Below are 85,280 nucleotides of genomic sequence, written 5' to 3' on the forward strand. Positions count from 1 at the left end.
CAGTTCGGCGACCACCACGAAGTTCCACGCGGCCGCGGCGTTGACGCGGGTCGCGTCGATCATGCCGGGCAGCGCGTGCGGGACGATCACCTTGCGCAGGACCTCGCCGCGCCGCGCGCCGAGCGTGTAGGACACGTCGATCAGCGAACGCGGCACCCCGCGGACGGCGTCGGCCGTCATCAGCGTGTTGAAGAAGACCGTGCCGAGGAACAGGACCGCGACCTTCGACGGCTCGCCGAGGCCGAGCCAGATCATCAGCAGCGGGATGAACGCGCTCGCCGGCAGGTAGCGCAGCATCGCGATGACCGGCTCGAACAGCGCCAGTCCCGCGTTGAACGTCCCCATCACGATGCCGAGCGGGATCGAGACGAGCACCGCGAGCCCGAAGCCGAGCAGGACCCGCTGGGTGGTGGCCCAGAGGTCGCTGAACAGTTCGCCGGACTCGATCATCTTGAGCAGCGCGTCGAACACCGCGACCGGGGTCGGCAGGAACGTGGGCTTGATGGTGCCCAGCGCGTTCAGCGTCACCCAGATCAGCAGCGGGATCGCGAACGAGGCCACCGCCAGCGTCCACCGCCAGCGCGCGGGGATCGGTGTCCGGAGCGAGAACAGCGGGGAGGCGTTCGGCTTGAGGCCCGCCCGGCGCGGCAGCGGCGACCAGTCCGGTCGCTTGCCATCCCGGAGACGGCCTTCCTGCGCTTCGGCGAGCCGCTGCTCGTCGTCGAGTCGGCGCGCCTCGGCCTCGTCAGCGGCGTCCGTCCGCTGAGTGGCCCGGCGGGCCGAATCCGTGGTGCTCACTTCACCGCCTTGACGTACTGGTCGTCGAACAGCCCGTCGAAGTTGGGCCGGTTCTGCGCGAGCCCGTTGGAGATGATGAAGTCGGCGATCTTGCCGGCCTGGAAATTCAGGTGGGCGGGAGTGACGCCCGGGGTGAACGCGTCGAGGTTCTGCTGCTTGGTGAAGATCGTGGTGCCCGCGTCGTAGCTCTTGTACTCGTCGATCGACACCGCGCCGCGTTTGGCCATGATCTGCACGGCCTCGTCCCGGTTCTGCTTGATCCAGTCGATCGTCTGGAACCAGGTGGTCACCAGCGCCTGGACCTCCTTCTTGCGCTCCTTGGACATCTGCTCGGAGACGACGAGGTGGTCAGGGATGGCACCGGGGAATTCGGCGGACGTCGCGATCGCGCGGCTGCCGGGGCGCTCGAGCGCCTTCGAGGTGAAGGGGGCGAAGGCGGCGACCGCGTCGACCTGCTCGCCGACGAACGCGGCCGCGGCGGCGTCGGTCAGCAGCGGGACCAGCTGGACGTCCTTTTCGGTCAGTTTCGCCTCCTGCAGCGCGAGCAGCAGGAGGTAGTGGTCGACGGTGCCCTGCTCGACGGCGATCTTCTTGCCCTTGAGGTCGGCGACGCCGGTGATCCCCTGGCGGGCGATGATCTTGTCGTTACCTGTCGAGTTGTCGTTGACCAGGACCACCGACAGCTTCGCGCCACCACTGACGGAGGCGAGGGTGTCGTTCAGGGTCTGGCTGTTCGCGTCGATCGCGCCCGAGGAGAGTGCGTTGATGCTCTCGGTGTAGCTGTCGAACCACTTCAGGTCGACGCTCACGCCGTTCTTCTCGAAGAGGCCCTTCTCCTGGGCGACGGCCCACGGGAACCAGCCCGGCCAAGCGCTGTAGCCGATGGTGACCTTGGTGCCGGAAGCGGCCGTGCTGTCGGAACAGGCCGAAAGGGCCGTCACGCCAGCCAGCGAAAGGGCACACAACAACGCCGTCATGACACGGCGGGAACGGGAAATCACAACGCACTCCTGGGGAAGGGGAGTAACAAGGTCGTAGAAAGTTCCGGCGGCTCGAGCGCAGGAGTGATCGACCGACGTCGAACTCCCTCGCGGAAGCCCGGCCGGCAATAGCGGACGGAGCGGCCGCACACCCGGCCGTCCCATCCAAACCTCTGAACACACTGGATAGAGGTGATCACCCCGTTGCTCTCGGCGGCGATCCTATCGAGTGGCGCAAGGTCTACCTAGTGTGATCATCAGCTCTTGCACGATTTGCTGTCACATTCTGCTAAATCAGGAGCGTTCGCCCCAACGGGCGGCGTCCCGGCCGGTGGGCAACCCGGTGCCGCCGGAGGCGCGTCCATCGGGTGACGGGTGAAATCTTCGCCCGCCTCCTGGAGGGAGCAGAAGATGAAATTTCGTTCGGCCGCGTTGTGCGTCGCGGGGGCGGCGATCGTGTCCACGATGGTCGGAGCGGGACAGGCGAACGCGACCAGACCGTCCAGTCTCGTCTTGAGTCCCAACGCCATCGTCGCAGGTGAGACGGTGATAGCGGACATCTATTGCCTGCGCCCGTCCGGTGCCGGCGAGCTTGCGAAGACCCTCGTCGCGGACGGTCTCGCCACGCCGATTCCCTTGCGGGTGGTGGGGGACGGCGGCACCGGCGGCATCGGTGTCGCGTTGCGGGGCGACGGTCCGGTGGGGACGGTGCCGGGCCGGTACACGGCGTCGTACGACTGTTGGGGATGGATTGTTCGCGCGGAGTTCACTGTCACGAACTGACAGGGCGGGACAGAAGAAGCGAAGGCCGGTTTCGGGATTTCGACCCTCCCGAGGGCGGCCTTCGCCGCGTCTCGCGATCGAGAGGCTTGGCACAACTCGCGAGTATGTGTCGCGAGGGTAATTTCTATCGTTTGACAGAATTAGACGCGCCATCGGGGTGGTGAGACGGACGATGGGCCGAATGTCGTAATCAATTGTTCGAAATCAGGAAAAAGGGCGACGCGGGAATTGTCGAAGGGTCGCCGATTTTCGAATAATAAGTTTTCGTGAATTCAAGGGCTCGTGAGTGGCAAGGACGGTTCTAACCGTCCTTGCCACTCACGAGCCCTTGATCGATCAGGGACCGGCAGGTAACCGGGAGGTAACGGCTTGCGGTCCGGCGGTTACGCACAGATGATCAACCGGGGGTGGCGGGTGTCACCGTTCAGTGGGTTTCGCCGCCGCCTTCTAGGCAATACCGTCGGCGGCAAAGCCGAAGTCACAGATGCCCTGACCGGGTGCGGAGGTTTGGCGGATGATGCCGGAGATCAAGGATGGCGTGGACGGTGACGCCGTTGTGCGCCTGCCCGGAATGCGCGTGGCCTACGAAGGGGCCGCGTTCGACGAGTCCGCGCTGGCGGAGACCTGGACGGCTCAGCTGCAGGACTGGCTGAACCAGGCCGTCTCCGCCGGGGTCGCCGAACCGAACGCGATGGTGCTCGCCACGGCCGACCCGGAGGGCAGGCCGTCCTCCCGGACCGTCCTGTGCAAGGGCCTCGACGAACGCGGCGTCGTGTTCTACACGAACTACACGTCGACGAAGAGCCACGACCTCACCGCGACGCGCTACGCGTCGATCACCTTCCCGTGGTACGCCCTGCAGCGTCAGGTCCACGTGCGCGGCGAGGTCGAGAAGGTCAACGTCGCCGAGACCGCCGAGTACTGGGCTTCCCGCCCGCGAGGCTCGCAGCTCGGCGCCTGGGCTTCGCCGCAGTCCCGCGTCGTCGACGGCCGTCGCGCCCTCGAGACCGCGCTTCACGGCATCGAGCGCCGCTTCGCCGACGTCGAGAAGATCCCGTTCCCGCCGCACTGGGGAGGCTGGCGCATCCGGCCCGACGTCGTCGAGTTCTGGCAGGGCCGCGAGGACCGCATGCACGACCGGCTCCGCTACGTCCGCACCGACGACGGCTGGCAGATCGAGCGCGTCGCGCCGTGATTTTGGCCAGCGCGCTGACGAAAAGCGCGCCGAAGGGGCGCCGAGCCGCTTGCAACTCGCGTTGAGAGCGGAGGGCGCCTCTTCATCGCGTTTTCGTGGGCCTGCGGCCCGAAAGAGGGCGCGCGGCGGTGAAGTCTCCCCGTCGCGCTGGCGCGCTCCCGGGAGACGCGTGGGGTCACCGGGCCTCGGTCGCCTGAGCCTGGGGCTGAAGGGGACTTTCCCCGCGTGAGGTGGGGCGAAGGGGCCCTTCGCCGCGTCTGACGTGGTGAAGGGGGCCTTCGGGCGCGGGTGACGTAAATCGCGCGCATTTGGTTAGTTAGCGCGGCTAAGCTGTCGGGTTGTGAGTAACGACGTGGGGGCTGAGCAGCGTAAAGGTGTCCGCAAGCTGTTCGGCTCGATCGTCGTGGACACCCGGCCGCTCAAGATCCCCGCGTTCCGCCGCCTCTGGCTGTCCACCGCGGTCACGGCCGTCGGCAGCCAGCTCACCGCCGTCGCGGTCCCCAAGCAGGTCTTCGACCTCACCGGATCTTCGGCCTACGTCGGCCTGACCGGCCTGGTCGCCCTGGTCCCGCTGCTCGTCTTCGGTCTCTGGGGCGGCGCCATCGCGGACGCCGTCGACCGCCGCAAACTCCTGCTCGTCACCAACGTCGGGGTCACCGTCACTTCGGCGGTCCTGTGGCTCCAGGCGTTCCTGAACCTCGGCTCCGTCTGGCTCGTGCTCGCGCTGCTTGCGGTCAACCAGGCGTTCTTCGCGATCAACATGCCGACCCGCGGCGCCGTCGTCGCCCGGCTGGTGCCGGACAACCTGATCGCGCCCGCGACCGCGCTGAGCAGCACGATGGCCACCTTCGGCGCGGTCTTCGGACCGCTGCTCGCCGGATCGCTGATCCCGATCCTCGGTCTCTCGACGCTCTACCTGATCGACGTCGTCGCGCTGACCCTGACCCTCATCGCGGTCTGGAAACTGCCCCCGATCCCGCCGCTCGGCGAGGTCGCGCGCCGCGCCGGGATCCGCGACATCATCGACGGCTTCAAGTACCTGGCGACACAGAAGATCCTGCTGGCCTCCTTCCTCGTCGACATCATCGCGATGGTGGCCGGCATGCCACGCGCACTGATCCCGGAGATGGCCGAGCGCACCTTCGGCGACCCGCCCGGCGGCGGCCCGGCACTGGGCTGGCTCTACGCCGCGCTCCCGGCGGGCGCGATGCTGATCGGTCTCTTCTCCGGCTGGCTGACGAGGATCCAGAAGCAGGGTGTCGGCGTGATCGTCTCGGTCTGCGTCTGGGGCGGCGCGATCGTCGGCTTCGGTCTCGCGAATTCGCTGTGGCTCGCGGTCTTCTTCATGGCGCTCGCCGGGGCCGCCGACATGGTCAGCGCGATCTACCGGATGTCGATCCTCCAGGTCGCCACCACCGACGAGATGCGCGGACGGCTGCAGGGCGTGTTCACCGTCGTCGTCGCGGGCGGCCCGCGCATCGCCGACCTCACCCACGGCTGGGCCGCCGCCGGTGTCGGCACCGCGGCCGCGGCCTCCGGCGGCGGGGTGCTGGTCATCGTGCTGGTCATCGCCGCGGCGCTGCTGATCCCGTCCTTCTGGCGGTACCGGGCCCCGGTGGACTGATTCGCCGGGGCTATCGTCGGATCCATGCGTATTTCACGGGCGATCATCCTGTTCGCCGCTGTCATCGCGACCCTTTCCGCCTGTTCTTCCGGGGACGGGAAGTCGGACAACGCGGCCAAGTCGTCGAGCCAGGCTCCCGCTCCGTCCACCGCCCCGAGTTCCTCGGCCGCTCCCACCGGTGGCGCCGGCGCGAAGGAACCGTGTGCGCTGCTGCCCGCCGAAGCCGTCGGGAAGGCGATCTCCGTCCAGGGCGTGACATCGGCGCCGGGCCCGGTGCAGGACCACGCCGCCAACGGCGGCAAGGCCAAGAGCTGTGTCTACTCCGCGGGCGGCAAGGAGCTCGGCGCGCTCGCCGTGACCCGCTTCGAGGGCAACAAGATCAAACCCGCCGAGATGATCGCCGCGCTGAAGAAGGCGAAGGCGGGTGCGAAGGACGTCGCAGGTGTCGGCGAAGGCGCCGTCTACTACGCCACCGGCGAGAACAAGACCGCGACCCTGGCCGCCGCCGAGCTCGTCGACACCGTGCCGGTGCTGGTCAACTACACCGGATCTGCCGCGATGACGCAGGAAATGATGACCCCGCTGGTGAAGACCGCGGTCGACGCCAACTGACCGAAATACCCAGAACCGCCCTTCGTCAACCCGTGACGAAGAACTGACCAAACCGGACTGTCGGCCACAGACGTGATACGGCACACTCTTGCCGCATGGCGGACACGACGACAACAGAACAGACCGGGCCGACCGGTCAGCCGAGCCTCAAACGGGTCATGGGTTCCAAGCTCCTGCTGTTCTTCGTGGTGGGGGACATCATCGGGACGGGCGTCTACGCGCTCACCGGACAGGTCGCGGGCCGGGTCGGCGGCGCGCTGTGGCTGCCGTTCCTGATCGCGTTCGTGGTCGCGATCATGACCGCGTTCAGCTACCTGGAACTGGTCGGCAAGTACCCGCAGGCGGCGGGTGCGGCGCTCTACACGCACAAGGCGTTCAAGATCCGCTTCCTCACCTTCATGGTGGCGTTCGCGGTGATGTGCTCGGGGATCACGTCGGCTTCGTCCGCGGCGAAGGCCTTCGGTGACACCTATCTCGCCGAGTTCATCACCGCGCCGATGCCGCTGGTGGCGATCCTGTTCGTGATCGGGCTCGCGCTGATCAACTTCCGCGGGGTCTCCGAATCGGTGAAGACCAACGTGGTGCTGACCTGCATCGAGATCGGCGGTCTGCTGATCATCATCGGCGTCGGCGTGTGGGCGGTGCTGAACGGCAACGGGGACGCCTCACGGCTGGTCGAGTTCGACACCGAGAACCAGACGATGCTGGTGGCGATCACCTCGGCGACGTCGCTGGCGTTCTTCGCGATGGTCGGCTTCGAGGACTCGGTGAACATGGCCGAGGAGTGCAAGGACCCGATCCGGATCTTCCCGAAGGCGATGCTGTGGGGCATGGTCATCGCCGCGACCATCTACATCCTGGTCTCCGTGACCTCTTCGCTGCTGGTGCCCGCCGACGAGCTGGAGGCCGCCAAGAGCAGCGCGCTGTTGAAGGTGCTCGACGTCGGTGCGCCGGGATTCCCGCGCGAGGTCTTCTCCGCGATCGGTCTCTTCGCGGTCATCAACTCGGCGCTGATCAACATGCTGATGGCCAGCCGCCTGCTCTACGGCATGGCGAACCAGCGGATCATCCCGAAGCAGCTGGGCACGGTGCACCCGTTCCGCCGCAGCCCGTGGGTGGCGATCGTGTTCACCAGCGTCATCGCCATCGGCCTGGTGTCCTTCGTGGACATCAGCGTGCTCGGCGGAACGACGGCGTTGCTGCTGCTGGCGGTGTTCGCCATCGTCAACGTCGCGGTCCTGGTGCTGCGCAAGGAGAAGTCGGCGCACAAGCATTTCCGCGCGCCGACCGTCATCCCGGTGCTGGCCGCGATCTTCTGTCTCTACCTGGTGACCCCGTTGTCCGGGCGGCCCGCCCGTGACTACAAGGTCGCCGCGATCCTGCTCGGCGTCGGCATCGTGCTGTGGGGGATCAACTGGCTGGTCATGCGGGCGACGCACAGCGAGGAGGACCGGCAGCCCATCGAGCCGCCGGTCGGCTGACCTCGTCAACCGCGGCTGAGCGACTGGTATTCGACCGGGCTGTGGGCCGAGAACACGGTGATCTCGTCGGCGTGTTCTCGGCTCAGCTCGCGCAGCCGCTCGACGTTCTCCAACCGCGGCTTGCGCAGGGTCTGCACCATGTTCTGGAAGACGGTCATCCCCGGCGTGCAGTGCGGCTTCACCGGATCCATCTGACCGTGGAAGAAGTACGCGTCGCCCGCGTGCAGCAGCCAGCCGTCGCCGGTGTCGACCGCCACCCCGGTGTGACCCTTGGTGTGCCCCGCGAGCGGTACCAGCAGGATCTCCGGCGGCAGGCCCTTGAGTTCGCGGACGGCCTGGAAACCGAACCATTCGTCCCCGGCCTCGTCGTACTTGCTCCACAGTGGACGGTGGGCGAACTGGTTGGCGCGGAACCGGAGCTTCTCGCTCTGGCTGGACGGTGACGTCGCCGCGTCGTGCTCCGCGGTGCGGACGTGCACGACCGCGTTCGGGAAGTCCGCGAGCCCGCCCGCGTGGTCGACGTCGAGATGCGTGCAGACGATGTGCCGCACGTCCTCCAGCTTGTGACCGAGCGCTTCGACGTGATGGGCCGCCGTCTCCGTCTCGACCGGCTTCGCGCCGACCATCACCGTGAACGGCGTGCCGAGCCAGGCACCCGGCCGGGCCACCCCCTGACGGCCGAAGCCCGTGTCCACCAGCACGAGCCCGTCGCCGGTCTCGATGAGCAGGCAGTGCGCCACCAGTTCGGCGCGGCGCAGCAGGCCGGGCTGGCCATCGAGGAACTTGCCTCCCGCCGGGCGCATCGTGCCGCAGTTCAGGTGGTGGACCTTCATAGCCTGCTCCTCTGGCTGAGCCGTGCGAATGCGGTGGCGTCGTGCGCGGCGAAGACCGTCACCTCGTCACCGTTGTTACTGACAAGTTCGCGCAGCCGGCGCTGGTTGTCCAGTCGTGCCGTTTTCTCCGTCTGCATGTACGACTCGAAGAAGCCCAGCGCGAAGGGGATGTGAGGCTTTCGCTCCAGCTCGCCGCCGTGGAAGACGGCGTCGCCCGCGTTGAGGAGCCAGCCGTCCCCGATGTCGATCGCGATCCCGGCGTGCCCGCGGGTGTGCCCGGCGAGAGGGATGATCAGGACGTCCGGGACCCCTTCGAGCTCGCGGACGGCGTCGAAACCGAACCACGGCTCGCCGTCGGCGCGGTACGACCGCCAGATCGGGCCGTGGTCGAACTGGACCTTCCGGTAGCGGCTCGCCTCCTTGCGGTCGACCGGCTTCTCCAGCGCCTGGAGCTCCCGGGCATGGACGTGGACCCGCGCCCGCGGGAAGTCGACGAGCCCGCCCGCGTGATCGAGGTCGAGGTGGGTCAGCACGATGTCGCGCACGTCGGCGGGGTCGAAGCCGAGCTTTCGGATCTGCGTGGTGGCGCTGAGGTCGTCGTCGCTGTCGGGGTGGACCAGCCGGACGAACCCGGCGCCGAGCCATTCGACGGGCCGGGTGACGGTCGGAGTGCCGACGCCGGTCTCGATGAGCACGAGGCCGGTTTCGGTCTCGAGCAGAAGGCAATGGCAGATCAGTTCCGCGCGGCGGAACAGCCCCGGCTTGCCGTCGACGAGTTTGCCGCCGACCGGCCGCATGGTCCCGCAGTTGAGGTGGTGGACGCGCATCAGGACAGCTCCCGTTCGAGTGTGGTGCGGAGGTGAGGGGCGATCGCGCGCAGCGGCGCGGTGTCGTGCAACGTCTTGGCCAGCAGCAACCCGCCCTCGACGGCGGCGAGGACGACTGTCGCCAGGTGGTCCGCCTTGTCGGCGTCAAGCGTGTTCAGCGCTTCGGAGATGAGGGTGTGCCAGGAGGTGTAGCCGTCGGCGCAGGCCTGGCGGATCGCCTCGCTGTCGCCCGACGCGTCGAGCGCGACCGTCGCGAGTGGACACCCGCGCTGGAAGTCGGACTCCTCCAACGAGGTCGCCAGCGCCTCGACGACGTTCTCGACGCCGGTGATGACGTCGGGTGAGTTCGCGACGATCGCGCGCAACATGTCGCAGAGGCGCTCGGCGGACTGGCGGATGGCCTCGGCGGCCAGCTGCTCCTTGCCGCCGGGGAAGTGGAAGTAGAGCGACCCCTTGGGCGCGCCGACGGCGGCGACGAGCTGGTTGAGGCCGGTGGCGTGGTAACCCTGCTGGTGGAAGAGCTCGGCGGCGGAATCGAGCATGCGCTGCCGGGTGTCGGTGCGGCGGACCATGCGGCCGACTGTAGCCAAAGTATGACGACCGGTCTAGTAAGTGGATTTACGCAAATACCCCTGAACAAGGGAGGTTTGTGTAAACTGAGTGGTGACCCGATCGACGGGCGAAGGGAGTGGACATGGTCGACTCGGCCGATCTGCTCCCGGTCGCACGGGCTGCGCAGGTTCTGGACATTTCGCGAGAGCGCGTCCGTGAACTCGTGCACGGCGGCAAGCTGGACGCGATCCGGATCGGTCGCGAACTGCTGGTCGACGCGCGGTCGGTCGAGCATCGGAAGAGCGTGGTGAAACCCGTGGCCGGCAGGCCGCTTTCCGGGCGGATGGCCTGGGGATTCCTGTGGTCGCTGAGTGGCCATCGGCCGCAGTGGATATCGCCGTCGGAACGGGTCCGGCTCAAGCGCTACGCACGGGAACGCGAGCTCGCTCACTGGCCGCGCTCGCTCTCCGGCCGCGCGCGCGTGCACCGCGTACGGATGCTGCCCGGGCCGCTGGCGCGACTACGGGAAGACCCTCATGCCGTCGTCAGTGGTCCTGTCGCGGCCGGGCACTACGGTGCCGACCTGATGGCGGGCGGTGCGGACGAGGAGTTCTATGTCGACGCCGCCCGGTTCGACGAGCTCGCGCGGTCACGGCGCCTTCGGCTGGACAGCGCGGCGCCCAACGTGGTGATCCGGATTCCGGCTTTGCACGGTGTGCTGCGTCCGCCGGGATCGGACGGCCATGCGGTTGCAGCGGCTGTCGCGGCGGATCTTCTCGATGCCGGGGATGAGCGATCTGTCCTTGCGGCGCAACAACTTCTCACTCGTTTGGGCGAGGTGCGCTCGGGAGCGGCAAAGGTAGGGGGTGTGTGGAAATAGGGACGTTGAGTGTCCCTATTTCCACACACCCCGTCACGATCGGACCGGTCACGCGGGACTGTGTGGAATTTGGTCATCCAGCGCACTAAAATCCACACAGTCGACTTCCCGGATGCCGTCAACCTGCTCTCAAGAAAGCCATCGTGTACACGCCTTACGTGGAACTCGACGAAGTCCTCACCGGCCTCGTCGCCTCAGCCCGCGAGATCCTCGGCGACACCTACGTCGGCGCGTACGTTCAGGGCTCCTTCGCCCTCGGCGCCGGCGACCTCCACAGCGATTGCGACTTCGTCATCGCGACCACCGAGCCGCCGAGCGGCAAGGCCGAAGCCGAACTCCGCGTGCTCCACGGCGAACTTCCCACGCGCGAAGGTTTCTGGTGCAAGGAAATCGAGGGCTCGTACGCGGACGTGGGGTCCTTGAAAAGCGGCCAAGGGCTCGGCACACCGTGGCTGTACTGCGATCACGGCCATCGCGTCCTGATCTGGGACACCCACTGCAACAGCCTCCACACCCGCTGGATCCTGCGCCATCGCGGCATCGTGCTCGACGGCCCGCCGATCGCGAGCCTGGTCGACGACCCGGCACCGGAGGCGCTGCGCGCGGCGATGCGTGAGGAGTTGCACGGGCTCATCGACGGCGTCCGGACGTGGGCGCCCTTCGAGCTCGCCTGGACCCAGCGCTACATCGTGTCGACTTATTGCCGCGTGCTCTACACCCTGCGCACGGCCGAGGTCGAGTCGAAGCGCGGCGCGCTCGAATGGGCTCGCGAAAACCTCGACCCGCGGTGGCGGCAGCTGCTCACGCAGGTGTTGCGAGACCGCGAACTCGGCTGGGATCCGGAGGATCCGCCGCGTCCGGGCAGTCTCGAAGCGGCTCGTGAGTTCGCCGCGTACGCCGAGTCGCTAGACGCCGATCGCGGACGCTGACCCGCCGAACCGCTGCCGCAACTCGCGTTTCAGCAGTTTCCCGGACGCGTTCTTCGGCAACTCGTCGACGAAATGCACCGACTTCGGCACCTTGTGCGCCGCCAGCGACTTCTTGGCGAACTCGATCAGTTCCGCTTCGCCGACGGATTCCTTCACCACGACCACCGCGGCGATCGCCTCGATCCAGCGTTCGTGCGGCAGGCCGACGACAGCGGCCTCGGCGACGGCGGGATGCGCGTACAGCGCGTCCTCCACCTCGCGCGACGCGACGAGCACGCCGCCGGTGTTGACGACGTCCTTGATCCTGTCGACGACGAACAGGTAGCCCTCTTCGTCCTGGCGCACCAGATCGCCGGAATGGAACCAGCCGCCCGCGAACGCTTCCACGGATTCTTCGGGCTTGCCCCAGTAGCCGGTGCACAGCTGCGGAGAGCGGTACACGACCTCGCCGAGTTCGCCCGGCGGGAGGTCGTTCATCTCCGCGTCCACCACGCGCGTCTCGACGAACAGGATCGGGCGGCCGACGGAATCCGGCCGCTCGTCGTGCTCTTCGGGACGCAGCACCGTCGCGAGTGGACCGATCTCCGACTGGCCGAAGCAGTTGTAGAACCCGACTCCCGGCAGTCGCGCCCGCAACTTTTCCAGCACCGGGACGGGCATGATCGACGCGCCGTAGTAAGCCTTGGTGAGGCCGCTCAGATCCGCGTCGCCGAGGTCGGGATGGTTCGCGAGTCCCACCCAGACGGTCGGCGGGAAGAACAGGGAAGTGACGCCCTGACGCGGGATCCGCGCGAGGACGTCGCCGAGATCGGGTGCCTCGACGAGGTGGTTCGTCGCGCCGACGGCGAGGCCGGGCATGAGGAACACGTGCATCTGCGCCGAGTGGTACAGCGGCAGCGCGTGCAGCGGCACGTCGCGGTCGCTCAGGTCGAGCGCAGCGATGCAGGACGAGTACTCGTGCACCAGCGCGCGGTGGGTGAGCATCGCGCCCTTCGGCCGGGAGGTCGTCCCGGACGTGTAGAGCAGCTGGACGAGGTCATCGTCCGCGACACCGGATTCCTCGTGCGGGGCGACGGTTTCGTCCAGTGCCCAGTCGAGAATGTCCGAAGTGGACGCATGAGCGGACGTCACGTGCCCGGCCAGCGCGGGATCGACGAACGCGACAGCGGGTTCGGACTGCGTGAGCAGGTACTCGAGTTCTTCGCCGCGCGCGTTGAAGTTCACCGGTACGTGCACCAGCCCGGCCCGCGCGCAACCGAGGTACAGCAACAGGTACGCGTCGGAGTTCTTGCCGAAGGCCGCGACGCGGTCACCGTGGACGAGACCGCGGTCGAGCAGTTTCGCCGCGACCCGGCCCGCCGCGCGGTCGAGTTCCGCGTAGGTCCACACGCGATCGGCGAACGTGAGCGCGACCCGGGCCGGGACGCGCCGCGCGCTCCGCTCCAGGACACGGCCGACGGTGCTGGGGTAGCCGGGAACGGTCATCGCGGCGGTCTCCTTCGTCCGGGCGTGGCATTCCCACAGTACTTTCCCGGCTGTGCTTCCCCGCACTTTTCCCGGTGACGCGTCCCCCTCGGCCGCCGGTAACCTCGTCAGCATGGCCAATCCCACCGGAGAGCAGTTCGAGATCACCCGCGGCAACGCGCGCGCCGTCATCACCGAGATCGGCGCCGGGTTGCGCGCGTTCGAGGTCGGCGGGGTGCCGTACGTCGAGGCTTTCGCCGAGGACGAGAAGCCGCCGAAGGGTGCCGGGCAGGTCCTGTTGCCCTGGCCGAACCGCACCAAGGGCGGCCAGTGGGTCCACCAGGGTGAAAAGCAGCAGCTCCCGATCACCGAGGAGGCTCGCGGCAACGCGATCCACGGCCTGACCCGGCACGAGGAGTGGGAACTGCTCGAACACGCGGAGTCGTCGATCACCCTGGCCGTCGACGTCCCGGCGCAGGAGGGCTGGCCGGTACCGCTGCGCGCGACGATCACCTACGAGATCTCACCGCGCGAGCTGGTCGTGACGCACGAGATCCGCAACGAGGGCGAGAGCCCCATCGGCGTCGGGCTCGGCACTCACCCCTACTTCCGCATCGGTGACGTGCCCACCGACGAGCTGACCCTGACGCTGCCCGCGAGCCGCGTCCGGCCGTACCTGGGCGACGAGCAGATGCCGTACGCCGACGAGCAGGACGTCGAGGGGACCGAGTACGACTTCCGGCACGGCAAGGTGCTCGAAGGCGTCGACCTGGACACGGCGTTCGGCGGCCTGAGCGTCGCCGAGGACGGCAACCACCACCACGTCCTCTCGCACGGCGAGCAGGAGCTGGTGGTCTGGGCGGGGCCGGACTTCCACTGGGCGCAGGTGTTCACGCCGGACGACCTGGTCGGCCGCGGCCGGGCGGTGGCGATCGAGCCGATGACCTGCCCCGCCGACGCGCTCAACACCGGTACCGACCTGATCGACCTGGAGCCCGCCTCCTCGTGGACCGGGAGCTGGGGAATCCGGGTCCGCTGATGACGTCGCCGCTCCGGCTGGGCCCCGTGGACGCGGGCGAAACGCTCACACTGCAGCGCGCGGCCTACGTGCCGGAGGCGAGGACGCACCGGAACCTGGACCTCCCGCCGCTGCTGGAGACCTTCGAACAAGCCGAGAAGGCCCTGGGCGATCCCGCGTGTTTCGCCTGGGGCACCAGGGAATCCGGACGGCTGGTGGCGAGCGTCCGGATCGTCGTGGACGGCGAGGCCGGTCTCGTCGGCAGGCTCATCGTGGCCCCGGACAGGCAGGGCCACGGGCTCGGCAGCTCGTTGTTGCTCGCCGCCGAAGCGGCCATGCCGGAGTCGGTGACCGTGTTCCGCCTGTTCACGGGAGAGCGGAGCATCGGTCCGCTGCGGATGTACTCGAAGCTCGGCTACGTCGAAACGCACCGGACGCCCGAGGCGGACTACGAGCTGGTCCACTTTGAAAAGCCCCGTGTGGTTCCCGGCGGCCCAGTTCGTTAGCGTGTCAAAGTATGTCGAACAAAGCACTGGTCAAGGCCATCGTCGGTGGTTACGTCGTCCCGGTCGACGGTGATCCCATCGACGGCGGCACGGTCCTCATCGAGAACGGGAAGATCGCCGCTGTCGGCACCGCCGCCGACGTCGAGGTCCCCGAAGACGCCGAACTGATCGACGCCGCGGGCACCTGGGTGCTGCCCGGGTTCATCGACGCGCACGCCCACCTCGGCGTCCACGAGGACGGCGAAGGCTGGTCGGGCAACGACACCAACGAGATGACCGACCCCAACGGCGCGCGGTTCCGGGCGATCGACGGGATCGACCCGTACGAGCCCGGTTTCGACGACGCGCTGGCAGGCGGCGTCACCAGCGTCGTGATCAAGCCCGGCTCCGGGAACCCCATCGGCGGGCAGACGATCGGCGTCAAGACCTGGGGCCGGACCGTGCTCGACATGATCTTCGCCGAGAGCGTCAGCGTGAAGAGCGCGCTCGGCGAGAACCCGAAGCGGGTCTACGGCGAGAAGAAGCAGACGCCGTCGACCAGGCTCGGCGTCGCGTCGACCATCCGCGACGCGTTCACCGCCGCGCGCAACTACGCCGCCAAGCGCGACCACGCCGCCGGTGAGGGCAAGCCGTTCGACGTCGACCTGACCAAGGAGACCCTGGCCAGGGTCCTGGACGGCGAGCTGTACTGGGACCAGCACGTCCACCGCGCCGACGACATGGTCACCGCGATCCGGCTGGCGGACGAGTTCGGCTACAAACTGGTGATCAACCACGGCACCGAAGGGCATCTGATCGCGGACCTGCTCGCCGAGCGCGACGTGCCGGTGATCCTCGGCCCGCTGTTCACCACCAAGTCCAAAGTGGAGCTGCGCAACCGCACCCTGCGCGCGCCCGGCATCCTCGCCAGGGCGGGCGTGCGGATCGCGATCACCACGGACCACCCGGTCGTGCCGATCAACTTCCTGGTGTACCAGGCGGCGCTGTCGGTCAAGGACGGCCTCGACCCGGAGACCGCGCTGAAGGCGCTGACCGTCAACCCGGCCGCGATGCTGGACCTCGACGACCAGGTCGGCTCGCTGAAGCCGGGTCTCGACGCCGACGTGGTCCTCTGGTCGGGTGATCCGCTGGACGTGATGAACCGCGCCATGCGGGTGTTCGTGCGCGGACGCGAGGTCTACCACTTCGACGAGGAGGCCGGGGTCGGCGTCACCGAGGAGCGCCGGTACCGCGAAAGCTGACTTCGCCCTTGTCAGAGGTGAGTGACCTGTGCTCTCATGTGTTACATATGGGGAGGGCTTGTAACACATGAAGCGCTGGGTTTTCGTCCTGATCGTCGGTATCGGGTTCTTGGTCGTCACCTTGCTGTTCTCGCGCGAGAACCCGGATCTCATCAAATGCGGCGGCAAGATCATGTCGCCCGGTGACGTCTGCGAGACCACGAAGAACGGCCGCAGCACCGGCGAGGACACCTACGCCGAGATGAAGGCCGCGGCCGAATCCCGTGCGGAGACGTTCCGGAACCACGGGGTCTGGATGGCCGGGGTCGGGGTCGCGCTGACCGGCTTGGGCGCGACGATGGTCATCCGCGGGAAGCGGCGCAAGGCGCGTGACCTCGTCGCCGTCGCGGCTCAGCAGGGATTCCCGCAGCAGCAGGCATTCCAGCAGCCGCACGGCGCTCAGGCTGCCCCGGGATACCCGCCGGGGCAGCCCGGGCCTCAGTGGCAGCCCGTGCCGGGTCAGCAGCCTTATCCGCCGCAGGCGGGGTGGCCGCAGCAACAGCACCAGCAACAGCAACAGCACCAGCAGCAACCAGGCGGCCCGCCGCCGCAGTTCGGCCCACCGTCGCAGCAGTTCGGTCCGCGAGGGTACTGACGAGGCGCTCCCATACGGTCCTGGCGCGCGTTGTCTCGCGGACTTGCGGCAGTCAGGAAAGCAGCCGGTCGAGGTCCAGTTTGACAGGGAACGGCTCGCCGGCCTGGAAGACGCCCGTCGCGGCGGGCGCGTCCTGATACCCCAGTTCGCCCGCCTGGTGACAGGCGACGAGCGAGATGGGCTCGCTGAGATCGACGATCCAGTAATGCGGAATCCCCGCGTCGGCGTACTCGCCGTGCTTGGTCACGTAGTCGGTGCGCTTCGAGCCCGGCGACACGATCTCGACCACTACGACGACGTCGTCCGAGTGGTACATCGTGTCTTCCGCGTCGATCCGCTCTCCCGCTTCGCGCAGGGCGATGATCAGATCCGGGCGCCGGGCGAAACCTGGCTCGCCAGGGGAAACCAGTCCCAGGTCGACGTCGATGTCCTGGATGAATTCGAGGTGTTCGGGCAGCTGTGCTTCCAGTTGCCTCGCCAAGGCGTACAACGCCTTGTTGTGTCTCCTCTTGGGGCTCGGCGACATGACGAGGCGGCCTTCCACGAGCTCGGTGAATCCCGAATCGGGCTCACCGAGCGCCGCGTACTCCGCGACGGACAGCAGGTGCTCCGGGATGGCCCACCCTGCTTCACCATGCGACCCGGTCGTGGAATGGGGAAGGGCTGTCACAGCGTCTCCTCACGTCATCCACAGTGTCTCACGGCCAGATGGTGACCACTGGTGATCATAGCACCACGAAGGGTCAGGATTTCCGCAGTTCCCGCGCGATCACCATGCGCTGGATCTGGTTGGTGCCCTCGAAGATCTGCGGCACCTTCGCCTCCCGCATGTACCGCTCCACCGGGAAGTCCTTCGTGTAGCCGGCGCCGCCGAGGACCTGCACCGCGTCGGTGGTCACCTTCATCGCGCCGTCGGTCGCGACGAGTTTCGCGATCGACGCCTGCCGCTGGAACGGCAGCCCGCGGTCGCGGCGGCGGGCCGCGTCGAGGTACATCGCGCGTGACGTCTCGACGGTCGCGGCCATGTCGGCCAGCAGGAACTCCAGGCCCTGGAACTCGATGATCGGCCGCCCGAACTGCGTGCGGCCCTTCGCGTACTCGAGGGCCTCGTCCAGCGCGGCCTGCGCGAGCCCGACGGCGCACGCGGCGATGCCCAGCCGTCCGGAGCTGAGCGACGACAGCGCGATCTTCAGCCCTTGGCCCTCTTCGCCGATCCGCCGCTCGGAGTCGACGATGGCGTCCTCGAACATCAGCTGCGCGGTGGTCGACCCGGTGAGGCCCATCTTCCGCTCGGGCGGCGCGGCCGAGAGACCCGGAGTCGACGCGTCGACGAGCAGGCAGGTGATGCCCTGTCCGCCGTCGTCGCTCGTGCGCACCATGGTCGTGTAGAAGTCGGCCTCGCCCGCATGGGTGATCCACGCCTTCGTGCCGTTCACGACGTACTGGTCGCCTTCGAGCCGCGCGCGGGTCGAAAGGGCTGCGGCGTCGGAGCCGGCGTGGGTCTCCGAAAGGGCGTACGCGCCGAGCAGATCACCCTCCAGCATGTCGGGCAGCCAGCGATCGCGCTGCGCGTCGGTGCCTTCGTGCGCCAGCGCGAAGCAGGACATCGTGTGCACGGAGAGCCCGACGCCGACGGACATCCACGCGGCCGCGATCTCCTCGAGAACCTGCAGGTAGACCTCGTACGGCAGGTCGCCGCCGCCCCAGCGTTCCGCGTAGGGGAGGCCGAGCAGGCCCGCCTGCCCGAGCAGCCGGAACTGTTCACGCGGGAAGTGCGCGGTCTCTTCGTACTTGCTCGCGATCGGAGCGAGTTCCTCGCGTGCGATCTCCTTGGCCAGGTCGATCAGATCCTGGGCCTCGGTGCTGGGCAGAAGACGGTCCGCCGGCATGGCTCCTCCGAGCTGAGCTGTACTAAAAACAGTACTGTGGGCTGATTCAGCGTACAGTAGAAGGCGCTGAGGGGATACCGTCCGCGTAAGGGATAGTGATCCGATGACCGAGAGCAAGACCCGGCGCCGCCAGCCCACCGCGCGTCAGCGAGCGTTGCTTTCGGAGCTCGAAGCCCTCTTCCTCGCCGAGGGGTTCTCCCAGTTCACGCTGGACGACCTCGCCGCCAGGCTCCACTGCTCGAAGTCGACCCTCTACGCGCTCGCCCCCAGCAAGGAGCAGCTCGCGGTCAAGGTCGTCGCCCACTTCTTCAAGGGGGCCGCCGAGCTGCTGGAGGAGCGGATCGCCGGGATCGACGACGCCCGCAAGATCCTCGGGGAGTACCTCGCCGGGATCTCCGAATACCTGAATCGCGCCTCGGCCGCTTTCATGACCGACATCGCCGAATTCGCCCCGGCGCGGGACGCGTATCAGCTCAACAGCCGCGCCGCGGCCCAGCGGATCCGGTCGTTCATCGATCGCGGCGTCACCGATGGTGTTTTCCGCGAGGTGCACGCGCGGCTGATCGCGGAAATGGCGGGGTTGATCATCGAGGGAATCCAGACCGGCGTGGTCGGCCAGCGCGCCGGGGTGACCGACGCCGAGGCGTTCACCGCGCTGTCGGAACTCCTACTCGGAGGCCTCGCCCCGAAAATGTCTTGAAATGACAATTCTGGTGGGATTACCACCGTCTCGGCTAGCATCGCGCCCGTGATCGTCGTGGGTGGAGAGGCGCTGGTCGACCTCGTTCCTGGTGAACCGTTGGATTCCACTGTGGACGGTGGGCTGCGCGCCCTGCTGCCCCGGATGGGTGGTGGTCCGTACAACGTCGCGCTCGCCGCCGGGCGCCTCGGTGTCCCGACGGGCTTCTTCTCGCGTGTCTCCAATGACCGTTTCGGTGCCGCGCTGGTGGACCGGCTGCACGCCTCCGGGGTCGACACCGCCTTGCTGCAGCGGGGAAACGAGCCGACGACGCTCGCCGTCGTCGCGCTCGACGAGAAGGGCTCCGCGCAATACACCTTCTACACCGAGGGCACCGCGGACAGGCTGGTCGGCGATCCCGGCGCGCTGCCGGAAAATGTGACGGCGCTCTCGCTCGGCACGCTCGGCATGGTCCTGGAACCGGGTGCGAGCACGTACGAAACCATGTTGCGCCGCGAAGCCGCCCGGGGTGTCCTGACCGTCCTCGACCCGAACATCCGGGCGGCGCTGATCACCGATCCGGCGGCGTACCGGGCGAGGTTCGAGTCCTGGCTGCCGCATGTCCGGCTGCTCAAGATCTCCGACGACGACACGGAATGGCTCGCCGAAGGCGCCGATCCGGTCGACGCCGCAAAGGTCTGGACCTCTGCCGGGGTCGACGCCGTGGTGCTCACCCGCGGCGCGCAAGGGTTGTCCGTCATCACACGGGCGGGCGAAATCGCTCAGGTCCCGTCACGCCGTGTCGCCGTTGTCGACACGATCGGCGCCGGTGACACCGTGCAAGGCGCGCTGCTGGCATGGCTGTACTCGAACGGGGTGCGCGACGTGTCCACTCTCGACGCCGATGGCTGGCGTTCGGCGCTCGAATTCGCGGCGAAAGCGGCGTCGATCACCGTCTCGCGGAGTGGGGCGGAACCGCCGACGGCCGAAGATATGGCATCCGCCGTGTGAACCTGGTCCCAAAGGGGCTGTTGTGAGCAACTCACCCGCTGCGCGTTGACCCCATTCTCGACTAGCGTGGTGGGGAATTCATACCCCAGCGGGGCGGTGTGCAGCGAGGCCATGGGTCACGCGCGTGAAAGAGGGCGTACCTGTGGAACCTACAGGCGCCGCCGGCCCGTGCTGAACGTGAGAGGGACTTACATGTCCGACGCGACGACGGCTGCGGGGCAGTCCGGCGAGACCGCGACGCTGCGCCTGCCCAATGGCGAGCACGAGTTCAAGGTGATCCACCCGGTCGAGGGTGCGCCTGGGATCGAGCTGGGGAAGCTGCTGGCGACGACCGGGTACATCACCCACGACCCGGGGTTCGTGAACACCGGTGCCGCGTCTTCGGCCATCACCTACATCGACGGTGACGCCGGCATCCTGCGCTACCGCGGCTACCCGATCGAGCAGCTGGCCGGGAAGTCGACCTTCATCGAGGTCTCTTACCTGCTCATCTACGGCGAGCTGCCGACCCAGACGCAGCTGGCGGAGTTCACCGAGAAGATCCAGCGCCACACCCTGCTGCACGAAGACCTCAAGGCCTTCTTCAGCGGCTTCCCGCGCGACGCGCACCCGATGCCGGTGCTCTCCAGCGCGGTATCGGCGCTGTCGACCTTCTACCAGGACTCGCTCAACCCGTTCGACGAACCGAACGTGGAGCTGTCCACCATCCGCCTGCTGGCCAAGGTCCCGACCCTGGCCGCGTACGCGTACAAGAAGTCCGTCGGGCAGCCGCTGCTGTACCCGGACAACTCGCTCGGCCTGGTCGAGAACTTCCTGCGGATGACCTTCGGCTTCCCGGCCGAACCCTACGAGGTCGACCCGGACGTCGCCAAGGCGCTCGACCTGCTGTTCATCCTGCACGCCGACCACGAGCAGAACTGCTCCACCTCGACCGTGCGCCTCGTCGGCTCCTCCGAGGCGAACCTGTTCGCCTCGATCTCGGCGGGCATCAACGCGCTCTTCGGCCCGCTGCACGGTGGCGCCAACAGCGCGGTGCTGGACATGCTCGAGGGCATCCAGGCCGAGGGCGGCGACGTCGCGAACTTCGTCACCCGCGTGAAGAACAAGGAAAAGGGTGTCCGCCTGATGGGCTTCGGGCACCGGGTCTACAAGAACTACGACCCGCGCGCGAAGATCATCAAGAACACCGCGGACGAGATCCTCTCCAAGCTCAAGGGCGGCGACGAGCTGCTCGACATCGCGAAGAAGCTGGAAGAGACCGCGCTCTCGGACGACTACTTCATCGAGCGGAAGCTGTACCCGAACGTCGACTTCTACACCGGCCTGATCTACCGGGCGCTCGGCTTCCCGACTAAGTACTTCACCGTGCTGTTCGCGCTCGGCCGCCTGCCGGGCTGGATCGCGCACTGGCGCGAGATGATCCAGGACCCGGCCACCAAGATCGGCCGCCCGCGGCAGATCTACACCGGCTCCGCGGAGCGTGACTATACGCCGATCTCGGAGCGCTGATCCCGGCTCCGTCAAGCGCTATGAAAGGCCCGTTACTTGCAAATTTTGCAAGTAACGGGCCTTTCATAGCATCCGGGACTGCACACCCCGGCGGCACCGCTTAGGGTTTCCCGGGTGACCAGAGAAGCCCCCGTAGTGCTGTGGTTCCGCCGCGACCTCCGCCTAGGCGACCACGCCGCCCTGCTGGAAGCCTCGAAGCACAGCAAGCACGTTCTCGCGCTGTACGTCCTCGACGACGCGCTCCTCAAACCTTCCGGCGCCCCGCGCGTCGCGTTCCTGCACGGCTGTCTCGAGGCGCTGGACGACCAGCTCGGCGGGCGGCTCATGCTCGTCAAGGGCGACCCGGTCAAGGAGGTCGTCAAGGCGGCCCGCGAGATCGGTGCCTCGGCCGTGCACGTCAGCGCGGACACCGGGCCGTACGGCCGCCGCCGCGACGACGAGGTCAAGAAAGCCTTGGCGGAGCACGACATCGCGTGGACCGAGACGGGATCCTCGTACGCGATCACGCCCGGCCGGGTCACCAAGCCGGACGGCGACCCCTATCGCGTGTTCACCCCATTCTACCGCGCGTGGGTGCGCCACGGCTGGCCGCGCCCCGCGGACACCGGGAAGGACATGGTGGACTGGGTGGAGCCGCCGCGTTCGGTCAAGCTCCCGAAATCCCCTTCGCTCAAGGGAATGGAGCTGCCGGAGCCCGGCGAGAAGGCGGCGCTGGAGCGCTGGCACGAGTTCCTGGACGACGGCCTCGAGACCTACGACGAAGACCGCGACCGTCCGGATCGCCCCGGGACGACCAAAATTTCGCCGTATCTGCGGTGGGGTTGTGTTCACCCTCGTACCTTGCTGGCGGACCTCGCCGGGAACGAGGGGTCCGGCGCGCAGTCGTTGCGCGGCGAGTTCGCGTGGCGCGAGTTCCACGCCGACGTCCTGTTCCATCGCCCCGAAACGGCGCGGAAGAATTACGATTCCCGCTTCGACGCCATGGAACACGAGAGCGACGACGAGGCTTTCAAACGGTGGTGTGAAGGACGCACCGGATTCCCGGTCGTCGACGCCGGGATGCGGCAGCTGCTCGCCGAGGGCTGGATGCACAACCGCGTCCGGATGATCGTGGCGAGTTTCCTGGTCAAGGACCTGCATCTGCCGTGGTGGCTCGGCGCGCGGTACTTCATGCGGCACCTGGTCGACGGCGATCTCGCGTCGAACCAGCTGAACTGGCAGTGGGTCGCGGGCAGCGGCACCGACGCCGCGCCGTACTTCCGGATCTTCAACCCGACCACGCAGGGCGAGAAGTTCGACCCGTCCGGCGAGTACGTCCGCCGCTACGTCCCTGAACTCCGCTCCGTGCAAGGGAAAGCCGTGCACAAACCGAAGGACGTCAAGGGCTACCCCGCGCCCATGGTCGACCACGCCCACGAACGCCAAGTCGCCCTGGAGCGCTACGGCGCCATCAAAGGCACCTGAACGCAGTGAAGGCCCCCTTCCCTCGGTCAGCCGAGGGAAGGGGGCCTTCACGCGCGAAGCGGTTCAGCCCTTCAGGGCGTCGGTCAGCTTGATCCGGCTGCCGACCCGCAGGACGCTGTTCTGGTAGATCCGCGCGCCCAGCCAGGTGAACAGGGCGATGGCGCCCACGGTCAACCCGAGCGACAGCGCGATCTCCCACACCTCGACGGTCCCGGCCGCGATCCGGGCGGGCATCAGCACCGGCGACAGTAGCGGCACCAGGGAAAGGATCTTCGTGCCCGTGCCTTCCGGCGACTGTGCCAGCAGGTTGAACCCGACGACGAAACCCAGGATCAGCACGATGTTGACCGGGCCGATCACCGACTGGGTGTCCTCCTGTCGGGAGACCAGCGAACCCATCGCGCCGTAAAGGATGGCGTACAACAGGAACCCGAGCAGGTACCACACCACGCCCCACAGCAGCGCGCTCGTCGCGACCCCGGACAGCGTCAGCACGTTGGTCGCCGACGCGACTATCAACCCGGCGCCGCCGATGATCACCAGCTGCGTCAGGCCGACCAGGCCGAGCCCGATCACCTTGCCCAGCAACAGATGCCATGGCCGGACGGTGGACAGCAGGATCTCCACGACCCGGCTGGACTTCTCTTCGACCACGCCCTGGGCGACCAGCGTCCCGTAGGTCACGATGCTCATGTACAGCAACACCGCCACAATCAGCCCGATCACCATCCGCTGGGCCTTCTCCGGATCCGGCGGCTTGATCGAGTCGACCTCGACCTGGGTGTCGGTGACCGTGCGCATCACCTGCTCCGGGTTCTCCACGGCTTCGGAAAGCTTGCCGTTGAGCACTTCCTGCTGTGAGACGCCGGTCAGCAGGGCACGCAGCTTGTTGTCCAATTCGGACTTGACGAGCACCTTCAGCTCGGTGGCGTTGCCGGACAGCAGCGCGTCGAGATCGCCGTTCTCGACCTGCGACCGGCCCTCCGCCGGATCGGCGACGGTGACGGTCTCGATCTTCTCGCCGACCGCCGCGCCCGCGGTCTGGAGCTGCTGCGCGATCCCGGCGGTCTGGCCGGTGAGCCCGATCTTGCTCTTGTCCTCGTTGCTGATCAGTGTGGACTGCAGCAGGACATAGCCCATCAGCATGACCAGCAGCACGGCGGTGCCGATCACGAAGGACCGGGTGCGCAGCCGCGTGTTCAGCTCACGTTTGGCGATGAGCCAGACAGCGCGCCAGGGTGAGACGGTGTTCATGCGGAAACTCCTTGTGCGGCCGGCTTCTCGGCGACGGCGTCGCGGAACAGCTCGGTCAGCGAACGCCTGCGTTTGCTGAATTCGGTGACCGGACCGGTGGCCAGTGCTGCGGCGAGCACGGCCTGATCGTCGGCGTGGGCTTCGAGTTCGAGGATCGTCGTCGGGCCGTTCTGCTCGGCCGACCGGACACCGGGAACGGCCGAAGCCCAGCCGGGCGAGGAGTGGGGCGCGGTGACGACGAGGCCGTTGCCCGCGTCCGCGGTCAGTTCTGCGACGGTGCCGGAGGCGACCATCCGTCCACTTCGGATGATGCCGACCCGGTCGCAGAGCCGTTCGACCAGATCGAGCTGGTGGCTGGAGAACACCACCGGCACCCCGGTCGCGGCCTTCTCGCGCAGCACCCCGCTCATCACGTCCACGGCCAGCGGGTCGAGGCCGGAGAACGGCTCGTCCAGCACCAGCACCGTCGGATCGTGCACCAGCGCGGCCGCGAGCTGCACCCGCTGCTGGTTGCCGAGGCTCAGTTTCTGGACCTCGTCCTTGCGGCGTTCGGTCAGCCCCAGCCGGGAGATCCAGTTCTCGGCGCTGCGGTGGGCGTCGTTGGCCGACATCCCGTGCAGTTCCGCGAGGTAGACCAGCTGCTCCAGCACCTTCATCTTCGGGTACAGCCCGCGTTCCTCCGGCATGTACCCGATATGCGTGCGGGTCTCGTGCGTGATCGGCGCGCCGCCGAGCCGCACCTCGCCGCCGTCGGCCGCCAGCACGCCGAGGACGATCCGCATCGTGGTGGTCTTGCCCGCCCCGTTGCTGCCGACGAACCCGAACAGCTCACCGGGCTGGACCTCGAAGCTCACCTCGTCCAGCGCGACCTTCGTGCCGTAACTCTTGGAGATCCGGTCGATCTCCAGCTTCCCCTCGCTCATTTCCACTTCCCCTCCTCGAAATACCGCACCAGCGCCGTGAAACCCCGGTGGACGCCGGAGACCGTGCGGTTTCGCTGGATCAGTCCGTCCAGCTTGACGTTGCTCACCACCGAAGTGGCCCGGTACACCAGGATCGCCCGCCCCGCCCCGGCGAGGACCCCACCGGCCACCAGCACGACGGCGACCATCCCGATGGACACCTTGTAGCGCTTCTTGTCCCCGGTCACGCCGGAGTCACCCCCTCGAAGTCGGTGTAGTCTTCGGGATCGTCGTCCGGCAGTTTCCACGCGAGCCAAAGTGCCGGCAGCGACGTCCCGAAGACGAGTAACGCCGCTGTCATCGCGGCCAGCAGGGAACCGGAATCCGGTCCGCCGGCCGCGTAAAGCCCATATCCGAGATCCACCACCATCAGCAGGCAGATCCCCTGGAAGGCGCTGTAGTGCGCCCTTCCGCGCAAGTGCAGTTCACGTTCGTCGAGATCGCTCGCCGCGGACCCGGGTCTGCCGACGGCCTTGCGCAGCACCGCCGCGGTGCCGACGCAGAGACACAGTCCGGGCCCCATCAGGCCGACAGCGAACCACAGCGTCGGCTCGCGGAGCAGGGCCGCCCCGACGATCACGACGAGATGGCCGATCACGGCCGCGACGGCGAGGCGACGGCGGTCCGACCTGGTCCGGGTCACGGTCACCGGGGGCTCACCTCTTCGAAGTCCTGGAAATCCTCGGGATCGTCGTCCGGCAGCGACCAGCCGAGGATGACGGCGGCCAGCGTGGTGCCGGTGACCAGCAGTGCGGCACCCATCATCGCGCCGCGTCCGCCGCCGTCTTCGGTGCCGGAGACGATCAGGGCGTAGAACACGGCGACGACCATGAGCGCGACCAGCACCTGATAGCTGACGAAGGTGGCGCGATGGCGCCATTCCCGCTCACGCTCGTCGAGCCGGGTCGAGAACCCGCCGCTCATCTTGCCGGTGAGGATCCGCAGCAGGTAGTGGGCACCGCCGGCGAGTAAGGAACCGCCGAACCAGCCCACGAGGAAGACCAGGTCGGGCGCTGTCTTGAAGAAGACGGCGCCGGAGATCAGGAGCAGGTCACCCGCCACCACGAGCACGCTCAACGTCCTCCGCCGCTTCCGCGTGCGCCAGCCCGGCAGCCGCAGTGCCCGCTTGCGCTCCACTTCCTCCAGCCGTTCGAGCTGGCGTTCCCAGTACGCCGCCAGGCGTCCCCGCTTCTCGCTCATGTTCCCCCCTCCCGGTAGACCTGAGTGGACAGTGGCGTGAACGGTTCGCGGCTGAACACGGCCTCGACCGGGAGGTCGAACACCGCGCAGATGCGAAACGCCAGGTCCAGGCTCGGGTAGTGGTCCCCCCGTTCGAGCGCGCCGATGGTCTGCGGATTGACCTCGACCGCCGTCGCGAGGGCGGCCCTGCTCAGTCCGCGCTCCGCCCGGAGCACCGGAAGCCGGTTGTAGATCGGCAGCTCTTTGCCGCGTCTGACCGGGCTCATGGAACATACTGTTGCAAAAACCCAACGACTCGTCAAGTTTGGGGAGCTTCTCGCCGCATTTAGCGGACTAAATGCGCTGTCGGGCAGCGACGCACACCGGTGCGCCAAGCGTCGGACAGGTAGAGAAGGTCCCCTTCGTTACCTTCAGGGTAGGCAAGGAGGCCTTCACGGACCTTGGGAGATGCCGAGAGCCGAGCGTGTCGCGAAAGCCACTTTCGCGACGTCTGGTGTCCCGAAAGTGGCTTTCGCGACATCCGGGGACGGGTTCCGGCGGGCGCTTCTCACCGCATTTAGCGGACTAAACGCGGTGTCAGACGAGTCCGGCGAGCGACTTGTCGACAAGCTCCTGGACGCGGGGACGGGCCGCTTCGGCCTCCGAAGCGACCAGGCCGAGCCGCGTGCGGCGCTCCAGGACGTCCTCGACGTCGAGCGCGCCTTCGTGCCGCACAGCCCACACGACCTCGGCCGCGCTGATCTCGGTGCCCGCGAACAGGGGAAGGCCCAGTTCCGGATCGACCTCGCCGAGCGCCGCGATCCGGGGCGCCTCGGTGCCGTACTTCGCGACCAGCCGGGCGGGTGCGTCCACAGTGGACAGCCGATGCCGCGGGGTCGCGCCGAGCAGGGGAAGCCGGGACGTGGTCGACGGCCCGGCGCGGAGCCCGGACCGCTTCAAGGCGGCGTCGACGGCGTCCTCGGCCATCTTCCGGTACGTCGTCAGCTTGCCGCCGACGACGGTGAGCACGCCGTCGGCGCCGGTCACCACCGCGTGCTTGCGCGAGAGATCCGCGCTGCGCCCGCCGCCGCCTTCGACCAGGGGCCGCAGCCCGGCGAACGAGCCGTCGACGTCGGCGCGGGTCAGCGGCCGGGTGAACGCCGTCGACGCCACCTCCAACAGGAAGTCCACATCGGACTCCGGCACGGACGGCACGCGCGGGACCGGGCCGTCGGTCGGCTCGTCGGTGACCCCGACGAACACGCGGCCGTCGGGTTGCGGCAGCAGGAAGACGAACCGGTTGTTCTCGCCGGGGACGGGCACGTTGACCGACGTCGCGCCGATCGGCGCCGACCCCGGAGCCAGGATCAGGTGCGAGCCGCGGGACGGCCGCAGCCGCACCGACTCCGCCAGTTCGCCCGCCCAGACGCCCGTCGCGTTGATCACCTGACCGGCGCGGATCTCCACTTCCTGTCCGGTGAGCCGGTCCCTGGCCAGTACCGAATCCGCGGCGAGCCGGAGCGCCTCGACCCTCGTCAGGATCTTCGCGCCGCGTGACGCCGCCGTCCGCGCGAGGTTCACCACGAGCCGGGCGTCGTCGGTCAGCGCGCCGTCGTAGGCCAGCAGCGCGCCGCGCAGGCCTTGGGGAGACAGGCCGGGGGCGAGCGCGAGCGCCTCCGCGGCCGGGATCGACCTCGGCCGCGGCAGTACCGACGCCGGGGTGCCCGCCGCGCGGCGGAGGCCGTCACCGGCGACGAGGCCGGTCATGATGAACGCCTGCTGGCCGCGGGAGGTCTTGCGGTACATGGGGAACAGCTGCGGGATCGCCCTGGTGAGATGCGGCGCGGTGCGCGTCATGAGGATCCCGCGTTCGACGGCGCTCTCGTGCGCCAGCGCCAGGTCGCCCTTGGCGAGGTAGCGGAGCCCGCCGTGGACCAGCTTGCTGGACCAGCGCGAAGTCCCGTACGCCAGGTCGTACGCCTCGATCAGGGCCACCGAGAGTCCGCGCGCGGCCGCGTCCAGCGCGATCCCGGCGCCGGTGACCCCGCCGCCGACGACCGCCAGATCGACCCGCTCACCGCCGTCGAGCGCCGCGAGTTCCCGCTCGCGTCGCAAAGCGTTGAGCGAGCCCGGCGTCATGGCCGCAGCGCCGCGTCGAGCACCTGGGCGAACTCCGCCATCAGGTCGTCTTCGTTCACATCCGCCGTCGCGGGACGGAAGGAGAACGCGAAGGACTGGATGAGCATCAACAGGGTGCGCGCCTGCGAAGGCAGGTCGCCCTTGCGGATCGAGCCGTCCTCCTGGCCCGACCGCAGCAGGTGCAGGATCACGCCTTCGGCGAACCGCTGGGTCTTCCCGAGCCGCTCGACGATGTAGGGCAGGACGAGTTCGGGGTCGAGGTCCAGCAGGGTGCGGAAAAGCGGGTCACCCGACAGCGCGGTGACGGCGGTGGTCGAGCTCCGCACGAGCCGCTCGCGGAAGTGGGCCGGTTCGTTCTCCGGTTCCGCGGCGCCTTGCAGCAGGCCGCCGAACTCGCGGGTCATGAGGGTGGCGAGCACGCTGCGCACGTCCGGGAAGCGGCGGTAGACGGTCATCCGGCTGACCTTCGCGGTGCGCGCGATCTCCGCGAGCGTGGTCCGCCTCACGCCGACGGCGAGCACGCACTTCTTCGCCGCGTCGAGCAGAACGTCGTCGGACACGCGTGTCGAGGCCTGGCGGGATCGGGTGTCCGCCAGCGCCGAGACGCCTGTTTCCGCAGGTGAGTGACGTTGTACGTCCATATGTAACACTGTAGTCGTGACGGAGCTTATTGACCACCGGTTAAGACGGTCCTGGACACCGGAATCCGGTGACGCGGCCCACCTTCCGGCGAAGGCGTTGCGGTGGCTCGTCCAGCGTATCGGTCCGCTGGGTTCGGCGGCGCCTTTCGCGCCCGATTCGGCGCTTCCCGTTCCCGATTCGGCGCTCGGCGAACAGCCGAAACGTGACCTCGAGGAACTCGTCGGCGCGGAGAACGTCCTGGTGGCACCGGGGGAGCGGCTCGCGCGGGCGAGCGGTTTGTCCTATCTGGACCTGCTGCGGCGCCGGGGGTTCGGTGATTTTCCGGTGCCGGACGCCGTCGTCCTGCCGGAGAATCCCGGCGAAGTCCAGGCGGTACTGGAAATCTGCGCACGGCACGACGTCGGCGTCGTCCCGTTCGGCGGCGGGACGTCCGTGGTCGGCGGGGTTTCGGCGCTGCGCGGGGACAAGAGCGCGGTGATCGCGCTCGATCTCACCAGGCTCGGCGAGCTGGTCTCCGTCGACCCGGTGTCCCGGATCGCGGTCCTGCAGGCCGGGGTCACCGGGCCGGAGGCCGATCGGCTGCTCGCCGCGCACGGCTTCACTCTCGGGCACGTGCCCCAGTCCTACGAGCGCGCCACCATCGGCGGATACGCCGCGACCCGGTCCGCCGGGCAGGCCTCGTCGGGTTACGGCCGGTTCGAGGACATGGTTTCGGGTGTCCGGCTCGCGACCCCGCGTGGCGAATGGAAGCTCGGCGTCGCGCCGGCGTCGGCGGCCGGACCCGACCTGCGGCACCTCGCCATCGGCAGCGAAGGCGCGCTCGGCGTGATCACCGAGGTCGCCCTCCGCGTCCGTCCCGTGCCGGAGGTGCGCCGTTACGAGGGTTACGTCCTCGACGGCTGGGAGAACGGCACCGCGGCGGTCCGCGAACTCGCCCAGCGGCACGTGCTCGCGGACGTCACCCGACTGTCCGATGTGGACGAAAGCGAAGTTTCGCTGGCACTCAACGACAGCTGGAAGACCAAGGCGCTGCGCCGGTATCTCAAGGCGCGGGGGATCGCTCATCCCTGCCTGCTGATCGTCGGCTGGGAAGGCGCGTCGAAACGCGAGGTGGCCCGGCGCCGTCAGGACACCACCCGGGTGCTGGAGCCGTTCGGCGCCGTCCGCATCGGCACGGCCCTCGGCGAATCCTGGCGCCGCGGCCGCTTTTCCGGGCCCCGGCAGCGTGACGCCCTGATGGACAAGGGTGTCTGCGTCGAAACCCTGGAGACGGCCGCGTACTGGGCGGAACTGAGCGACCTGCGCGACGCCGTCCGTGCCGCGCTCACCGCCACGCTCGGCCGGGCGATCATCATGTGCCACGTCTCGCACGCCTACGAAACGGGCGCGTCGCTGTACTTCACCGTGCTCACCGCCCGCGACGAGGCCGATCCGATCGGCCAGTGGCAGCGGGCGAAGGCCGCGGCTTCGGAGGCGATCACCGGGATCGGCACCATCTCGCACCACCACGCCGTCGGCGTCGACCACGCGCGCTATCTGGCGCCGGAAATCGGTGACATCGGCGTCGAGGTGCTGCGGGCGGCGAAGAAGGCCGTCGACCCGGCGGGGATCCTCAATCCCGGGAAGCTTCTTTGACCAGCGCCCCGGTGTCGATCAGCGTGCAGTCCAGGCCGTGCGTCTCGGCGGGGATCCCTTCCAGCGCCGCGGCCCGGCGCTGTTCGAGGTCGGCGACGCGGATGTGCCTGCCGTCCACCAGGATCGGCAGGCGGATGTCGGCGGCGCCGACATAGGCGACCACGTCGTCGAGCACGGTGCCGTCGTCGAGGGTGATGGCCGGGGCGGTCAGCCGCACCAGCCGGTAGCGCTGGCCGTTGCCCTCGCAGCGGTCGAGCACGGCGAGCTGATCGGGGGAAGCGAACCAGACTGAGTGCTCCTCGACGACGCCCGGGGCGGCGGCGAGCGTGGCCGGCCGCTGCCCGTCCCGGAACCGCAGGCCGGACGCCCACACCGCGGCGAGGTCGGTGCAGCGCGCGTGGCAGACGACGACGGGGCCCTCCAGGCCCATGTTCTTCCGCAGCCAGGTGATCTTGGACGGGCACGCGTTCGACCCGTAGGCGAGGACGGCCTGGCGTTCGCGCCAGCCCTCCGGCGCGGTGTCGAGGCTGTGCCCGGCGCCGTCGAAGTGGACGAACGAGTGACCCGGCCGCGCCCCCGGATACGGGTCGGCGGGGAAATCGGCGTCGGCGAAGAGTTTCACCACGTCACCACACTACGGAGGACGTCCCCGTGGTGCATGCGCTCGAAGGCCTGCTCGACGCCGTCCAGGGCGATCCGCTCGGTGACGAACTTGTCGAGCGGGAGCCTGCCCTGCAGATAGAGGTCGATCAGCATCGGGAAATCGCGTGAGGGCAGGCAATCGCCGTACCACGACGACTTGAGCGAGCCACCGCGCGAGAAGAAGTCGATCAGCGGCAGGTCCAGCCGCATGTCCGGGGTCGGAACGCCGACGAGCACGACCGTGCCCGCCAGATCGCGGCCGTAGAAAGCCTGACGCCACGTTTCCGGCCTGCCGACCGCGTCGATCACGACGTCCGCGCCGAACGAATCGGTGAACTCCTGGATGGCTTCGACGACCTGGTCTTCGCTCAGTCCCTTGCTGTTCAGTGTGTGCGTCGCGCCGAAGCCCTTGGCCCAGTCCAGTTTCCGGTCGTCGGTGTCGACGGCGATGATGGTCTTCGCGCCGGCCAGGTTCGCCCCGGCGATCGCCGCGTCGCCGACCCCTCCGCAGCCGATGACCGCGACGGAATCGCCGCGGGCCACCGCCCCGGTGTTCAGCGCCGCGCCGAGACCGGCCATCACCCCGCAGCCGAGGAGCCCGGCGACCGCGGGTTCGGCGGCGGGGTCGACCTTCGTGCATTGTCCACTGTGGACGAGTGTCTTCTCGAGGAACGCCCCGACGCCGAGTGCGGGCGACAGGGCGGTGCCGTCGGCCAGTGTCATCGGTCGAGCGGCGTTGAACGTGGAGAAGCAGTACCAGGGCTTGCCCCGGCGGCAGGCGCGGCAGGTGCCGCAGACCGCGCGCCAGTTCAGGATCACGTAGTCACCCGGTTCGAGATCCGTGACGCCGTCACCGACGGCCTCCACGAATCCCGCGGCCTCGTGGCCGAGCAGGAACGGGAACTCGTCGTTGATCCCGCCCTCGCGGTAGTGCAGGTCGGTGTGGCAGACGCCGCACGCCTTGACCGCGACGACGGCCTCACCGGGCCCGGGATCGGGCACCGTCACGGACTCCAGTGAGACCGGTTCACCTTTGGCTCGGGAAACGACGCCCTGGACCTCGTACGGCATGCTTACCTCCGAGTGAGTTCTCTAGGCAGCTTGCCACGGAACCAACTCGGATCGCGACATCCGCACGGGTGCGGTGTCGTCCATCCATGCCCCCGCCGCCACCCTCAAGGGATGCGCTGCGCGCGCGGAATCGTTTCAGTGCGCGCTAGCGCGGCGTGATGATGTAGGCGACGCCTCCCGGAGCGCCCGAGACCCCGCCCGTGGTGTTGTACCGCTTGGTGCGCTGCCAGATCGTCTCGAATTGGTGTCGCTTGTAGACATTTCGGACCCGGTCGTTGCTGTTGGCGGCCGGATCGTTCGCGATCACGTCGCCGTCCTTCGTGAAACCGACGACGACCATGATGTGCCCGGCGGTGCCGTAGCCCGCGCCGTCGAGTTCCTCGGCCTTGAACGATTGTGAAGTGATCACCGGAATGCCGCGCGCGATGTAGCTTTCGAGTTCGTTCAAGGAGTGCAAACGGGTGATGTGCCCACGCAGTCCGAGTGAAGCGGCGTACGCGGTGTTGAACGGCCAGTTGCCGGTTCCGTCGTAAGCGTGATCGAAGGTGTAGCGGGCGGCGTACGCGACGGTCGGATCCACGTAACCCCTCGGGATCCACGTCATGTCCTCGCGCTTGGGCCGTTTGCCCCAGTACTCGGCGACCATTTCGGTGGACGTCGGGCTGCACCAGCTCTCGCCGCCACCGCCGTACTCGGGAAACTGTCCTTTGTGGAGATTCTGGGCGTAGGCGGGCACCTTGAGCTCGATGCCGGTGGCGCGGCCCGGTTTCGTCGCCCGGACCTCGAACCGGTCCGGGACCAGCGACGTCATCGCGCCGAGCGAGGTCACCGACGGCGTGGCGCGGGAACCGGCCTCGCGGTAGAGGCTGATCCGCAGTTGATACGACCGGAGCGCGACGCCCGCCTTCATGACCAGCGTGTCGACGTCGACAGCGGCGTTGGCGTCGCTCTGGCCGTCGACGCTGGTGCGCTTGATGTCGGCGTCCCCGCTGGCCCACCGGCCCATGACGTACCAGGCCGTCTCGGTGCCCGACGAGGTGCGGCCCTTCGCCTCGATCTTGATCCAGGTCTTGGCCGGTGTCTTCGCGTTCCACGAGGCGACCAGCTGGGAGGCGTCGAAGCCGTGCTTGTGGCTCTTCGACGTCCACTGGCCGTATTCGTAGGTCTTCGTGGTGCCGAGCGCGGGTTCGGTGTGCTCGATGGTGCCGATCGGGCGATCGATGCGCAGTTCGCCGTGGTGGAGGTCGAGCCCCTCCAGCCTGCCGTCACGGAAACCGCGCTGACCGGACCATTCGTGATAGTCGATCGACTCGTCGTCCGGCTTGGCCGGGCTCGCCTCCACCGTCTGTGCCGTCACCGCGGACATTGTCGCGATCGTCAGCAGCGTGACCAGCCCTCGTATCCGCATCGCGGCTCCATCCCTCGGGTCCACCCAGTAGGGAAGGGATTTTCGCCGGTCGCGCGAGGTATGTAAACAGTTGTCTGCAAGACGGCCCGAGTCTGTGTCACTTTCGCGACCGGCCCCGCGTGTCAGGCGAGGGGGTTCGGCAGCAGGAGTTCGGTGTTCTGGTCCTGAGCCGTCCCGACGGCGCCCAGCGAAGCGTGGATGTCGTTGTACGAGAACTCTCGGTACAGCGACGCAAGCGCTTGCGTCGAGGTGTCCGAGTAGTCCGCCTCATACGGCGCTTCGGCTTCGATCAGTGTCGTGAACAGCGACAGCGTGCCGTCGGCGTTGTCGGCGACCTCGATGATCCGCGCGTGCTGCGGGAAGTCGATGTGCGAAGCGGTGTTGATCTCCCAGAAGCCCTGCTTCGCCGTTTTGCCGGGGTGCGGGGTGATCTTGTTGTGGTGCGTGTGGCCGTTGACCCACGCCAGCACGTTCGGGAACCGGTTCAGCAGCGAGACGAACGTGTCGCCGTTGAGCCGCAGCTCCAGCGGATGCCGCGCGTCCGGGAGCACGTTGCCCATCGTGTCGCTGGTGTGGTGGCTGAACAGGATGAACAGCTCGTCCGTCACGTTCTGCGTGACCTTGCGGCCGAAGAAGTCGTGGTACACCGAGCTGTTGCGCTTGAGCGTGTTCTCCACCCAGGTGAACTGTCCGAGCCCGATCGACCCGTCCGCGAGCCCGGCCATCGTCGTGGTGTCGAGGCTGATGCCGACGACGCCCGGCGCGATGCGGAAGGTGTAGTACACGTTGCGCCCGTCGGCGTTGTTGCCGCTGAACCCGTGGCCGACCGGGCCGGGGCCGGTGTTGGCGGTGTCGAGGTGGTGCCGCACGAACTCCGCGGTGCTGAACGGCCGCCGCCGCGCGTCCGGGGTGATCTCGCGGATCGTGCCCGAGCCGCCGAACAGCTCCGTGATCGGGACGCCCGAGCCGGAGCCGATCGCCTTGGCGAGTTTCCGCGACGTCGTCTCGTCCTTGCCGATCACCTTGAAGCGGCCGGTGTACCAGGCGTCCATCCCCGGCAGATCCGGCAGCGTGCCGACGATGCTGTCGTCGTGGTTGCCGAAGGTGCAGAACCACGGGATGTCGAGACCGGGTGAGGTGAAGGTGTTCGAAGCCGCGCCGAGCAGGCCGGGCAGCTGCGGGAAGCCCTTCTTCGTGTAGGCGTCGTCCAGCGTCTTGCCGGGGTTCCAGTAGTGCGAGGACCCGGACGTCTGGACGCCTTCGTGCGCGTTCGGGTCGCCGGACGTCGGGTTCACCGTCCCGCCGTTGAGCACCTTGAGGAACCACTCGAGCTCGATCAGCTCGTGGTTGTCGGTGTTGTCGCCGGTGGTGACCATGAAATCGATCGCCCGCCCGGTGAACGGGCCCGTCTTCAGGCTGTTCACCCGCTCCACCAGCGCCGTCGTCGCGACCGGGCCGAGCGTCTCCTGCGGCCGGTGCGCCGAGCCGATGAACGGGTGCAGGTATTCGAACCGCGCCGGGCTCTCGGCGTCGGTGAAGTGCAGATCGGTGAACTGCGCGAACGACGCCATCGCGCGGCGCCGGTCGTCGCGGCCGGACTTCGGCGCGGCGAGGTCGCCCCGGACGACGAGCGGCCAGCCGGGACCCGCCGTCAGCCGCGTGTAGCCCGGACCGCTCTTCAGCGGAGCCGCGGCGGATTCCAGCGTGGTGCCCGCGGTGCGCGTCGCGCGAGTCGTCGTGCGCGCCAGCGCCCGGTCGAGCGCGTTGGCGGTCGGGGTGCACAGCAGCAGGCCGACGCCGGCGGCGCCCGCCGCGGTGAAGGTTCGCCTGGAGATGTCGGACATGGCGGTGCCCCTACTCGTCGCGGGTGGGTGTCGCGGAAGGACGATGCCGGACGACGTTAGCCGTGGGGTGAACGCCAGAAAAGGGTAATGCGAAGATTTGTCACGTTCGGCCGAATGCTTTCGTCGCCATGGTGGTTAAGCTGGTCGCTCGGCTGGTGAGGAGGTGGCCCCGGTGGGTGCTTCGGCATGGTCTGTCCGCGGCCGGTTCGAGGGAGATCCGGAAGCGGCGCTGGACGCGATGAAGGCGCGCGTCTTCGCGGAGGGCGACTATCTCTGGGAAGAGGACGAACTCGGCCGCCCGGATTCGGTCGAGGAGCTGTACGAAATCGAGAGCGTCCAGGAGTCCGGGACCCATTCGGTGCTCGACGTGCACGAGTTCATCAGCGCCACCGGCGAGGACGACTTCGGCACGATCCGGCCCTTGACCGACGCCGAACTCCTCACCGCCTTCGGGACCGAGGAGCCGTCGGTCGCCGGCTTCGACGAACTCGACAAGGCGGGGCAGCTGCCGTACGAACGCCGCCCGCGCTGGAGCGCGAACTGCGCGCTGCTCTACGAAGACGACGTCGCCGTCGAGCTGGCGATCTGGGGCGTCTCCGGCGACTAGCGCCGGGCTTCGAGTCCGGCACCGACACCCGGGATGGCGATCAGGGTGCCGGTGCCGAGTGGGTCGGGGTGGTCGTGAGTGGCGATTCGGGTTAGAACACGAATCGCCACTCACGACCACCTGTACCGCCCCCGGCCCTCACCCCTTACCTCGGCCCCTCACGCCTTGAACCTCCGGCGACTAGAGCCGGGCTTCGAGCCCGTCGAGAATGACCTCGACACCCAAGTCGAAGACGTCCTCCCCGCTTTGGCGGGCGAAAGCCGGGCCGAGCCTGCTCACGTGGGGATAAGCCGCGAGTCGTTCGAGGAACCCTTCGTCCGGCTTCCGCGCGGGGAGGGTTTCCACCGAGGCGAGCACGTGTGCCGTGAGCAGCCGCGAAATCCCCGCCGTGTCCTCCTCGGAGAAGCCCGCCTCCAACAGGATCCGCGCGGTCGTCTCGATATGGCCCAGCCGATGCGGCCCGGTCGGCGGCCGTTCCCGCAGCAGCGCGGCCGCGTCCCGGTGGCGCAGCAGCAAAGCCCTGAACTGGCGGAGTCCGCTCGCGAGCTGTTCGTGCCACGGCAGGTCCTGGTCGATCTCGAAGGCGTCGGCGCAGATCGCTTCGGCGACCAGGTCCAGCAGTTCGGCCTTGTCCTTCACGTGCCAGTAGAGCGTCGGCGAGCTGACGCCGAGCTTCGCCGCAAGGCGCCGGGTGCTCAGCTCCGCGAGACCCGTTTCGTCGAGCAGGTCGACGGCCGCGTCGGTGATCTTGGCGAGGTCCAGCGAGCCTTTGCGTGCCACCCGCGGACTCTATCAGTGATAGATTTGTCTCTATCGCTGATAGAGAAGGGGGGAAGTGATGCTCTGGACACCGAAGATCCGCCTGGTCACGGTGCTGTGCTCGATCGTTTTCGTGGCCGGGACGGCGCTGCAGAACTACGTCGTCATCGATCTGGACCTGATCGAGGCGAGCATGCGGCTCAAAGGGGTGGAGACCGGCGACGCGCCCGCCTACCTCGGCGCGTTGCGGCTGGTGGGGAACATCTTCATCGTGGGCAACCTGCTCGGCCTGCTCGTCTGGTTCCGGTGGCGTTGGCTGTTCTGGCCGGTGCTCGCGGTCAACGTCGGCCAGGCGCTCGGTGTGTACGTCGTGCCGTTCGAGGTGCACCGGGCCGCGATCGACGAACACGGCTGGCCGGGCGTGCTGCCGTCCCTGGTCACCGACGGCGGCGCGGTGATCCTGTCGATCCTGCTGATAGTCGCTTATGTCCGTTCGCGCCGCCTCACGCGGACAGGCGACCCAGTTCGGCTTTGACCGCTTCGACCGCGGCCTTCGTCTCGGCGACCGGATCGGCGCCGTCGCGGGCGATCTTGCCCAGCGCGTCGACGAGCGCGGTGTTCGCCGTCGGTGTCCACAGTGGACCGGCGGCGCGGCCGTTCTCCCGGATCAGCTTCGCGGCGTCGGTCCCCGGGGTGGCCTTGTCGAGCACACTCAGCCGCGCGGGCAGGTGGAAGCCGAACCTGGTGGCGAACTCCTGTTGGAAGTCGGTGCGCTCCAGCCACAGCCATTTGACGAAGTCCTTGGCGGCGTTGGGATTCAGGCTCTTGGAATGCACCATCGCGCTCAACCCGCTGACCGGGACGGACGCCGCGCCCGCCGCGTCGAGCCGGGGGAAGGCCAGGACACCGAAGTCGTCCTTCATGGTGTCCTGGATCTTCGGCAGGTTCCACAGCCAGGTCCACTGCATGGCGGCGAGCCCGTCGATGAACGGGATCGGATCGGCCCAGTCCGTCGAAGCGCCCAGCAGCAGCGAACCGTTGAGGTCATGGAGTTTCGCGAACGCTGTCGCGGCACGGGGATCGTCGAAGCCGACGGCCTTGCCGTCCTTGAGGTAGTCGAGTCCGGCGGCCCACAGCAGGGGCCCGGCGAGTGCCGCGGCGCCCGCGTCGTTGCCGGCGAACAGCCCTTTGACGCCGTCCTTGGAGAGTTTCCTCGCCGCGTCGACGAGCTCGTCGAGCGTCTGCGGCGGCTGAACCCCGGCCTCCTGCAGGAAACTCTTGCGGTAGAAGAGAACCTGGGTGTCGAGTGACTGCGGGATGCCGTAGAGCTTGCCGTCGACGGTCTGCGCCGCGAGCACGGACTGGTTGAAGTCGTTGCGCACGGGCCCGATGACGTCGTCGAGCGGGACGAGGAGGTTCTGCCGGACCCGGTCGACGGTGACGTGGCCTTCGAAGACGTCCGGAACCGGCCCGGCCTGCAGCGCGGCGTTCAGTTTCGTTTCGTAGTCGTCGGGATTCCATTGCACCGCGACCTTGGACTTCTGGTACGCGGCCGCGTAGCGCGTGACGGCTTCCTGGACACCGGCTTCGGGATACGGGTGGTACCACTGCGCGAGGTCCACCGGCTTCGGTTTCGGCCGGGTCACCCCGGCGGAGTAGGCCGTCGAGGGAGGCGGGCTTCCTGATTGGACGGTGTTCGACCCGCAGGCGGACAGCACGGTCGTCCCCGCCAGTGCCAGGAACGCGCGCCTGCTTGTCTTACGCACCAACAGAACCCTTCGTCGAACGCCGTGAAGGCCATCTTGTGGGAACTAGCGTCCCTCAAGATGGCCTTCACGGAAGGGCAGGCGCGCGGGAGATTAACCCGTTAGAGCTGACTGATGTCGAGCTTTCCCTCGGAGTGGAACGCCCGCAGCCGCTTCTTGTCGAACTTGCCGACACTCGTCTTGGGGACTTCGTCCACAAAGGTCCAATTCTCCGGAAGCTGCCACTTCGCGACCTTGTCGGACAGGAACTCGCGCAGTTCCTCGGCCGTCACGGTCTGGCCCTCCTTGACCACGACGGCGACCAGCGGGCGCTCGTCCCACTTCTCGTCGGGGATGCCGACCACGGCCGCCTCGGCCACCGCGGGGTGGGCCATCACCTGGTTTTCCAGGTCCACCGAGGAGATCCACTCGCCGCCGGACTTGATGACGTCCTTCGCGCGGTCGGTGAGCGTGAGATAGCCGTCCGGGCTGATCTTGCCGACGTCGCCGGTGCGCAGCCAGCCGTCGTGGAACTTCTCCGGGTCGGGCTCGTCACCGGTCGTGCTGCTGTAGTACGACGCCGCGATCCACGGGCCCTGCACCTCGAGCTCGCCGACACTTTCGTTGTCCCACGGCAGTTCCTCGCCGTTGTCGCCGATCAGCCGGGCGCTGACGGAGGCGGGGAACCGGCCCTGCGTGTAGCGGTACTCCCACGCCTTCTCGCCGGCCGCGGCGGCGGGCGGACGCGCGACGCTGCCCAGCGGCGACGTCTCGGTCATGCCCCAGGCGTGCAGGATCGGCACGTTGTAGCGGTCTTCGAACGCGTGCATCAGCGACGGCGGCGCGGCCGAGCCGCCGACGACGACCTCGCGCAGATGCGAGATGTCCTGCGGGTTCGCGTCGAGGTGCGAGAGCAGGCCCTGCCAGATCGTCGGGACGGCGCCGGCGAAGGTCGGCTTCTCGGCGTCGAGCATCTGGGCGATGGGCGCGGGCTGGAGGAAGCGGTCCGGCATCAGCAGCGAGGCGCCGACCATCAGCGCGGCGTACGGCATGCCCCAGGCCATCGCGTGGAACATCGGGACGATCGCCAGGGCCTTGTCGTGCTGGGCCAGCCGCATGCTGTCGGTCATGGTGACCTGCATCGAGTGCAGCCAGATCGACCGGTGGGAGTACGCGACGCCCTTGGGGTCACCCGTGGTGCCCGAGGTGTAACACATCGCGGCGGCCGAGCGCTCGTCCACGTCGGGCCAGTCGAAGGTGTCCGGCTGGCCCGCCAGCAGTTCGCTGTACGAGTGGACCTGGACGCCGTCGGGCGCCGGGAGGGTGGAGGCGTCGCCGTTGGCCACGATGACGTGACGCACGGTCTTCAGCTCGGGCAGCTGCTTGGCCAGCAGCGGGACCAGCGTGCCGTCGACGATGACGACCTGGTCCTCGGCGTGGTTGGCGACGAAGACCAGCTGCTCGGGGAAGAGCCGGATGTTCAGCGTGTGCAGCACCGCGCCCATGGCGGGAATCGCCAGGTAAGCGGCCATGTGCTCGGCGTTGTTCCACATGAAGGTGCCGACGCGCTGGTCGCCGGTGATGCCCAGGCTCCGGAGGGCGTTCGCCAGGCGGGCAGCGTGTTTGCCGAGCTCACCGTAGGTCTCACGACGGGCTTCTGAACCGGTCCAGGTGATGACTTCGCTCTCGGAGTGCACCGTGGTGCCGTGGCGGAGCAGCCTGCCCAGTGACAGCTGTCCGTCCTGCATCGTGCTCAACATCGTGTACTCCCGTGGTGCTCGTTCTCCGGTGAACTGGGGTTGGGCCGACTCTAATCCGGGTCGGGTGAACTGGTCAGTAACCTCGCAGGCAACCGTTCGGTCACAGTGTCGCGCTAACGGGTGTTCGCCGGTTCGGGTCAAGATCATCAATAATTCGTATTTTTCCTGCCATGAAACGAAAAATGGCTAACAGTGCGAAGTGGCGGCATCGCTCATAAGGGTGATGAACGCCATCGAATCGCCGCCCGAATGGCGTGTTTCCGCAGGCTGGGGCGGGTTGCCCAGGTCGTGGTCGAGGGGTAATAAGTGCGTGTCGGTTTCACGGCCGAGGAACGGGTGGCGTTTACTGGAGCCGTGGTACAGAGACGGCTGGCCAGCGCTTGCTCTCGCAAGCATGGTTAAAGGCCGTCGGCCGCGAAAGCGGAGACCTGAGATGAAAGGACTACTACGTTGGCTCTGCCCACGTTGACTCCGGAGCAGCGCGCCGATGCCCTCGCCAAGGCGGCTGAGGCTCGCAAGGCGCGCTCCGAGCTGCTTGCGTCGATCAAGTCCGGCAAGGAGAGCATCGACAAGGTGCTCAAGCAGGCCAAGGAGAACAAGACCATCGGCAAGACGAAGGTCACGCAGCTGCTGAAGGCCGTGCCCGGCCTGGGCGCGGTCAAGGTCGCCGCCCTGCTGGAGCAGGCCGGGATCGACCCTGACCGGCGTGCAGCCGGTCTGGGTGAGCGGCAGCGCGAGGCCCTCCTCGAGGCGCTGAAGTAACGCTTCCGCCCAGGTCACGGGCTGTCCAGGGGAAGGTGCTGCCCGAGAGGCTGTTGCCCGGGCAACACTTTCCCCTGGTCTCAGCCGGAGCCTGGGACGCTGGTGGGGTGACGACCAGTACCGCACCGGCGACCCCGGCAGACCTGGCCGCCCGCTACGAGTGGGGCGACTTTCTCCTGGCCACGGCCCGGCACGCGCTCCTCGCGAGCGGGGCCGCGGCCACCGCGACCGACACCGATCCGGTGCGGCTGTCCCGGGCACTCCCGGGGCTGTTCGCCGGCACCGGCGCTCCGATCGCGGTCGGCGTGCTGCCCTTCGACACCAGCGAGGGCACGTCGACGCCTGGTCACCTGGTCTTGCCCCGCGCCGTGCACCGCGCGTCGTCCGATCGCGGGGCCGTACCGCCGCGCACCGCGCTCCCGCAGCCGGTCAAGGTCACTTCCGTGCCCGAACCGGAGGCGCATCTGGCCGCCGTCCGCGCGGCCGTCTCGGCGCTGAGCGACCGGGACCTGCGCAAGGTCGTCCTGGCCCGCGCGCTCGATCTCGACTTCTCCGAAGCCGTCCCGGTCGCCGACGTCGTCCGGAACCTGGCGAACGGCAACCCCCGGCACACCACCTACGCCGCGCAGCTGCCCGGCGGGCAGACGCTCGTCGGCGCCACCCCCGAACTCCTGTTGTCCCGAACCGGCGGCGCCGTGCTTTCCCGGCCGCATGCCGGGTCGATGCCCCGGTCAGCGGACCCGGCGATCGACAAGGCCCATGGTGAGGCGCTCCTGGCGTCCGAAAAGGACCACCTCGAACACGCCGTGGTGGTGGAGTCCGTCGTCGAGATCCTGCGGCCCTTCTGCCGGACCCTCGACGTCCGCGGCCCCGAGCTGGTCTCGACGCCGGCGATCTGGCACCTCTCGACGACCGTCACCGGCGAGCTGGTCGACCAGGACGTCACCGCGCTGGACCTCGCCGCCGCGCTGCATCCGACACCCGCGGTCTGCGGCACGCCGACCGGCGCCGCGCGCTCGCTGGTCGGGGAACTCGAGCCGTTCGACCGCGCGTACTACGCGGGCGCCGTCGGCTGGGTCGACGCGGCCGGGGACGGCGAGTGGGCCGTCGGGATCCGGTGCGCGGAGATCGCCGACACCTCCATGCGGCTGTACGCCGGTGGCGGCATCGTCCCCGCTTCCGACCCGCGGACCGAACTCGACGAGACCTCGGCGAAGTTCCGCACCCTGCTGGCCGCCATGGGCCTGGAGATCTAGAGCGTCACGCGTTTCGTCCTCTAGTTGCGATCCTTGCGCGTGCGACTCGGCCAAGTCTCGTGAGTGGTAAGTGACGGGGTGAAGGCCCCTTTCCCCTCGTCAGACGCCGCGAAGGGCCCCATCGCCGCGTCGCATGCGGCGAAGGTCCCCTTCAGCCCTCGGGGTCAGAGGGTCACGAAGTCTTCGGTCACCGAGATCTCGTCGGACGTCAGCAGCGCGACGGCGGCCCGGTAGCCCTCGGCCGCCTTCAGGTCCGCGAGCCGCGTCCGTTCCGGGTCGAGGGCCGGGTGGCTCGAGCGGGTCAGCCGCGCCTGCTCGTCGTACCCGGAGAACGTGATGCTCTGCAGCGGGATCTTGAGGCCCTTCCCGGTGGCCTTCATGACGGCTTCCTTGCGCGTCCAGTACGTGAAGAACGCCGTCGCGCGCTGCTCGTCGGGCAGACCGGAGATCGCGGCCTGCTCGGTCGGGGTCAGCGCGTACTCCATGAGCGAGTCTTCGGCCCGCCTGGTGGCCGTCTCGACGTCGAGGCCGACCGGCGTCCCCTCGGTGGCCGCGACGCCGATGAGGTCGCCGGAATGCGAGATCGACAGCATCAGCGGCGCCCCGGGCACCCGGGGGCGGCCGTGCGGTTTGCCGCAGTCTTCGCAGGTCGCGTCGAACTTCACGTCCTCGACGGCGAGGCCGAGGCGTTCGGCCGTGACGGTTTTCGCCAGCACTCGGCCGGTCAGGAACCGGCGTTTGTCGATGTCCTGACGGTAGCTGTCGTACCGGCCTTGCTCGAGTTCGTCGAGCAGGGCCAGGAACCGGGGTTCAGTGGGCAGGGGCGGGGACCAGCGGACCGCACATTCGATCACGTCTCCCTTTTTACCCGATCCGCACTGGTATCACTCGAATGTTCGTCGAGCAGCGTCGCTTCGTCGAACGGTGACCGGCCGTCCAGGGTCCGGTCCAGCTGCTCGCGGTCGATCTCCTTGGTCCAGGTGCCGATCAGCACGGTCGCGACGGCGTTGCCCGCGAAGTTCGTCAGCGCGCGGGCCTCGGACATGAACCGGTCGATGCCGACGATGAACCCGACGCCGTCCACCAGCTCCGGACGGTGCGACGACAGCCCGCCCGCCAGTGTCGCGAGCCCCGCGCCGGTGACCCCGGCGGCGCCCTTCGACGCGATGATCATGAACACCAGCAACGAGACCTGCTCGCCGATGGTCAGCGGTTTGTCGAGCGCGTCCGCGATGAAGATGGACGCCATCGTCAGGTAGATCGCGGTGCCGTCGAGGTTGAACGAGTACCCGGTCGGCACGGTGATGCCGACCACGGATTTGGAGACCCCCGCGTGCTCCATCTTCGCGATCAGCCGCGGCAGCGCCGATTCGGACGACGAAGTCGACAGGATCAGCAGGAACTCGCGGCCGAGGTACTTCAGCAGCTTGAAGATGTTGACCTTGGCCAGCAGGCCGATGATCAGCCCGAGCACCACGAACACGAACAGCGCGCAGGTGATGTAGAAGCCGAGCATGATCACCGCGAGGCTCTGCAGCGCCTTCCAGCCGGTCTCGCCGACGACGGCGGCGATCGCGCCGAACGCGCCGACCGGGGCCGCCCACATGATCATCGCGAGGATCCGGAACACGAGCCGCTGGATGTGCTCGATGCCGCGGCGGATCGGCTCGCCCTTCGTGCCGAGCTTCTGCAGCGCGAATCCGGCGAGCAGCGCGACCAGCAGCGTCTGCAGCACCTCGCCCTCGGTGAACGCCGAGACCAGCGTCTTCGGGATGATCCCGAGCAGGAACTCGACGGTGCCCTCGCTCTTGGCGATCTGGTCCTGGCCCTTTTCGGCGATCTCGGGGGTCAGGTGCAGGCCGGTGCCCGGCTGGAGGATGTTGCCCACGACCAGGCCGATGACCAGCGCGACCGTCGACATCACGAGGAAGTAGCCGATCGCGAGCCCGCCGACGCGGCCGACCTTCGCCGCCTTCGCCACGGAGCCGACGCCGAGCACGATCGTGCAGAAGATGATCGGCGAGATCATCATCTTGATCAGGTTCACGAACCCGGTCCCGAGCGGCTTCAGTTCCTTGCCCAGCGCGGGGAAGAGGATGCCGACCGCGATGCCGAGGACCACCGCGGCGATCACCGCCAGATAGAGGTAGTGGGTCCGGTCGCGCTTCGCCGCGGGTGCTTCCGTGCTCATGGGTGCCCTTCGACGAGACGAGAACAGGTTGCGAAAACTTATGACAACTTCTCGGCGAACGACAACCGAAGCGGTACGCTGAGCTAAGCGAGCGCTTAGTCAATGCCGAACAGGAGCGGGCTGACCATGGATTTCTCTCTGAGCGTCGAGGAACGCGAGGTGCGCGACTGGGTCCGCACGTTCGTCCAGCGCGACCTGATGCCGCGTGAGCAGGAGGTGCTGCGCCGCGAACGCGCCGGTCAGCCCGGCCTGACCTCCGATGAGCTGCGCGAACTGCAGCTGAAGGCCAAGGAGTCCGGCTTCTGGGGTGTGCAGACGCCCGAGGAGTACGGCGGCATGGGCCTGTCCGCGGTGATGACCGCGTTGCTGGAGGCCGAGCTCGGCCGCACGTTCGTGCCGTTCCGCTTCGGCGGCGCCGCGGACAACATCCTGTACTACGCCAACGACGAGCAGAAGGAGCGCTACCTGCTCCCGACGATCTCGGGCGAACGCAAGTCGTGCTTCGCGATCACCGAACCCGGCGCGGGCTCGGACGCCAAGGCCATCCGGACGACCGCCCGCAAGGACGGCACCGACTGGGTCATCAACGGCGAGAAGACCTTCATCACCGGCGGTAACGAGGCCGACTTCGTGATGGTGTTCGCGATCACCGACCCCGAGAAGGGCGCGAACGGCGGCGTCACCTGCTTCCTCGTCGACCGCGACGCGGGCTGGAAGTCCGAATACATCGACACCATGGGCGAATGGGGCCCGGCGGCGCTCGTCTTCGAGGACGTCCGCGTGCCGGAGACCCAGATCCTCGGCGAACTCGGCCACGGCTTCGACCTGGCCATGCAGTGGATCGGCGCCGGCCGCTACCTGCTGCCCGCCCGCGCGATCGGCTCCTGCGAACGGCTGATCTCGATGGCCATCGAGCACGCCAACACCCGGGAGACGTTCGGGCAGAAGATCGCCGAGCGCCAGGCCATCCAGTGGATGATCGCGGACTCCGGCACCGAGCTGGAGGCGTTGCGCTGGCTGGTGCTGCACGCCGCCTGGCAGGTCGACCAGAAGCTGGACTCGCGGCACGCGCAGTCGATGGCGAAGCTGTACGGCGGGGTGAAGGCGAACGAGATCGTCGACCGCGTCCTGCAGATCCACGGCGGAATGGGCTACACGCGGGAACTGCCGGTCGAGCGGTGGTACCGCGAACTGCGGCTGCTGCGGATCTACGAGGGCACCGACGAGATCCAGCGCCGGACCATCGCGCGGAACCTGCTGAAGGGGCACGTCAAGGTCGGGGGCACCCTCGGCTGAGGCGTGCGGCACATGCAATGAAGGGGACTTTCATGGCAAATTTCGCCAGGAAAGTCCCCTTCATTGCGTCGGTCCTAGTCGTCGTCCTTCTTGCCCCGCATCGCGATCGGGACCCCGGCCAGGTCCTCCTCGTTGCAGAGAAGCTTCACGTCGTAATACGGCGAACCCTGGCGGTCGTCATAGTCGAGATGGACGGCCAGCACATCGACCGGTTCCCCGAGCCACTCCTGAGCCTGGCGTAGCCATGTCGCGCACCGTTCGAGGGCCGTGGGCAGGTCGTCGTCGCGGAATCCCACCGGGCGGTAGGGGACGTCCTGCACCTGATCACGGGGGTTCGAAGGCACCGGCAACGCCGGCGAGAGACCCGAGTCGTCCAGTTCGAGTTGGATCGTTTGCTCAGTCACCCTTCGAGCGTCCCCCAGAGAAGCCGTCTGAGCAAGGCGTACCGTCCTAAAGTCGCCGCTAAACGGGCACTCGCCACACTCCCGAGACCACTTCACGGCAGTTTTGCAGTGCCGTGACATCCAGATGACGTTCACAGGCGAGCGCCCGCAGGGCCAGTTCCGCGTAATGCGAGGCCAGCTGGTCCAGGGTGAGCGGCCCGCGCGGCGAATACCAGCGAGCGACCCCGCTGCACATCTCCACCAGTGCGAGCCGGGTGACCGAAGGCTGGTCGGTGTGGAAGACACCCGCCGCGACACCGTCTTCGATGGCGTCCGCCCACAGCCTTTCGTAGGCATCGCGCAGCTCCACCACTTCGGCCCTGGCGCCGGGGGTGAGCGCGTGCACCTCGTTGTCCACCACGCGGGTGTCGTCCGGCTGGATGGCGTGCGCGAGGACGTGCAGCGCCACCAGGGATCCGAGCCGCGACACGGGATCGGCCAGCCCGGCGGTCGCCTGCTCGGCCGCGTCGAGCAGCCGCCGCAGCGACTCGTTCATGATGGCCACCAGCAGGTCTTCCTTGGTGCCCATGTAGTGGTACAGGCTGGCCGAGGACAGCTCCGCCTCCTGGGCGAGGTCCCGGATGCCGGTGCCGTGGAAACCCTTGGTGGCGAACAGTTTCACCGCGGCCTGACGGACCCTTTCGCGGGTGTTCACGACCCGAGGTTCTTTTTCCCGCCGAGGGTCCATGTTCACAGCCATTTTTCAGTGACCCTGTCCCACGAACCGGCGCGGAGGTCTTCCGCCTTCTTCAGCTCGCCCTTGGCGACCCGCTCCGACGGCGTCATCGGCAGTTCCTCCGCGAAGGCCCAGAACCGGGGAACCTTGAAGTAGGCCAGTTTCGCCGAGCAGAACTCCGCCAGTTCGGCCGGTTCGCACTGGTGGCCCTCGTTTTCGTCGAGGACGAGGTACGCCTTGACCTCCTCGCCGCGGAGCTCGTCCGGCACCGCGACGACGGCGGCGAGCTTGACCGCCGGATGCAGCTGCAGTGCCCGTTCGACCTCGTCGGCGGAGATGTTCTCGCCGCTGCGGCGGATCATGTCCTTGGTACGGCCCACGTAGTACACGCGGCCTTCTTCGTCCATTGTGGCCAGATCGCCGGTGTGGAACCAGCCGCCGTCGAACGCGCGCCTGGTCGCTTCGAGGTCGTCGTGGTAGCCGTGCATCAGCCCGACCCCGCGGATCAGCAGCTCCCCGGTTTCCCCGCGCGGCAGGGGTTTGCCGTCGGCGTCCGCGATCATCACCTCGCGCGTCGGTGCGGGCCTGCCGAGGCAGCCGGTGCCGATCGTCTCTTCGTGATCCGCCGGGTACATCCGGATGTCGCCGCCGGTTTCGGTCATGCCGAAGGCCTCGTACCAAGGCGTGTCCCAGCGCGCTTCGAGCGCGGCGTGCAGGTCTCGCGGGATGGCCGACGCGCAGATCGCGCGGACCTGGTGTGCCTTGTCCAGCTCGCTTTCCGGCTGGCGCAGCAGCAGCGTGGGCATCAGGCCGAGGCAATAGAACCAGGTGACGCCGTGTTCGCGGACCTTCTCCCAGAACGTGGAGGGATGGAACCTGTCGAGCACCACCAAGGTCGCGCCGCCCGCGAGCCCCAGTGCGACGTTCCACTGTGGATCGATGTAGTGGAACGGCTGCGCGGTCAGGATGACGTCTTCCGCGCCGACCATGGGGAACTCCGTGGCCAGGCTGATCGCCAGTGTCGTCCAGTACCGGTTCGGCAGGACGCAGCCCTTGGGGGCGCCCGTGGTGCCGGAGGTGTACTGGAGGTTGACCGGGCGTTCGCCTTCGCTGGTGAAGGCCGGGCCGCCGCCGGAACCGGTGAGTTCTCCGGGTGTCAGCACTCGCTTCAGCGAGGTCTCCGGCGCGATCTTGTGCAGCAATTCCAGGAATTCTTCGGCCGCGACGGCGAATTTCGCGCCGGAATGCCGGAGCACGTGGGCGCCGTCGAATTCGCGATAGCCGGTGTTGACCGGCACGAGCACGCCGCCGATCTTGGCCAAGGCCAGCCACAACAACGGGAACTCGGGCTGGTTCCGCAGCATCACCGCGACCCTGTCGCCCGGCTCCACGCCGAGGTCCAGCAGCGCGTTGGCGAACTCCGTGCTGCGCGCGTCGACGTCGGCGAAGGTGAAGCGCTCACCGGTGGAGTCGAAGATCCACGCCGTTTTGCCCGGCCAGAGCGCGGCGGCCCGGCTGGTCAGCCCGAGGAGGGTGTCGATCCCGGCGAGCGAGGTCATGTCCGGCTCCGGAACGCTTCGGCCGACGCGAGGACGGCGGCGGAGTGCTCGGTGATCAGCGCGTGGCTGACTTCGAGTTCGAGCGCGGCGTCGAGCGAGCTGTCGATGCCGGAATCGAGGGCGCGTTTGGCCATCGTGGCCGCGGCGGCCGGATGGGCGGCGATCCGGGCCGCCCAGTCGAGCGCGGTGTCCATCAGGTCGTCGGCGGGCAGGACGGCGTTGACCAGGCCGAGTTCGTGCGCCTTGGCGCCGCTCACACGTTCGCCCAGCAGCAGGAGTTCCTTGGCCTTGAGCGGGCCGACCAGCAGCGGCAGCAGCCGCGACGCCGCGCCCGTGACGCTCAGGCCGAGCGAGACCTCGGGGAAGGCGAACACCGCGTCTTCGGCGGCGAGGATCAGGTCGCAGCCCATCGCGAACTCGGCCCCCGCGCCGATCGCGTACCCGTGGACCGCGGCGATGACGGGCTGGCGCAGCCCGCGAAGGCGGCGCGTCACGTCCTGTAGCCGGTCGAGCCTGGGGCGTGAATCACCCTCCGGGGTGGGCTCCTTGAGGTCGTGACCCGCGCAGAACGCGCGACCCCGGCCGGCGAGCACAACCGCCCGCGCGTCCGAGTTCGCGGCCGCGTCGAGTGCTTCCAGCAGGTCGTCGACCAGTTCGGCGACCACCGCGTTGAGCCGTTCGGGGCGGTTCAGCCAGATCACGCAGATGCCGTCGTCGAGTGCGTAGTCCACGGTGCTCATGTCACCGAGCCTAGACGACCGATCGATCGATCGATAGGGTCGGATTCATGCGGGTCGACACGGTCTACGAGAACGCCCGGTTCCTCACCGGAGCAGGGGAATCCGTAGCGCTTGCGGCGTTGAACGGGCGAATTGTCGCTTTAGGTCACGACGCTGCCGCGCTTTCCGCAAAACGCCGGGTCGACCTAGGCGGTTCGGTGGTGGTGCCCGGCTTCCACGACGCGCACAACCACATGGCGTGGTTCGGCATGGCGCTCGACGACGTCGCGCTCTCGGATTGCCGCAGCGTGGACGAGGTGTACGACGCCGTCGCGCGGCGCGCGGCCGAGACACCGCCGGGCGGCTGGATCATCGGCAGCGGCTACGACCAGAACAAGCTCGCGGGCGGCCATCCGACCAGGCAGGGGCTCGATCGCGCCGCCCCCGGGCACCTCGTGCGGCTCAAGCACACGTCCGGGCATATGACCGTGGTCAACTCCGCGGTGCTGGAGCAGCTGGACCTCGCGAACGTTCCGGTGGGCGGTGACGTCGTCCGCGACGGGGACGGTTCGCCGACCGGGCTGCTGCGGGAGCAGGCCCAGCTGCTGCTGCGGCCGCTGACCTACCCGACGCCGATCGAAAGGGTCGTGCGCGGGCTGGACCGGGCGAGTGAGCGATACCTCTCCGAGGGGATCACGAGCGTCCAAGAGGCCGGCATCGGCGGGGGCCTCGTGGGGGAGACCCCAGCCGAACTCGCCGCTTATCAGCTGGCGCGCGACCGCGGGGTGCTGCGGGTGCGGAGCACGGTGATGGTCGCGGCCAGTGTGCTGCACGACCTCGACGCGGGCGCCAGCTCCGAGGCACGCTTTCCCGCCGAGGAGCCATCAGCGCTGTACGGGCTCGACCTGGGGATGCGTACCGGCTTCGGCGACGAGTGGCTGCGGCTCGGCGCGATGAAGCTGTTCGCCGACGGTTCGCTGATCGGGCGGACCTGCGCGATGCACGAGCCGTTCGCCGGGGAACCGGACAACGTCGGCTACTTCCAGGTGCCCGAAGACGAGATCGCGCGGACGATCGCCGCCGCGCACCGGGCGGGCTGGCAGATCGCGACGCACGCCATCGGCGACCGCGCGATCACCGTCGTCCTCGACGCCTACGAAGCCGCGCTGAAAGCGGATCCGCGTCCCGATCACCGGCACCGCATCGAGCACTGCGCGGTACTGCGGCCGGAGGAGCTGAAGAGGCTGGCGTCGCTGGGGCTGATCGCCTCGCCCCAGGGGCGGTTCGTCAACGAAATCGGCGACGGGATGCGCGCCGCGCTCGGCCCGGAGCGCGAGCCCTGGTGCTACCGGCTCAAGAGCCTGCTCGACGCGGGATGCGTGCTCCCTGCCAGCTCGGACCGCCCGGTCGTCGAAGGCGCGCCGCTGCTCGCGCTGGCCGACATGGTGCGGCGGAAGACCTCCTCCGGTGTCCTTCTCGGTCCCGAAGAGCGGCTGACCCCGGCCGAGGCGTTGCACGCTTACACCTACGGCTCCGCGTACGCGGCCTTCGCCGAGAAGGACCTGGGCACGCTGCTGCCCGGCAAGCTCGCGGACTTCGCCGTCCTCTCGGCCGACCCGACCGACGAGTCCACTTTGGATTCGATCCAGGTCGTCGCCACCGCCGTCGGCGGCGACCTCGTCTACGAACGGAGCTGACACTGATGCCGGTACGGGACGCCGTCGCGGACGACATCGAGGAGATCTGCGCGCTCATCGAGGAGCACGCGGTCTACGAGGACAAACACGATCTGAAGCTCGACCGCCGGGAGATGGCCGGGTTCCTCTTCGGCCCCGAGCCGAAGGCATGGGTGCTCCTTGCCACCCCACCGGGTGAGCCGGACGAGGTCGCGGGCTTCGCCTTCTGCAGCTGGAACTTCTCCACCTGGGAGGCCAGGCCGGGGATCTGGCTCGACGACCTCTTCGTGCGTCCCGAGCACCGGCGCTTCGGCCTCGGGCGGGAGCTGCTCGACGAGCTGGCCGCCCGGACGCCGGGCCGGGTCGAGTGGGACATGCAGGAGGGCAACGAGAAGGGCGAGGCGTTCTACGCCCAGCTCGGCGCCGACCCCGTCCCCGGCTGGATCCGGTACCGCTGGCGGCCGCACGCTGGGTGAGCCGCGACCAAGCGGCAAGCCGTAAACTCGCACGCATGGGTGAAGGGGCAAATCGCAGGTCGTCGTCCGTAGAGGACTACGTCCGGGTGATCTACGGGCTGGTGGAGCGCGGCGAGGCCGTCACCAACACGTCATTGGCCGGGCGGCTGGAGGTCAGCCCGTCGTCGGCGTCCGGCATGGTCACCAAGTTGTCCCAGCTCGGGCTGGTCGCGCACGTCCCGTACCGCGGGATCGAGCTGACCACCGAGGGCAGGCTGCTGGCCCGCTCGGTGCTCCGCCGCCACCGGCTGATCGAGACCTATCTGGTGTCCGAACTCGGCTACACCTGGGACGAGGTGCACGCCGAGGCCGACGCGCTGGAGCACGCGGTGTCGGACAGGCTCGTCGAGCGGATCGCGGCGAAGCTCGGCAACCCGGTGCGGGACCCGCACGGCGACCCCATCCCGGCCCCCGACGGCAGCGTCGAGGAGATGCCGATGCGCATCCTCGACGACCTCCCGCCCGGCGCGGTCGGCGAGATCGTGCGTGTCTGGGACACCGACCCGGAACTCCTGCGCTACCTCACCGAGCACTCCATCGGCCTCGGCGAGCGGATCGAGGTCGTCGAGCGCCAGCCGTTCGGCGGCCCGATGGTGGTCAAGGTCGGCTCGCCGCCGGACGCGGCGACGCACGCGATCGGCAAGGAGATCGCCCAGGCGCTGTCGGTCGCGCTCCGCTGACCCCGTGTCCACTGTGGACGCGTTTCGGCCGGGGCGCGCGGTGGGAATTTTCCCTACGTCCCTGCATAATTCGGCTCTTCGGCACATCACCCACATGCCGGTCGGATAGGTGATCTAAGGCCCTTCCGATCATGTGTTCGCACGCCTAGGCTGCGCTATTCCGGGTGGCTAGCGAGCGTGCGAAGGCGATGACAATGACCGGTCAGCGGACACACACCATCGACCGGGGGGTTGCGGAAGGACGGGAACTCAGGCGGCTGCTGGAGGCCGGGCCGTTCGCGGACGCCCTCAGGGCGGCGATCAGGGCGAGGGGTCTCGGTCTCGACCGGATCCGGTACCGGCTGCGAGGGCGGGGGTGCTCGATCAGCCTCGCGACCCTGAGCCATTGGCAGTCCGGGCGCTGCCGTCCGGAACGGCCGGAATCCCTGCTGGTGCTCAAGAATCTCGAGGAGATCCTCGGGGTGCCGTCGGAGTCCCTGTCGCGGCTTCTGGGACCGCCGCGAGGGCGGGCGGCCCGGTGTACGGTGCCCGGCGAGGGCCTGGTGATGCAACGAGGCCGGGAGACGGGGACGTAGGGAGTACGGGTGCGGGCGGTCGTCTTCGAGGAGTTCGGGGTGCTGCCCGAGGTACGCGAGGTGCCGGATCCGGTCGTGCCGCCGGGCGGGGTGGTGATCGCCGTCGAGGCGACCGGGGTGTGCCGCAGCGACTGGCACTCCTGGCAAGGTCACGACACTTCGGTGAACCTGCCGCACGTCGCCGGGCACGAACTCGCCGGCCGGATCGCGTCGCTCGGCGAGGGCGTCCGCGGCTGGTCGGAGGGGGACCGGGTGACGGTGCCGTTCGTCTGCGCCTGCGGCACCTGCGCCCAGTGCGCGGCCGGTGACCAGCAGATCTGCGACCGCGAGTTCCAGCCGGGCGCGACCCACTGGGGCTCGTTCGCGGAGTACGTCGCCATCGAAAACGCCGAGGTCAACCTCGTGGCGCTGCCGGACTCGCTGTCCTCGGCCGAGGCCGCGGCACTGGGCTGCCGCTTCGGGACGGCGTTCCGGGCGGTACTGCGGCAGGGCGGCGTCCGGCCCGGCCAGTGGGTCGCGGTCTACGGCTGCGGAGGCGTCGGGGTCTCGGCGATCCTGCTGGCCGTCGCGGCCGGTGCGTCGGTCGTCGCCGTCGATCCTTCCCCGCAAGCCAGGGCGCTGGCCACACGGATGGGGGCTGTCTCGGTCGTCGACCCTTCCGGCTTCGAGGGCCACGAAGCCGTCGCAATCCAGGTCCGGGAGCTGACCGGCGGCGGCGCGCACGTCTCGCTCGACTGCCTCGGCTCGCCGACCACCTGCGCGGCCTCGATCGGCAGCCTCCGGAAGCGGGGACGCCACGTCCAGGCCGGATTGATGCCGCCCGCGCAGGGCATCGCGCCGATCCCGATGCACCGCGTGATCGGCGGGGAGCTGGAGATCGTCGGCATCCACGGACTGCAAGCGCACGAGTACCCCGAGATGCTGCGGGTGGTGGAGACCGCCGGAATCGACCTCGAAGCGATGATCGGCAAGCGAGTCGGCCTCGACGACGTCCCCGCGGTCCTGGCGGCGATGAACGACCCGGTGCCCGCCCAAGCCGGGGTGACGGTCGTCGAACTCGCGCTGTAGTCGGGTGTTCGCACTGCGGTCAACCGGCCGATCGGAGTAGTCCGAAAGGTGGCTTCTCGCGGCTCGTTGTGGCACGTTCTCCGCCGTGACAGTCAGGGCCGCTCCGTCTCAGCCGCGTTTCGCCCACCGCGTGCTGCGCTGGTTCACCGCGGCGAGCGTCATGGTGCGGGGCCACCGGATCATCGGCGCGCGTCCTGGCAGACTCGAGGTGTGGACGCGCTGATCCCCCGGCCCCGGGCCGAAGTCGCACCCGGTGCGGTGCACGTCCCGGACTGGCTCGACCTCGACGAACAACGCAAGCTGGTCGAAGCCTGCCGCGGCTGGCGTGGCTACCGGCAGACACGGCTGCCGAACGGCGGCGTGATGTCCGTGCGGACGGTCTGTCTCGGCTGGCACTGGTACCCGTACCGGTACTCGAAGGTGACCGACGACGGCTCCCCGGTGCTCCCGTTCCCCTCGTGGCTGGGTGATCTCGGGCGGCGGGCGGTGACCGATGCCTACGGGTCCTCGGATTACGACCCCGACATCGCGCTGGTGAACTTCTACGACGCCGCCGCGAAGATGGGGATGCACCAGGACAAGGACGAGACCTCGCTGGAGCCGGTCGTTTCGCTGAGTCTGGGGGACGCGTGCGTCTTCCGGTTCGGGAACACTTCGGATCGCGGGCGGCCCTATACGGATGTGGATCTGCGGTCGGGGGATCTGTTCGTGTTCGGCGGGGAGTCGCGGCTGGCTTTCCACGGGGTGCCGAAGGTGCTGCCGGGGACCGCCGATCCGGGGCTGGGGCTGGTGGGGCGGCTGAATCTCACTTTGCGGGTTTCGGGACTCTCGTGAGTGGTGGTTCGGGCACCGGAATCTCGCCGCGGCAGGTTCGAGCGTGGAGGATTTGGGACGTTCAACGTCCTAAATCCTCCACACTCGGTTGGGGTTGCGGCTCAGCGTTTGCCGGGCGTTGACGATGTAGGAATGGGGACGTTGAGTGTCTCGATTCCTACATCGTCGAAGGGGCCGGCCCGTGCCCACACCCACAACCTCACGACCGGCAGTCGAGCGGGGAAGATTTGAGACGTCCAATGTCCCAAATCCTCCCCACTTACGACTCCCCGCCATGATCGGACCGGTCACGCGGGACCTCGTGAGTGGTAAGTGACGTTCTGGTGGACCTGTATTTGCTTACCCACTGGATCCTGATGTCATCTCGGTGAGCTTGTGGGGCTTTGTTCTGGATGCCGATGTGGGCGAGTGGGGAGGATTTGAGACGTTCAACGTCTCAAATCTTCCCCGCTCGGCTGCCGTTCGCCGGGGTTGAGGGGTGGCACGGTCTTGATCGACGGAGGATGGGGGACGTTGAGTGTCCCCGATCCTCCGTTGATCAAGTACCAAGACCGGAGCGACCCCCTCGACGACCGCACACCATCTTCGCCCTGGTCACGCGTAGGTAGGCGAATACCGGTCCGCTCTAACCGCCCTTACCACTCACGAGTCAGCGCGAGCTGGAACCGCACTCGCTGCCCCGGCCGCACCTGAGCGGCCAGGTCCAAGTCGGCCTCGTCCACGACCGCGATCACCGGATAGCCCCCGGTCACCGGATGGTCGGCGAGGAACAGGATCGGTTGTCCCGAAGGAGGAATCTGCAACGCGCCGGGCACCGCGGCCTCGGGCGGCAACTCGCCATCGCACGCCCGCGAGAGCATCGCACCCGACAGCCGCACGCCCACCCGATCGACATCGGAGGTGGCGACGTAACCAGAAGAGACCAAAGTGGACAGTGCGCCGGGAACGAACCACGGGGCCCTGGGGCCCGGAGTGACCCGCAGAACCGGCTCGTCCGGTAAGGGAGGCCGAGGGGCGAGATCCACACCGGGATGGGCCAGTACTCGCTGTCCCACTGGCAGGGTCATCCCGGCCGAAAGTACCGGCGGGCCGAGTTTGCCGAGGGTGTCGGTCGCCCGGGCGCCGAGCACCGGAGGGACGTCGATGCCGCCGCGCACGGCGACATAGCACCGCAAACCCTGGTAGGCCGTGCCGAGCACGAGGTCCTCACCGGCACGCACAAGGATCGGTGAGCCGGGTCCGACAGCACGCCCTCCGGCGGTGATCGAGCAGGGCGCGCCGGTGACGGCGACGGTCGCCGGGGCCGAGAATCTCAGGACGAGACCGCCCAGGACACTTTCCAGCGCCGCATGACCCTCGGGGTTCCCGACCAGCCGGTTCGCCAGCCGCAGCGAACCGCGGTCGGCGGCACCGGACCGGCCGACGCCGATCGCGGCCAGGCCCGGGCGCCCGAGATCCTGCACGGTGGCGAAAACCCCGGGACGGACCACTTCGATCTTCGCGGTCATGAAGAGAACCGGATCCGCGTACCGGGCGCGAGCAGGTTCGGCGGCTCCCGTTCGACATCCCACACCGGCAGGGTGGTCCGTCCGATCAGCTGCCAGCCGCCGGGTGAGGCGTTCGGGTACACCGCCGTGTACTCGCCCGCGATCGCGACCGATCCGGCGGGCACCCGGGTGCGCGGGCTCGTCCGGCGCGGCAGGTGCAGGGCGGGGTCGAGTCCGGTCAGGTAGGCGAAACCCGGTGCGAAACCGCAGAAGGCCGAGACGTAGGTCCCGTCCTCGTGCCGCCGGACGACGGCTTCCGGCGACAGGCCGGCGGCCGCCGCGACGTCGGCGAGGTCCGGGCCGTCGTAGCGCACCGGCACGACGATCTCGGCGGCTGCGCGAGGTGCGGCGTCCATTGTGGACCGATCGAGGACGTCGCCCGCGAGCCGGTCGTGATGGGTCCGGCCCGGGTCGAACCGGATGAGCAGGGTCCGTGCGGCCGGGACCAGTTCGACGACGCCGTCCGGCGGGTCCTGCTCCAGTGACGCGTGCAGCCCGAGCACCTCCGACGGATCGTCGAAGTCGACCATGGCCGCACGCGCCCCATAGGGCAGTACTCGCATCACGCGGCCTCGAGGAACGATCCAATGTGGACACCCGACGCGCTGAGTCCCGCGCGGATCCGGCGCGCCAGTTCGACGGCACCGGGAGTGTCGCCGTGCACGCAGAGCGAATGCGGCTGGAGCGTCAGCTCGGTCCCGTCGGCGGCGACGACCTTGCCGGTGATCGCCATCGCGACCGCCCGGTCGGCCACTTCGTCGGCGTCGTGGAGCACGGCGCCCGGCAGTTTCCGGGAGACCAGAAGGCCTTCGGGCGTGTACGCGCGGTCCGCGAACGCCTCGGTGTACGAGGGGAACCCGGCTTTTTCGGCCTGCACGGCCATTTCCGACCCCGGCGGGCACAATAGCGCGAGCGTGGGGTGGAACCGCCGGATCGCCTCGACCACCGCGGCCGCCTGCTCCGGATCCACGGAAGCGGTGTTGTACAAGGCCCCGTGTGGTTTGACGTACCGCACCCTGGTCCCCGCGGCCCTGGCGAACGCGTCGAGCGCGCCGATCTGGTAGAGCACGTCGTCGGTCAGGTCGGCGGGGGCGACGTCCATCGCCCGCCGCCCGAACCCGGCCAGATCGCGGTAGGCGACGTGGGCGCCGATGACGACACCGCGTTCCGCCGCGCGTTCGCAGACGCGCCGCATCACCGACGGATCACCGGCGTGGAATCCGCACGCGACGTTCGCGCTGGTGACGATGTCGAGCATGGCGTCGTCGTCGCCCATTTTCCAGGCGCCGAAACCCTCGCCCAGGTCACTGTTGAGATCCATCAGGCCACCCTGAACTCACTGTCGAGTTTGTCGGTCACGAACATGTAGCCCGGCGCGTGCGTGATCGCGAACGGTGGCCGCGAGGCCATCAGCGCCGCCTGCGGGGTCACGCCGCACGCCCAGAACACCGGCACGTCACCGGGTTCCGCGTCGACCGGGTCCCCGAAATCGGGGTGGGCGAGATCGGCGATGCCGAGCGCGGACGGGTCGCCGATGTGCACGGGCGCACCGTGCACGGCGGGCATCCCGCGGGTGACGCGCACGGCGTCGTCGACGCGGTCCTCGGGGATCTGCCGCATCGAGACCACCATCGGCCCGTGCAGCCGCCCGGCCGGGACGCACTCCCGGTTCGTCACGTACATCGCCACGTTGCGGCCTTGCTCGACGTGCCGCAGCGGGATGCCCTCCACGGCCAGCGCCGCTTCGAAGGTGAAGCTGCAGCCGATCGAGAACGCGACCATGTCGCTGCGCCACAGGCCGCTCGCGTCCGGGATCTCGCCGGAGAGCGCGCCGTTCTGCCAGACCCGGTAGCGCGGCAGGTCGGTGCGCAGGTCCGCGCCGGGCGCCAGCCGCGTCGACGGGTCGCCGGGATCGCTGACGTCGAGCACTGGGCAGGGCTGCGGGTTCCGCTGGCAGAAAAGCAGGACGTCGTAGGCCCAGTCCTCGGGGACGGCGATCAGGTTGGTCTGGGTGAAGCCGTTCGCCCAGCCGGTGGTCGGGCGGGCGGTGCCCGCGCGGAACAGGGCGCGGGCCTCGCCGGGGGACAGGGTCGCCGGTTCGTCGAAGGTGGTCATCGCGGTGCCTCCTCGTCCGATTGTCGTCACAGGAGTTCGCGGCCGCGAGTCTCGGGCAGGCCGAGCAGTGCCAGGATGGCGATTCCGTAGCCGACCGCGCCGAACACCATCGCGCCGCCCGCGCCGAGGAAACCGACCACGGCGGGGAAGGTTGCGCCGATGGCCCGGCCGAGGTTGTAGGTGAAGCCCTGCCCGGTCCCGCGCAGCGCCGACGGGTACAGCTCGGCGAGGAACGCGCCGAATCCGCTGAAGATCGCGGACATCGAGAACCCGAGCGGGAAACCGAGGAACAGCACGAGTGTGTTCGCGCCCGCCGGGATCTGGGTGTACGCGATGATCAGGCCCGCCGAAAGCACCGAGAACAACAGGAACGTTTTCTTGCGTCCCAAGAGATCCGTGAGATAGCCGCCGGTGACGTAGCCGATGAACGCGCCGGAGATCAGGAACGCGAGATAGCCGCCCGTCCCGATGACGGTGAGGCCCCGGGTGGTCTTCAGGTAGCTCGGCAGCCAGGTCGCGAGCGTGTAGTAACCGCCCTGAACACCGGTCGCGAGCAGCGCGGCGAAGAACGTCGTGCGCAGCAGGTCCGGCTTGAAGATGCCCTTGAACGAACCGCGTTCCTTCTTGGCCGCGCGGGCGGCCTCCGCGACGGGCGCGTCCTGGACGTTCCGCCGGACCCACAGCACCAGCAGTGCCGGGATGACACCGGTCCAGAACATGACGCGCCAGGCGATGTCCGGGCTCCAGATACTGAAGACCACCGTGTAGACGACGACCGACAGCGCCCAGCCGACGGCCCAGGCACTCTGCACGAAGGCGACCGTGCGGCCGCGATATTTCGCCTGCGAGTACTCCGCCACCAGCGCGGCGCCGGCGGCCCACTCGCCGCCGAACCCGAGACCCTGCAGGGCGCGGAAGACCAGGAGCGTTTCGAAGTTCGGCGCGAACCCGCAGAGCACGGTGAAGATCGTGTACATCGCGATGGTGATCTGGAGGGTGCGCACGCGGCCGATGCGGTCGGCCAGGATGCCCGCGCCGATGCCGCCGATCGCCGAAACCACCAGCGTCGTCGTGCCGAGCAGGCCCGCTTCACCACCGGAAAGCCCGTAGTAGGCGGTGATCGCAGCCAGGCCGAGCGGCAAGGTCTGGTAGTCGAACGAGTCGAGCCCGTACCCGCCGAACGCGCCGACGAAGGCCCGGCGGCCTCGCGAACCGAGCGTGCGGAACCAGGCGAAGGGGCGAGTGTCTTCGGTAGTGGCTGTCGCGGTCATCGGCACCTCCAGAGGTGACTGTTCATGGTGGCACGGGTCACATGGATAGCCACTGTAGGTATTGTTCAACAATTCCACAAGAGGATCCTTGGCTTGCCCTCTTGTCCGTAGGTAGGATCCGTTACGTGACGATCGCGGAGGGTGGTCCCGTCTCAGTGCAAGGACTCGAAGCCGACCGGGGCATGATCAGCCGCACCAGCACCGCCGAGCGGGTCGCGGGGGTCCTGCGCACGCGCATCGCCGAAGGCTTCTTCCTGCCCGGCGTGCGGCTCTCGGAACACGACATCGGCTCGGCGCTGGGCGTCTCCCGCAACACGCTGCGCGAGGCGTTCCGGCTGCTCACGCATGAACGGCTGCTGACCCACGAGCTCAACCGCGGTGTCTTCGTACGGGTGCTGTCGGTCGAGGACGTCGTCGATCTCTACAAGGTGCGCAAGGTCGTCGAGTGCTCGGCGGTCCGCGCGGTGACGGAGAAGCCGCCGACGTTCGCGAAGCTCGCGCGCATGGTCGAGGACGGCAGGCTCGCCGAGCGGAGCGAGCGCTGGCAGGACCTCGGCACCGCGAACATCCGGTTCCACTCGGCGATCGCGGAACTCGGTGGCAGCGAACGGATCGACGAGCTGATGCGCGGCATCTTCGCCGAACTCCGGCTGGTGTTCCACATGATGGCCGACCCGCGGCGCTTCCACGAGCCGTACCTCAAGCGCAACGCGGAGATCCTCGAGCGCATCGAGGCCGGTGACGGCGCCGGCGCCGAAGCGCTCCTCGCGCAGTACCTCACCGACGCCGAAAACCAGCTCGTCGAGGCCTACGCCGAACGCTCTCCCTGACGCAATTCGTCCTCTGGTTGCGGTGGTTCCGAGTACGAACGACCGCGACCAGAGGACGAAACGCGGTGGGTCAGGGGGTCGTCCACTTCTGGTTCGCGCCACCGCCGCAGGTCCAGATCTGCAGCCTGGTGCCGTTCGCGGACGAGTTCCCGGTGGCGTCGAGACACTTGTTCGCCTGCGGGTTCACGATGTCACGCGCGCCGCTGACCGCCCACCGCTGCGCGCCGGAACCGTTGCAGTCCCACAGTTGCACGGCGGTGCCGTCCGCGGTCCCGCCGCCGGAGACGTCCAGGCACTTGCCCAGCGCGCGGATCGTCCCGTCGCCGCCGACGGTCCAGTTCTGCGCCGCGTTGCCGTTGCAGTCGGTGATCTGGATCGGGGTGCCGTTGGCGCTGTTCGCGGCGGCGACGTCGACGCACTTCCCGCCGATCCCGGTGACCCGCCCGGTGTTCCCGGAAGTGTTGCTGGAGTTGACGTGCACGTAGTCGACGACGAGGCGCTGCGGGAACACGGTGCTGGAGTTCGGGTCTCCCGGCCAGTAGCCGCCGACGGCGAGGTTCAGGATCAGGTAGAAGGGGTGGTCGAAGACCCAGCGGTTGCCGTTGAGATCGGCGGGCGTGCGGGTCTGGTAGAGGTTCCCGTCCACGTACCACCGGATCTGGTTCGGCGCCCAGTCGACGGCGTAGGTGTGGAAGTCGTCGGAGAAGTTCGGGCCGTTGTAGCCCGCGCCGATCCCGCCCGCGCCGGAGTAACCGGGGCCGTGGAGCGTTCCGTGCACCGTGTTCGGCTCGAAGCCGACGTTCTCCATGATGTCGATCTCGCCGCTGTTGGGCCAGCCGACGTTGCCGATGTCGGCGCCGAGCATCCAGAACGCGGGCCACATCCCTTGTCCGCGCGGCAGTTTCATCCGCGCTTCGAACCGGCCGTAGGTCTGGGTGAACTGGCCCTGCGTGGACAACCGGGCCGAGGTGTACTCGCAGCGCCCGTACCAGCAGTTGTAATTGCCCGGGTTTTCCTTCTTCGCGGTGATGACCAGGTTGCCCTGGCCGTCGAGCGCCGCGTTGTTCGTCCCGGACGTGTACCACTGCCGTTCGTGGTTGTTCACGTTGTCACCGGTCTCGAAGTGCCACTTCGAGGTGTCGATGCCGGCGCCCGCGGGGCCGTTGAAGTCGTCGGTGAACGTCGCGGCCATGACCGCGGCTTCGGATGCTGGGGCTTGGGCTGTCGCCGGGAGCGAGCCGAGCAGGACGGCGGCGGCGAGCACCGCGGTGCTCCTTCGAAAAACACGGCGGAAACGTGCGGAGATGGACATCGTTGTCGCCTCTCTGACCGTTGGGGACACGAGGAGAAGGCGCACGGCGGAACCACTTTGTTGCGCCTGGCAACAAAGTATGCATGGTCTCTACCACTGCGACAAGATGTCCGGTGAGGTATTTTTTAACCTCGAATTAAGGCTCAGGCAGCCGTGCCCCGCTTTGACCCGGCCGTCCGCGGGTCCGCGCCCTGGTCCAGCAGGGCGGCGACCGGGAGGGTGGCGGCTCCTATGGCGACGGCGTCCGGCCCGAGCTGCCCGAGTTCGATCTCGGTCTGGTCGAACACGTGCGCGAGCGCGTGCTCGCCCGCCACACGCCGGATCTCGGGCAGGTACTCCTCGCCGAGCGCCAGCCCGGCCCAACCGCCCAGCACGATCCGCTCCGGGTTGAAGAGGTTGATCAGGTTGCCGATCCCGGCGCCGAGATAGCCCGCCGTCTCCTCCAGCACCTTGGCGGCGGCCTTCGACTTGCCCGCCGACTCCAGCAGCGCGGCGAACTGCGTCTGCTCGTCCTCGTCCGAAGTGGTCTTCCCGCCGCGCGCCTTGCGATAGCGCGCGAGGACGCCTTCCGCGCCGACGTAGGACTCCAGGCAGCCGCGTGATCCGCAGCGGCAGTCCTGTCCGCCGTAGACGATCGTCGTATGGCCCCATTCGCCCGCGCTGCTGGTGGAGCCCCGATAGGTGGTGCCGTCGGTGACCACGGCCGCGCCGACCCCCGAGCCGATCAGGACGATCACCGCGTGCCGGGCGCCGCGACCGGCGCCGAACCACATTTCCCCCTGGCCCTGGGTTTTCGCCCCGTTGTCGACGAACAACGGCAGCTCGACGCCCTCCGCGCGCAGGAGATCGGTGAGCGGGACCTCTTTCCAGCCGATGGTGGGCGCGTGCACGCGGAGCGCCCCGCCCTTTTCGGCAGAGCCCTGTTCGACCGTGCCGGGAACGCCGACGCCGACACCGAGCACGGTCGCTTCGTCGATGCCCGATTCCGCGATCACTTCCCGGATTCCGGACGCCACCTGGGTGACGGTCGATGCCGCGTCCGGCCGCGGGGAGGCGAGGGGGTGCTCGACGGTGGCGAGCCGGTTCATGGTGAGGTCGAACAGTTCGACCTTCACCCCGGTCTCGCCGATGTCGACGCCGGCGACGTGGCCATACGCCGGATCGACGCGGAGCAGGACACGGGGCCTGCCGCCGTCGGATTCGACCAGCCCGGCTTCGGTGATGAGGCGTTCTTCGCCGAGTTCGGCGGTCACGTTGCTGACGGTCGCGGCGCTCAATCCGGTCAGACCGCTCAATTCGTGGCGGCTGAGCGGGCCGTCGAAGTAGAGTTTCGACAGCAGGAGGGAACGGTTGTGCCGCCGCAGGTCACGGACGGTGGTGCGCTTGGCAGGCATGCGGATACCCATCTTATGGCGGCGGACCTTTCCAGGATGCCCCACGACCTTAGCCTCCGCCATGTATTAACTGGTGAAATAAGGCAGGCTGGCCGGAAGGAGGGCGCCGTGACGGAGGAAAACGAGCTCATCGGCACCTTGCCGTCCGATTTCCGGTGGGGTGTCGGCAGCTCGGCCTACCAGATCGAAGGCGCGGTAGCCGAAGACGGACGAACACCGTCCATTTGGGACACCTACGGCCAGTCGCCCTGGGCGATCGACCACGGTGACACCGGCGAGGTCGCCTGCGACCACTACCACCGGATGCCCGCCGACGTCGCGCTGGTGAAGGAACTCGGCGTCGACACCTACCGGTTCTCCGTGTCCTGGCCGAGGGTGCAGCCGCGCGGGCGCGGCAGCGTCAACCCCGCCGGGATCGCCTTCTACGACCGGCTGGTCGACGAACTGCTCAACAACGGCATCGATCCGTGGCTGACGCTGTACCACTGGGATCTGCCGCAGCACCTCGAGGACGCGGGCGGCTGGCCCGCCCGCGACACCGCTGTCCGTTTCGCCGACTACGCGATGCTCGTGTTCGAGCGGCTGAGCGACCGCGTCCGCCACTGGACCACGCTGAGCGAGCCGTGGTGCACGGCCATGCACGGTTACGTCCACGGGGTGATGGCGCCCGGCCGCCGGGACGCGAAGGCGGGGATGGCGGCGGCGCATCACCTGCTGCTCGGCCACGGCCTCGCCGTGCGGCGGATGCGGGAACTCGCGCCGCCCGGGACGAAGTTCGGCATCACGCTCAACCTGAGCACCGCCGATCCGGCCACCCCCAGCGAGGCCGACCGCGAGGCCGCCCGGTTCGAGGACGGGCTCGGAACGCGGTTCTACCTCGACGCGCTCGTGCACGGCCGCTATCCGGAGGACGTCCTCGAAGACCTCGCGCGCCAGGGCATCCGCCTGCCGTCCGAGCCGTGGGACCCGTCGATCATCGCGGCGCCGCTCGACTTCCTCGGCGTCGACTACTACTTCGGGACGAGGTACTCCGGGGTGGAGGAGAACGGGAACGCGGTCGAGCACTTCGGGATGCCCGCGTTCCGCAAGGTCCCGTTCGGAGCGCCGTCGACGGTGCTGGGCTGGGAGATCCTGCCGGACAAGCTCACCGAACTCCTCGTCCGGATCACCCGTGACTATCCCGGCCTGCCGCTGTACGTCACCGAAAACGGCGCCGCGTTCACCGACGTCCCCGACGAGACAGGCTTCGTCCGCGACGACGACCGCGCCGCGTATCTGTCCGCGCACATCGCCGCCACGGCGGCCGCGCGGCAGGCGGGCGCGGACGTCCGCGGCTACTTCGCCTGGTCCTTTTTGGACAGTTTCGAATGGGCCTACGGCTACGCCAAACGGCTCGGCCTGGTGCGGGTCGATCGCGAGACGCAGGCGCGGACGATCAAGCAGAGCGGGCTGGCCTACCGCGACATCGTCGAGCGGGTCAAGAAGTCAGGGACCGGGCGATGATCGTCCGCTGCACCTCGGACGCGCCTTCGTAGATCCGCGGCGCCCGGACCTCGCGGTAGAGGTGTTCGAGCAGGTGACCGCGCCGCAGTGCCCGCGCGCCGTGGATCTGCACGGCCGAGTCGACGACGTACTGGGCCGTCTCGGTGGCGAACAGCTTCGCCATCGCGGCGCGGCCGGCGAGGTTCCGCTCGCCCGCGTCGTAGGCGGCGGCCGCGGCGTACACGAGCAGGCGCGACGCCTCGGTGCGGGTCGCCATTTCGGCAAGGGTGTGCGCCACGGTCTGCTGTTTCAGCAACGGTCCGCCGAACGCGATCCGGGTCTGGGCGTGGGCGACCGCGGCGTCGAGCGCGGCCTGCGCCATCCCGACGGCGAACGCGCCGACGCTCGGCCGGAACAGGTCCAGCGTCCGCATGGCGACCCCGAAACCGCGGTCCTGTTCGCCGAGCAGCTCGTCCCGTTCGACGCGGACCCCGTCGAACACGAGGGTGCCGATGGGATGCGGGCTGACCAGGTCGAGATGCTCACCGGACAGCCCGGCGCGGTCGGCGGGGACGACGAACGCGGAAACCCCACGGGAGCCCGCTTCCGGGGTGGTGCGGGCGAAGACGCTGTAGAAGTCGGCCTCGGGGGCGTTGGAGATCCACATCTTCTCGCCGGTGAGGCGCCAGCCGTCACCGTCGGGCTCGGCGGAGAGCTCCAGCGCGGCCGCGTCCGAGCCCGCGTTCGGTTCGGTGAGCGCGAAAGCGGCGACGGCGTCACCCGCGGCGACGGCGGGAACCCACTTCGAGACCTGCGAATCCTGCCCGGACTGCAGCACCGGATACGTACCCAAGCCCTGCAGCGCCAACGCCGTCTCGGCTTCGGTGCTCTGGCTCGCGAGCGATTCCCTCAGAATGCAGAGATCCGTCGCCGCCGCCTCCCGGCTCGGGCTGCCTCCGTCGACGCCGGGGAACAGGCGGGAAAGCAGGCCGAGCGCGCCCATTTCCTTGAGCAGCGGGCGGTTGACCGCGCCTTCGGTGCCGGATTCCGCCAGTGGCCGGAGTTTCTCGGCGCCCAGCCTCCGGACTTCGGTGGCGAAAGCCTGCTGCTCCGGGCTCAAGGCGAAGGCTGTCATCGGTCGCTCCCAGGTCGCCAGCGGGCGTGCGCGGTGCCGGGTTCCCCCGAGCGCAACAGTTCCAGCCGCGGTTTCGGTCCGTCGGTGCGGCCGCCCTGCGGCTTCCGGCTGCCCGCCGCGTACTGCTTCGGCCACGGCATCGGGTAGTCCTGTTCGGCCGCGGCGTGCAGTGTCCACTGTGGATCGTAAAGATGAGTCCTGCCGAGGGCGCACAGATCCGCGCGGCCCGCCAGGATGAGCGAGTTGACGTCGTCGTAGGACGAGATCGCGCCGACGGCGATCACCGCGACGCCGTACTCGCGGCCGATCTCGTTGCGGATCCGGTCGGCGTAAGGGGTCTGGTAACTGCGGCCATACTGGGGTTTCTCGTCGCTGACGACCTGACCGGTCGAGACGTCGATGCCGTCGACGCCGTGCTCGGCGAACGCGCGGGCGATCTCGACGGCCTCGTCGACGTCGATCCCGCCGTCGTACCAGTCGGTCGCGGAGATGCGGACCGTCATCGGCCGATCAGCGGGCCACGCCGCGCGGACCGCGTCGAAGACTTCCAGCGGGAAGCGCAGCCTGTTCTCCAGCGAGCCGCCGTACTCGTCGGTGCGGCGGTTGGTCAGCGGGGACAGGAAGGACGACAGGAGGTAGCCGTGCGCGCAGTGGAGTTCGAGGAGGTCGAATCCGGCGCGACCGGCGGCACGGGCGGATTCGGCGAACTGCTCGCGGATCTCGGCCAGCTCGGGGATCGTGAGCTCGCGCGGGGTCTGGTTCGACTCGGCGTACGGGAGCGCGGACGGGGCGCAGATCTCCCAGTTGCCTTCGGGGAGCGGCTGGTCGATGCCGTCCCACATCAGTTTCGTCGAGCCCTTGCGCCCGGAATGGCCGAGCTGGACACCGATCCGCGCGGGTGTGCCGCCATGGACGAAATCGGTGATCCTGGCCCAGGCCCGTTCCTGTTCCTCGGTGTACAGGCCGCCGCAGCCCGGGGTGATGCGGCCGGTCTCGGAGACGCAGACCATCTCCGTCATCACCAGGCCGGCGCCGCCGAGTGCCTTGCTTCCCAGGTGTACCAGGTGGAAATCGGTCGGGACGCCGTCTTCGGAGGAATACATGTCCATCGGCGAGACGACGACGCGGTTCGGCAGGTCCAGGTTCCCGATCCGGAAGGGCTGGAACATCGGTGGGCGGACTTCGTCGTCCAAAGTGGACGCGAACCAGGTGTCCAGTTCGGCGGCGAATCCGGGATCGCGCAGCCGGAGGTTGTCGTAGGTGACGCGGCGGCTGCGGGTGAGGATGTTGAACGCGAACTGCGCCGGATCCTGATGCGTGTACCGGCCCAGGTTCTCGAACCACTCCAGGCTCGCCTGCGCGGCGCGCTGGGTCGAGGTGACGACGGGGCGGCGCTCGGCTTCGTACGTCTTCAGCGCGCTGTCCGTATCGGACTGTTCGTGCAGGCAGGCGGCGAGCGCGAGGGCGTCTTCCATGGCGAGTTTGGTGCCGGACCCGATGGAGAAATGCGCCGTGTGGGCGGCGTCGCCGAGCAGGACGACGTTCTCGTGGCGCCAGCTCGCGCAGCGCACGGTGGCGAACGCGGTCCACTTCGAGTTGTTGGCGAACGTCCGGTGGCCGCCGAGGACGTCCGCGCACAGTTCGCGGATGACCTCGATCGACTTCTCGTCGCTCTCGCCCGGCGCCAGCGAGGTCGCGGCGATCCGGCCGAACGCGCGCTCCCAGACGTCCTCGTGCAGTTCGAGGATGAAGGTGCTCGCGGTGTCGCTGTACGGGTAGCCGTGGATCTGCATGATCCCGTGCGGGGTCTCGAGCACGTGGAACTTGAAGGCGTCGAAGACCAGGTCGGTGCCGAGCCAGATGTACTTGCAGCGCCGGGTCTGGATGTCCGGCCTGAAGCTTTCGGCGAGCGCGGCGCGGGTCGGCGAATTGACGCCGTCCGCCGCGACGACGAGGTCGTACTCGGCGCTCGCCTCGGCCACGTCCGGCGCCTCGGTGTGGAATCGCACGTCCACGCCGAGTTCCGCGCAGCGTTCCTGGAGGATGCCGAGCAGCCGTTTGCGGCTCATCGCGGCGAATCCGTGCCCGCCGGAGGTGTGCACGGTGCCGCGGAAGTGGACGTCGATGTCGTCCCAGCGCGCGAACTCTTGCCGCATGGCGGCGTGGATCACCGGATCGGCGTGCTCGATGCCGCCGAGGGTCTCGTCGGAGAACACCACCCCGAACCCGAAGGTGTCGTCGGGCGCGTTGCGCTCCCAGACGGTGATCTCGTGATCGGGATGGAGCTGTTTCGCCAGCGCGGCGAAGTAGAGCCCCGCCGGGCCGCCGCCTAACACCGCGATACGCACGTCGCTCAGGGTATGTCGCGGTATGTACGACCGTCAACGATGCGGGATATGCTGACCCGCATGGAGCGCATCAACCCGCCCGGTCTTGGCCGTCCTTCCGGCTTCTCGCACGCTGTCGCGGCGAGTGGACGGTTCGTCTTCCTCGCCGGTCAGACGGCTTTGGACGAAGAGAACCGCATCGTCGGCGAGGGAGTGGTCGAGCAGTTCGAGCGCGCGCTGTCCAATCTGCTCACCGCGTTGCGCGCGGTGGGCGGGGAGCCGTCCGACCTGTGCAGCGTGACCATCTACATCGTCGACATGGACGACTACCGCGCCCACGCGCGGGAGATCGGCGCGGTGTGGAAACGGCTGGCCGGGAGCGAGTACCCCGCGATGGCGGGGATCGGCGTGAGCCGGCTTTGGGACGTCGAGGCGCTGGTGGAAGTGCAGGGCTTCGCGGTGGTCCAGGAGTAGCGGCGACGGCTCTCGGCCCGAAGTCCGCCAGAGCTGCAATGAACGGGCCTTTCCTTGCAAATTTTGCAAGGAAAGGCCCGTTCATTGCGTGCTTGGGGGGAGCGGGTTAGGGGAGGGTGCGCGAGACGTGGGCGGCCGCGGCCTCGCCCAAGCGCGAGTGCAGCGTGAAGAACAGGTCCGCGGCCCGGATCCCGGCCCAGGCGGGCGGCAGCAGTTCGGCGGGCAGGCCCGGGTCGAGGTAGGGCAGCCGCCGCCAGTCGGTCAGCACCCGGACGTAGTCGGCGAACGCCTCGGCCTCGTGCGTGTTCTTGCGCCGCTGCCAGCGCCGGAGCGCGGGCGTGTGCTCGTCGAGGAACGCGGTGTACAGCGTTTCGAGCTGGTCGAGATCCCACCAGTCGTGGATCTTCTCGCGCACGTCGCCGAACGCGAGGTGCTCGGCGTGGAAAAGATCCGCGTAGCCCTCCAGTTCGAGCCGCCGGAGCATGTCCGACGTCGCGTCGCGCAGATGCGCGGGCGCGATCCAGACACCGGACGACGCGGTCCCGAAACCGAGTCGCGCGAGCTGAGTGCGAAGAATGTGCCGTTTGTGCCGTTCTGCCTCCGGGACCGAGAACACCGCGAGCAGCCAGCCGTCGCCGGGAGTGGCGCGTTCGCGGCGGAAGATGCGTTCGTCGCCTTCGCGCAGGATCGCCAGCGCCGTTTCGGAGAGTTCGTAGCCCGCGGCCCCGTCCCGGCGCACGGCGGAAAGGATCCCGCGCCGTTTCAACCGGGAGATCGACGACCGGACGGCGGGTTCTTCGACGTCCACGACCGCCAGCAGGTCGATCAGGGACCGGACGGAAAGCCAGCCGCCTTCGCCGCGTGAGTAGAGGCCGTACACGGTCACGATCAACTGGCGCGGTTGCGCCGTTCGCCCCGCGCCGTCGACTTCGGTTGTCTCCGACACGGCCGTCACATGCTCACCATAACAATGAGCCACGTGACCAGGGAGGACGTATAGAGGTCCATACGGTAACGAAGGGGGCGTCACGGCCAGAGCTCACTGGCCGACGTCACTCTCGCGATCCTCATTGCGGGCCGTTGACTGGATTCCCTAATGCCAGGGCGCGGGACCTGTCCGGCTCGCCCACGCCGCAAGCGCGTGTGCATCGAACAGCCTGATACCCATCTGGCCTGCGTACTCCCGAGCTTGCTTGGTGAAGGTCGAGGTGGTCACGACCGCGGCGACTCCCGCGCGGTGCACGCTGAAGCAGGTTCCACCGAAACGTTGCAAATCCGGCCCGGTGACCTTGTTCGTCGAGATGTACCGCTTGGCCTGGAGCACGATCTTGCGGCCGTCGGGCGTGTAGGCGACCACGTCGGCTCCGAGATCGCCGGCGCGGCCGGTGGCGCCGGCGTTGCTGCAGCCGTCCCGCGAGCAAAGGAAAGCCAGCGCCTGCTCGAACTCGGTGGCGCCCATGGCGTGATAGCGGGCGATTTCTTGTGACCTGACGACCTCGAGCTCCCAACGCTCCTGCGCATCGCGTGCTCGCGTGCGGTGGCGCAGCACCAAGAGATAGACCGTCACACTGATCACCGTCACTATGACGAACATGGACAGCACCGGATGTGCTGCGATGGTCCGGCCGATGAAAGAGAGCAGGCTTACCAGAGCCCCAGCGACAATGAGGGCGCCCACGCAACCTGTTGCATCGGACCTGGACCGCCGTCTGGCCAAGTCGGCCTCCTTCACGCCGCGTCGATACTCCGGGGTGCAAGTCGGCAACGCCGGTCGTCGCGTTACGTCCGTGCTTTGACGGTGAGCTGACGTTTCGGTCGTGACCGAAGCGTTCCGCACTTAGCGTCACGGTATGAAGAATCCGCTGATCGAAGCCCCCGTCCCGCCGGTGCCCCAGGACGTCGAGCCCGGTGGCGTCCGGTGGCTGCGGGCGAACGTCGCCCGGTTCAGCCGCCCGGAGGACCACCCGCGGCGCCGCGCGCTCGTGCTCGCCGAACTCGCGCCGATGGGCTCCTTGCGGGACAAGGCCTTCGCGCTCACCCGGGAATTACGGGACGAGCCCGTGGACCGGATCCTGTGGACGGTCCCGGTCGCCGTCCTGGCCGCGGAACTCGGTCTGCCGGACGTTTCCCGCGACATCGCAACGGTTTCCGCGAGCTACCACCCGCATACCGAAACCGGTCCTGGCGCCGAAGCGGCCATGCGGCGGCTGATCGAGGTCTGTGGCGGTGACGTCGACGAGCGGACGGCCGCGCGGATCGGGCTCCTGGTGCAGGCCTGTGACGCGACGGCCAAGTTGCTCGGCAAGGCCCTGGCCGCTCGCCGGCCCGGTGAAGACGCCGAGAGCCTGCTCGACCGGGTCCTGCGCGAGGACCCGCCGGTCCGGATCACCCGGCGGTGGGTCGACGGCGCGGTGGTCGAAGTGGACCTGACGAAACGTCCGTTCGGAGCAGGGCCCAAGCAGTGCCCGGGACAGGCGCAGGCGCTTCAAGCGGCCGCGGGAATTCTCGACGCCCTCCTGTGCTAATACTTACCCCGGCAATCCGGAACTGGGGAGATTTTCGATGCTGTATTTCAATGGTTTCTTCGGCGTTCTCACGCTCGGTCTGTGGATCTTCTGCATCGTCGACGTGATCACCACGGACGAAGGATCGTGCCGCAACATGCCCAAGGGGATGTGGTTGCTGCTGGTGCTGATCGTCCCGCTGATCGGCTCGATCGTGTGGCTCGTCGCCGGTCGCCCGCAGCACGCCGCCCGGGCCCCGCGCGGCCGCTACGAACGCGAGAGCCCGGCGTTCCCGGAGTACGACCGGCCGGGCCGTTTCGCCGCGACGAGTGCCGAGGACGACGAAGAATTCCTGCGCAAGTGCCGGGAACGGGCCGAAGCGCAGCGCCGCAAGGCCCACGAAGACTGAGTAGCCTCGGCGACGGAGATCCACACAGGAGGATAGATGTCCGAAATGCTCGACTGGAACCAGAACATCATCAAGGAATTCCGCGAGAACGACGGGAAGGTGGGCGGCCCGTTCGAGGGCGGCTCCCTGCTTCTTCTCACCACCATCGGGGCGAAGAGCGGCGAGCCGCGCACCTCGCCGCTCGCGTACGCGGAGGAGGACGGCAAGTACGTCATCGCCGCGTCGTACGCCGGTGCCGACAAGAACCCGGCCTGGTACCACAACATCGTGGCGAACCCGAAGGTCACCATCGAGGTCGGCACGGAGAAGTTCGAAGCGACCGCGACGGTCGTCCTCGAAGACCGCGCCGAGCGCGACCGTCTCTACGCGAAGATGGTCAGTCTCATGCCGGGCTTCGCCGACTACGAGAAGAAGACCGATCGGGTGATCCCGATCGTCACGATTTCCCGCTGACTACGCAACTAGTCCTCTAGTTGCGGTCCTTGCGGGGGGTCAGCGTGCGCCGCTGGGAGCCTCGACGGCGTTCGGCCGCTGAAGTTCGGCTTCGGCCGCTCGCAGCGCCTTGCGCTCCTGGCGGCGCGCGATCAGCTTCTTGCCGGTGGTGATCATCGGCTGCTCAACCCAGCGGTGGATCAGGTCCGCGATCCCCAGCCCGACCGCGAACACGGTCAGCGCGCTGATCATCCGGTGCTCGCCCAGCGGCGGGATCGCCGCCACCACGGCGAAGTGCACCGGGCCCTGCAGCAGGTAGAGCGAGTACGAGCGCTCACCGACGAAGCGCATCACCTTCGTCGCCAGCAGCCAGCGCAGCGGCCCCGGCGAGACCAGAACGACCAGCAGCATCGCCGAGAGCAGGCCGTAGGCGATCAGCAGGCCGAGGTTGCTGCCGGTCTTCCACCACAGGCTTTCCATGTTGACGTGCAGCACGGCGAACGCGCCGAACACCGGGATCGCCGCGAGCGGGTGGGTCAGCGGTTTGATCACCGCGTAGGACCGGCGGTAGTGCATCGCGATCGCCAGCACGCAGCCGATCAGCAGGATCGCGTAGTGCACCGTCGACCGGTAGATCGGCACCTGCGGCCCGTTGAGCACCCAGCCGCTGGTGACCCCCACCAGCCCGGCCATCAGCGCGAACGCGGCGAACGCCAGCGCGAGCTTGCGCCAGGCCGCGGCGAGCCCGACGGCACCCGCGACCACCAGCAGGAACGGCCAGACCAGGTAGAACTTCTCCTCGATGCCCAGCGTCCACGAGCCGCTGAAGAAGTTGTCCGCGCCGTTCGGCTTGCTGCCGGGCAGGAACTCGTTGAAGAACGTCAGGTAGTACTTCAGCGCGTGCGGGAACTCGCGGGCGAGGAACTCGCCGCGCAGCCACACGAACACGACGATCCCGCCGAGGATCACCAGGTACGGCGGCAGGATCCGGAACACGCGGCGCAGGTAGAACGCCGAAAGCGAGATCCGGCCGGTCCGGTCCTGCTCACGCAGCAGCAGCGTCGTGATCAGGAAACCGGACAGCACGAAGAAGATGTAGACACCGACCCAGCCGGACAGCCAGCTCCACTTCGGCCCCGCGAAGTGGAAGAGGATCACGATGGTGGCCGCGATCGCGCGCAGCCCGTCGAGCGCGGGGAACCGACGCATGGCGAGGAACTCGTCATGGTCCAAAGTGCGCACAGTGCCCCCTAATGGCGGTATCGGCCCGGAAGTATACGGGTGCCGCGCACGGTGCCTTCGCCCCGGATCGGGGCCCTCCACCAGCGGATTCCGAAGATCACCCAGCGTCACGCGCGGGTTCGACGTTGTGCGTCAGCCGGAAACGGTTCGCCGGGTCGACGGCCGCCTTGATCCCGGTGAGCCGCCGCAGGTCCGCTGGGGAGTACACCTTGGACGCTTCCTCGTCCGCGCCGGTCTCGCCGTAGACGAAGGTCAGGAGTTTGCCGGTCGACCAGGGCTTCAGCGCGTCGAACAGCTTCCCGTGGGCGGCCCGGATCTCGGGGATCGCGACGTGGTCCACCACGGACAGTGCCCGGACGGTGAAGCGGGCTTCGCGGTCCCAGCCGACGCCGGGATGCTCGGGCGCGTCGGACAGCGCGCCGCCGAGCAGGTCCAGCAGGACGACGGTCGGCGCCGGGGCGTCCGGGCCGGCGTGCTCCAGGATCGCGTCGAGCATCGTGTCGTTGAGCTCGGACACGGTCGCGTTGTCGGCGCGGTAGCCGTGCGGGATCGGCGGCTCGTTCGCGATCTTGCCCGATTCGGTGAACGGGATCTCGGCGAGCGTGTCACCGAGCGTCTCGGCGGCGGCGCGCAGCGGGGCGACCAGGCGCTCACCCTCGGCGGCATCGCCGAGATAGGCGATCCGGATCTGCGCGACGTGCTGCCCGCGCAGCGGCTCGGGCACCACCGGCAGGTCCGGCATCGGGACCATGGCCAGCGACGACGTCATCTCGCGCGGCATCTCCGCCGCCCAGTCGCGCCAGGCGCGGATCACCGTGGCGAGTGATGCGGTGCCGAACTGCAGGCTGCCGCCGTACAACCGGGTGACCGGGACGAGCCGGAACTCGAGCGCGGTGACGATCCCGAAGTTGTCGCGGCCGCCGCGCAGCGCCCAGAACAGGTCCTTCTCGGTGTCCGGGGTGGCGCGACGGAGTTCGCCGTCGGCGGTCACGACCTCGATGGCGGTCACCTGGTCGGCGGCGAGCCCGTATTTGCGGCCGAGCAGGCTGAACCCGCCGCCGAGCGTGTAGCCGACGACGCCGACGCCGGGGAAGGATCCGCTCAGCGGCGCCAGCCCGTGTTCGGCGGCCGCTTCGATGACCGCGCCCCAGCGCACCCCCGCGTCGACCCGGGCGATGCCCGCGTCGATCCGGATCCCGGTCATGCGCTGGGTGGTGACGAGGACGCCGCCCTCGAAGGGGATGCCCACGCCGTGGCCGGTGGAATGGACGGCGACCGGGAGATCGTGCTCACCGGCGTAGCGGACGGCTTCGACGACGTCCGCGGCGGAAGTGGCAGCCACGATGACGTCGGGACGACGGGACACGGCGGTCTGGAAGCCGGCGAGTTCGGAGTCGTAATCGGAATCGCCGGGGCGGAGCATTGTGGTCATGAGACCAGGGTGGTCTCGATCCATTCAGAAGTCCAAGATCTGGTTTGTCTGGGAACTAGAATCATCGGTTATGGAACTGCGTCAGCTCGAATACTTCGTCGCGGTGGCCGAGGAGGCCAACTTCACGCGCGCCGCCGAGCGGCTGCACGTCGCTCAGCCCGGCGTCAGCGCCCAGATCCGCCGTCTCGAACGCGAGCTCGGGCAGCCGCTGCTCGACCGGTCGGCCCGCGCGGTGCGGCTGACCGAGGTCGGTGCCGCCGCGCTGCCGCACGCGCGGGCCGCGCTCGCCGCCGTCGCCGGGGTGCGGCAGGCGGTCGACGACCTCACCGGACTGGTCCGCGGCCAGGTCGCGATGGGCATGGTGTCCTCGCGCGGCCCGGTCAACCTGCCGGATCTGCTCGCGCGATTCCACGAGCGTCATCCCGCCGTGGACATCACGCTCGCCGAGGCGACCTCCGACGTCCTGCTCGCGGGGGTCGCCGACGGCCGGTTCGACATCGCGCTCATCGGGGTCTCCGGCGAACCGCCGCCCGGAATCGGTTTCGAGGTCGTCCTCGACGAGCCGCTCGTCGCCGTCTCCGGTCCGGACGATCCGCTCACCGCGCACGCCACGATCACGCTTTCGGAGCTGGAAAGCCGTTCGCTGGTGAGCCTGCCGAAGGGCACCGGCATGCGCGCGATCGTCGACGCGGCCTTCCTCGCCGACAGCGCGCAGCCGCGGGTGACGCTGGAGGCAGGCGACCCGAACGTCGTCGCCGAACTGGTCGGACGCGGGCTCGGCGTCGCGGTGGTGCCGATGTCGCTGGCGACGCACTACACGGAACTGCACGCCATGGAGATCACGCGGCCCGCCGGGCTGCGCGCGAAACTGGCGCTCGCCTGGCGGACGGAGGGGCCGGTCAGCCCCGCCGCCCGCGCGTTCATCAGTCAGGCGCGGGTGCTGCTCGGGTTGTGAGCCGCCACAGCGAGGTCACCTCCTTCGCGCGGGCGGCGTGCAGCGGATCGCGCGGGTCGGAGGCCCGTGGATGCCTCGGCCTGGTGTCCTCCCGGCCCCGGACTTCGAGCCCGGAACGTTCGAACGCTTCGAGAAGCCGCGCGCGCGTGCGCAGGCCCAGCAGTTCGGCGAGGTCGGAGAGGATCAGCCAGGCCTCCCCTCCGGGTTCGAGATGGCGGGGCAGCCGATCGAGGAAGGCGTGGAGCATCCGGCTTCCCGGGTCGTAGACGGCGCGTTCGAGCGGGGTGTGCGCCCGGGCGGGGAGCCAAGGCGGGTTGCAGACGACCAGTGGCGCGCGGCCCGGTGGGAAGACGTCCGTCTCGAGCGTTTCGAGCCCGCTGAAACCGAGGCGTTCGAAGTTCTCCCGCGCGCAAGCGAGCGCGCGGGGTTCGTTGTCGGTCGCCACCACGCGCTCGACCCCGCGACGGGCGAGGACCGCGGCGAGCACGCCGGTCCCGGTGCCGATGTCGAACGCCAGGTTCTCGGCGGGCAAAGGAGTTCTCGCGACCAGGTCGACGTACTCACCGCGGACGGGTGAGAAGACCCCGTGGTGCGGATGGATCTTCGCGCCGAGTGCCGGGATCTCGACGCCCTTCACCCGCCATTCGTGCGCGCCGACGACGCCGAGCAGTTCCCGCAGGGACACCAGTGACGCGGTTTCCGAAGGCCCGTACACCTCGGCGCAGGCGGTGCGGACGTCCGGACCGCGACGCAGCGGCAGGACGTGCCCGGGATCCAGCGGAACCAGCAGCCTGCCGAGCAGCCGTGCCCGGCGGGCTTGCAGGTTCCGCTGGTCTTGGAAGGGTTTCCCGGCCGCCGGCGCGCAGCGGCGGGACATCGCAGCCAGGAGGTTCCGCGCGTTCGGGTAGTCGCCGTGCCAGACGAGACCGGTGCCGGACTCGGCGAGCCGGAACGCCTCGTCGGCGGTGATCCCGTCGTCGACGTCGACGACGGTTCGAGGTGGTTTCGAGCCGACGGTGGTCAGCCAGCGCCGACCACCGTCCTTTATGGACAGCGGGTTCATGGTTTCCGTTCCTGGATTTCGCCCGTGGCGAAGAGACCCCACGGGCGTCGTACGTCGGGGGACGAGATCAGGAACGGCGGCTAGTGGACCGCCGAGGCATGAACCGGTGTCGACACGTACTCGATGCTACTGGAAATCGGCGGCGTGGTCGGCCGCCCAGACCTCGAAGTCCAGCGCCGGCCTGCCGGTGACGTCCTGGACGGTCGAGGTGATCTCGCTCGGTTCCGTCACCAGTGCCCGGAACCCGGTCAGGATCGTGTCGACGATGAAGTCCGGCATTTTGGCGAGCATGGCCGCGCGCGCTTCTTCCAGCGGGATCTCCTCCCAGCGTGCCGGGCGGCCCGCGGCCTCGCCGATGATCCGCACCTGTTCGATCTGCGTGATCGGCCGCGTGCCCGTGAGGGCGTACTTCGCGCCCGCGTGCCCGCCACCCGTCAGCGCTTCGACGGCCACCGCGGCTATGTCCTTCTCGTGGATCAGCGGCAGCGACGCCTCGCCGTACGCGCCGCGGACGACGCCGTCCGCGCGGATCGACGGTGCCCAGCCGAGGGTGTTGGCCGCGAACCCGTGTGGCCGCAGGAAAGTCCAGTCCACGCCCGCGGCTTCGATCGCCTCTTCGACGGTCCGGTGCCAGGTGCCGATGGGATTGTCCTGTTCCGCAAGGGAATCGTCGACGGCACGGGAGGAAAGGAACACCACGCGCTTCACCCGTTCGCCGAGCAGCGACACGGTCGGCACCAGTGCCTCGGCGGATCCGGCGAGCATCAGGAACACCGTGTCGACGCCGTCGAGCGCCGGTGCGATCGTTTCGGGTTTCGCCAGGTCGCCGCGGACACCGTCCGGCGGCGGGTTCCGGCTCAGCGGCCGGACCGGGACGTCCCGCGCCCGCAACCGGGCGACCACCTGCGCGCCGACGTTGCCCGTCGCCCCGGCGACCAGGATCGGCTTCATGCCGCCACCGCCGAGAGGATCGGGCGGTAGCGCTTGACCGATCCGCCCGCCGTCATGCCGGGGTAGGTCTGCACCTTCTTCCACACGCCGGTCGTGCCGACGCCGTCCGAGCCCGGCGCGGCGAGTGCGGCGAGGTGCGCCTCGGCGCTGGTCCACTCCGCGTAGTTCAGCACGCGGGTCCCGTCGGTGCTCACGTGGAAGAACCCCGAGATCCCGCCTTCCGGTCGTACGGGTTCCGAGTCCAGCGCGGTGAAGACGAGGTCGATCCAGTCCCGTTGCCGTTGTTCGTCGGGGCCCTCGAACTCGACCGAGACGACCACCAGGCAACCGGGCGCTCCTTCGTCCCGGTTCCCGCGATAGAGGCGGTACACGGGCGCGCCGTCCAGGTTCCGGATCGCGTCTTCGCTGGTCCACTGCTCGTAGGTGAAAGCGCCGTCGTGGTCGATGCCCTCGTAGGCGGTGAAGGAAACGAGGCCCTCTCCGGAGCGTGCCTCGAACGACGCTCGTGCCGCTTCGGCACTCGGCCACTCCCGCGCCACGGCCACCAGTTCCCCGTCCGGTGTCGGCCACTGTCCCTTGTGGATGGTCGTTTCGGAGATTTCCGGTTTCGTCATGCCTCCAGCATGAAACCTGAACAGGGGTTCAAGTCAAGCTAGGATGGCGCCCATGTCCGAACCGCCATCCGAACTCACCATCGGAGAGTTGTCGCGGCGCAGTGGTGTCGCCACATCCGCTTGGTCGCGTTCATCCGGGCGTCGCACCATCTGGGCATCCCGCTGGAGGTGATCGGTGGCGTGCTCGACTTCCTGCCGGAAGGCGCCGCGCCGGACCACGCGTTCTGGCAGCGCGCCTCCCAATGCTGGAGCGCCGAGCTCAACAAGCGCATCGAGCAGCTGGAGTGCATGCGCGACCGGTTCACCGAATGCATCGGCTGTGGCTGCCTGTCCTTCGAGCAGTGCGTCCTGGTCAACCCCGGCGACGTCCTCGCCGCGAAGGGCCCCGGCCCGGCGCGGCTGATCAGCGACTGACCGCGGCCAGTTTCCGTTCCAGCAGCCGTCGTTCGGCACTGTTGCCCGCTCGCCGGATCGCCGCGTCGTACTCCCGCGCCGATTCCACCCCGCGGCCGACGCGGTGCAGCAGATCGGCGCGGATGGCGTGGTAGAGGTGGTAATCCTCCAGATCGAGGCCGTCGATCGCGTCGAGTGCCGCTTCGGGGCCGTCCACCTCGGCCACCGCGACCGCCCGGTTGAGTGCGACGATCGGCGTCGGGTTCGCCGCCAGCAGCAGGTCGTACAGCCGGACGATCTGCGACCAGTCCGTGCTCCCCGTGTCGGCGGCGTCGCTGTGGACGGCGTTGATCGCCGCTTGGAGCTGGTACGGGCCGGGCTGGTTCCGCCGCAGGCAGGCGCGGACCAGCGTCTGCCCTTCGGCGATCAGCTCCCGGTCCCACCGCGACCGGTCCTGATCCGGCAGCAGGACGACGTCGCCGTCCGCGCCGGTGCGGGCGGCACGGCGGGACTCGGTGAGCAGCATCAGCGCCAGCAGCCCGGTGGCCTCCGGTTCGTCGGGCATGAGCCCGGTCAGCAACCTGCCGAGCAGGATCGCCTCGGCGCACAGGTCGTCCCGCACCAGCCGTTCGCCCGAACTGGCCGTGTAGCCCTCGTTGAACACGAGGTAGATCACGGCGAGCACCGACCGCAGCCGGTCCGGCAGGTCGGCGTCACCGGGGACGCGGTACGGGATCTTCGCGTCGCGGATCTTGCCCTTTGCCCGGACCAGCCGTTGCGCCATCGTCGTCTCGGGGACGAAGAACGCGTGCGCGATCTCGCCGGTGGTCAACCCGCCCAGCAGTTTCAGGGTCAGCGCGACCTGCGTGGTGAGGGCCAGCGCCGGGTGGCAGCAGGTGAAGATCAGCCGTAGGCGGTCGTCTCGCACCGGGCACACCTCCGCTGGTTCGTTGTCGGCGTTGAGCAGCGCGGCCTGGGCGTACTTGTCGTCGCGCGCGGCTTCCCGGCGCAACCGGTCGACGGCCTTGTTCCGGGCGGTCGTGATGATCCAGCCCGCCGGGCTCGGCGGTGGGCCGCTGGACGGCCAGCGGTCCACCGCCTCGGCGAAAGCGTCCTGGACCGCGTCTTCGGCTATGTCGATGCTGCCGAAGACGCGGACCAGCACGGATACCGCGCGGCCGTACTCTTCGGTGAAGACACGGCCGATGTCGTCGGTGGTCAGGGAACGCACGAAGGGTCTTCCACACCCTGGAACGGCCGGACCTCGACCGGGAGATAGGTGATCTCGGCGACCCGGGTGCCCCATTCGAGTGCGGCGTCCAGATCCGGCACCTCGACGATGGTGAAGCCTCCGAGGTGCTCCTTACCCTCGACGTAAGGACCATCCGTCATCGCGATCTCGCCGTTTTCCTTGGCCTTGAGCACGGTGGCCGTGGTCGGCGGGTGCAGCCCGGCGGCGAACACCCAGACGCCCGCGGTCTTCATCTCCTCGTTGAGCGCCTGGATCTTGCGCATCACCGGTTCGAGGACCTCCGGCGGCGGGACGGGGCCGTCGGGGTGGTAGAGGCTGATCAGGTACTGGGTCATGGCGTCCTCCTCAATCGAGCGGTTGTCACTGCCTATACGAAGGGCGCCCCGCCGATTCGACAGTCGCGGCGATCTTTCCTCGTTTCTTCTCGCCGCGCACATCGGCGCAGGTCAACCCTGGTCGGGCGTCGGCGACTTCGCGCAGGAGCCGTCGTGTCTCGGCGTGAAGGTGCTCGGCCTCGTCATGATCGACCTCGTCGAGGGGGAGTCGTTTGTCGCGCTGATACGCGCTCAAGGGTGCTTCGGGCCGGTTCCGGATGAGGTCGAGCATCGGCAGGATCGCTTTCTCGGGGGGTGTGCCCAGGAGTTTCGCGAGGACGCCGACCATCGCCCGCGAGGTCCTGCCGAGTGCGCCCTGGTGACTCGTGCGGACGAATCCCGGGTTGTAGAGCACGTACCGCACCTTTTCGGAGGCGAGCAGGTGCGCGGACAACAGGCCCATCCGGCGGCTCTGCAGATTCGCCGACTTCCAGGTGAAGTCCCGGGAAAGCTGGAAATCGTCCCACCGGATGGCGTCCTTCGGCGTGCCGGGGACGGTGGTGTCGAGGATCAGCGGCCGCTCGGCCGCGCCGAGCACCTCTTGGAGCTCCGACGCGAAGACGTGCCTGCTCAGGTAGTACAGCGCGAACGTGTGCTCGAAGCCCTCGCTGGTCAACTGCCGGTCTCGGTGGACGTACGCGGCGCCCAGCACCAGCGTGTCGACGACGGGGAAGCGTTCGGCGATCTCCCGGGTGGCGCGGAAGTTCTCGGACACCTCGCGCAGGTCGGCCCGGATGAAATGCGCGTCGCCCGTCAGTTCGCGGAATTTCGCCTCGCTGCGGCCGACCACGACGACGGTGTGGCCTTCGCGCAGCCTGTCGGCGGCCAGCGCGCGGCCGAGGCCGTCGGTTCCCCCGGTGATCACGATCGTGGACATGGTCTCCTCCAGTTCCGGAACACGTGTTCCGGAAAATCACCGTATCCGAAACAGGGGTTCCGGAACAGGTAGGATTCCTTCATGACCACTTCGCGGCGTCAACGCTGGGACGCGGCGCGAAACCGGGCGCAACTGCTGGAGGCCGCGCGCGAGTGCTTCGCCGAACGCGGTCTCGCCACCGACGTCCGGGAGATCGCGCGCCGGGCCGACGTCGGCGTCGCCACCCTGTACCGGCACTTCCCCGCCAAGGACGACCTGGTCAGAGCGGTTCTGGAGGACGACGTCGCCGAATGGGAGGCCGTCTCCGAGAGTGCGAAAGCGGCCGAAGACGCCTGGGAGGGGATCAGTCTCGTCGTCGAGCGGACGTTGGCGATGATGGCCCGGCACCGGGCGTTCCTCGACGGGCTCACCGTCACCGAAGGCGCTCTCGACGCCTGTCGCGCGCACCTCGCCGAGAGTCTCGACGGCCTCGTCGAACGCGCGCGCCGTCAGGGACGGCTGCGGGACGGCATCACTTCCGCGGACATCGGCCTGCAGATCCTCGCGCTCGGCCGGATCGTCGAACTGACCGCCGGACAGGGCGACGACGTCTGGCGCAAGCACGCGGCGCTCGTCCTCGGTGCGCTCGAAGCCTGACTGGTACTGCCGGACCCAGGCTGAACAGACCGTGTCATCTCTCCTCGTGGGCCGGTTACCTGGTCTCAGAAAGAGTCCACAGAGGAGAGACAAGATGACGAACATCCAGGCACGGCACGAGAACAGGGTCGCCGTCGTCACCGGTGCATCCAGCGGGATCGGCGAGGCGACCGCACGGCGGCTCGCCGCCTCCGGCGCGGCGGTCGCGCTCGTCGCCCGCCGCACGGACCGGTTGGAAACGCTCGCCAAGGAGATCGACCAGGACGGCGGTACCGCGCTCGTCCTCGCGGCCGACGTCGCCGACGCCGGGGCGATTTACCTGGTCTCAGAAAGAGTCCACAGAGGAGAGACAAGATGACGAACATCCAGGCACGGCACGAGAACAGGGTCGCCGTCGTCACCGGTGCATCCAGCGGGATCGGCGAGGCGACCGCACGGCGGCTCGCCGCCTCCGGCGCGGCGGTCGCGCTCGTCGCCCGCCGCACGGACCGGTTGGAAACGCTCGCCAAGGAGATCGACCAGGACGGCGGTACCGCGCTCGTCCTCGCGGCCGACGTCGCCGACGCCGGGGCGATGCGGGCCGCTGCGGCCGAGGTCGAAGCGAAACTGGGGCGCGCGGACCTGCTGTTCAACAACGCCGGCGTGATGCTGGCCGCGCCGATCGACGAACTCGCGACCGGCGACTGGCAGCGCATGATCGACGTCAACATGACGGGCCTGATGAACGCGATCGGTGCGTTCGTCCCGCACCTGGTCGCTTCGGCGGCCGAAAAAGGTGTCGCCGATCTGGTGAACACGTCGTCCATCGGCGCTCAGGGCGTCTTCCCGTCCTTCGCCGTCTACGCCGCTTCGAAGGCGTACGTGACGCACCTGTCGAGGAACCTTCGTGCCGACCTCGGCCCGAAGAGCGTGCGGGTCGCGGCGATCGAGCCCGGTCTGGTGGAGACGGAACTGCAGGGGCACGTCACCGACGCCGGCGCGCTGGAGTGGCTCGACGGCATGCGCGACACGCTGACCTGGCTGAAGGCGGACGACATCGCCGAGACCGTGGCGTTCCTGACCTCGCTCCCGGCGCGGGTGAACCTCCAGCAGGTCACCATCGTGCCCACGTCGCAAGCCTGAGCCGCGTTCAGGGGAACAGGATCCGGGCGATCGCGCGGGCGGCGGTGTCCGGATCCTCGAGGTGCTCGGCCCGCAGCGCGCCGGTGAGCCACAGGTTCGCGAAGCCGTGCATCAGCGACCACGCGGCGACTCCCGCCATCGCGTCGTCGCTGACCGCCGACGCGCCGCTGGTCAGCAGGCCACCCGCGCGGTCACGGGCGGCGGCCAGCGCCGGATCGTCCTCTCGATGGAGCTCGGGGCGGAACATCACCTCGAAATGCGCGCGATGCTCGATCGCGAAGCGCACGTAAGCCACCCCGACCTCGACGAAGCCGCGCTCGCTCTCGGCCGCGAGTGCGTCCGCGAGCAGCCCGAATCCCTCGGCGGCCAGCGCGGTGAGCACGCCGGCCTTGTCGCCGAAGTGGTGCACCGGCCCGGCGTGCGAAACCCCCGCGCGCCGGGCGAGGTCGCGGAGGCTGATCCCGGCCGGGCCGTGTTCGGTGACGGCCGCGACGGCGGCGTCGAGCACGGCCCGCCGGAGGTCGCCGTGGTGGTACGGACTCATGAGGATGAATCTAGTCATTGACAAGATGGCCCGCAACGGCGCATCTTGTCAGTGGAAAGTTTCGCTGCTCGGAGGGCATGCTCATGGATCCCGGTCTGGTACCCGTTCTGATGCTGGTCGCCGTCACGGCGACGTTGTTCCTGCTGGGGGCCGTCGGCGTCCAGCGGCTGAAGCCCTGGCCGGTGGCCGTGCGCGGCGGCGTCGCGGCACTGTTCGTCACGACCGGGCTCGCGCATTTCATCGGCATGCGCGAGGAGCTCATCGCGATGGTGCCGCCCGCGTTGCCCGCGCCGGGGTTGCTGGTCACCGTCACCGGCGTCCTCGAACTGGCGGGAGCCGCGGGAGTGCTGTGGTCGCGCACGGCGCCATGGGCCGCCGCCGGACTGACTCTCCTGCTGTTGGGGATGTTCCCGGCGAACGTCCACAAGGCGTTGAACGGGCCGGTGACGTCGGTGATGGACGAACTGGTGCCGAGGAGCCTGATGCAGGTGGTCTTCCTGGCCGCGACGGTGTCCCTGGTGGTGTTTTACGCGCGTACGCCGAACAGACCCTTTGCCCAAAGGAGACCTTAAGTCTTTCCCAAGTCCGGGCTCCGGTCCCGAGAACGGCCCTACCATCTGAGAATGAAGATCTCATTGTGGATCGGATTCTGTGGGCTGTGCATCCTCGCCGGGCACATGCTTCTCGGCGCTGTCGGTCTCGTATTGCTGATGAGCTGCCTCCCGGCGGGGCGCGACCACGAATCCGGTGACAGGGCGGGAAAAGCGCCCGCGCGACTGGCCTGAGGGAAACCCTCAGCCCAAGGTGCTCGCGAAAGCGAGCGCGCCCAGAACCGGGACGGTGATCGCCGTGAGCAAAACCGTCTTCCGGCTCGGTTTGGGACTTTCCAGTAATACGCGGATACCGGCTGGGACCAACGCGACACAAAGCCCGGCGGTGCCGATGATCGACACGATTTCGGTACCCTTCAGCACGCCGAGCGGCAGAAGTCCCATCGTCGCCAACCCGATCGACTGGACGACGCCGAGCACTTTCGCGCGATAGGTGGCGAAAGCGAGTACGTACCAGCCGAACATGATGGTGAACGACAGGAAACTGAACAGATGCAGATCCTGGTACGACTCACTGACCACGCTTTCGGCGAAACCGGCGCCGCGCCGCTCGGCGAGTCCCAGCGCGGCCTGGTCGATCCCGGCGTGGAAAGTGCGCTCGAAGAGTCCTATTAGGACGAACAGACCGCCCCAGGCGGCCAGCGCGGGCTTGGTCCGGCCGATCCTCGTGGCGAGCGCGAGGATCGCGGGCCACAGCAGGACGTTGCCCGCCAGGAAACACGTGTAGGCGGCGGTCATCAGCGCCGGATGGTCGCTCATCGCCCTGAGCTGGTCGGGGAAGAAGAAGTTGAAGCGTGACCGCAACAGCGTTCCGGTGAGTAGCAGGACCGGGCCGAGGACCATCGAGACCGCGGTGACGCGGCGGCCGGGGAAGACGTAGTCGGTTTCCATGGTGGTGAGCTTGCCGCGTAGGGGCGCGTGCTCGGATCGGCTTGAGGTCTGTTGTTCGGGCTCAGACCGTGGGTGGACTCTTGGGTGGGCGTGGCCGGTTTTCGGCGATGGCGCTTGGAGTGGGGGTGGGGTGGCGGCTGACCGGGAGCGGTTGCCGGTTTTCGGCAATGGGCTTAGAACGGTGGTGGTTCTTCGGTTGTCGGGCGGGGTTGGTGTAGTGGTGGTGGGGTGCTGTCGTGGCTCTGTCCGGTGGGGGTGGTGATGGTGAGGGTGCCGTCGGGTGCG

General features: G+C 68.6%; 91 protein-coding genes (1 of these 91 only partly in view). 41 read left to right on the forward strand and 50 right to left on the reverse strand.

Going from position 1 to position 85,280, the window contains the following annotated elements:
• Positions 1-798 carry the 5' portion of an ABC transporter permease gene (locus tag ACLJRM_RS36610; protein ID WP_101610815.1) on the reverse strand. 162 nt of this gene lie to the left of the window's left edge, so 798 of the gene's 960 nt are visible here — the first part of the coding sequence; its start codon is at positions 796-798; the stop codon falls past the left edge of the window.
• Positions 795-1,799: an ABC transporter substrate-binding protein gene (locus ACLJRM_RS36615; protein WP_168214418.1), complete on the reverse strand. Its 1,005-nt coding sequence runs from the start codon at positions 1,797-1,799 to the stop codon at positions 795-797. The genes ACLJRM_RS36610 and ACLJRM_RS36615 overlap by 4 nt, the downstream gene beginning before the upstream one ends.
• Before the next feature lie 390 nt (positions 1,800-2,189).
• Here ACLJRM_RS36615 and ACLJRM_RS36620 point away from each other — a divergent pair, with 390 nt between their 5' ends.
• The 5 genes from ACLJRM_RS36620 to ACLJRM_RS36640 all read left to right on the forward strand — a co-directional run bounded on the left by ACLJRM_RS36620 (position 2,190) and on the right by ACLJRM_RS36640 (position 7,473).
• A complete protein-coding gene (locus ACLJRM_RS36620) occupies positions 2,190-2,561 on the forward strand; it encodes a hypothetical protein (RefSeq protein WP_410665677.1) in 372 nt (123 codons plus the stop codon).
• Between the two features lie 514 nt (positions 2,562-3,075).
• A complete protein-coding gene (pdxH, locus tag ACLJRM_RS36625; RefSeq protein WP_101610812.1) occupies positions 3,076-3,756 on the forward strand; it encodes a pyridoxamine 5'-phosphate oxidase in 681 nt (226 codons plus the stop codon).
• 340 nt (positions 3,757-4,096) lie between these two features.
• Positions 4,097-5,380 (forward strand): MFS transporter, encoded by a 1,284-nt coding sequence (locus ACLJRM_RS36630; protein ID WP_101610811.1) that lies wholly within the window; start codon positions 4,097-4,099, stop codon positions 5,378-5,380.
• A 24-nt stretch (positions 5,381-5,404) separates the two neighbouring features.
• Positions 5,405-5,992 carry a DUF3558 domain-containing protein gene (locus tag ACLJRM_RS36635; RefSeq protein WP_101610810.1) on the forward strand — a complete coding sequence of 196 codons (588 nt, stop codon included), beginning with the start codon at positions 5,405-5,407 and terminating at the stop codon, positions 5,990-5,992.
• 95 nt (positions 5,993-6,087) lie between these two features.
• Complete coding sequence (locus ACLJRM_RS36640) at positions 6,088-7,473, forward strand: APC family permease (RefSeq protein ID WP_101610809.1); 1,386 nt, start codon at positions 6,088-6,090, stop codon at positions 7,471-7,473.
• Between the two features lie 5 nt (positions 7,474-7,478).
• Here ACLJRM_RS36640 and ACLJRM_RS36645 read toward each other — a convergent pair whose 3' ends face one another.
• Genes ACLJRM_RS36645 through ACLJRM_RS36655 form a run of 3 tightly spaced genes read right to left on the reverse strand, consistent with a single transcriptional unit; the run spans position 7,479 to position 9,705 of the window.
• Complete coding sequence (locus tag ACLJRM_RS36645; RefSeq protein ID WP_101610808.1) at positions 7,479-8,306, reverse strand: MBL fold metallo-hydrolase; 828 nt, start codon at positions 8,304-8,306, stop codon at positions 7,479-7,481.
• Positions 8,303-9,133 carry an MBL fold metallo-hydrolase gene (locus ACLJRM_RS36650; RefSeq protein ID WP_410665678.1) on the reverse strand — a complete coding sequence of 277 codons (831 nt, stop codon included), beginning with the start codon at positions 9,131-9,133 and terminating at the stop codon, positions 8,303-8,305. Before ACLJRM_RS36650 ends, ACLJRM_RS36645 begins: the two co-directional genes overlap by 4 nt.
• On the reverse strand, positions 9,133-9,705 hold the full coding sequence (locus ACLJRM_RS36655) for a TetR/AcrR family transcriptional regulator (RefSeq protein ID WP_410665679.1): 573 nt from the start codon (positions 9,703-9,705) through the stop codon (positions 9,133-9,135). The genes ACLJRM_RS36650 and ACLJRM_RS36655 overlap by 1 nt, the downstream gene beginning before the upstream one ends.
• A gap of 122 nt (positions 9,706-9,827) precedes the next feature.
• Here ACLJRM_RS36655 and ACLJRM_RS36660 point away from each other — a divergent pair, with 122 nt between their 5' ends.
• Both ACLJRM_RS36660 and ACLJRM_RS36665 read left to right on the forward strand, forming a co-directional pair.
• Complete coding sequence (locus ACLJRM_RS36660; protein WP_410665680.1) at positions 9,828-10,565, forward strand: helix-turn-helix domain-containing protein; 738 nt, start codon at positions 9,828-9,830, stop codon at positions 10,563-10,565.
• Positions 10,566-10,708: 143 nt separating this feature from the next.
• Positions 10,709-11,494, forward strand: coding sequence for an aminoglycoside adenylyltransferase domain-containing protein (locus ACLJRM_RS36665; protein ID WP_410665681.1), 786 nt, complete (start codon positions 10,709-10,711; stop codon positions 11,492-11,494).
• Here ACLJRM_RS36665 and ACLJRM_RS36670 read toward each other — a convergent pair.
• Positions 11,471-12,979: a fatty acyl-CoA synthetase gene (locus tag ACLJRM_RS36670; RefSeq protein ID WP_410665682.1), complete on the reverse strand. Its 1,509-nt coding sequence runs from the start codon at positions 12,977-12,979 to the stop codon at positions 11,471-11,473. The two genes, ACLJRM_RS36665 and ACLJRM_RS36670, sit on opposite strands and share 24 nt — an antisense overlap.
• Before the next feature lie 112 nt (positions 12,980-13,091).
• Between ACLJRM_RS36670 and ACLJRM_RS36675 the strand changes: the two genes are divergently transcribed.
• The 4 genes from ACLJRM_RS36675 (at position 13,092) to ACLJRM_RS36690 (ending at position 16,357) form a co-directional block, all read left to right on the forward strand.
• Entirely contained in the window at positions 13,092-13,997 is a 906-nt protein-coding gene (locus ACLJRM_RS36675; RefSeq protein WP_410600241.1) for an aldose 1-epimerase family protein, read from the forward strand.
• The gene (locus tag ACLJRM_RS36680) at positions 13,997-14,482 is read left to right on the forward strand and encodes a GNAT family N-acetyltransferase (RefSeq protein WP_410665683.1); all 486 of its coding nucleotides are present in this window, start codon (positions 13,997-13,999) and stop codon (positions 14,480-14,482) included. Before ACLJRM_RS36675 ends, ACLJRM_RS36680 begins: the two co-directional genes overlap by 1 nt.
• A gap of 11 nt (positions 14,483-14,493) precedes the next feature.
• Entirely contained in the window at positions 14,494-15,723 is a 1,230-nt protein-coding gene (locus tag ACLJRM_RS36685; protein WP_174720466.1) for an amidohydrolase, read from the forward strand.
• 67 nt (positions 15,724-15,790) lie between these two features.
• Positions 15,791-16,357, forward strand: a complete 567-nt coding sequence (locus ACLJRM_RS36690; RefSeq protein ID WP_410665684.1) for a hypothetical protein — start codon at positions 15,791-15,793, stop codon at positions 16,355-16,357.
• Positions 16,358-16,409: 52 nt separating this feature from the next.
• Here ACLJRM_RS36690 and ACLJRM_RS36695 read toward each other — a convergent pair whose 3' ends face one another.
• Complete coding sequence (locus tag ACLJRM_RS36695; RefSeq protein ID WP_410665685.1) at positions 16,410-17,027, reverse strand: Uma2 family endonuclease; 618 nt, start codon at positions 17,025-17,027, stop codon at positions 16,410-16,412.
• A 73-nt stretch (positions 17,028-17,100) separates the two neighbouring features.
• On the reverse strand, positions 17,101-18,246 hold the full coding sequence (locus ACLJRM_RS36700) for an acyl-CoA dehydrogenase family protein (RefSeq protein ID WP_101610798.1): 1,146 nt from the start codon (positions 18,244-18,246) through the stop codon (positions 17,101-17,103).
• A gap of 103 nt (positions 18,247-18,349) precedes the next feature.
• Here ACLJRM_RS36700 and ACLJRM_RS36705 point away from each other — a divergent pair, with 103 nt between their 5' ends.
• The 4 genes from ACLJRM_RS36705 to ACLJRM_RS36720 all read left to right on the forward strand — a co-directional run bounded on the left by ACLJRM_RS36705 (position 18,350) and on the right by ACLJRM_RS36720 (position 22,909).
• Positions 18,350-18,946 carry a TetR/AcrR family transcriptional regulator gene (locus ACLJRM_RS36705; protein ID WP_101610797.1) on the forward strand — a complete coding sequence of 199 codons (597 nt, stop codon included), beginning with the start codon at positions 18,350-18,352 and terminating at the stop codon, positions 18,944-18,946.
• Between the two features lie 48 nt (positions 18,947-18,994).
• Positions 18,995-19,936 (forward strand): carbohydrate kinase family protein, encoded by a 942-nt coding sequence (locus ACLJRM_RS36710; RefSeq protein WP_101610796.1) that lies wholly within the window; start codon positions 18,995-18,997, stop codon positions 19,934-19,936.
• A 192-nt stretch (positions 19,937-20,128) separates the two neighbouring features.
• Entirely contained in the window at positions 20,129-21,445 is a 1,317-nt protein-coding gene (locus ACLJRM_RS36715; RefSeq protein WP_101610795.1) for a citrate synthase, read from the forward strand.
• A gap of 114 nt (positions 21,446-21,559) precedes the next feature.
• Complete coding sequence (locus ACLJRM_RS36720; protein WP_410665686.1) at positions 21,560-22,909, forward strand: cryptochrome/photolyase family protein; 1,350 nt, start codon at positions 21,560-21,562, stop codon at positions 22,907-22,909.
• A gap of 63 nt (positions 22,910-22,972) precedes the next feature.
• On the opposite strand, the gene ACLJRM_RS36725 is transcribed toward ACLJRM_RS36720, so the two are convergent.
• The 8 genes from ACLJRM_RS36725 to ACLJRM_RS36760 all read right to left on the reverse strand — a co-directional run bounded on the left by ACLJRM_RS36725 (position 22,973) and on the right by ACLJRM_RS36760 (position 29,003).
• Positions 22,973-24,163, reverse strand: coding sequence for an ABC transporter permease (locus tag ACLJRM_RS36725; protein WP_101610793.1), 1,191 nt, complete (start codon positions 24,161-24,163; stop codon positions 22,973-22,975).
• Positions 24,160-25,086, reverse strand: coding sequence for an ABC transporter ATP-binding protein (locus ACLJRM_RS36730; protein ID WP_101610792.1), 927 nt, complete (start codon positions 25,084-25,086; stop codon positions 24,160-24,162). The genes ACLJRM_RS36725 and ACLJRM_RS36730 overlap by 4 nt, the downstream gene beginning before the upstream one ends.
• Positions 25,083-25,313: a hypothetical protein gene (locus ACLJRM_RS36735; RefSeq protein ID WP_101610791.1), complete on the reverse strand. Its 231-nt coding sequence runs from the start codon at positions 25,311-25,313 to the stop codon at positions 25,083-25,085. The genes ACLJRM_RS36730 and ACLJRM_RS36735 overlap by 4 nt, the downstream gene beginning before the upstream one ends.
• Positions 25,310-25,774, reverse strand: coding sequence for a hypothetical protein (locus ACLJRM_RS36740; RefSeq protein ID WP_410665687.1), 465 nt, complete (start codon positions 25,772-25,774; stop codon positions 25,310-25,312). Before ACLJRM_RS36740 ends, ACLJRM_RS36735 begins: the two co-directional genes overlap by 4 nt.
• The gene (locus ACLJRM_RS36745; protein ID WP_410665688.1) at positions 25,771-26,325 is read right to left on the reverse strand and encodes a hypothetical protein; all 555 of its coding nucleotides are present in this window, start codon (positions 26,323-26,325) and stop codon (positions 25,771-25,773) included. Before ACLJRM_RS36745 ends, ACLJRM_RS36740 begins: the two co-directional genes overlap by 4 nt.
• Positions 26,322-26,591, reverse strand: a complete 270-nt coding sequence (locus tag ACLJRM_RS36750; RefSeq protein WP_005155992.1) for a helix-turn-helix transcriptional regulator — start codon at positions 26,589-26,591, stop codon at positions 26,322-26,324. The genes ACLJRM_RS36745 and ACLJRM_RS36750 overlap by 4 nt, the downstream gene beginning before the upstream one ends.
• A gap of 310 nt (positions 26,592-26,901) precedes the next feature.
• Positions 26,902-28,443: a glycerol-3-phosphate dehydrogenase/oxidase gene (locus ACLJRM_RS36755; RefSeq protein WP_410600251.1), complete on the reverse strand. Its 1,542-nt coding sequence runs from the start codon at positions 28,441-28,443 to the stop codon at positions 26,902-26,904.
• On the reverse strand, positions 28,440-29,003 hold the full coding sequence (locus ACLJRM_RS36760) for a TetR/AcrR family transcriptional regulator (RefSeq protein ID WP_101610787.1): 564 nt from the start codon (positions 29,001-29,003) through the stop codon (positions 28,440-28,442). Before ACLJRM_RS36760 ends, ACLJRM_RS36755 begins: the two co-directional genes overlap by 4 nt.
• Before the next feature lie 97 nt (positions 29,004-29,100).
• Between ACLJRM_RS36760 and ACLJRM_RS36765 the strand changes: the two genes are divergently transcribed.
• Entirely contained in the window at positions 29,101-30,720 is a 1,620-nt protein-coding gene (locus ACLJRM_RS36765) for an FAD-binding oxidoreductase (protein ID WP_410665689.1), read from the forward strand.
• On the opposite strand, the gene ACLJRM_RS36770 is transcribed toward ACLJRM_RS36765, so the two are convergent.
• The 4 genes from ACLJRM_RS36770 to ACLJRM_RS36785 form a co-directional block, all read right to left on the reverse strand.
• Positions 30,698-31,345, reverse strand: coding sequence for a gamma-glutamylcyclotransferase family protein (locus tag ACLJRM_RS36770; RefSeq protein WP_101610786.1), 648 nt, complete (start codon positions 31,343-31,345; stop codon positions 30,698-30,700). The genes ACLJRM_RS36765 and ACLJRM_RS36770 overlap by 23 nt on opposite strands.
• Positions 31,339-32,433, reverse strand: a complete 1,095-nt coding sequence (locus tag ACLJRM_RS36775) for an S-(hydroxymethyl)mycothiol dehydrogenase (protein WP_101610785.1) — start codon at positions 32,431-32,433, stop codon at positions 31,339-31,341. Before ACLJRM_RS36775 ends, ACLJRM_RS36770 begins: the two co-directional genes overlap by 7 nt.
• Positions 32,434-32,578: 145 nt before the next feature.
• On the reverse strand, positions 32,579-33,841 hold the full coding sequence (locus ACLJRM_RS36780; protein WP_410665690.1) for a peptidase C39 family protein: 1,263 nt from the start codon (positions 33,839-33,841) through the stop codon (positions 32,579-32,581).
• Between the two features lie 122 nt (positions 33,842-33,963).
• A complete protein-coding gene (locus ACLJRM_RS36785) occupies positions 33,964-35,685 on the reverse strand; it encodes a TIGR03767 family metallophosphoesterase (RefSeq protein ID WP_410665691.1) in 1,722 nt (573 codons plus the stop codon).
• 172 nt (positions 35,686-35,857) lie between these two features.
• Here ACLJRM_RS36785 and ACLJRM_RS36790 point away from each other — a divergent pair, with 172 nt between their 5' ends.
• Positions 35,858-36,292, forward strand: a complete 435-nt coding sequence (locus ACLJRM_RS36790; protein ID WP_410665692.1) for a hypothetical protein — start codon at positions 35,858-35,860, stop codon at positions 36,290-36,292.
• Positions 36,293-36,472: 180 nt separating this feature from the next.
• On the opposite strand, the gene ACLJRM_RS36795 is transcribed toward ACLJRM_RS36790, so the two are convergent.
• Entirely contained in the window at positions 36,473-37,072 is a 600-nt protein-coding gene (locus ACLJRM_RS36795) for a TetR/AcrR family transcriptional regulator C-terminal domain-containing protein (protein ID WP_410665693.1), read from the reverse strand.
• A 58-nt stretch (positions 37,073-37,130) separates the two neighbouring features.
• On the opposite strand from ACLJRM_RS36795, the gene ACLJRM_RS36800 reads away from it, so the two are divergent.
• Positions 37,131-37,586: a hypothetical protein gene (locus tag ACLJRM_RS36800; protein WP_410665694.1), complete on the forward strand. Its 456-nt coding sequence runs from the start codon at positions 37,131-37,133 to the stop codon at positions 37,584-37,586.
• Here the strand turns inward: ACLJRM_RS36800 and ACLJRM_RS36805 are convergent.
• A complete protein-coding gene (locus ACLJRM_RS36805) occupies positions 37,555-38,817 on the reverse strand; it encodes an ABC transporter substrate-binding protein (protein ID WP_410665695.1) in 1,263 nt (420 codons plus the stop codon). The two genes, ACLJRM_RS36800 and ACLJRM_RS36805, sit on opposite strands and share 32 nt — an antisense overlap.
• 101 nt (positions 38,818-38,918) lie before the next feature.
• On the reverse strand, positions 38,919-40,556 hold the full coding sequence (locus ACLJRM_RS36810; RefSeq protein ID WP_410665696.1) for a long-chain fatty acid--CoA ligase: 1,638 nt from the start codon (positions 40,554-40,556) through the stop codon (positions 38,919-38,921).
• A 450-nt stretch (positions 40,557-41,006) separates the two neighbouring features.
• Here ACLJRM_RS36810 and mihF point away from each other — a divergent pair, with 450 nt between their 5' ends.
• Complete coding sequence (gene mihF, locus ACLJRM_RS36815) at positions 41,007-41,318, forward strand: integration host factor, actinobacterial type (protein WP_005155963.1); 312 nt, start codon at positions 41,007-41,009, stop codon at positions 41,316-41,318.
• 107 nt (positions 41,319-41,425) lie between these two features.
• Positions 41,426-42,574, forward strand: coding sequence for an isochorismate synthase (locus ACLJRM_RS36820; protein WP_410665697.1), 1,149 nt, complete (start codon positions 41,426-41,428; stop codon positions 42,572-42,574).
• Between the two features lie 164 nt (positions 42,575-42,738).
• On the opposite strand, the gene ACLJRM_RS36825 is transcribed toward ACLJRM_RS36820, so the two are convergent.
• Positions 42,739-43,428, reverse strand: a complete 690-nt coding sequence (locus ACLJRM_RS36825; RefSeq protein WP_410665698.1) for a 4'-phosphopantetheinyl transferase family protein — start codon at positions 43,426-43,428, stop codon at positions 42,739-42,741.
• Entirely contained in the window at positions 43,425-44,765 is a 1,341-nt protein-coding gene (locus tag ACLJRM_RS36830) for a cation:dicarboxylate symporter family transporter (RefSeq protein ID WP_410665699.1), read from the reverse strand. The genes ACLJRM_RS36825 and ACLJRM_RS36830 overlap by 4 nt, the downstream gene beginning before the upstream one ends.
• 126 nt (positions 44,766-44,891) lie before the next feature.
• On the opposite strand from ACLJRM_RS36830, the gene ACLJRM_RS36835 reads away from it, so the two are divergent.
• The gene (locus tag ACLJRM_RS36835) at positions 44,892-46,061 is read left to right on the forward strand and encodes an acyl-CoA dehydrogenase family protein (RefSeq protein ID WP_410665700.1); all 1,170 of its coding nucleotides are present in this window, start codon (positions 44,892-44,894) and stop codon (positions 46,059-46,061) included.
• 74 nt (positions 46,062-46,135) lie between these two features.
• On the opposite strand, the gene ACLJRM_RS36840 is transcribed toward ACLJRM_RS36835, so the two are convergent.
• From ACLJRM_RS36840 to ACLJRM_RS36855, 4 genes are read right to left on the reverse strand one after another with little or no spacing between them, the layout of a single operon-like run.
• Positions 46,136-46,465: a hypothetical protein gene (locus ACLJRM_RS36840; RefSeq protein ID WP_101610774.1), complete on the reverse strand. Its 330-nt coding sequence runs from the start codon at positions 46,463-46,465 to the stop codon at positions 46,136-46,138.
• 58 nt (positions 46,466-46,523) lie between these two features.
• Positions 46,524-47,159 carry a TetR/AcrR family transcriptional regulator gene (locus tag ACLJRM_RS36845; RefSeq protein ID WP_101610773.1) on the reverse strand — a complete coding sequence of 212 codons (636 nt, stop codon included), beginning with the start codon at positions 47,157-47,159 and terminating at the stop codon, positions 46,524-46,526.
• A 35-nt stretch (positions 47,160-47,194) separates the two neighbouring features.
• Complete coding sequence (locus tag ACLJRM_RS36850; RefSeq protein ID WP_410665701.1) at positions 47,195-48,739, reverse strand: AMP-binding protein; 1,545 nt, start codon at positions 48,737-48,739, stop codon at positions 47,195-47,197.
• Positions 48,736-49,479 (reverse strand): enoyl-CoA hydratase/isomerase family protein, encoded by a 744-nt coding sequence (locus ACLJRM_RS36855; protein WP_410665702.1) that lies wholly within the window; start codon positions 49,477-49,479, stop codon positions 48,736-48,738. The genes ACLJRM_RS36850 and ACLJRM_RS36855 overlap by 4 nt, the downstream gene beginning before the upstream one ends.
• A gap of 47 nt (positions 49,480-49,526) precedes the next feature.
• On the opposite strand from ACLJRM_RS36855, the gene ACLJRM_RS36860 reads away from it, so the two are divergent.
• The 7 genes from ACLJRM_RS36860 to ACLJRM_RS36890 all read left to right on the forward strand — a co-directional run bounded on the left by ACLJRM_RS36860 (position 49,527) and on the right by ACLJRM_RS36890 (position 54,806).
• Complete coding sequence (locus tag ACLJRM_RS36860; protein WP_101610770.1) at positions 49,527-51,155, forward strand: amidohydrolase; 1,629 nt, start codon at positions 49,527-49,529, stop codon at positions 51,153-51,155.
• A 5-nt stretch (positions 51,156-51,160) separates the two neighbouring features.
• Positions 51,161-51,610, forward strand: coding sequence for a GNAT family N-acetyltransferase (locus tag ACLJRM_RS36865; protein ID WP_101610769.1), 450 nt, complete (start codon positions 51,161-51,163; stop codon positions 51,608-51,610).
• Between the two features lie 35 nt (positions 51,611-51,645).
• Complete coding sequence (locus tag ACLJRM_RS36870) at positions 51,646-52,329, forward strand: metal-dependent transcriptional regulator (protein WP_101610768.1); 684 nt, start codon at positions 51,646-51,648, stop codon at positions 52,327-52,329.
• A 188-nt stretch (positions 52,330-52,517) separates the two neighbouring features.
• Complete coding sequence (locus tag ACLJRM_RS36875; protein ID WP_101610767.1) at positions 52,518-52,904, forward strand: transcriptional regulator; 387 nt, start codon at positions 52,518-52,520, stop codon at positions 52,902-52,904.
• 9 nt (positions 52,905-52,913) lie between these two features.
• Positions 52,914-53,972: a zinc-dependent alcohol dehydrogenase family protein gene (locus ACLJRM_RS36880; RefSeq protein WP_410665703.1), complete on the forward strand. Its 1,059-nt coding sequence runs from the start codon at positions 52,914-52,916 to the stop codon at positions 53,970-53,972.
• 85 nt (positions 53,973-54,057) lie between these two features.
• The gene (locus ACLJRM_RS36885; RefSeq protein WP_410665704.1) at positions 54,058-54,195 is read left to right on the forward strand and encodes a hypothetical protein; all 138 of its coding nucleotides are present in this window, start codon (positions 54,058-54,060) and stop codon (positions 54,193-54,195) included.
• Complete coding sequence (locus ACLJRM_RS36890; protein ID WP_410665705.1) at positions 54,183-54,806, forward strand: alpha-ketoglutarate-dependent dioxygenase AlkB family protein; 624 nt, start codon at positions 54,183-54,185, stop codon at positions 54,804-54,806. Before ACLJRM_RS36885 ends, ACLJRM_RS36890 begins: the two co-directional genes overlap by 13 nt.
• Before the next feature lie 635 nt (positions 54,807-55,441).
• On the opposite strand, the gene ACLJRM_RS36895 is transcribed toward ACLJRM_RS36890, so the two are convergent.
• Genes ACLJRM_RS36895 through ACLJRM_RS36915 form a run of 5 tightly spaced genes read right to left on the reverse strand, consistent with a single transcriptional unit; the run spans position 55,442 to position 59,739 of the window.
• Positions 55,442-56,314, reverse strand: a complete 873-nt coding sequence (locus tag ACLJRM_RS36895) for a biotin-dependent carboxyltransferase family protein (RefSeq protein WP_410665706.1) — start codon at positions 56,312-56,314, stop codon at positions 55,442-55,444.
• Complete coding sequence (locus ACLJRM_RS36900; RefSeq protein ID WP_410665707.1) at positions 56,311-56,916, reverse strand: 5-oxoprolinase subunit B family protein; 606 nt, start codon at positions 56,914-56,916, stop codon at positions 56,311-56,313. The genes ACLJRM_RS36895 and ACLJRM_RS36900 overlap by 4 nt, the downstream gene beginning before the upstream one ends.
• Positions 56,916-57,674 (reverse strand): LamB/YcsF family protein, encoded by a 759-nt coding sequence (locus ACLJRM_RS36905; protein WP_410665708.1) that lies wholly within the window; start codon positions 57,672-57,674, stop codon positions 56,916-56,918. Before ACLJRM_RS36905 ends, ACLJRM_RS36900 begins: the two co-directional genes overlap by 1 nt.
• Positions 57,674-58,468, reverse strand: coding sequence for a putative hydro-lyase (locus ACLJRM_RS36910; RefSeq protein WP_410665709.1), 795 nt, complete (start codon positions 58,466-58,468; stop codon positions 57,674-57,676). Before ACLJRM_RS36910 ends, ACLJRM_RS36905 begins: the two co-directional genes overlap by 1 nt.
• A gap of 26 nt (positions 58,469-58,494) precedes the next feature.
• On the reverse strand, positions 58,495-59,739 hold the full coding sequence (locus ACLJRM_RS36915) for an MFS transporter (protein WP_101610760.1): 1,245 nt from the start codon (positions 59,737-59,739) through the stop codon (positions 58,495-58,497).
• Positions 59,740-59,921: 182 nt separating this feature from the next.
• On the opposite strand from ACLJRM_RS36915, the gene ACLJRM_RS36920 reads away from it, so the two are divergent.
• Entirely contained in the window at positions 59,922-60,569 is a 648-nt protein-coding gene (locus ACLJRM_RS36920) for a GntR family transcriptional regulator (RefSeq protein WP_410600738.1), read from the forward strand.
• A gap of 70 nt (positions 60,570-60,639) precedes the next feature.
• On the opposite strand, the gene ACLJRM_RS36925 is transcribed toward ACLJRM_RS36920, so the two are convergent.
• Both ACLJRM_RS36925 and ACLJRM_RS36930 read right to left on the reverse strand, forming a co-directional pair.
• Positions 60,640-61,881 carry an RICIN domain-containing protein gene (locus tag ACLJRM_RS36925; protein WP_410665710.1) on the reverse strand — a complete coding sequence of 414 codons (1,242 nt, stop codon included), beginning with the start codon at positions 61,879-61,881 and terminating at the stop codon, positions 60,640-60,642.
• A gap of 143 nt (positions 61,882-62,024) precedes the next feature.
• Positions 62,025-63,287 (reverse strand): ROK family protein, encoded by a 1,263-nt coding sequence (locus tag ACLJRM_RS36930; protein ID WP_410665711.1) that lies wholly within the window; start codon positions 63,285-63,287, stop codon positions 62,025-62,027.
• 96 nt (positions 63,288-63,383) lie between these two features.
• Between ACLJRM_RS36930 and ACLJRM_RS36935 the strand changes: the two genes are divergently transcribed.
• Positions 63,384-64,778 carry a GH1 family beta-glucosidase gene (locus ACLJRM_RS36935; protein WP_410665712.1) on the forward strand — a complete coding sequence of 465 codons (1,395 nt, stop codon included), beginning with the start codon at positions 63,384-63,386 and terminating at the stop codon, positions 64,776-64,778.
• On the opposite strand, the gene ACLJRM_RS36940 is transcribed toward ACLJRM_RS36935, so the two are convergent.
• The gene (locus ACLJRM_RS36940; RefSeq protein WP_410665713.1) at positions 64,753-65,892 is read right to left on the reverse strand and encodes an acyl-CoA dehydrogenase family protein; all 1,140 of its coding nucleotides are present in this window, start codon (positions 65,890-65,892) and stop codon (positions 64,753-64,755) included. The two genes, ACLJRM_RS36935 and ACLJRM_RS36940, sit on opposite strands and share 26 nt — an antisense overlap.
• Complete coding sequence (locus ACLJRM_RS36945; protein ID WP_410665714.1) at positions 65,889-68,240, reverse strand: bifunctional salicylyl-CoA 5-hydroxylase/oxidoreductase; 2,352 nt, start codon at positions 68,238-68,240, stop codon at positions 65,889-65,891. Before ACLJRM_RS36945 ends, ACLJRM_RS36940 begins: the two co-directional genes overlap by 4 nt.
• A gap of 48 nt (positions 68,241-68,288) precedes the next feature.
• Between ACLJRM_RS36945 and ACLJRM_RS36950 the strand changes: the two genes are divergently transcribed.
• Positions 68,289-68,693, forward strand: a complete 405-nt coding sequence (locus ACLJRM_RS36950) for a RidA family protein (RefSeq protein ID WP_410665715.1) — start codon at positions 68,289-68,291, stop codon at positions 68,691-68,693.
• Positions 68,694-68,799: 106 nt separating this feature from the next.
• Here the strand turns inward: ACLJRM_RS36950 and ACLJRM_RS36955 are convergent, their stop codons facing one another.
• The gene (locus ACLJRM_RS36955; RefSeq protein ID WP_410600283.1) at positions 68,800-69,648 is read right to left on the reverse strand and encodes a PaaX family transcriptional regulator C-terminal domain-containing protein; all 849 of its coding nucleotides are present in this window, start codon (positions 69,646-69,648) and stop codon (positions 68,800-68,802) included.
• 138 nt (positions 69,649-69,786) lie between these two features.
• Complete coding sequence (locus ACLJRM_RS36960) at positions 69,787-70,371, reverse strand: restriction endonuclease (protein WP_410665716.1); 585 nt, start codon at positions 70,369-70,371, stop codon at positions 69,787-69,789.
• A gap of 172 nt (positions 70,372-70,543) precedes the next feature.
• Between ACLJRM_RS36960 and ACLJRM_RS36965 the strand changes: the two genes are divergently transcribed.
• From ACLJRM_RS36965 to ACLJRM_RS36975, 3 genes are read left to right on the forward strand one after another with little or no spacing between them, the layout of a single operon-like run.
• The gene (locus ACLJRM_RS36965) at positions 70,544-71,218 is read left to right on the forward strand and encodes an oxidoreductase (RefSeq protein ID WP_410665717.1); all 675 of its coding nucleotides are present in this window, start codon (positions 70,544-70,546) and stop codon (positions 71,216-71,218) included.
• Between the two features lie 37 nt (positions 71,219-71,255).
• Positions 71,256-71,606: a PLDc N-terminal domain-containing protein gene (locus ACLJRM_RS36970; RefSeq protein ID WP_101610752.1), complete on the forward strand. Its 351-nt coding sequence runs from the start codon at positions 71,256-71,258 to the stop codon at positions 71,604-71,606.
• A 36-nt stretch (positions 71,607-71,642) separates the two neighbouring features.
• A complete protein-coding gene (locus ACLJRM_RS36975) occupies positions 71,643-72,059 on the forward strand; it encodes a nitroreductase family deazaflavin-dependent oxidoreductase (RefSeq protein ID WP_410665718.1) in 417 nt (138 codons plus the stop codon).
• 39 nt (positions 72,060-72,098) lie between these two features.
• Here ACLJRM_RS36975 and ACLJRM_RS36980 read toward each other — a convergent pair whose 3' ends face one another.
• Positions 72,099-73,280: an acyltransferase family protein gene (locus ACLJRM_RS36980; RefSeq protein WP_101610750.1), complete on the reverse strand. Its 1,182-nt coding sequence runs from the start codon at positions 73,278-73,280 to the stop codon at positions 72,099-72,101.
• A 97-nt stretch (positions 73,281-73,377) separates the two neighbouring features.
• Positions 73,378-74,712 (reverse strand): FAD-binding oxidoreductase, encoded by a 1,335-nt coding sequence (locus ACLJRM_RS36985; RefSeq protein ID WP_410665719.1) that lies wholly within the window; start codon positions 74,710-74,712, stop codon positions 73,378-73,380.
• A 70-nt stretch (positions 74,713-74,782) separates the two neighbouring features.
• Between ACLJRM_RS36985 and ACLJRM_RS36990 the strand changes: the two genes are divergently transcribed.
• Positions 74,783-75,667: a LysR family transcriptional regulator gene (locus tag ACLJRM_RS36990; protein WP_101610748.1), complete on the forward strand. Its 885-nt coding sequence runs from the start codon at positions 74,783-74,785 to the stop codon at positions 75,665-75,667.
• On the opposite strand, the gene ACLJRM_RS36995 is transcribed toward ACLJRM_RS36990, so the two are convergent.
• The 3 genes from ACLJRM_RS36995 to ACLJRM_RS37005 form a co-directional block, all read right to left on the reverse strand.
• A complete protein-coding gene (locus tag ACLJRM_RS36995) occupies positions 75,636-76,730 on the reverse strand; it encodes a methyltransferase (RefSeq protein WP_101610747.1) in 1,095 nt (364 codons plus the stop codon). The two genes, ACLJRM_RS36990 and ACLJRM_RS36995, sit on opposite strands and share 32 nt — an antisense overlap.
• Before the next feature lie 126 nt (positions 76,731-76,856).
• The gene (locus ACLJRM_RS37000) at positions 76,857-77,681 is read right to left on the reverse strand and encodes an NAD(P)H-binding protein (protein ID WP_410665720.1); all 825 of its coding nucleotides are present in this window, start codon (positions 77,679-77,681) and stop codon (positions 76,857-76,859) included.
• Positions 77,678-78,295 carry a hypothetical protein gene (locus tag ACLJRM_RS37005; RefSeq protein ID WP_410665721.1) on the reverse strand — a complete coding sequence of 206 codons (618 nt, stop codon included), beginning with the start codon at positions 78,293-78,295 and terminating at the stop codon, positions 77,678-77,680. Before ACLJRM_RS37005 ends, ACLJRM_RS37000 begins: the two co-directional genes overlap by 4 nt.
• A gap of 120 nt (positions 78,296-78,415) precedes the next feature.
• Between ACLJRM_RS37005 and ACLJRM_RS37010 the strand changes: the two genes are divergently transcribed.
• Complete coding sequence (locus ACLJRM_RS37010) at positions 78,416-78,709, forward strand: MerR family DNA-binding protein (RefSeq protein ID WP_410665722.1); 294 nt, start codon at positions 78,416-78,418, stop codon at positions 78,707-78,709.
• On the opposite strand, the gene ACLJRM_RS37015 is transcribed toward ACLJRM_RS37010, so the two are convergent.
• The 3 genes from ACLJRM_RS37015 to ACLJRM_RS37025 are packed head-to-tail and all read right to left on the reverse strand — an operon-like array spanning position 78,699 to position 81,191.
• Positions 78,699-79,919: an RNA polymerase sigma factor gene (locus tag ACLJRM_RS37015; protein ID WP_410665723.1), complete on the reverse strand. Its 1,221-nt coding sequence runs from the start codon at positions 79,917-79,919 to the stop codon at positions 78,699-78,701. The genes ACLJRM_RS37010 and ACLJRM_RS37015 overlap by 11 nt on opposite strands.
• Positions 79,907-80,275, reverse strand: a complete 369-nt coding sequence (locus tag ACLJRM_RS37020; RefSeq protein ID WP_410600294.1) for a YciI family protein — start codon at positions 80,273-80,275, stop codon at positions 79,907-79,909. Before ACLJRM_RS37020 ends, ACLJRM_RS37015 begins: the two co-directional genes overlap by 13 nt.
• A gap of 25 nt (positions 80,276-80,300) precedes the next feature.
• Entirely contained in the window at positions 80,301-81,191 is an 891-nt protein-coding gene (locus ACLJRM_RS37025; protein ID WP_410665724.1) for an SDR family NAD(P)-dependent oxidoreductase, read from the reverse strand.
• Between the two features lie 81 nt (positions 81,192-81,272).
• Between ACLJRM_RS37025 and ACLJRM_RS37030 the strand changes: the two genes are divergently transcribed.
• The 3 genes from ACLJRM_RS37030 to ACLJRM_RS37040 all read left to right on the forward strand — a co-directional run bounded on the left by ACLJRM_RS37030 (position 81,273) and on the right by ACLJRM_RS37040 (position 82,949).
• Positions 81,273-81,827, forward strand: a complete 555-nt coding sequence (locus tag ACLJRM_RS37030; protein WP_410665725.1) for a TetR/AcrR family transcriptional regulator — start codon at positions 81,273-81,275, stop codon at positions 81,825-81,827.
• Between the two features lie 94 nt (positions 81,828-81,921).
• On the forward strand, positions 81,922-82,185 hold the full coding sequence (locus tag ACLJRM_RS37035) for an SDR family NAD(P)-dependent oxidoreductase (protein ID WP_410665726.1): 264 nt from the start codon (positions 81,922-81,924) through the stop codon (positions 82,183-82,185).
• The gene (locus ACLJRM_RS37040) at positions 82,182-82,949 is read left to right on the forward strand and encodes an SDR family oxidoreductase (protein ID WP_410665727.1); all 768 of its coding nucleotides are present in this window, start codon (positions 82,182-82,184) and stop codon (positions 82,947-82,949) included. Before ACLJRM_RS37035 ends, ACLJRM_RS37040 begins: the two co-directional genes overlap by 4 nt.
• Positions 82,950-82,956: 7 nt before the next feature.
• Here ACLJRM_RS37040 and ACLJRM_RS37045 read toward each other — a convergent pair whose 3' ends face one another.
• The gene (locus tag ACLJRM_RS37045) at positions 82,957-83,493 is read right to left on the reverse strand and encodes a TetR/AcrR family transcriptional regulator (protein WP_410665728.1); all 537 of its coding nucleotides are present in this window, start codon (positions 83,491-83,493) and stop codon (positions 82,957-82,959) included.
• A 77-nt stretch (positions 83,494-83,570) separates the two neighbouring features.
• Between ACLJRM_RS37045 and ACLJRM_RS37050 the strand changes: the two genes are divergently transcribed.
• A complete protein-coding gene (locus ACLJRM_RS37050) occupies positions 83,571-84,065 on the forward strand; it encodes a DoxX family protein (protein ID WP_410665729.1) in 495 nt (164 codons plus the stop codon).
• Between the two features lie 51 nt (positions 84,066-84,116).
• Positions 84,117-84,278 (forward strand): hypothetical protein, encoded by a 162-nt coding sequence (locus ACLJRM_RS37055; RefSeq protein WP_158255717.1) that lies wholly within the window; start codon positions 84,117-84,119, stop codon positions 84,276-84,278.
• A 9-nt stretch (positions 84,279-84,287) separates the two neighbouring features.
• Here the strand turns inward: ACLJRM_RS37055 and ACLJRM_RS37060 are convergent, their stop codons facing one another.
• Positions 84,288-84,995 carry a hypothetical protein gene (locus tag ACLJRM_RS37060; RefSeq protein ID WP_410665730.1) on the reverse strand — a complete coding sequence of 236 codons (708 nt, stop codon included), beginning with the start codon at positions 84,993-84,995 and terminating at the stop codon, positions 84,288-84,290.
• Positions 84,996-85,280 lie beyond the last annotated feature (285 nt).

The organism is Amycolatopsis sp. lyj-84 (assembly GCF_046549075.1).
GTDB lineage: Bacteria > Actinomycetota > Actinomycetes > Mycobacteriales > Pseudonocardiaceae > Amycolatopsis.

What these genes read in the sequence shown, in the direction of transcription:
- ACLJRM_RS36620 (WP_410665677.1), top strand. Translation starts at nt 2,190, where the DNA reads ATGAAATTTCGTTCGGCCGCGTTGTGCGTCGCGGGGGCGGCGATCGTG.
- pdxH (WP_101610812.1), top strand. Translation starts at nt 3,076, where the DNA reads ATGATGCCGGAGATCAAGGATGGCGTGGACGGTGACGCCGTTGTGCGC.
- ACLJRM_RS36635 (WP_101610810.1), top strand. Translation starts at nt 5,405, where the DNA reads ATGCGTATTTCACGGGCGATCATCCTGTTCGCCGCTGTCATCGCGACC.
- ACLJRM_RS36640 (WP_101610809.1), top strand. Translation starts at nt 6,088, where the DNA reads ATGGCGGACACGACGACAACAGAACAGACCGGGCCGACCGGTCAGCCG.
- ACLJRM_RS36645 (WP_101610808.1), bottom strand. Translation starts at nt 8,306, where the DNA reads ATGAAGGTCCACCACCTGAACTGCGGCACGATGCGCCCGGCGGGAGGC.
- ACLJRM_RS36650 (WP_410665678.1), bottom strand. Translation starts at nt 9,133, where the DNA reads ATGCGCGTCCACCACCTCAACTGCGGGACCATGCGGCCGGTCGGCGGC.
- ACLJRM_RS36655 (WP_410665679.1), bottom strand. Translation starts at nt 9,705, where the DNA reads ATGGTCCGCCGCACCGACACCCGGCAGCGCATGCTCGATTCCGCCGCC.
- ACLJRM_RS36660 (WP_410665680.1), top strand. Translation starts at nt 9,828, where the DNA reads ATGGTCGACTCGGCCGATCTGCTCCCGGTCGCACGGGCTGCGCAGGTT.
- ACLJRM_RS36670 (WP_410665682.1), bottom strand. Translation starts at nt 12,979, where the DNA reads ATGACCGTTCCCGGCTACCCCAGCACCGTCGGCCGTGTCCTGGAGCGG.
- ACLJRM_RS36675 (WP_410600241.1), top strand. Translation starts at nt 13,092, where the DNA reads ATGGCCAATCCCACCGGAGAGCAGTTCGAGATCACCCGCGGCAACGCG.
- ACLJRM_RS36680 (WP_410665683.1), top strand. Translation starts at nt 13,997, where the DNA reads ATGACGTCGCCGCTCCGGCTGGGCCCCGTGGACGCGGGCGAAACGCTC.
- ACLJRM_RS36685 (WP_174720466.1), top strand. Translation starts at nt 14,494, where the DNA reads ATGTCGAACAAAGCACTGGTCAAGGCCATCGTCGGTGGTTACGTCGTC.
- ACLJRM_RS36690 (WP_410665684.1), top strand. Translation starts at nt 15,791, where the DNA reads ATGAAGCGCTGGGTTTTCGTCCTGATCGTCGGTATCGGGTTCTTGGTC.
- ACLJRM_RS36700 (WP_101610798.1), bottom strand. Translation starts at nt 18,246, where the DNA reads ATGCCGGCGGACCGTCTTCTGCCCAGCACCGAGGCCCAGGATCTGATC.
- ACLJRM_RS36705 (WP_101610797.1), top strand. Translation starts at nt 18,350, where the DNA reads ATGACCGAGAGCAAGACCCGGCGCCGCCAGCCCACCGCGCGTCAGCGA.
- ACLJRM_RS36715 (WP_101610795.1), top strand. Translation starts at nt 20,129, where the DNA reads ATGTCCGACGCGACGACGGCTGCGGGGCAGTCCGGCGAGACCGCGACG.
- ACLJRM_RS36725 (WP_101610793.1), bottom strand. Translation starts at nt 24,163, where the DNA reads ATGAACACCGTCTCACCCTGGCGCGCTGTCTGGCTCATCGCCAAACGT.
- ACLJRM_RS36730 (WP_101610792.1), bottom strand. Translation starts at nt 25,086, where the DNA reads ATGAGCGAGGGGAAGCTGGAGATCGACCGGATCTCCAAGAGTTACGGC.
- ACLJRM_RS36745 (WP_410665688.1), bottom strand. Translation starts at nt 26,325, where the DNA reads ATGAGCGAGAAGCGGGGACGCCTGGCGGCGTACTGGGAACGCCAGCTC.
- ACLJRM_RS36750 (WP_005155992.1), bottom strand. Translation starts at nt 26,591, where the DNA reads ATGAGCCCGGTCAGACGCGGCAAAGAGCTGCCGATCTACAACCGGCTT.
- ACLJRM_RS36755 (WP_410600251.1), bottom strand. Translation starts at nt 28,443, where the DNA reads ATGACGCCGGGCTCGCTCAACGCTTTGCGACGCGAGCGGGAACTCGCG.
- ACLJRM_RS36775 (WP_101610785.1), bottom strand. Translation starts at nt 32,433, where the DNA reads ATGCCGTACGAGGTCCAGGGCGTCGTTTCCCGAGCCAAAGGTGAACCG.
- ACLJRM_RS36780 (WP_410665690.1), bottom strand. Translation starts at nt 33,841, where the DNA reads ATGCGGATACGAGGGCTGGTCACGCTGCTGACGATCGCGACAATGTCC.
- ACLJRM_RS36785 (WP_410665691.1), bottom strand. Translation starts at nt 35,685, where the DNA reads ATGTCCGACATCTCCAGGCGAACCTTCACCGCGGCGGGCGCCGCCGGC.
- ACLJRM_RS36800 (WP_410665694.1), top strand. Translation starts at nt 37,131, where the DNA reads ATGCTCTGGACACCGAAGATCCGCCTGGTCACGGTGCTGTGCTCGATC.
- ACLJRM_RS36810 (WP_410665696.1), bottom strand. Translation starts at nt 40,556, where the DNA reads ATGTTGAGCACGATGCAGGACGGACAGCTGTCACTGGGCAGGCTGCTC.
- ACLJRM_RS36830 (WP_410665699.1), bottom strand. Translation starts at nt 44,765, where the DNA reads ATGAGCACGGAAGCACCCGCGGCGAAGCGCGACCGGACCCACTACCTC.
- ACLJRM_RS36835 (WP_410665700.1), top strand. Translation starts at nt 44,892, where the DNA reads ATGGATTTCTCTCTGAGCGTCGAGGAACGCGAGGTGCGCGACTGGGTC.
- ACLJRM_RS36850 (WP_410665701.1), bottom strand. Translation starts at nt 48,739, where the DNA reads ATGACCTCGCTCGCCGGGATCGACACCCTCCTCGGGCTGACCAGCCGG.
- ACLJRM_RS36855 (WP_410665702.1), bottom strand. Translation starts at nt 49,479, where the DNA reads ATGAGCACCGTGGACTACGCACTCGACGACGGCATCTGCGTGATCTGG.
- ACLJRM_RS36860 (WP_101610770.1), top strand. Translation starts at nt 49,527, where the DNA reads ATGCGGGTCGACACGGTCTACGAGAACGCCCGGTTCCTCACCGGAGCA.
- ACLJRM_RS36865 (WP_101610769.1), top strand. Translation starts at nt 51,161, where the DNA reads ATGCCGGTACGGGACGCCGTCGCGGACGACATCGAGGAGATCTGCGCG.
- ACLJRM_RS36870 (WP_101610768.1), top strand. Translation starts at nt 51,646, where the DNA reads ATGGGTGAAGGGGCAAATCGCAGGTCGTCGTCCGTAGAGGACTACGTC.
- ACLJRM_RS36875 (WP_101610767.1), top strand. Translation starts at nt 52,518, where the DNA reads ATGACAATGACCGGTCAGCGGACACACACCATCGACCGGGGGGTTGCG.
- ACLJRM_RS36895 (WP_410665706.1), bottom strand. Translation starts at nt 56,314, where the DNA reads ATGACCGCGAAGATCGAAGTGGTCCGTCCCGGGGTTTTCGCCACCGTG.
- ACLJRM_RS36900 (WP_410665707.1), bottom strand. Translation starts at nt 56,916, where the DNA reads ATGCGAGTACTGCCCTATGGGGCGCGTGCGGCCATGGTCGACTTCGAC.
- ACLJRM_RS36905 (WP_410665708.1), bottom strand. Translation starts at nt 57,674, where the DNA reads ATGGATCTCAACAGTGACCTGGGCGAGGGTTTCGGCGCCTGGAAAATG.
- ACLJRM_RS36910 (WP_410665709.1), bottom strand. Translation starts at nt 58,468, where the DNA reads ATGACCACCTTCGACGAACCGGCGACCCTGTCCCCCGGCGAGGCCCGC.
- ACLJRM_RS36915 (WP_101610760.1), bottom strand. Translation starts at nt 59,739, where the DNA reads ATGACCGCGACAGCCACTACCGAAGACACTCGCCCCTTCGCCTGGTTC.
- ACLJRM_RS36920 (WP_410600738.1), top strand. Translation starts at nt 59,922, where the DNA reads ATGATCAGCCGCACCAGCACCGCCGAGCGGGTCGCGGGGGTCCTGCGC.
- ACLJRM_RS36925 (WP_410665710.1), bottom strand. Translation starts at nt 61,881, where the DNA reads ATGTCCATCTCCGCACGTTTCCGCCGTGTTTTTCGAAGGAGCACCGCG.
- ACLJRM_RS36930 (WP_410665711.1), bottom strand. Translation starts at nt 63,287, where the DNA reads ATGGGTATCCGCATGCCTGCCAAGCGCACCACCGTCCGTGACCTGCGG.
- ACLJRM_RS36940 (WP_410665713.1), bottom strand. Translation starts at nt 65,892, where the DNA reads ATGACAGCCTTCGCCTTGAGCCCGGAGCAGCAGGCTTTCGCCACCGAA.
- ACLJRM_RS36950 (WP_410665715.1), top strand. Translation starts at nt 68,289, where the DNA reads ATGCTGACCCGCATGGAGCGCATCAACCCGCCCGGTCTTGGCCGTCCT.
- ACLJRM_RS36965 (WP_410665717.1), top strand. Translation starts at nt 70,544, where the DNA reads ATGAAGAATCCGCTGATCGAAGCCCCCGTCCCGCCGGTGCCCCAGGAC.
- ACLJRM_RS36970 (WP_101610752.1), top strand. Translation starts at nt 71,256, where the DNA reads ATGCTGTATTTCAATGGTTTCTTCGGCGTTCTCACGCTCGGTCTGTGG.
- ACLJRM_RS36975 (WP_410665718.1), top strand. Translation starts at nt 71,643, where the DNA reads ATGTCCGAAATGCTCGACTGGAACCAGAACATCATCAAGGAATTCCGC.
- ACLJRM_RS36985 (WP_410665719.1), bottom strand. Translation starts at nt 74,712, where the DNA reads ATGACCACAATGCTCCGCCCCGGCGATTCCGATTACGACTCCGAACTC.
- ACLJRM_RS36990 (WP_101610748.1), top strand. Translation starts at nt 74,783, where the DNA reads ATGGAACTGCGTCAGCTCGAATACTTCGTCGCGGTGGCCGAGGAGGCC.
- ACLJRM_RS36995 (WP_101610747.1), bottom strand. Translation starts at nt 76,730, where the DNA reads ATGAACCCGCTGTCCATAAAGGACGGTGGTCGGCGCTGGCTGACCACC.
- ACLJRM_RS37000 (WP_410665720.1), bottom strand. Translation starts at nt 77,681, where the DNA reads ATGAAGCCGATCCTGGTCGCCGGGGCGACGGGCAACGTCGGCGCGCAG.
- ACLJRM_RS37005 (WP_410665721.1), bottom strand. Translation starts at nt 78,295, where the DNA reads ATGACGAAACCGGAAATCTCCGAAACGACCATCCACAAGGGACAGTGG.
- ACLJRM_RS37020 (WP_410600294.1), bottom strand. Translation starts at nt 80,275, where the DNA reads ATGACCCAGTACCTGATCAGCCTCTACCACCCCGACGGCCCCGTCCCG.
- ACLJRM_RS37025 (WP_410665724.1), bottom strand. Translation starts at nt 81,191, where the DNA reads ATGTCCACGATCGTGATCACCGGGGGAACCGACGGCCTCGGCCGCGCG.
- ACLJRM_RS37030 (WP_410665725.1), top strand. Translation starts at nt 81,273, where the DNA reads ATGACCACTTCGCGGCGTCAACGCTGGGACGCGGCGCGAAACCGGGCG.
- ACLJRM_RS37035 (WP_410665726.1), top strand. Translation starts at nt 81,922, where the DNA reads ATGACGAACATCCAGGCACGGCACGAGAACAGGGTCGCCGTCGTCACC.
- ACLJRM_RS37040 (WP_410665727.1), top strand. Translation starts at nt 82,182, where the DNA reads ATGACGAACATCCAGGCACGGCACGAGAACAGGGTCGCCGTCGTCACC.
- ACLJRM_RS37045 (WP_410665728.1), bottom strand. Translation starts at nt 83,493, where the DNA reads ATGAGTCCGTACCACCACGGCGACCTCCGGCGGGCCGTGCTCGACGCC.
- ACLJRM_RS37050 (WP_410665729.1), top strand. Translation starts at nt 83,571, where the DNA reads ATGCTCATGGATCCCGGTCTGGTACCCGTTCTGATGCTGGTCGCCGTC.
- ACLJRM_RS37055 (WP_158255717.1), top strand. Translation starts at nt 84,117, where the DNA reads ATGAAGATCTCATTGTGGATCGGATTCTGTGGGCTGTGCATCCTCGCC.
- ACLJRM_RS37060 (WP_410665730.1), bottom strand. Translation starts at nt 84,995, where the DNA reads ATGGAAACCGACTACGTCTTCCCCGGCCGCCGCGTCACCGCGGTCTCG.